General features: G+C 58.9%; 104 protein-coding genes, 2 tRNA genes, 2 rRNA genes and 2 pseudogenes (1 of these 110 running past the window's edge). 47 read left to right on the top strand and 63 right to left on the bottom strand.

Features of this window, described 5'->3' with window-relative positions:
- On the top strand, positions 1-963 hold the final stretch of the coding sequence (locus tag ACXHRN_RS00565) for an aldehyde dehydrogenase family protein (protein WP_488639423.1). It extends 1,422 nt beyond the left edge of the window; only the last 963 of its 2,385 coding nucleotides appear in the window; its start codon lies beyond the left edge, outside the window; it ends in the stop codon at positions 961-963.
- 214 nt (positions 964-1,177) lie between these two features.
- On the opposite strand, the gene mce is transcribed toward ACXHRN_RS00565, so the two are convergent.
- From mce to ACXHRN_RS00530, 7 genes and pseudogenes are all read right to left on the bottom strand, one after another.
- Positions 1,178-1,585, bottom strand: coding sequence for a methylmalonyl-CoA epimerase (mce, locus tag ACXHRN_RS00560; protein WP_488641774.1), 408 nt, complete (start codon positions 1,583-1,585; stop codon positions 1,178-1,180).
- A 1-nt stretch (position 1,586) separates the two neighbouring features.
- Entirely contained in the window at positions 1,587-3,725 is a 2,139-nt protein-coding gene (gene scpA / locus ACXHRN_RS00555) for a methylmalonyl-CoA mutase (RefSeq protein WP_488639422.1), read from the bottom strand.
- Between the two features lie 214 nt (positions 3,726-3,939).
- Positions 3,940-4,179 carry a biotin/lipoyl-containing protein gene (locus ACXHRN_RS00550; RefSeq protein WP_488641773.1) on the bottom strand — a complete coding sequence of 80 codons (240 nt, stop codon included), beginning with the start codon at positions 4,177-4,179 and terminating at the stop codon, positions 3,940-3,942.
- A 48-nt stretch (positions 4,180-4,227) separates the two neighbouring features.
- Positions 4,228-5,943: pseudogene (locus ACXHRN_RS00545) on the bottom strand (acetyl-CoA carboxylase biotin carboxylase subunit); the annotation flags it as partial.
- A gap of 94 nt (positions 5,944-6,037) precedes the next feature.
- Positions 6,038-6,934, bottom strand: coding sequence for a glutathione-dependent disulfide-bond oxidoreductase (gene yghU, locus ACXHRN_RS00540; protein ID WP_488639421.1), 897 nt, complete (start codon positions 6,932-6,934; stop codon positions 6,038-6,040).
- A 135-nt stretch (positions 6,935-7,069) separates the two neighbouring features.
- Positions 7,070-7,717, bottom strand: a complete 648-nt coding sequence (locus ACXHRN_RS00535; protein WP_488639420.1) for a hypothetical protein — start codon at positions 7,715-7,717, stop codon at positions 7,070-7,072.
- A gap of 11 nt (positions 7,718-7,728) precedes the next feature.
- Positions 7,729-9,261 carry an acyl-CoA carboxylase subunit beta gene (locus ACXHRN_RS00530; RefSeq protein ID WP_488639419.1) on the bottom strand — a complete coding sequence of 511 codons (1,533 nt, stop codon included), beginning with the start codon at positions 9,259-9,261 and terminating at the stop codon, positions 7,729-7,731.
- 136 nt (positions 9,262-9,397) lie between these two features.
- Between ACXHRN_RS00530 and ACXHRN_RS00525 the strand changes: the two genes are divergently transcribed.
- On the top strand, positions 9,398-10,816 hold the full coding sequence (locus ACXHRN_RS00525) for a helix-turn-helix domain-containing protein (RefSeq protein ID WP_488639418.1): 1,419 nt from the start codon (positions 9,398-9,400) through the stop codon (positions 10,814-10,816).
- Between the two features lie 173 nt (positions 10,817-10,989).
- Here ACXHRN_RS00525 and ACXHRN_RS00520 read toward each other — a convergent pair whose 3' ends face one another.
- The 5 genes from ACXHRN_RS00520 to ACXHRN_RS00500 all read right to left on the bottom strand — a co-directional run bounded on the left by ACXHRN_RS00520 (position 10,990) and on the right by ACXHRN_RS00500 (position 15,388).
- Positions 10,990-11,613, bottom strand: a complete 624-nt coding sequence (locus ACXHRN_RS00520) for an alpha/beta hydrolase (protein ID WP_488639417.1) — start codon at positions 11,611-11,613, stop codon at positions 10,990-10,992.
- Positions 11,614-11,616: 3 nt separating this feature from the next.
- Positions 11,617-12,549 carry a VOC family protein gene (locus ACXHRN_RS00515; RefSeq protein WP_488639416.1) on the bottom strand — a complete coding sequence of 311 codons (933 nt, stop codon included), beginning with the start codon at positions 12,547-12,549 and terminating at the stop codon, positions 11,617-11,619.
- Between the two features lie 149 nt (positions 12,550-12,698).
- Complete coding sequence (locus tag ACXHRN_RS00510) at positions 12,699-13,547, bottom strand: C40 family peptidase (protein WP_488639415.1); 849 nt, start codon at positions 13,545-13,547, stop codon at positions 12,699-12,701.
- Between the two features lie 9 nt (positions 13,548-13,556).
- Positions 13,557-13,907, bottom strand: a complete 351-nt coding sequence (locus ACXHRN_RS00505; RefSeq protein WP_488639414.1) for a MarR family transcriptional regulator — start codon at positions 13,905-13,907, stop codon at positions 13,557-13,559.
- Between the two features lie 83 nt (positions 13,908-13,990).
- Positions 13,991-15,388: a leucyl aminopeptidase family protein gene (locus ACXHRN_RS00500; RefSeq protein WP_488639413.1), complete on the bottom strand. Its 1,398-nt coding sequence runs from the start codon at positions 15,386-15,388 to the stop codon at positions 13,991-13,993.
- 139 nt (positions 15,389-15,527) lie between these two features.
- Between ACXHRN_RS00500 and ACXHRN_RS00495 the strand changes: the two genes are divergently transcribed.
- Entirely contained in the window at positions 15,528-16,340 is an 813-nt protein-coding gene (locus ACXHRN_RS00495; RefSeq protein WP_488639412.1) for a tetratricopeptide repeat protein, read from the top strand.
- A 5-nt stretch (positions 16,341-16,345) separates the two neighbouring features.
- Positions 16,346-16,630, top strand: coding sequence for an Imm27 family immunity protein (locus tag ACXHRN_RS00490; RefSeq protein WP_488639411.1), 285 nt, complete (start codon positions 16,346-16,348; stop codon positions 16,628-16,630).
- A 255-nt stretch (positions 16,631-16,885) separates the two neighbouring features.
- Here ACXHRN_RS00490 and ACXHRN_RS00485 read toward each other — a convergent pair whose 3' ends face one another.
- The 11 genes from ACXHRN_RS00485 to ACXHRN_RS00435 all read right to left on the bottom strand — a co-directional run bounded on the left by ACXHRN_RS00485 (position 16,886) and on the right by ACXHRN_RS00435 (position 26,759).
- Positions 16,886-17,872 carry a type II secretion system F family protein gene (locus ACXHRN_RS00485; protein ID WP_488639410.1) on the bottom strand — a complete coding sequence of 329 codons (987 nt, stop codon included), beginning with the start codon at positions 17,870-17,872 and terminating at the stop codon, positions 16,886-16,888.
- Positions 17,873-17,888: 16 nt separating this feature from the next.
- Complete coding sequence (locus tag ACXHRN_RS00480) at positions 17,889-18,899, bottom strand: type II secretion system F family protein (RefSeq protein ID WP_488639409.1); 1,011 nt, start codon at positions 18,897-18,899, stop codon at positions 17,889-17,891.
- A 50-nt stretch (positions 18,900-18,949) separates the two neighbouring features.
- Positions 18,950-20,434 (bottom strand): TadA family conjugal transfer-associated ATPase, encoded by a 1,485-nt coding sequence (locus ACXHRN_RS00475; RefSeq protein WP_488639408.1) that lies wholly within the window; start codon positions 20,432-20,434, stop codon positions 18,950-18,952.
- Positions 20,435-20,466: 32 nt separating this feature from the next.
- On the bottom strand, positions 20,467-21,753 hold the full coding sequence (locus ACXHRN_RS00470; RefSeq protein WP_488639407.1) for a CpaE/TadZ family protein: 1,287 nt from the start codon (positions 21,751-21,753) through the stop codon (positions 20,467-20,469).
- Positions 21,754-21,807: 54 nt separating this feature from the next.
- A complete protein-coding gene (locus ACXHRN_RS00465; RefSeq protein WP_488639406.1) occupies positions 21,808-22,500 on the bottom strand; it encodes a CpaD family pilus assembly protein in 693 nt (230 codons plus the stop codon).
- A gap of 10 nt (positions 22,501-22,510) precedes the next feature.
- The gene (locus ACXHRN_RS00460) at positions 22,511-24,085 is read right to left on the bottom strand and encodes a type II and III secretion system protein family protein (protein ID WP_488639405.1); all 1,575 of its coding nucleotides are present in this window, start codon (positions 24,083-24,085) and stop codon (positions 22,511-22,513) included.
- Positions 24,086-24,099: 14 nt separating this feature from the next.
- Positions 24,100-24,924, bottom strand: a complete 825-nt coding sequence (gene cpaB / locus ACXHRN_RS00455; protein ID WP_488639404.1) for a Flp pilus assembly protein CpaB — start codon at positions 24,922-24,924, stop codon at positions 24,100-24,102.
- Between the two features lie 165 nt (positions 24,925-25,089).
- Positions 25,090-25,602: an A24 family peptidase gene (locus ACXHRN_RS00450; RefSeq protein WP_488639403.1), complete on the bottom strand. Its 513-nt coding sequence runs from the start codon at positions 25,600-25,602 to the stop codon at positions 25,090-25,092.
- Between the two features lie 199 nt (positions 25,603-25,801).
- Positions 25,802-25,972, bottom strand: a complete 171-nt coding sequence (locus ACXHRN_RS00445; RefSeq protein ID WP_488639402.1) for a Flp family type IVb pilin — start codon at positions 25,970-25,972, stop codon at positions 25,802-25,804.
- A 231-nt stretch (positions 25,973-26,203) separates the two neighbouring features.
- The gene (locus ACXHRN_RS00440; protein WP_488639401.1) at positions 26,204-26,377 is read right to left on the bottom strand and encodes a Flp family type IVb pilin; all 174 of its coding nucleotides are present in this window, start codon (positions 26,375-26,377) and stop codon (positions 26,204-26,206) included.
- Between the two features lie 208 nt (positions 26,378-26,585).
- Complete coding sequence (locus tag ACXHRN_RS00435; RefSeq protein ID WP_487385244.1) at positions 26,586-26,759, bottom strand: Flp family type IVb pilin; 174 nt, start codon at positions 26,757-26,759, stop codon at positions 26,586-26,588.
- 451 nt (positions 26,760-27,210) lie between these two features.
- On the opposite strand from ACXHRN_RS00435, the gene ACXHRN_RS00430 reads away from it, so the two are divergent.
- The 6 genes from ACXHRN_RS00430 to ACXHRN_RS00405 all read left to right on the top strand — a co-directional run bounded on the left by ACXHRN_RS00430 (position 27,211) and on the right by ACXHRN_RS00405 (position 31,650).
- On the top strand, positions 27,211-27,633 hold the full coding sequence (locus tag ACXHRN_RS00430; RefSeq protein WP_488639400.1) for a pilus assembly protein N-terminal domain-containing protein: 423 nt from the start codon (positions 27,211-27,213) through the stop codon (positions 27,631-27,633).
- A 118-nt stretch (positions 27,634-27,751) separates the two neighbouring features.
- Positions 27,752-28,363 carry a TadE/TadG family type IV pilus assembly protein gene (locus ACXHRN_RS00425; protein ID WP_488639399.1) on the top strand — a complete coding sequence of 204 codons (612 nt, stop codon included), beginning with the start codon at positions 27,752-27,754 and terminating at the stop codon, positions 28,361-28,363.
- Between the two features lie 16 nt (positions 28,364-28,379).
- On the top strand, positions 28,380-28,982 hold the full coding sequence (locus tag ACXHRN_RS00420) for a TadE/TadG family type IV pilus assembly protein (protein WP_488639398.1): 603 nt from the start codon (positions 28,380-28,382) through the stop codon (positions 28,980-28,982).
- Between the two features lie 92 nt (positions 28,983-29,074).
- A complete protein-coding gene (locus ACXHRN_RS00415; RefSeq protein WP_488639397.1) occupies positions 29,075-30,295 on the top strand; it encodes a phosphopentomutase in 1,221 nt (406 codons plus the stop codon).
- 99 nt (positions 30,296-30,394) lie between these two features.
- Positions 30,395-31,024: a uracil phosphoribosyltransferase gene (upp, locus tag ACXHRN_RS00410; RefSeq protein ID WP_488639396.1), complete on the top strand. Its 630-nt coding sequence runs from the start codon at positions 30,395-30,397 to the stop codon at positions 31,022-31,024.
- A gap of 113 nt (positions 31,025-31,137) precedes the next feature.
- Positions 31,138-31,650 carry a TIGR02281 family clan AA aspartic protease gene (locus ACXHRN_RS00405; protein ID WP_488639395.1) on the top strand — a complete coding sequence of 171 codons (513 nt, stop codon included), beginning with the start codon at positions 31,138-31,140 and terminating at the stop codon, positions 31,648-31,650.
- Here the strand turns inward: ACXHRN_RS00405 and deoA are convergent.
- From deoA to ACXHRN_RS00380, 5 genes are read right to left on the bottom strand one after another with little or no spacing between them, the layout of a single operon-like run.
- Positions 31,643-32,953, bottom strand: coding sequence for a thymidine phosphorylase (gene deoA, locus ACXHRN_RS00400; RefSeq protein ID WP_488639394.1), 1,311 nt, complete (start codon positions 32,951-32,953; stop codon positions 31,643-31,645). The genes ACXHRN_RS00405 and deoA overlap by 8 nt on opposite strands.
- Positions 32,954-33,358: a cytidine deaminase gene (locus ACXHRN_RS00395; protein WP_488639393.1), complete on the bottom strand. Its 405-nt coding sequence runs from the start codon at positions 33,356-33,358 to the stop codon at positions 32,954-32,956.
- Between the two features lies 1 nt (position 33,359).
- A complete protein-coding gene (locus ACXHRN_RS00390) occupies positions 33,360-34,331 on the bottom strand; it encodes an ABC transporter permease (protein ID WP_488639392.1) in 972 nt (323 codons plus the stop codon).
- 3 nt (positions 34,332-34,334) lie between these two features.
- Positions 34,335-35,468, bottom strand: coding sequence for an ABC transporter permease (locus ACXHRN_RS00385; protein WP_488639391.1), 1,134 nt, complete (start codon positions 35,466-35,468; stop codon positions 34,335-34,337).
- Positions 35,465-37,000: an ABC transporter ATP-binding protein gene (locus ACXHRN_RS00380; RefSeq protein ID WP_488639390.1), complete on the bottom strand. Its 1,536-nt coding sequence runs from the start codon at positions 36,998-37,000 to the stop codon at positions 35,465-35,467. Before ACXHRN_RS00380 ends, ACXHRN_RS00385 begins: the two co-directional genes overlap by 4 nt.
- 111 nt (positions 37,001-37,111) lie before the next feature.
- Here ACXHRN_RS00380 and ACXHRN_RS00375 point away from each other — a divergent pair, with 111 nt between their 5' ends.
- A complete protein-coding gene (locus ACXHRN_RS00375; RefSeq protein WP_488639389.1) occupies positions 37,112-37,333 on the top strand; it encodes a SlyX family protein in 222 nt (73 codons plus the stop codon).
- Between the two features lie 73 nt (positions 37,334-37,406).
- Here the strand turns inward: ACXHRN_RS00375 and ACXHRN_RS00370 are convergent, their stop codons facing one another.
- Genes ACXHRN_RS00370 through ACXHRN_RS00360 form a run of 3 tightly spaced genes read right to left on the bottom strand, consistent with a single transcriptional unit; the run spans position 37,407 to position 39,065 of the window.
- A complete protein-coding gene (locus ACXHRN_RS00370) occupies positions 37,407-38,402 on the bottom strand; it encodes a BMP family lipoprotein (RefSeq protein ID WP_488639388.1) in 996 nt (331 codons plus the stop codon).
- 54 nt (positions 38,403-38,456) lie between these two features.
- Positions 38,457-38,720, bottom strand: a complete 264-nt coding sequence (locus ACXHRN_RS00365; protein ID WP_488639387.1) for a hypothetical protein — start codon at positions 38,718-38,720, stop codon at positions 38,457-38,459.
- A gap of 27 nt (positions 38,721-38,747) precedes the next feature.
- Positions 38,748-39,065, bottom strand: a complete 318-nt coding sequence (locus tag ACXHRN_RS00360; RefSeq protein ID WP_488639386.1) for a hypothetical protein — start codon at positions 39,063-39,065, stop codon at positions 38,748-38,750.
- Positions 39,066-39,381: 316 nt separating this feature from the next.
- Here ACXHRN_RS00360 and ACXHRN_RS00355 point away from each other — a divergent pair.
- Positions 39,382-39,471 (top strand) — tRNA-Ser (locus ACXHRN_RS00355).
- Between the two features lie 71 nt (positions 39,472-39,542).
- Entirely contained in the window at positions 39,543-39,788 is a 246-nt protein-coding gene (locus ACXHRN_RS00350; RefSeq protein WP_488639385.1) for a hypothetical protein, read from the top strand.
- A 29-nt stretch (positions 39,789-39,817) separates the two neighbouring features.
- Here the strand turns inward: ACXHRN_RS00350 and ACXHRN_RS00345 are convergent, their stop codons facing one another.
- Both ACXHRN_RS00345 and ACXHRN_RS00340 read right to left on the bottom strand, forming a co-directional pair.
- The gene (locus tag ACXHRN_RS00345; protein WP_488639384.1) at positions 39,818-41,158 is read right to left on the bottom strand and encodes an O-antigen ligase family protein; all 1,341 of its coding nucleotides are present in this window, start codon (positions 41,156-41,158) and stop codon (positions 39,818-39,820) included.
- 319 nt (positions 41,159-41,477) lie between these two features.
- Positions 41,478-41,771, bottom strand: a complete 294-nt coding sequence (locus ACXHRN_RS00340; protein ID WP_488639383.1) for a hypothetical protein — start codon at positions 41,769-41,771, stop codon at positions 41,478-41,480.
- A 404-nt stretch (positions 41,772-42,175) separates the two neighbouring features.
- Between ACXHRN_RS00340 and ACXHRN_RS00335 the strand changes: the two genes are divergently transcribed.
- The gene (locus ACXHRN_RS00335) at positions 42,176-42,580 is read left to right on the top strand and encodes a hypothetical protein (protein WP_488639382.1); all 405 of its coding nucleotides are present in this window, start codon (positions 42,176-42,178) and stop codon (positions 42,578-42,580) included.
- A gap of 38 nt (positions 42,581-42,618) precedes the next feature.
- Positions 42,619-43,050 (top strand): GNAT family N-acetyltransferase, encoded by a 432-nt coding sequence (locus ACXHRN_RS00330; protein WP_488639381.1) that lies wholly within the window; start codon positions 42,619-42,621, stop codon positions 43,048-43,050.
- Positions 43,051-43,116: 66 nt separating this feature from the next.
- Here the strand turns inward: ACXHRN_RS00330 and ACXHRN_RS00325 are convergent, their stop codons facing one another.
- A complete protein-coding gene (locus ACXHRN_RS00325; protein WP_488639380.1) occupies positions 43,117-44,466 on the bottom strand; it encodes an MFS transporter in 1,350 nt (449 codons plus the stop codon).
- A 285-nt stretch (positions 44,467-44,751) separates the two neighbouring features.
- Here ACXHRN_RS00325 and ACXHRN_RS00320 point away from each other — a divergent pair, with 285 nt between their 5' ends.
- The 7 genes from ACXHRN_RS00320 (at position 44,752) to ACXHRN_RS00290 (ending at position 54,617) form a co-directional block, all read left to right on the top strand.
- The gene (locus tag ACXHRN_RS00320) at positions 44,752-45,816 is read left to right on the top strand and encodes a LacI family DNA-binding transcriptional regulator (protein ID WP_488639379.1); all 1,065 of its coding nucleotides are present in this window, start codon (positions 44,752-44,754) and stop codon (positions 45,814-45,816) included.
- A 127-nt stretch (positions 45,817-45,943) separates the two neighbouring features.
- Positions 45,944-47,212, top strand: coding sequence for an ABC transporter substrate-binding protein (locus ACXHRN_RS00315; RefSeq protein WP_488639378.1), 1,269 nt, complete (start codon positions 45,944-45,946; stop codon positions 47,210-47,212).
- Between the two features lie 154 nt (positions 47,213-47,366).
- The gene (locus ACXHRN_RS00310; protein WP_488639377.1) at positions 47,367-48,263 is read left to right on the top strand and encodes a carbohydrate ABC transporter permease; all 897 of its coding nucleotides are present in this window, start codon (positions 47,367-47,369) and stop codon (positions 48,261-48,263) included.
- The gene (locus ACXHRN_RS00305; protein ID WP_488639376.1) at positions 48,260-49,084 is read left to right on the top strand and encodes a carbohydrate ABC transporter permease; all 825 of its coding nucleotides are present in this window, start codon (positions 48,260-48,262) and stop codon (positions 49,082-49,084) included. Before ACXHRN_RS00310 ends, ACXHRN_RS00305 begins: the two co-directional genes overlap by 4 nt.
- 12 nt (positions 49,085-49,096) lie before the next feature.
- Positions 49,097-51,346, top strand: coding sequence for a glycoside hydrolase family 2 protein (locus ACXHRN_RS00300; RefSeq protein ID WP_488639375.1), 2,250 nt, complete (start codon positions 49,097-49,099; stop codon positions 51,344-51,346).
- Between the two features lie 9 nt (positions 51,347-51,355).
- The gene (locus tag ACXHRN_RS00295; protein ID WP_488639374.1) at positions 51,356-52,444 is read left to right on the top strand and encodes an ABC transporter ATP-binding protein; all 1,089 of its coding nucleotides are present in this window, start codon (positions 51,356-51,358) and stop codon (positions 52,442-52,444) included.
- A 139-nt stretch (positions 52,445-52,583) separates the two neighbouring features.
- Positions 52,584-54,617, top strand: coding sequence for an aldo/keto reductase (locus ACXHRN_RS00290; protein WP_488639373.1), 2,034 nt, complete (start codon positions 52,584-52,586; stop codon positions 54,615-54,617).
- Between the two features lie 151 nt (positions 54,618-54,768).
- Here the strand turns inward: ACXHRN_RS00290 and ubiA are convergent, their stop codons facing one another.
- The 3 genes from ubiA to ACXHRN_RS00275 form a co-directional block, all read right to left on the bottom strand.
- Entirely contained in the window at positions 54,769-55,683 is a 915-nt protein-coding gene (gene ubiA, locus ACXHRN_RS00285; protein ID WP_488639372.1) for a 4-hydroxybenzoate octaprenyltransferase, read from the bottom strand.
- Between the two features lie 203 nt (positions 55,684-55,886).
- Positions 55,887-57,002: an AbrB family transcriptional regulator gene (locus ACXHRN_RS00280; protein ID WP_488639371.1), complete on the bottom strand. Its 1,116-nt coding sequence runs from the start codon at positions 57,000-57,002 to the stop codon at positions 55,887-55,889.
- 26 nt (positions 57,003-57,028) lie between these two features.
- Positions 57,029-57,595, bottom strand: coding sequence for a hydrolase (locus ACXHRN_RS00275; RefSeq protein WP_488639370.1), 567 nt, complete (start codon positions 57,593-57,595; stop codon positions 57,029-57,031).
- Positions 57,596-57,702: 107 nt separating this feature from the next.
- On the opposite strand from ACXHRN_RS00275, the gene ACXHRN_RS00270 reads away from it, so the two are divergent.
- Complete coding sequence (locus ACXHRN_RS00270; RefSeq protein ID WP_488639369.1) at positions 57,703-58,293, top strand: TetR/AcrR family transcriptional regulator; 591 nt, start codon at positions 57,703-57,705, stop codon at positions 58,291-58,293.
- On the opposite strand, the gene ACXHRN_RS00265 is transcribed toward ACXHRN_RS00270, so the two are convergent.
- Positions 58,290-58,688, bottom strand: a complete 399-nt coding sequence (locus tag ACXHRN_RS00265) for a RidA family protein (RefSeq protein ID WP_488639368.1) — start codon at positions 58,686-58,688, stop codon at positions 58,290-58,292. The genes ACXHRN_RS00270 and ACXHRN_RS00265 overlap by 4 nt on opposite strands.
- A gap of 71 nt (positions 58,689-58,759) precedes the next feature.
- A complete protein-coding gene (locus ACXHRN_RS00260; RefSeq protein WP_488639367.1) occupies positions 58,760-59,926 on the bottom strand; it encodes a dihydrodipicolinate synthase family protein in 1,167 nt (388 codons plus the stop codon).
- Positions 59,927-60,212: 286 nt separating this feature from the next.
- Between ACXHRN_RS00260 and ACXHRN_RS00255 the strand changes: the two genes are divergently transcribed.
- The 5 genes from ACXHRN_RS00255 to ACXHRN_RS00235 are packed head-to-tail and all read left to right on the top strand — an operon-like array spanning position 60,213 to position 66,176.
- A complete protein-coding gene (locus ACXHRN_RS00255) occupies positions 60,213-61,259 on the top strand; it encodes a LacI family DNA-binding transcriptional regulator (RefSeq protein ID WP_488639366.1) in 1,047 nt (348 codons plus the stop codon).
- Positions 61,256-62,260, top strand: a complete 1,005-nt coding sequence (locus ACXHRN_RS00250) for a Gfo/Idh/MocA family protein (RefSeq protein ID WP_488639365.1) — start codon at positions 61,256-61,258, stop codon at positions 62,258-62,260. The genes ACXHRN_RS00255 and ACXHRN_RS00250 overlap by 4 nt, the downstream gene beginning before the upstream one ends.
- A gap of 10 nt (positions 62,261-62,270) precedes the next feature.
- Positions 62,271-63,881, top strand: coding sequence for an acyl CoA:acetate/3-ketoacid CoA transferase (locus ACXHRN_RS00245; protein ID WP_488639364.1), 1,611 nt, complete (start codon positions 62,271-62,273; stop codon positions 63,879-63,881).
- Positions 63,874-64,668, top strand: a complete 795-nt coding sequence (locus tag ACXHRN_RS00240; protein ID WP_488639363.1) for an enoyl-CoA hydratase/isomerase family protein — start codon at positions 63,874-63,876, stop codon at positions 64,666-64,668. Before ACXHRN_RS00245 ends, ACXHRN_RS00240 begins: the two co-directional genes overlap by 8 nt.
- Positions 64,668-66,176 carry an aldehyde dehydrogenase family protein gene (locus tag ACXHRN_RS00235; protein WP_488639362.1) on the top strand — a complete coding sequence of 503 codons (1,509 nt, stop codon included), beginning with the start codon at positions 64,668-64,670 and terminating at the stop codon, positions 66,174-66,176. Before ACXHRN_RS00240 ends, ACXHRN_RS00235 begins: the two co-directional genes overlap by 1 nt.
- Before the next feature lie 114 nt (positions 66,177-66,290).
- Here the strand turns inward: ACXHRN_RS00235 and ACXHRN_RS00230 are convergent, their stop codons facing one another.
- Positions 66,291-67,346, bottom strand: coding sequence for a LacI family transcriptional regulator (locus ACXHRN_RS00230; RefSeq protein ID WP_488639361.1), 1,056 nt, complete (start codon positions 67,344-67,346; stop codon positions 66,291-66,293).
- 334 nt (positions 67,347-67,680) lie between these two features.
- On the opposite strand from ACXHRN_RS00230, the gene ACXHRN_RS00225 reads away from it, so the two are divergent.
- The 7 genes from ACXHRN_RS00225 (at position 67,681) to ACXHRN_RS00195 (ending at position 76,167) form a co-directional block, all read left to right on the top strand.
- Positions 67,681-68,943, top strand: a complete 1,263-nt coding sequence (locus ACXHRN_RS00225) for an ABC transporter substrate-binding protein (RefSeq protein WP_488639360.1) — start codon at positions 67,681-67,683, stop codon at positions 68,941-68,943.
- Between the two features lie 82 nt (positions 68,944-69,025).
- Complete coding sequence (locus ACXHRN_RS00220; RefSeq protein WP_488639359.1) at positions 69,026-69,979, top strand: carbohydrate ABC transporter permease; 954 nt, start codon at positions 69,026-69,028, stop codon at positions 69,977-69,979.
- Positions 69,976-70,920 (top strand): carbohydrate ABC transporter permease, encoded by a 945-nt coding sequence (locus ACXHRN_RS00215; RefSeq protein ID WP_488639358.1) that lies wholly within the window; start codon positions 69,976-69,978, stop codon positions 70,918-70,920. Before ACXHRN_RS00220 ends, ACXHRN_RS00215 begins: the two co-directional genes overlap by 4 nt.
- A 3-nt stretch (positions 70,921-70,923) precedes the next feature.
- On the top strand, positions 70,924-72,039 hold the full coding sequence (locus ACXHRN_RS00210; protein ID WP_488639357.1) for an ABC transporter ATP-binding protein: 1,116 nt from the start codon (positions 70,924-70,926) through the stop codon (positions 72,037-72,039).
- 8 nt (positions 72,040-72,047) lie between these two features.
- A complete protein-coding gene (locus tag ACXHRN_RS00205; RefSeq protein WP_488639356.1) occupies positions 72,048-73,556 on the top strand; it encodes an FAD-dependent oxidoreductase in 1,509 nt (502 codons plus the stop codon).
- Positions 73,553-74,317 (top strand): 3-ketoacyl-ACP reductase, encoded by a 765-nt coding sequence (locus ACXHRN_RS00200; RefSeq protein WP_488639355.1) that lies wholly within the window; start codon positions 73,553-73,555, stop codon positions 74,315-74,317. The genes ACXHRN_RS00205 and ACXHRN_RS00200 overlap by 4 nt, the downstream gene beginning before the upstream one ends.
- A gap of 194 nt (positions 74,318-74,511) precedes the next feature.
- Complete coding sequence (locus ACXHRN_RS00195; protein WP_488639354.1) at positions 74,512-76,167, top strand: GMC family oxidoreductase; 1,656 nt, start codon at positions 74,512-74,514, stop codon at positions 76,165-76,167.
- 651 nt (positions 76,168-76,818) lie between these two features.
- Here ACXHRN_RS00195 and ACXHRN_RS00190 read toward each other — a convergent pair.
- Positions 76,819-78,711 (bottom strand): bifunctional sugar phosphate isomerase/epimerase/4-hydroxyphenylpyruvate dioxygenase family protein, encoded by a 1,893-nt coding sequence (locus ACXHRN_RS00190; RefSeq protein WP_488639353.1) that lies wholly within the window; start codon positions 78,709-78,711, stop codon positions 76,819-76,821.
- Positions 78,712-78,873: 162 nt separating this feature from the next.
- Here ACXHRN_RS00190 and ACXHRN_RS00185 point away from each other — a divergent pair, with 162 nt between their 5' ends.
- Complete coding sequence (locus ACXHRN_RS00185) at positions 78,874-79,545, top strand: TetR/AcrR family transcriptional regulator (RefSeq protein WP_488639352.1); 672 nt, start codon at positions 78,874-78,876, stop codon at positions 79,543-79,545.
- Positions 79,546-79,556: 11 nt separating this feature from the next.
- Here ACXHRN_RS00185 and ACXHRN_RS00180 read toward each other — a convergent pair whose 3' ends face one another.
- From ACXHRN_RS00180 to ACXHRN_RS00160, 5 genes are all read right to left on the bottom strand, one after another.
- Positions 79,557-80,420, bottom strand: a complete 864-nt coding sequence (locus tag ACXHRN_RS00180) for a shikimate dehydrogenase (RefSeq protein WP_488639351.1) — start codon at positions 80,418-80,420, stop codon at positions 79,557-79,559.
- Positions 80,421-80,496: 76 nt separating this feature from the next.
- Entirely contained in the window at positions 80,497-81,252 is a 756-nt protein-coding gene (locus tag ACXHRN_RS00175; protein ID WP_488641772.1) for an amino acid ABC transporter ATP-binding protein, read from the bottom strand.
- Between the two features lie 34 nt (positions 81,253-81,286).
- Positions 81,287-82,066, bottom strand: a complete 780-nt coding sequence (locus ACXHRN_RS00170) for a transporter substrate-binding domain-containing protein (RefSeq protein WP_488641771.1) — start codon at positions 82,064-82,066, stop codon at positions 81,287-81,289.
- Positions 82,067-82,164: 98 nt separating this feature from the next.
- Positions 82,165-82,815: an amino acid ABC transporter permease gene (locus ACXHRN_RS00165; protein WP_488639350.1), complete on the bottom strand. Its 651-nt coding sequence runs from the start codon at positions 82,813-82,815 to the stop codon at positions 82,165-82,167.
- A 12-nt stretch (positions 82,816-82,827) separates the two neighbouring features.
- Positions 82,828-83,496 (bottom strand): amino acid ABC transporter permease, encoded by a 669-nt coding sequence (locus ACXHRN_RS00160; RefSeq protein WP_488639349.1) that lies wholly within the window; start codon positions 83,494-83,496, stop codon positions 82,828-82,830.
- Positions 83,497-83,776: 280 nt separating this feature from the next.
- Between ACXHRN_RS00160 and ACXHRN_RS00155 the strand changes: the two genes are divergently transcribed.
- The 4 genes from ACXHRN_RS00155 (at position 83,777) to ACXHRN_RS00140 (ending at position 89,149) form a co-directional block, all read left to right on the top strand.
- Positions 83,777-85,378 carry a peptide ABC transporter substrate-binding protein gene (locus tag ACXHRN_RS00155; protein WP_488639348.1) on the top strand — a complete coding sequence of 534 codons (1,602 nt, stop codon included), beginning with the start codon at positions 83,777-83,779 and terminating at the stop codon, positions 85,376-85,378.
- A 104-nt stretch (positions 85,379-85,482) separates the two neighbouring features.
- A complete protein-coding gene (locus ACXHRN_RS00150; RefSeq protein WP_488639347.1) occupies positions 85,483-86,406 on the top strand; it encodes an ABC transporter permease subunit in 924 nt (307 codons plus the stop codon).
- Positions 86,399-87,550 carry an ABC transporter permease subunit gene (locus ACXHRN_RS00145; protein WP_488639346.1) on the top strand — a complete coding sequence of 384 codons (1,152 nt, stop codon included), beginning with the start codon at positions 86,399-86,401 and terminating at the stop codon, positions 87,548-87,550. Before ACXHRN_RS00150 ends, ACXHRN_RS00145 begins: the two co-directional genes overlap by 8 nt.
- Positions 87,551-87,553: 3 nt before the next feature.
- The gene (locus ACXHRN_RS00140) at positions 87,554-89,149 is read left to right on the top strand and encodes an ABC transporter ATP-binding protein (protein WP_488639345.1); all 1,596 of its coding nucleotides are present in this window, start codon (positions 87,554-87,556) and stop codon (positions 89,147-89,149) included.
- Between the two features lie 173 nt (positions 89,150-89,322).
- Here the strand turns inward: ACXHRN_RS00140 and ACXHRN_RS00135 are convergent, their stop codons facing one another.
- Positions 89,323-90,261, bottom strand: a complete 939-nt coding sequence (locus ACXHRN_RS00135) for a LysR substrate-binding domain-containing protein (protein WP_488639344.1) — start codon at positions 90,259-90,261, stop codon at positions 89,323-89,325.
- Positions 90,262-90,360: 99 nt separating this feature from the next.
- Here ACXHRN_RS00135 and ACXHRN_RS00130 point away from each other — a divergent pair, with 99 nt between their 5' ends.
- Positions 90,361-90,975 (top strand): pyridoxamine 5'-phosphate oxidase family protein, encoded by a 615-nt coding sequence (locus tag ACXHRN_RS00130; protein ID WP_488639343.1) that lies wholly within the window; start codon positions 90,361-90,363, stop codon positions 90,973-90,975.
- Positions 90,976-91,278: 303 nt separating this feature from the next.
- Here ACXHRN_RS00130 and ACXHRN_RS00125 read toward each other — a convergent pair whose 3' ends face one another.
- The 5 genes from ACXHRN_RS00125 to ACXHRN_RS00105 form a co-directional block, all read right to left on the bottom strand.
- Entirely contained in the window at positions 91,279-92,007 is a 729-nt protein-coding gene (locus tag ACXHRN_RS00125; protein ID WP_488639342.1) for an ATP-binding cassette domain-containing protein, read from the bottom strand.
- Between the two features lie 47 nt (positions 92,008-92,054).
- A complete protein-coding gene (locus ACXHRN_RS00120; RefSeq protein ID WP_488639341.1) occupies positions 92,055-92,390 on the bottom strand; it encodes a hypothetical protein in 336 nt (111 codons plus the stop codon).
- A 36-nt stretch (positions 92,391-92,426) separates the two neighbouring features.
- Complete coding sequence (locus ACXHRN_RS00115) at positions 92,427-93,341, bottom strand: alpha/beta hydrolase (protein ID WP_488639340.1); 915 nt, start codon at positions 93,339-93,341, stop codon at positions 92,427-92,429.
- A gap of 54 nt (positions 93,342-93,395) precedes the next feature.
- Positions 93,396-94,496, bottom strand: a complete 1,101-nt coding sequence (locus ACXHRN_RS00110; protein ID WP_488639339.1) for an NAD(P)-dependent alcohol dehydrogenase — start codon at positions 94,494-94,496, stop codon at positions 93,396-93,398.
- Positions 94,497-94,567: 71 nt separating this feature from the next.
- Complete coding sequence (locus ACXHRN_RS00105) at positions 94,568-96,040, bottom strand: benzaldehyde dehydrogenase (RefSeq protein WP_488639338.1); 1,473 nt, start codon at positions 96,038-96,040, stop codon at positions 94,568-94,570.
- A gap of 344 nt (positions 96,041-96,384) precedes the next feature.
- Between ACXHRN_RS00105 and ACXHRN_RS00100 the strand changes: the two genes are divergently transcribed.
- Entirely contained in the window at positions 96,385-98,169 is a 1,785-nt protein-coding gene (locus ACXHRN_RS00100; protein WP_488639337.1) for a sigma 54-interacting transcriptional regulator, read from the top strand.
- Positions 98,170-98,944: 775 nt separating this feature from the next.
- On the opposite strand, the gene ACXHRN_RS00095 is transcribed toward ACXHRN_RS00100, so the two are convergent.
- From ACXHRN_RS00095 to ACXHRN_RS00060, 8 genes are all read right to left on the bottom strand, one after another.
- On the bottom strand, positions 98,945-99,250 hold the full coding sequence (locus ACXHRN_RS00095; RefSeq protein WP_488639336.1) for a hypothetical protein: 306 nt from the start codon (positions 99,248-99,250) through the stop codon (positions 98,945-98,947).
- 551 nt (positions 99,251-99,801) lie between these two features.
- Entirely contained in the window at positions 99,802-100,380 is a 579-nt protein-coding gene (locus ACXHRN_RS00090; RefSeq protein WP_488639335.1) for a hypothetical protein, read from the bottom strand.
- A 22-nt stretch (positions 100,381-100,402) separates the two neighbouring features.
- Positions 100,403-101,674 carry a hypothetical protein gene (locus tag ACXHRN_RS00085; protein ID WP_488639334.1) on the bottom strand — a complete coding sequence of 424 codons (1,272 nt, stop codon included), beginning with the start codon at positions 101,672-101,674 and terminating at the stop codon, positions 100,403-100,405.
- A gap of 153 nt (positions 101,675-101,827) precedes the next feature.
- Complete coding sequence (locus ACXHRN_RS00080; RefSeq protein WP_488639333.1) at positions 101,828-102,283, bottom strand: hypothetical protein; 456 nt, start codon at positions 102,281-102,283, stop codon at positions 101,828-101,830.
- Positions 102,284-102,409: 126 nt separating this feature from the next.
- Complete coding sequence (locus ACXHRN_RS00075) at positions 102,410-102,595, bottom strand: hypothetical protein (protein WP_488639332.1); 186 nt, start codon at positions 102,593-102,595, stop codon at positions 102,410-102,412.
- Between the two features lie 73 nt (positions 102,596-102,668).
- Entirely contained in the window at positions 102,669-104,045 is a 1,377-nt protein-coding gene (locus ACXHRN_RS00070) for a calcium-binding protein (RefSeq protein WP_488639331.1), read from the bottom strand.
- Positions 103,972-105,405, bottom strand: a complete 1,434-nt coding sequence (locus ACXHRN_RS00065) for an autotransporter outer membrane beta-barrel domain-containing protein (protein WP_488639330.1) — start codon at positions 105,403-105,405, stop codon at positions 103,972-103,974. Before ACXHRN_RS00065 ends, ACXHRN_RS00070 begins: the two co-directional genes overlap by 74 nt.
- A gap of 93 nt (positions 105,406-105,498) precedes the next feature.
- Entirely contained in the window at positions 105,499-106,677 is a 1,179-nt protein-coding gene (locus tag ACXHRN_RS00060) for a calcium-binding protein (RefSeq protein WP_488639329.1), read from the bottom strand.
- A 434-nt stretch (positions 106,678-107,111) separates the two neighbouring features.
- Here ACXHRN_RS00060 and ACXHRN_RS00055 point away from each other — a divergent pair, with 434 nt between their 5' ends.
- The 5 genes and pseudogenes from ACXHRN_RS00055 to ACXHRN_RS00035 all read left to right on the top strand — a co-directional run.
- The gene (locus ACXHRN_RS00055; protein ID WP_488639328.1) at positions 107,112-108,248 is read left to right on the top strand and encodes a helix-turn-helix transcriptional regulator; all 1,137 of its coding nucleotides are present in this window, start codon (positions 107,112-107,114) and stop codon (positions 108,246-108,248) included.
- A gap of 219 nt (positions 108,249-108,467) precedes the next feature.
- Positions 108,468-109,172, top strand: coding sequence for an IS6 family transposase (locus ACXHRN_RS00050; RefSeq protein ID WP_488639327.1), 705 nt, complete (start codon positions 108,468-108,470; stop codon positions 109,170-109,172).
- Between the two features lie 101 nt (positions 109,173-109,273).
- On the top strand, positions 109,274-109,531 hold the full coding sequence (locus tag ACXHRN_RS00045) for a hypothetical protein (protein WP_488639326.1): 258 nt from the start codon (positions 109,274-109,276) through the stop codon (positions 109,529-109,531).
- A gap of 62 nt (positions 109,532-109,593) precedes the next feature.
- Positions 109,594-109,764, top strand: coding sequence for a hypothetical protein (locus ACXHRN_RS00040; protein WP_488641770.1), 171 nt, complete (start codon positions 109,594-109,596; stop codon positions 109,762-109,764).
- Positions 109,721-110,152, top strand: a pseudogene (locus tag ACXHRN_RS00035) (NADH-quinone oxidoreductase subunit B family protein); the annotation flags it as partial. The gene ACXHRN_RS00040 and the pseudogene ACXHRN_RS00035, both read left to right, overlap by 44 nt.
- Before the next feature lie 689 nt (positions 110,153-110,841).
- Here the strand turns inward: ACXHRN_RS00035 and ACXHRN_RS00030 are convergent.
- The 3 genes from ACXHRN_RS00030 to ACXHRN_RS00020 form a co-directional block, all read right to left on the bottom strand.
- Positions 110,842-110,918 (bottom strand) — tRNA-Met (locus ACXHRN_RS00030).
- A 233-nt stretch (positions 110,919-111,151) separates the two neighbouring features.
- Positions 111,152-111,266 (bottom strand): 5S ribosomal RNA (rrf, locus tag ACXHRN_RS00025).
- Positions 111,267-111,509: 243 nt separating this feature from the next.
- Positions 111,510-114,304: ribosomal RNA gene (locus tag ACXHRN_RS00020) — 23S ribosomal RNA — on the bottom strand.
- Between the last annotated feature and the right edge of the window lie 326 nt (positions 114,305-114,630).

Genomic DNA, 114,630 nt, shown 5'->3' with positions numbered 1-114,630 from the left:
GGCGGCAAGGAAGGCGCTTACGAATATCTCAAGCCCAAGGTTTGGGCCAATGCCAAGCCGCGCGCTGAAATCGCAGTGCCGCAGCTCAAGACCACGCAGGGCGATTTTGCAGCACCTCTCATCGACCGCACGGCAAAACTCTATGTCGGTGGCAAGCAGGCCCGCCCGGACGGCAACTATTCGCGCCCAATCGTCTCGCCCAAGGGCAAGGTGATCGGCGAGGTCGGCGAGGGCAACCGCAAGGACATCCGCAATGCGGTGGCCGCAGCACAATCGGCCTCGAGCTGGGGCAGTGCGACAGCGCATAATCGTGCACAGATCCTCTACTACATCTCCGAAAACCTTGCATCCCGCGAGGATGAGTTCGCCGCCCGCATCATGGCACAGACCGGCCGTTCGGCATCGTCCGCCAAGGCCGAAGTCGACATGTCGATCTCGCGCCTGTTCACCTATGGCGCCTGGGCAGACAAATATGAGGGCCTCGTCCACACGCCGCCCCTGCGCGGCGTAGCGCTCGCCCTGCCCGAGCCGCAGGGCGTGGTCGGCGTCATATGCCCGCCGGAAGCGCCATTGCTCGGCTTCATCAGCTTGGTCGCGCCACTGATCGCCGTCGGCAATCGCGTCGTTGCAGTGCCGAGCGAGCCCTATCCGCTGTCGGCAACGGATTTCTACACCGTGCTCGAGACATCGGATGTACCGGGTGGTGTGCTCAATATCGTCACCGGCTCCGCCATGGAACTCGGCAAGGCACTTGCCAGCCACAACGATGTGGACGCGGTCTGGGCCTTCGGCTCACCGGCCCTCTCGGCGATGGCCGAGAAAGCATCGACGGGCAACCTCAAACGCATCTTCACCGATTACGGCAAGGCATGGGACTGGATGGATCCGGCGCAAGGCGAGGGCCCGCTGTTCCTGCGTCGGGCAACCGACGTCAAGAATGTCTGGATTCCCTACGGGGAGTGAGGGGTCGAGGGGTACGTTTTTCACCCCTCACCAAGCGCGCCCAGGCGCTCAGCTTCGCTTCACGCGGGCTTGCTATCCTCTCCCACAAGGGGAGAGGTTAACTCGCAGCAATGCTGGCACCCTACCTCTCCCCTTGTGGGAGAGGATACGAAGGCCGGGTGAACGCAGTGAACCCTTGGCCGAAGTTGGTGAGGGGTAAATACTTCAGAAGCTATTACCGCACCTCCTCCAGCTCGATCAGTGTCCCGAAGAAGTCCTTGGGATGCAGGAAGAGCACCGGATTGCCATGCGCACCGATCTTAGGCTCGCCACTGCCGAGGACGCGCGCTCCGGCAGCTTTGAGATGGTCCCGGGCGGCGAGAATGTCAGCCACCTCGTAGCAGATGTGATGCATGCCTCCGTCCGGGTTTTTGACCAGAAACGACGCGATAGGAGAGTTCTCGCCCAATGGCTCGAGCAGTTCCACCTTGGTGTTGTCGAACTGCACAAACACCACGGTCACGCCATGTTCCGGCAGCACTTGCGGTTCGGAGACTACAGCGCCAAGACTGGTACGATAGCGCTCCACCGCCACCGCCAGATCCGGCACCGCCAGCGCGATGTGATTGACGCGTCCGAGCATGCTATTCATTCCTGAGCCGTCCTTCGGTGAGATCCAGCACGGCGCGTGCAGCATAGACAACGTTGGTGCCCGGACCGAAAACAGCCGAGACGCCGTGATCCATCAGAAACTGGTAGTCCTTGCGCGGAATGACCCCGCCGCATACGACGATGATGTCGCCGCCGCCTCTGGCTTTCAGTTCCTCGATCAATTCCGGCAGCAAGGTCTTGTGGCCGGCCGCCAACGATGAGACACCGACGACGTTGACCTTCTCAGCAATCGCGAGATCAGCAGCCTCGTCCGGCGTCTGGAACAGCGGTCCGGCGATGACCTCAAAGCCGATATCGCCGAAAGCCGACGCGATGACCTTGGCGCCGCGGTCGTGGCCGTCCTGCCCAAGCTTGGCGACAAGGATTCTCGGGCGTTTGCCGGTTTTGTCGATCTGGGTCCTGAGCCGGCTAACAAGGATCTGGTACTCCGGATCGTTGACGCTCGCAGGACCGTAGATGTCCGACACAACCTCGGGAACCGCGGTATAGTCGCCAAAGCTCTCGCGCATCGCATCGGAAATTTCTCCGACCGTGGCCCGCGCCCGCGCAGCCTCGACGGCAGCGGCAAGCAGATTACCCTCGCCGGACCGGGCCACCACCTTCAAGGCCTCGATGGCCTTCGCCCAATTGGCCTTGTCGCGCAACTGTTTGGTTTTCTCCAGCCGCCGCACCTGGCCTTCGCGCACAGCCTTGTTGTCGATATCAAGCGTTTCGATATCGGCCTCTTCGTTGAGCCGATATTTGTTGACTCCGACAATGACTTCCTTGCCGCGGTCCACCGCTGCCTGGCGGCGGGTCGCAGCTTCCTCGATCAGCCGCTTTGGCAACCCTGTGTCGATCGCTTTGGTCATACCGCCCAGCGCCTCGACTTCCTCGATTAGTGCCCAAGCCTTCTCGGCAAGTTCCGATGTAAGGCTCTCGACATAGTAGGAGCCCGCAAGTGGATCCACGACCTTGGTGACCCCGGTCTCATGCTGCAGGATCAACTGCGTATTGCGGGCGATGCGCGAGGAAAACTCCGTTGGCAGCGCGATCGCTTCGTCAAAGGAATTGGTGTGCAGCGACTGCGTGCCGCCGAGTGCGGCCGACAGCGCCTCATAGGCGGTGCGGACGATGTTGTTGTAGGGGTCCTGCTCCTGCAGCGACACCCCCGACGTCTGGCAGTGCGTTCGAAGCATCGATGACGACGCCTTCTTCGGATTGAACTCCTCCATGATCCGCGACCAGAGCAGGCGCGCGGCGCGAAGCTTGGCGGCCTCCATGAAGAAATTCATCCCGATCGCAAAGAAGAACGATAAACGCCCCGCAAAATCATCGACATCGAGACCCTTGGCGATCGCCGCGCGGACATATTCGCGGCCGTCCGCCAGCGTGAAGGCAAGCTCCTGTACCAGCGTCGCACCCGCCTCCTGCATGTGATAGCCGGAGATGGAGATCGAATTAAACTTCGGCATTTCCTTCGAGGTGAACTCGATGATATCGGCAATGATCCGCATCGAAGCCGCGGGCGGATAGATGTAGGTATTGCGGACCATGAACTCCTTGAGGATGTCGTTCTGGATCGTGCCCGAAAGATCGGCACGCGACACGCCCTGTTCCTCTCCAGTGATGATGAAATTGGCAAGGATCGGTATGACAGCGCCATTCATCGTCATCGACACCGACATCTCCTGAAGCGGAATCTTGTCGAACAGGATCTTCATGTCCTCGACCGAATCGATCGCCACGCCCGCCTTGCCGACATCGCCGGCGACGCGGGGGTGATCGCTGTCATAGCCGCGATGGGTGGCGAGATCGAAGGCAACTGACAGGCCCTTCTGGCCGGCGGCCAGTGCTTTGCGGTAAAAGGCGTTGGACTCTTCCGCCGTCGAGAAGCCCGCATATTGCCGGATCGTCCACGGCCGGCCGGCATACATAGTGGCACGGGGGCCACGCGTAAACGGCGCGAATCCGGGTAACGATCCGAGATGGGAGAGGTTTTCGGTATCCGCTTCGGTATAGAGCGGCTTGACGTCAATGCCTTCGGGCGTGTGCCACGTCAGGGTTTCAGCCTCGGCCTTGACCTCCTTGGCGGCTAGCTTTTCCCAGTCGGCGATGGTTTTGCTGGTCATTGGCGTATCTCCTGGGGTCTGCCCCCCTCTGTCCTGCCGAACATCTCCCCCACAAGGGGGGAGAGTAGATGAAGCACGCTCCCCGCCTCGAATTCTCGCCGTGTCCTCGCGCCTCGATGTTGTCTTTGGGCAAGGAGCGTGGGTCGAGTCGTTCTCCCCCCTTGTGGGGGAGATGTCCGGCAGGACAGAGGGGGGTAAGCCGCAGACACCACCATCACGCGAACTCCATGATCACTTCGTCGACAGCCAGACTCTGCCCGGCCTCGACCCTCACGGATTTTACCACGGCTTTCTTTTCAGCTTTCAGCACATTCTCCATCTTCATCGCCTCGACGGTGGCAAGAGACTGGCCGGCCTCCACGGTATCGCCCTCCTTCACCAGAACCTGGGTGATCACCCCCGGCATCGGGCAAAGCAGTTGCTTGGACGTATCCGCCGCCTTCTTGACCGGCATGAACTGCGACAGCTCGAACACCCGTGGGCTCATCACCTGCACGACCTCGTCGATCCCACGCCAGCGCAGCCGCCAGCCTGTGGAGGATTTGGCGATCTTGATGCCGAATGCCTGGCCGTTGACGGTAAAGCGCCCATGCGCAGTGCCCGGCGTCCAATCCGATGAGACGATATGGGAGACGCCGTCGTCGAAGGAAATATCAACCGTCTTGTTCTCGTAGGTCACCTGGATCGGCCAGTAGTATTTGCCGCCAACGGCGACATATTGCGTGCCGAGCTTGCGGGCATGATTGGCAAGCGTGCCGGAAATCCTGGTCTTGCGGCCTTCGTCTGAAAGCTGTGCAAAGGTGGCGATGGTCGCCAATAGCCGCGACTGGTCGTTCTCGGCTTCGACGCCGCGGAAGCCATCCGGCCATTCCTCTGCTATGAAGGCCGTGGTGATATTGCCGGAGTAGAAGCGTGGATGCGCCATTACAGCCGACAGGAATGGCAGGTTATGGCCGATCCCATCGACCTCGAAATTGTCGAGCGCATTTGCCATCGCCTCGATCGCCTCGGTGCGCGTTGGCGCCCAGGTGCAGAGCTTGGCGATCATCGGGTCGTAATACATCGAAATCTCGCCGCCTTCATAGACGCCGGTATCGTTGCGGACGATGGTACCGTCGGCAAGATGGCCCTCGACCGGCGGCCGATAACGCGTCAGCCGGCCAATCGAAGGCAGGAAGCCGCGATAAGGGTCTTCGGCGTAGAGCCGGCTTTCGATCGCCCAGCCATTCAAGGTGACATCGTCCTGACCGAAATCCAGCTTTTCGTCGTTGGCGACCTTGATCATCTGCTCGACCAGATCGATGCCGGTGATCAGCTCCGTGACGGGATGCTCGACCTGCAGGCGGGTGTTCATCTCGAGGAAGTAGAAATTGCGCTTGCCGTCGACAATGAACTCGACAGTGCCGGCCGAGAAGTAGCCGACCGCCTTGGCCAGCAGCACGGCCTGCTCGCCCATCGCCTTGCGCGTCGCCTCATCCAGGAAGGAAGATGGCGCTTCCTCGACGACTTTCTGGTTGCGCCGCTGGATCGAGCATTCGCGCTCGCCGAGATAAAGCACGGTGCCATGCTGGTCGCCCAGCACCTGGATTTCGATATGCCGGGGTTGGTCGACGAATTTCTCGATGAAGATGCGGTCGTCACCGAACGAACTCTTAGCTTCGTTCTTCGAAGACTGAAAACCCTCGCGCGCCTCGGCATCGTTCCACGCGATGCGCATGCCCTTGCCGCCGCCACCGGCCGAAGCCTTGATCATCACAGGATAGCCGATCCCGGCGGAAATCTTCACTGCTTCCTCAGCATTGGCGATCAGGCCCATGTGACCCGGCACGGTCGAAACACCGGCTTCGGCAGCGATCTTCTTTGACGTGATCTTGTCGCCCATCGCCTCGATCGCGCCCACCGGCGGTCCGATGAAAACAACGCCCTCCTGCTTAAGCCGCTCGGCGAAAGCGCGGTTCTCCGAAAGGAAGCCATAGCCGGGATGAACGGCATCCGCCCCCGTCTGCTTGATGGCAGCGATGATCTTGTCGATTACCAGATAGGACTGTGCGGAGGGCGCCGGGCCTATATGCACCGCCTCGTCGGCGAGCTTGACATGCATCGCCTCGCGATCGGCATCGGAATAGACCGCGACAGTTGCGATGCCGAGCTTCCTGGCCGAGCGAATGACGCGGCAGGCAATTTCACCACGATTGGCGATAAGGATTTTCTTGATCATCGAGCGGATACTTCCTGAAGGGTATTCCTGACGCTCTGGTGACTTTCACCAAAGCGCCGAATTTCAAAGGCAGAGACGGTTTCTCATTCTGCGCTCATGTCATGGCAAGCTTGTCTTCGGTCTTCGTTTCGAAGTCCGAAGCGTCATGGCGCTCGTGCAGTTGTTCCGACGGATCGCCAGATGTGCGGTTTACCATGCAACCTCTCTTGACGGCCGGGCGAGCCGCAATCTCAGCGGTCCAGCGCTGGACATGTGTGTAGATGCCGACATCAAGGAAGGAGCCGGCATCGCCATAGGACTGGTTGAGCGCGAGCTTGCCGTACCAGGGCCAGATTGCCATGTCGGCGATGGAATATTGCGAACCCGCCATGAACTGGTGATCGGCGAGATGCCGGTCGAGCACGTCGAGCTGGCGCTTCACTTCCATCGAGTAACGATCGATCGCATATTGGATGTGCATCGGCGCATAGGCATAGAAATGGCCGAAGCCGCCGCCCAGGAAGGGCGCCGAGCCCATCTGCCAGAACAGCCAGTTCATCGTCTCCGTGCGGCCCTTGTGATCCCCAGGAATGAAGGCATCGAATTTTTCCGCGAGGTAGACGAGGATCGAACCAGACTCGAAGACGCGGATCGGCTCAGGCGTCGAACGATCCATCAGCGCGGGAATCTTGGAGTTCGGGTTGACCTCCACGAAACCCGAGCCGAACTGGTCGCCATCGCCGATCTTGATCAGCCAGGCATCATACTCCGCTCCCGCGTGGCCGGCAGCGAGCAGCTCTTCCAGCATGATCGTCACCTTCTGGCCATTGGGTGTGGCCAGCGAATAGAGCTGCAGCGGGTGCTTGCCGACGGGTAATTCCTTCTCATGCGTGGGGCCGGCAATCGGGCGATTGATGCTGGCAAAGGCGCCGCCGTTGGCCTTGTCCCAGGTCCAAAGCTTGGGGACTTCGTAGCCGGCGGGGAAATTGTTCTCAGGTAATTTGTCAGTCATGGAAATCTTGTCCTTGGTGTCCTTTGGCTTCAGGCAAGCCAAAAACTATATAGGTGCGGCGATCGCATCGGCGCTATGGGCAGTGACACTCTTGTCACGCCGTCGACCACCAAGCTATCGTTGGCGTTGGCATCATCACTTTCCTTCGTGTTGTCTAATGAACGCACTGGTCAAAGTGAGCTTCCAAAACTCATCGATATCAACTGGCGGCTCACCATCAGCGGCGCGACCAGAAAAGAACGCCGAAGTCGGTGTTACCGACCAATCTTTGGTAGATGTGGCTGATGAATAAGTAAAATTCAGGATATAGACCGAAGTATCTTCTATTTGTTTTCCGTTGACTACAAAATACGACTCTACAACAACAGGAAATCCTATTGTTCCAACCTTTATGTAATCGTCGTTCTCTTTAACAAAAAGCTTCAGACTGTCGATTATTTCCTTTTCGACGCGGCTTATGGAATATATTCGTTCTGAGACCATCACATTCCATTTATCGCCACCTAGCGCCTTAGGTGTTGTAATAAGTATCTGCTGACCCAAAACCGCTTCGTTTGGATCAAGAAATTTGTAACCCTCCTTGTCCGCCTCAATTCGCCAGATGGCCTTTTCATTCGATCGAAAAGACGCCTCCGCTATGTCTGCCGCGCGTTTCGTTTCAGCATAACTCAGTATTGAAATAGCAAGAGCTAATACAGAAAGAATAATAGCCGCCACATCGACTTTTGACACATTTTCTAGCCATCGAGTCTTGCTGCTCAGGTCGTTGCCATCAGCTTCCATTAAACGGCTCCTCACAAAGGCATCGTATCGTGCTTGCGCCAATGCGTTTCCTGCTTCTTGGTGCGGAGCATGGCAAAGGCGCGCGCCAGTCGCTTGCGGGAAGAGTGCGGCCAGATCACCTCGTCGACGAAGCCGCGCTCGGCGGCCACGAACGGGTTGGCGAACCGGTCCTCATATTCCTTGGTGCGGGCGGCGATCTTTTCGGGATCCTTGAGTTCGGAGCGATAAAGGATCTCGGTCGCGCCCTTGGCTCCCATCACGGCAATCTCAGCGGTCGGCCAGGCGTAGTTGACGTCGGCGCCGATATGCTTGGAGGCCATGACGTCATAGGCGCCGCCATAGGCCTTGCGGGTGATCAACGTCACCATCGGCACGGTCGCCTGGGAATAAGCAAACAACAGCTTGGCGCCGTGCTTGATGATGCCGCCATATTCCTGCGCCACCCCCGGCAGGAAGCCCGGCACGTCGACCAGCGTCAGCAGCGGAATGTTGAAGGCATCGCAGAAGCGCACGAATTTCGCAGCCTTCCGCGAGGCATCAATATCGAGGCAGCCGGCCAGCACCATCGGCTGGTTGGCGACGACGCCTACCGTCTGGCCTTCGAGCCGGATGAAGCCAGTGAGAATATTGCCGGCAAAGGCCTGGGCGATCTCGTGAAAATCACCCTCATCGGCGATTGCCAGGATGAGTTCGCGCATATCGTAGGGCTTGGCGGCGCTATCGGGGATCAAAGTGTCCAGCCGCATTTCCAGCCGATCGGGATCGTCGAAGAACGGCCGCACCGGCGGCTTTTCGCGATTGTTGAGCGGCAGGAAATCGAAGAGGTCGCGGATCTTCAGCAGCGCCTCGATATCGTTGTCGAAGGCGCCATCGGCCACCGAGGACTTCGTCGTATGCGTCTTGGCGCCGCCGAGATCTTCGGCCGTGACGATCTCGTTGGTGACGGTTTTGACCACATCCGGCCCGGTCACGAACATGTAGGATGAATCCCGCACCATGAAGATGAAATCTGTCATCGCAGGCGAGTAGACGGCGCCGCCGGCGCAGGGCCCCATGATCACCGAGATCTGCGGCACGACGCCCGAAACCTCGGCATTGCGGCGGAACACCTCCGCATATCCCGCAAGCGACGCAACCCCTTCCTGAATGCGCGCGCCGCCGGAATCGTTGAGTCCGATAACCGGCGCACCGTTGCGGGCGGCCATGTCCATGATCTTGCAGATTTTCTGGGCATGGGTCTCCGACAGCGATCCGCCGAGCACGGTAAAATCCTGGGAGAAGATATAGACAAGGCGGCCATTGATCGTGCCCCAGCCCGTCACCACGCCATCGCCCGGCACCTTACTTTCGGCCATTCCGAAATCGGTGGCCCGGTGGGTGACATACATGTCGTATTCCTCAAACGAGCCCTCATCGAGCAGCACGTCCAGCCGCTCGCGCGCCGTCAGCTTGCCCTTGGAATGCTGGGTCTCGATGCGCTTCTCACCGCCGCCGAGACGGGCGGCCGCGCGCCGGGATTCCAGTTGTTCGAGGATTTCACGCATAGTTCACCACACCTTTGTCGACGCCCCATCAGAAAGCCAATTTTGCATAAATCCGAATGGATTGGAAAAAAACTGTTGAACAGGCGAATGTGTGCAGTTTACAGATTTATGAACTGAATTTTGCAAAGTTGCGAACATGGCTGTGGGCAAACTTTATATCGGCCGAAAGGTACGCGATCTGCGTCAGGCCAATCGCGCCACGCAGGCGCAATTTGCCGAGCGTATCGGCATTTCTATTTCCTATCTCAATCAGATCGAAAACAACCAGCGGCCTGTTTCCGCCGCCGTGCTTCTGGCCTTGGCGGAGAAGTTCAAAATCGACCTTGCCGATCTTTCGGGCGGCGAAGGCGACCGGTTGATATCGGCCCTGTCGGAGACTTTGACTGATCCACTCTTCGACGCCTACACACCAAGCCTCCAGGAACTGAAGCTCATTGCCCAGAATGCGCCGGGGCTCGCACATGCGCTGATCACTGCGCATCAGGCCTACCGGCACAATTCCGAACAACTCGCCAGCATCGACGACACGCTCGGCCGTGGCGCCGGGCTGACGGAACGAACACCTTATGAAGAGGTGCGTGATTTCTTTCACTTCGTCGACAACTACATTCATGATCTCGACATTCTGGCGGAGAAGCTCGCAAGCGAGATCGGTATCGGCGAGAGCGATCCCAATCCTGTGCTGGCAACCTATCTTGAGCGGCAATACGGCGTGCGGATCGTGCGTGGCCCTCGCGACGAGGACATGATCCGCGCCTATGATCATCAGGCACGCGTGCTGACGCTGAGCTCCTATCTGCCGGCATCAACCCGCGATTTCCAGATTGCCCTGCAGATTGCCCAGCTGCATGCCGGTGAGGTGGTGGATGGCATCGCTCGCAATGCCGGATTTCGGACTGGCGAAGCCTATGAGATCTGTCGCATCGGGCTGCACAACTATTTCGCAGGCGCGCTGATCCTGCCCTATGGCAAGTTCATGCAGGCTGCGCGCGACGTCCGCCACGATCTCGATCTTCTGTCGGTGCGGTTCGGTGCGAGCCTCGAGCAGGTCTGCCATCGCCTGAGCACCTTGCAGCGACCCGGCGCCAAGGGTGTGCCGATCTTCTTTGCCCGCATCGATCGTGCCGGCAACATCACCAAGCGCCACAGTGCCGCCAAGCTGCAATTCGCCCGCTTCGGCGCCGCCTGCCCGCTGTGGAATGCCCATCAGGCCTTCGAAATGCCGGGACGGATCATTCGCCAACTGGCCGAGACGCCAGATGGCGTCCGCTATCTCTGTCTCTCGACGCAGATCACCAAGGGCGGCCGCGGCTTCCGCCTGTCGCAGCAACACTATGCATTGGCACTGGGCTGCGAAATCTCTTATGCGGATAATTTCGTCTATGCCGATGACATGGACCTGGGCAACCGCGCAGCCTTTGATCCGATCGGCATTTCCTGCCGGATCTGCGAGCGCACCAAATGCGCCAGCCGCGCCATGCCACCGCTCAAGGGACGGCTGATGATCGACCATGAGAACAGGTCGATGCTGCCGTATCGGCTGAAGGAGAATTGAGACGAGTTAAGACCCCTCCCAAACCCTCCCCACAAGGGGGAGGGCTTAACCCGGGATACGCGCATCGACTGTGTCTGCGGCGTATGCTGAAGGGGCGAGATTTCAGGTGGGGTGTCGCCTCGATTTAAGCCCTCCCCCTTGTGGGGAGGGTTTGGGAGGGGCCTTTCTTCACATCAGCCCCTCAAGAACCGCCCCACCGCATCGATCTCGTTCGAACGGATATCATGGCCGCCCGAATGCCATTCGACAGTCACCTCGGCCCTTTGTCGCCTGAAATAATCTGCAAGGCCTTCCGTCAATGGCACTGGGCAAATCGGATCGCGTTCGCCCGCCGTGATCAGCACCTGCCGTCCGGCAAGCCCGGCATTGTCCTTGGGCTTGAAGGGGATCAGCGGATGCATTAGCGCCGCCTTGTCGAACAGCTCGGCCTTCTCGAACAACACGTTGGCGAGAATGTTGGCGCCATTCGAATAGCCCAGGCCGAAAACTTCCGATGCCTGATGCGTCTCGGCCAGCGATTTCACGAACCCAGCCATTTTCTCCGTCGCCCGCGCAAGGTCGCCCATGTCATAGACGCCCTCTCCGGTCCGGCGGAAGAACCGCGCGGCACCGTATTCCGAGATATCGCCGCGCGGCGAGACGATCGTCGCCTCGGGCAGCAGGTTGCGCCCGAAATCGAAGAACTGGTTTTCATCGCCGCCCGTGCCGTGAAAGACAAACAGGATCGGCTTGCCCGGTGCACCGGCCTTCAGCCGGTGCACGTAGCCATGGGTTTCGACACGATCGATAACAGCCATGCCTCAATCCTCCAGTTTCGGAAGATGCTGCGCCAGGATCGGCCGGAGATGCTTGTGCTGCTGTGGCAGCATCAGGCCCTCGCCGAGATGGGCAGTATCTTCGTCGCGATCGAAGCCCGGCTCGTTGGTGGCGACTTCGAACAGCACGCCACCCGGCGTGCGGAAGTAGATCGCCCAGAAGTAATCGCGATCGATCACCGGGGTGACTTGATAGCCGGTATCCATCAGTGCCTTGCGGACCTCGAGCTGCTTTTCGCGGTTCTCGACCGCAAAGGCAACGTGATGCACCGAGCCGGCGCCCTGCTGGTTGCGGGCAATGTTCGGCATGGTTTCCAGATCGATGAGACCGGCCTCGTTGCCGCCCGGAACGATTAGGCGGGTGACGCCATCCCTGGAGTCAAGTTGCTCATAGCCCATGAACTTCAACAGTTCGGCCGTTGCACCTTCGTCGCGCAAACGCATGGCAACCGAGTGGAAGCCGCGAATGGCGTGATCTTCCGAGATGCCACCCTCGGTCCACGGTGCACGTGCATCGTCCTTGACCTCGACCAGTGCAAAGCCGTCGCCATCGGGACCGGCAAAGTTGAGGCGCTTTTCGCCGAAGCTTTCTTCGCGCTTGATGCCCGTGACGCCCTGCTTTTCGAGCCGCTCCTGCCAGAAGCCCAGCGAGCCCTCGGGAACGGAAAATACGGTCGTTCCAACTTCGCCAGTGCCGGGACGGCCGCGGCTCATGTGCTGGAACGGGAAATAGGTCATCACCGTGCCCGGCGTCCCGATCTCGTCGCCGTAATAGAGGTGATAAACGTCCGGCGAGTCAAAGTTGACGGTTTTCTTGACCCGGCGCAGGCCGAGCGACTTGGTGAAGAAGTCATTGTTGGTGCGGGCATCCGCCGCCATGGAGGTTACGTGATGCAATCCTTTGATCTGGTTCAGCATGATACGATCCTTTCGCCTGACTGCGCAGGCCGTTGTTCTGGGATGATATATGCCCGCGACAGGACGGTTTCGAAAGCCCCACAACCCAGCACGGATTGTTCACAAAAATCGAGGTAAAAAATCTATTTAAGTATATAAATTGGTGACAATCACATTGGCCGGCGATAGAGGCGCGGCATGCCGTAGATAGGGGCAATACGGTTGATCGCACCGGCCAGACGCTCGCGCGCCACGGTCATCGAGTAGCCGTTGGCATGGATCATGGTCGTGGTGTTTTCCATGATCGCCACATGGCCCTGCCAAAACACCAGGTCACCCCGCTGCAGATCCGCTCTTTCGATGACCTCGCCGATCGATCGCTCCTGCAGGTCGGCATCGCGCAAAACCTGCTTGCCCGACATCATCAACGTTAGTTGAATAAGGCCGGAACAGTCGAGCCCGAAGCTCGAACGTCCGCCCCAGAGGTAGGGCGTCTCGACCAATCGGGCGGCAAGCGAAACGAAATCGGTCCCGAGGGGTTCGCCGACCGCGCCCAGATGGCTGGCGATGATGGCACCCTCGGTGGTCACCAGATATTTCGTGCCCCGCGTTTCAACCTCGCCGGTCACGGCCAGGCGACTGCCAATCGACAGCATGGCGATCGGCGGCATCTTCATATCGGGCAGAGGATAAAGAAAGGTCCGCGGCACCGTGACCCAATGGGTCTTCGGGGCAACGAGATCGCGAAGCGCGTGCTCCTCGATATAGCCGACATAGCCATCGACGTCCGATTGCGCCCAGGCCCAGCCATCGCGGCGATCGAAAACCATGACGGACTCGCCAAACAGCAGTTCGGTATCGATCGCAGAGGGTGTGTTGGGTTCGATGCGCATGGCCGTCTTGGAGACAATAACTTCGGCCGGCGTGCCCTCGGCAAACCGGTCGGCAGTCACCTGTCCCGTCAGGCTGGCATTGGCCAGATCGGGTCGAAAGGCATTCAGCCGGCGGTCGAGAGCCATGGTGGATCCTCAGTGCGAAAGTTCGTGCGCCTTGTCGATAACAAGATCTCCGAATTTTTCAAGGTAAAGCGCACCGGCGACTGTCCGTTTTATGATCACATTGCGCCGGTCGCGATCGTCGCGCATGCGGTCGACGATGCCCATGGCACCCATCGTATCGAGCGCTCTGGTGATTACCGGCTTGGTGACACCGAGCATACCAGCCAGTCCTCGTACCGTGTGCGGCGGCGGCACGAGATAGATATGTAGCAGAATGGCCATCTGCCGCACAGTGAGATCGCCGTCGCCACTCTTGACCTGCCCCACGGCAACCGAGTGCCACAGACCAAGCGCCTGGGATGGGGTCAATTCGACGGACACGCGACCTCTCCAGATGATCGTTTCGTAACCGTTCCATTTTCAGGGAAAATGAAGGGTCGCGCAAGTCCGTCAGTCAAACACGGTTAACTCTTGGAATTGCGGGCTTCCAGCATGTTGAAGATGGCGCGAATGGCCTGCGCCTCGCCACCGCCCGGCGAATGCGGCCGTTCGTTCGGCGTCCAGGCATAAATGTCGAAATGCGCCCAACTCTCGGTCTTCTTGACGAAGCGCTTGAGGAACAAAGCTGCCGTAATCGCACCCGCCATGCCGCCGGCGGGCGCATTGGTGATGTCGGCGATCTTGGCGTTGATGTCCTTTTCATAGCCCTTGTAGAGCGGCAGGCGCCAGAGCGGATCATCGACCTCGAGGCTCGAATCCGCAAGGCTGTGCGCCAGATCCTCGTCGTCGGTGAAGAATGGCGGCAGGTCCGGGCCAAGCGCCACGCGCGCAGCTCCGGTCAGCGTGGCCATATCGATCAGAAGATCAGGCTCGTCCTCGTCGGCCAGCGCCAGCGCATCGGCCAGAATAAGGCGGCCTTCCGCATCCGTGTTATCGATCTGCACGGTCAATCCGGCGCGGCTCTTGTAGATATCGCCGGGACGGAAGGCATTGCCGGAGATCGAGTTCTCGACCACCGGCACCAGCACGGTCAGATCGATCTTGAGTTTCGCGTCCATGATCATCAGCGCCAGGCCCATGACATTGGCGGCACCGCCCATGTCCTTCTTCATCAGCAGCATCGATGACGACGGCTTGATGTCGAGCCCACCGGTGTCGAAGGTCACGCCCTTGCCGACCAGCGTCACCTTCCGGTGGCCTTTCTTGCCCCAGCGCATCTTCATCAGCCGCGGCGCCTGTTCGGATGCTCGGCCGACGGCATGGATCAGCGGGAAATTCTGCTGCAGCAGGTCGTCGCCGCGCACCACCGAGACATCCGCCTTGTAATGGGCGGCCAGCGCGCGGAAGGCGCCTTCGAGCGCATCGGGACCCATATCGTTGGTCGGCATGTTGATCAGGTCACGCGCCAGAAACACGCCGGCGAGCAGCCGCTTGATCTGTGCGGCATCGGCATCTGCCGGAATCATCAGCGTCGGCGGGTTCGCGGTCTCCGATTTGTAGACATCGAAGCGGTAGCTGCCGAGGCCGTAGCCCAACAGGATGCGGTTGGCCGTCAGCGGCGCTGTTTCGACATGCCAGTCGCCGGCCGGCAACAGCCGCGCCAGACGTCCAGTCAGATAGGGTGCATCGGACGGGTTCTTGCCCAGACCGAACAAGGCGCCCGCAAGGTGCCCATCCTCGCCCGGAACCAGCAGCAGCGAGCCGGTATCGCCCTTATAGCCGGCCTTCTTGGCCCATTCATAGGCGACAGGATCCACCATGCCCGTCTCCATATGGGCGGGTGTCACCGCGAAGATCGGCAGCGTCTTGCCACCCTTGGTGTTGAAGGGAGACGGACGGTCGATGAACTGGTAGGGCGCCATGAAGTATCCTGTCGGAAATACGAGGTCTGAATCGCTGAATTAACGATCCGTTAGGGTTAACAGATTATTGCTGGAGCGAGGGTTGCGATGGAAATCGGGCAAATTTGCTGTCGCCGGCCAAACTGATAGGGGTTGCGACATGGCTCGATCGAGAATTTTCACCTCCCGGGGCGGATTGCAGAGCGGTGCGCTCATCCTGGCCATGTTGCTCGCTTCGTGTGCCACTGCCAGCCGGGAGACAACGGGATCGATCCCCAATCTCAACAAGCCCGTCGACCAGATGAATTCAGCCGAACTCTCCGCGGCAACGCGCAAGATCGGCGACGATTATGCGAAGAACCCCAAGGATCGCAATGCCGGCCTGAATTACGCGGCACTTCTGCGGATGACCGGCAAGAATGGCCAGTCCCTCGCCGTCATGCAGCAGGTCGCCATCGCCAATCCGAGTGATCGCGATGTGCTTTCGGCTTATGGCAAGGCATTGGCCGGCGCCGGACAACTCGAGCAGGCGCTTTCGACCATCTCCCGCGCCCAGACGCCGGATCGTCCCGATTGGCGGCTGAAATCGGCCCAAGGCGCCATCCTCGACCAGATGGGCCGTCCCGACGAAGCGCGCCAGGCCTATCGCGATGCACTCGACATCCAGCCGAACGAACCGTCCGTGCTCTCCAATCTCGGAATGTCCTACTTGCTGACGCGCGACCTGAAGACGGCGGAAACCTATATGCGCTCGGCCATCAACCAGCCGGGCGCCGACAGCCGCGTCCGCCAGAATCTCGCGCTCGTCGTCGGGCTGCAAGGCCGCTTCCAGGAAGCCGAAAACATCGCCCGCCAGGAACTGACGGCCGAACAGGCCGAAGCCAATGTCGCCTATCTCAAGGGCATGCTGGCGCAGGAAAGCTCGTGGCAGAAGCTATCGAGCGCCGACAACAAGAAGAGCAATACCAACTAACCTGAATGAAAATCGATCCGCATGAAACGTTCATTCTCGGCAAATTCGTTGAACACGACGGCAAGACGTTGTGGGATCAAACTGCCCAACGCATCTTTGGTTTGACCAAAAGCTATCTGCGAAAGATTGCGGTCTCGGCGAGCGGCTGGGAAACTCTCTACCTCGATGAGATGGACGGGCGGTATTGGGAGTATTTTCATCCTCAGGCAGAAATGCACGGTGGAGGGCCTCCGGCCCTCCGACTATTGAGCGATGAACAGACGCGAGCCATCTATGGCGGCGATATGTAGCGGAGACCGATATGGCCGATCTACATGCGACAACCGTATCAATTGGGCCATGATCCTGCGCAGTCTTTTCCCCGATAACCCTACTGCCATTTCGTGACACCTCCCCTGGGGAGAGTGGATAACACGCAGCACCTCTTCGCATTGATTTCGTGGCGGACGCAGGTGCTTAGGCTGTGCGAGATTTTGCACGGAAAACACTCTCCTTCCGTCAGGGGGAGATGAGTGACCGCTGCGGCTTGCCCCGGTCTGCTAGACTCAGAACTTGTCCGATACCTGGATGCCGGCCGGCCCGAGAATGACCGCGATCAGCACCGGCAGGAAGAACAGGATCATCGGCACCGTGAGTTTAGGCGGTAGCGCCGCAGCCTTCTTTTCCGCCTCGTTCATGCGCTGGTCGCGGCTTTCCTGCGCCAGCACCCGCAGTGCCATTGCGATCGGAGTACCGTAGCGTTCCGCCTGGATCAGCGCCTGCGTGACCGCCTGCACCTGATCAAGCTGGGTGCGCTTGGCAAGGTTTTCATAGGCCGCGCGCCGTTCCTGCAGGAACGACAGTTCGGCGTTGGTCAACACCATTTCCTCGGCGAGCTCAGCCGAACTCTCGGTCATTTCTTCCGACACACGCTTGATAGCCGCTTCGATCGACACGCCTGATTCGACGCAGATCAGCATCAGGTCGAGTGCATCCGGCCAGGCTCGGCGAATGGACTTCTGGCGCTTGCCGATCTTGTTGGAGATGAAGATGTTTGGCGCATAGAAACCGAGATAGGCAACGCCGATAACGGTCAGCAACCGCACCATGAAGCTCTGGTCAGCGAGATAACCCAGGAAGAACACGTAGAACGCGGCCGCGGCGCCGAAGGCGAACGGCAGCGCGAAACGTGCGACCAGAAATGTATTCAGCGCATTCTGCGATCGGTAACCGGCGGCGCGCAGCTTGTCGACCGTGCCGGCATCGACCAGCGCCTCGCGAAGATTGAGCCGCTCGACGATCTGGCGGATATTGGTGTTGTTCTGGTGTCGAAGGCTGGTCTTCTGCATCGACATTTCGGCGTTCAAGCGCGCACGCTCGCGTCCGCGGATCAATTCGCGCTCGGTGGTCACGGACTTCATCCGCTTCTCAAGCCCTCCGCGATCGAAATAGGGCAGGATGAGGCTGTAGATCGTTGCAAACACTGCGATTGCGACGAGGCCGGCAAAGATGATCGTCGGGTCCGTCAGGGTCTTTACGGTATCGCCGTTCATAGCCTTGGTTCCCTTGTCAAATATCGAAGTTGATCATGTTGCGCATGACGAGGATGCCCATCGACATCCACACCGCCGAGGCGCCCATGATCAGGTGACCGCGTGGGTCGGTGAAAAGGATCATCATATATTGTGGCGAAGTCAGGTAGACGAGCGTCGCCACGATGAACGGAAGCGCACCGATGATCACCGCTGAAGCCTTGGCTTCCATCGAAAGTGCGTTGACCTTGGCCTTCATCTTCTTGCGGTCGCGCAGCACGCGTGAAAGGTTGCCCAGCGCTTCGGAGAGGTTGCCACCGGCCTGCGCCTGGATGGTGATGACCACAGCGAAGAAGTTGACCTCCTGCAGTGGCACGCTCGAATGCATTCGGCTGATCGCTTCAGGCACCGAGAGACCCATCTGCTGCGCCTCGACAACCTTGCGGAACTCCGACTTGACGGGTTCCTTGGCTTCGCCGGCGATCAAACGGATGGCGTCATTGAGCGGCAGCCCCGATTTGATCGACCGCACCATGACGTCGAGCGCATTGGGCAATTCGGTGATGAACTTGCCGAGACGGCGCTTCAGCATAAAGGCAACGAAGAGCCGTGGCAGACCCAGGCCGATCACGAAGGCAAGTCCCAGCGAAAGGTAGATCGGCATGCCGAGCATGAAGGTGACGACCAGCGTCGCGATGGTAAGGATCAGGCTGCCGATGTAAAACTGCGTTTCGCTGAAACCAAGCCCGGCCTGGGCAATGCGCGCCTTGATGGTCGCCGCCTTCTTGCGGCTGACTTCCTTCTGCTTCTTTTCCAGATCCTTGAGCGAATCCTGAACGGATTTGCGCCGCTTGGTCATTTCGGCCATGCGATCGCGCGAGGCCTTGACCTTGACGCGGTCGGTCTCGGCAGCCTTGATCTTGTCGACGCGGCTCTGGGCCTTTTTGTCGGCCTCGATCCGCGAAAACAGCACACCATAGCTTACCGCCCCGGCCGCGATGGCGACGAGCGCGATGATAGCAATCACTGTCAGATCCAGACCGAACATCAAAACACCTAGCTTCCCGAATTCCGCTTCTGCCCTATGGCTATTTCCGCTTAAGCCCTCGACTTGGTTTCCATCTCGTCCAAAGCCGCAGCCAGGCGCTTGTCTTCATTGAAGTAGCGGGCGCGGTCCCAGAAATGCGGCTTGCCGATGCCTGTGGACTTGTGGCGGCCGATGATCTTGCCGTTGGCATCTTCGCCTTCCATCTCGAAGCGCATCAGGTCCTGGGTGATGATGACATCACCTTCCATGCCGATCACTTCGGTGATGTGGGTGATGCGGCGCGAACCGTCGCGCAGGCGGGCGGCCTGGACGATGACATCGACCGAGCCGGCGATGATTTCGCGCACCGTCTTGGCGGGCAGCGTAAAGCCGCCCATGGCGATCATCGATTCGATACGGCTCAGGCACTCGCGCGGGCTGTTGGAGTGGATCGTGCCCATCGAGCCGTCGTGGCCGGTATTCATTGCCTGCAGCAGGTCGAACACTTCAGGTCCGCGGACTTCGCCGACGATGATGCGTTCAGGCCGCATACGCAGGCAGTTCTTGACGAGTTCGCGCATCGTCACTTCACCTTCGCCTTCGATATTCGGCGGGCGGGTTTCGAGGCGGACCACATGCGGCTGCTGCAGCTGAAGTTCGGCGGAGTCTTCGCAGGTGATGATGCGTTCGGTCAGATCGATGTAGCGCGTCAGGCAGTTGAGCAGCGTCGTCTTGCCTGAACCGGTACCGCCGGAGATGACGACATTGCAACGGACGCGTCCGATGATCTGCAGCAGCGTGGCACCCTCCGGCGTAACCGCGCCGAATTTCACCAGCTGATCAAGCGTCAGCTTGTCCTTCTTGAACTTACGGATCGTCAGTGCCGCACCATCGATGGCCAATGGGGGCGCGATGACGTTGACACGCGAGCCATCCGGCAGGCGCGCGTCGCAGATCGGTGAGGATTCATCGACACGGCGGCCGACCTGGCTGACGATACGCTGGCAGATCGACAGCAGCTGGGTGTTGTCGCGAAAGCGGATTTCGCTCTCCTCGATCTTGCCAGCGACTTCGATGAACGTCTGCCCCGCGCCATTGACCATGATGTCGGAGATGTCGTCGCGTGCGAGCAGCGGTTCGAGCGGGCCGTAGCCCAGCACGTCGTTGCAGATGTCGGCGAGCAGCTCTTCCTGCTCCGAGATCGACATCGCATAGCTTTTGATGGTGATGATATCGTTGACGATATCGCGGATTTCCTCGCGCGCGCTCTCCGTATCGAGCTTGGCGAGCTGCGAAAGGTCGATCGTGTCGATCAGAGCGGAGAACACCTGCGTCTTGGTGTCGTAGTAGTCCTCCGAGCGCGCAGTCTTCTTGCGCGGCTGCGGTGGAGGAGCGACGTTGCGGACGGATTGTGTTTCGCGCTTCGGCTCCTCAAGCACCGGCACATGCATCGGCGCCAGCGGAGGCGGCTGAATCACGGTCGCAGCCGGCGGCGGCGCGATCACCTGCGTGCCGCCGCTTTTGCCAAAACCCTCATTTCCACGCTTGCCAAACATCGGCTCTACTGCTCCGTACCCATCAAACTACTTCACTTCTTGCCGAGCATTCCAAGAATGCCGCCGAGGCCGCCCTTCTTGGATTTCTTGATCGTTGCCCTGCCGGTAACGACATGGGCAATCTGCGACATGATCTCGGCAACGGGCGATTTTGCATCCATCTCGGCAATCATCCGGCCCGAATTGGCCGCGCCGCCGAACAGCTGCGTATCGAAGGGAATGATCGCCGTCGGCTGGATCTCCAGCGGTGCGCAAAAGTCGGCCGGCTGGATCTCCGGTCGCTTCGGCAGACCGACCTGGTTGAGGACCAGGTGAGGAGTCTTGTCGTTCGGCCGGAGCTTCCTGAGCGAATCGAACATGTTCTTGGCATTGCGCAGATTGGCGAGGTCCGGCGCGGCGCAGATCACCACTTCATCGACATCGGCAAGCAGCGACCGCGTCCATTCGTTCCAGGCATGCGGCACGTCGAGAACGCTGATCGGCGCGGTCCTCTGCAGCACGTCAAGCACTGGCTGGAAGGCCATGCGGTCGAAATCGTAGGCGCGATCGAGCAGCGACGGCGCGGCAAGCAGCGACAGATGCTGCGAGCACTTGGTCAGCAGGCGATCGAGAAAGACTTCGTCGAGACGTTCCGGCGAATAGACGGCTTCCGCTATCCCCTGAGCTGGATCCTGGTCGAAATCGATATTGGCTGTGCCATAAGGCAGATCGAGATCGGCCAGAATGGTTTCGGACGAAAACAGCGTCGAGATGCCCCAGGCGACATTATGGGCGAGGGTCGAGGAGCCGACGCCACCCTTGGCGCCGATGAAGGCGATGCAGCGACCGAGCGGCTCGGCTTCCGGATCGACGAAGATCGACGAGATCGCCGCAATCAGGTCGCTCAGCGACACCGGCGTGACCATGTATTCGGAAACGCCGGAGCGGATCAGCTCGCGATAAAGCGGAATATCGTTGTAACGGCCGATGATCACCACCTTGGTGGTGGGATCGCAGACCTCGGCAAGCGGTGCCAGCTCTTCCATGATCGCGCCGGGTTGCGCGCTGGTCTCGAGCAGGATCAGGTTCGGCGTCGGCGTGGACGAGAACATGTTGGCCGCGGCCTGGATACTGCCCTGATTGACGCGGAAGCTGACCTTGGCCATGCGCCGATCCTGGGCCAGCTTTTCCATCAGGCCGTACATGCCCTCGGTTTCGCAAAAGCCGTGGATCGAAATGCGCGGAAGCGGGCGGAGATGATCGAGATCGCCCGGGCGCGTCTGGACTTCCGCATCCGGCTCGTCGGCTCCCGTCTTGATTCCATATTCGACTGCGTTCATCGTCTTGCTTCCGTTTTCTGTTCGAGAAATTGCCGGCGGAAGATGCCGCCCGCACTATTCCTCACGGTAAACTCGAATAACCTCGGCCCTGCGTTCGGCATCGATCGGTGTCATGCCGCGCGGCCCGACCAGATCGGCGGGGCTGGCGATCTGGGCTGCCAGGTTCTGCTGATTGGCGCAGCCGAAGTTTTCCCAATTGGTATTGTCGATCACCGTCTTGCCGAACAGGTCGCTCGGCCATTGTCCGCAGTCATTGGTGATCGCGGTCACCCCAATGAAGCTCAACCGCACCGGCGCCGACGCATCCGGCGATTGCGGGGTGTAGCTCGAGGTAATGATCCTGGTATTGGCAATGTCGGCAGCAGCGAGCACCTTGCGGATTTCGTTGCGAACTGCATTTGCGGATCCGGAATTGGCCGCACCCTGGGGGACGATGATCGCGATCGTGCCACGCGAGATCGCCTTGTAGTCCTGCGCAAAGCCAGTGATCAGGTCGCGTGTCGCCGGCGTCAATCTGCTCTGGCCTGCTCCCACCGGCACATCGAGATTGTGTTCGACTTCAGCCAGTGTGATCGGATGGCGCGTGCGATAATCATCCGGGATCGAGCTCGTGGTCTGCCTGTCCGGCCGGACCGTACCGCACGAGCCCAGCATCGCCGAGGTGGCGATCAGCACGGCGGCACCCGCAAGCCGGAAGACCCTGGCTCTGGCCTGATGTGAAGGGGCAGCGTTCTGGATGTTCAACATGTTTGTCCCCTCACTTGTAGATAAAGCCGACATTGCCGTTGTAGCGGCCCGGCGTTTTTGCATCGTCGCGCCGGCCATAGATCTTGTTGACGCGGTTCAGGAAATACATCGCCACATCGCCTTCCGGATTGAAGTTGTCGTCCGGGCGGCCCAGCTTGGAGCGCTCGACAGGACGAACAAGATACGGCGTCGCGATGATCACCAGTTCGGTTTCGCTGCGCTGGAAATCCTTCGAGCGGAACAGCGTTCCAAGGATCGGGAGGCGTGAAAGCCCGGGATAGCCGGACGTAGCCTGGCGGATATTGTCGCTCACCAGACCCGCGATAACGATGGAGCCACCGGACGGGAGTTCCACCGTCGTTGAGGCCTCGCGCTTGCGAATACCTACATACGTCGAGCCGCTGCGGTTCTCGAGCTTGCCAAGCGCATTCCTAAAGAAACCACCAGGACTGACGACCGATCCCTCGAAAGTTGGTTCGGAGACATTCGTCTCGATACTGAGGGAGATACGGCCGGGGGAAAGTACAACAGGCTTGAAATTAAGCTCAATGCCGTATTCGACCGACTCTGTTTCGCGTGTGATGCTACCGTTTCTTTCAAGTTCCTGCTTCGACGTCACTCGGAACTCGCCGCCGACGTTGAATTTAGCCTGCTGACCTGAAATCGCGGTAAGACTGGGTTCCGCAAGCGTACGCATAACTCCAGCCTGCTCCATCGCATTCACGAAAGTGGTGATGTCCAGGCTTCCTATAGTGCCGGTAGCGGTCGCGTCTGTGAAAGCATTGACGGACGCTCCGAGGTTGGTAGGATTCTGGAATGATATCGAACCATTGGTGCCCGAGATATTGCTGTTGAATCCCAATTGCTTCAGCACCTGCCGGCTCACCTCGGCCACGGTAACCTTCAGCGTCACCTGATCTTCCGCCTCGATCGTCAGCAGATTGACGATCTGCGAGGTCTGCCGCGCTTCGTTGAACAGTCCGACCGTAGCATCGCCTGTAGCGGACGAGGCCGACGCGGTGATGTTTCTGGTCGTCGCTTCACCACCAGTGACGAATATTTCCGCAAGCTTCGAAGCCTGAGAGGCATCCTGCGGCGTCCGCACAGTACCCGAAAGCACGATATTGTCGGATATGATTTCGACCGTGATATCGGAATCGGGAATGAACCGCTTGAGCTGCGTCTGCAGCGTGGTGATATCCCGCTCGATCTCGAGATCGATCGTCACCAGTTCCTCGCCGCCTGCGCCGAAAACGAAGACATTTGTCTGCCCGACGGCCTTGCCGAAGATATAGAGGCGCGTCGATGTACGGGTCACAGCATCGGCGACTTCGGGGTTCGCTACGAGAATATCGTGGGCATCAACCGGCAGGTCGATGACGATCGCCTTGTTCAGGCCAAGCTTGATGTTCTTGGAAACGCCGGGGCCAACCTGGGAGATCTTGTAGATGGACTGGGCGGCGGCGTGCGCCTCGGGAACGCCGAGAATGTCCAGGCAGCCCAAGCCGGGCACGCCCGCCACTGCAAGCGAGAGGCTGAGCGTCGCGGTGAACGGGATGAGAAGTTTGCGGTTTGATGTCTTCACGGACCTGCCCCTGTTCACTGGCTCTGCTGAGCGCCGGAATTGGTGTCGTTCAATTTCTGGATGACGCCCGACTTGATCACCTGGATCGTCGGAGTGCCGCTATCGCCGGACAGCAGATGTTTGGCGAACGCCGAGTCAGGCTCCTGTGCGTCGGCAACCGATCGGAGCGCCAGTGTCAGCTTGTCAGCCAGTTGCTGTGCTACCGCGATGATCTTGGCCTGGTCAGGATTGAGCTCCAGCGTCGCGGTCGTACCGACCACAGCCTTTGCGCCCTCTTCCTGCTCCTGGATATTCTGGTCGATCGCCAGGACGCGGATATTCGTCAGGATCGTCTCGGTTGAGTAGCTGCCGTCTTCTTCCTTCTTGACCATGATGACGTCGACACGGTCATTCGGCAGGATGAAACCGCCGGCGCTGGTGGAAACGGTGATATCCGCGCTCACGGCGCGCTTGCCCGAGGGCAGCAACGAAGACATGACGGCATTGCCGGGATCGGCGATCTTTTCCGCACGCAGCGGCTCGCCTTCGAAAATCGGCATCCGGACGATCGCGTTCTTCAGTTCCGTCAGAGCTTCGGGGCGCTTCTGCTCTGTAATAAAACCTTCGACGATCGAGCCTTCGGGCCAACCGGCCCAGCGCATCGATTCCTCAGTCAGTTTCGAGCCGATCGGAAGATTGGCCGACGCGACGAGCACGTTGACGACGGGTTCCTTCTTGACCACCGTTTCGGACTGCATCTGGACCACGGTTTCCTTGCCCGTCATATTCATGGCAAGGAATGCGGCAGCACCTGCGGCAACGAGCGCTACGCTCAATATGATAAGGCGGGCGGGCTTCATTCCAGGATCCCTGCGGTTGACGAATTTCAAGCCGCAGAATGGTCAGGAATTGGTGTAATTATGGTTAACGCGACACTTACGAATATAGTTAATTGTAAATAAATTCGTTGTTCTTCGATCAGTTGAACATCGTCGAAGACGCGATAACGTTATAGCTTGCTTGAATTAGTGAATTGTGCCGATAACCGACTGGACGAGCGGCGATGTCGGAAAGGCCAGGAACGCAGCCGCACCGATGGCGATCCCGTATGGCACCTTCTTGGCATGCAGCATTGTTTCGGGGATCGGCATCCGCGAAACGATAATCAGATTGTGATTGGCCCGCAGCATGAGGATGATAACCGACAGGAAGCCGCCCAGGATGGAGACATAGGTGAGGTAGACCACCAGCGATTCATTCAACCCGAACCAGACCGCGCTTGCGGTCAGGATCTTGGCATCGCCTCCGCCCATGATGCCGAATGCGAAAAGCGCAAAGCATGCCGCAAAGACTGCGCCACCTGCACCGATATGCAGGGCAAAGTCGTGCAGGGATATGCCAGTGAAGGGGGCGATCACAATGAAAGATGCCACCAGCACGATCGACAGGCGGTTGGGTATGGTCATGGTCAGGAGGTCGCTGAACGCGGCCATCGCCATGCACATCGGAAAAACCACAAGGATCGTTGCTGCAATCATCCTCAGAGACCTTCCATCAACTCGGGATCATCGGTAGAGGAGCAATTCTACTCCGACCGGCTTAACAAAGCGCAAACCTCAAACGATCACAGCGCCGCGCATTCCTGGTGAATACGGGCGCCGTGCGGCTCAGATGCCACGATATGAAGCAATCGATGCCACGGCCTCGCCGGGAGAGTTGCAGCATCCACGCTTCCTATCAGGTCACGTTAAGCTTGGTCGAAATCGCGTTAAACTGGGTATTGAGCGAGTTGCCGAGTGCAGTGGCACCGGTGATCAGTGCGACGGCGATAAGAGCTGCGATCAGTCCGTATTCGATGGCGGTAGCGCCAGACTCGTCCTGTAGAAGACGCGCGAAAAGCTTTGGCATGGGAACCCCTTTTTCAACAGCCACAACAACCCTCGTCATCCACATCTATAATTCTTTTTCATTGAGTTTGTTTTAACGGGATAGGTAAACGCCAAGTAACAACCGTGAATTCATCACTGTTTTCCGTGTCATACGGGGATTCTCGTAAATCATTCCAGAAAAGAAAATGGCCCGCATGAAGCGAGCCATTCCATTCAGGAAGAAGATGCTGATGGGGTATGCGAGTAGAAATCAGCCGGTGTAGTTCAGCTTGGTCGAAAGTGCGTTGAACTGCGTATTCAGCGAATTGCCGAGCGCAGTGGCACCCGTGATCAGAGCAACAGAAATAAGTGCCGCAATGAGACCGTATTCGATAGCGGTCGCACCGGATTCATCTTTGGCAAAGCTTGCGAAAATCTTGAGCATGTAAACCCCCACGGTTCGGTGAAATGCAACACCAAACGTTGCACATAGAGACATATAATATAGATGAATTGCGGTCAGATTAATACTGTGATTAAAAGTGAAACTAATTTTACTTATTAGATAATACTTCACTAAGACGGACGTATCGAAAATAAAAAACGGCCCGCCATTTTTTGGCGAGCCGCTTTGCTGTTCTTGAGAACAGAGATCAGCCGGTGTAGTTCAGCTTGGTCGACAGCGCATTGAACTGCTTGTTGAGCGAATTGCCGAGCGCGGTAGCGCCGGTAATAAGAGCAACGGAAATGAGGGCTGCGATAAGGCCATACTCGATGGCGGTAGCGCCGGACTCATCTTTCATGAAGCGTGCGAAAATCGCGGACATGTTGGTCTCCTGGTAAATGTACATCAGCACTTCCGCCAACTGTTTTCCGTTGATCGGATAGCTGCAGACTACATGTGGCTCGTTTCGCCCGGCTTAATAAAGGAGGTTAACATTTGGTAAATGACTTTCAAGTTCTTGTTTGGTGAAAATATTACTAAGCGTATCCGCGCATTTTTAAGTAATTCGGCCTTGTGTCTGGCAGCGTTGAAAAACCATGTAGCTGGGCGTTTTCTCCTCTTTGCCGCAAACGGTACTGGTAACCGTCAGCGATACGCGCACATGTAGGGGGAGCGCGCGCGACGGATCTCGAAAGGAGACAGGATTATGGCACGCAACGCGCTGTCGCAGTGTGGCCGTTAAAGCGAATGTCTGCTAAAGAACCAGAGCCTTAAGGCTTCATTCATCAATCTTGTCCATTCTCGATTCATTAAACCGGGTTTGGAATCAGGTCATGCGCCTATCGGCCGCTCTCAGAAGTGCATCATCGTGGACCGGCATCGCGGTATTCGCGTGTGTCGTGGCGCTTGTCGCAGGCCAGACGGCAAAGGCCGACGACAACATGATGCGCGTCTTCCTCAATCACGCCAAAGTGCTGAAGCTCGACCGGCCTGTTTCCAAGGTTATCGTTGGCAATGCCAGGGTGGCCGATGCGACTGTCGCCGATTCCCAGACGATCGTGCTGACCGGCAAGGCTTTCGGTACGACCAATCTCGTCCTTCTCGATGCAGAGGGCAACGCGCTGCTCGACGAGCGCATCCTCGTCTCGATCGACGAAGGCAATACCGTGCGCATGTTCCGTCAGACGGAACGCACAGTCCTTTCCTGCACTCCGTCCTGCGAAGTTCATCAAGCATTGGATACCGGAGCTAATTAAGCTTCGGCTGGAATCTTAAGGCCTTCTTGCCAAACCGGTTAAACTTGTATTTCCGGCAAGAACCGGGACTTAAAGCTTTGTCGTTATTGTCTCCAAAATTCCAGCGCAAGGACGCTTGATGACCGGGCAACGGACGAGCAAGAACAGGGAGTGGACCATCTTCAAGCGGCTCCGAAAGGACCGCGAAGGTGCGGCCGCAATCGAATTTGCGTTGCTGGCCATCCCATTTCTAATGCTGATTTTTGCGACTTTCGAGACATTCGTCGCCTTTGCCGGCGAGCAGCTCATGGCAAATGCCGTCGATACCATGGCGCGCAAGATCCGCACCGGAGAGATCACCTTCGGCCAGGGCAAGGCAACCGACGTCACCGAGGTCGAATTCCGCCAGGAATTCTGCGACCAGATCGCCATTCTCAGGATGTGTTCATCCACCGAGGCGAACACCCCGTCCAAGCTCTATCTCGATGTTCGCCAGTTCGCATCGTTTGCCGACATGCCCAAGGACATTCCGAAAGTGTCGAGCGCTGAATATGCCGATCTCGACACTTCGGAATTTGCCTTTGCGCCGGGCGGCTCCGACACCAACAATATGGTGCGCGCCTATTACCGCTGGCAGATCGTCACCGATCTCGTCCGGCCGTTCATCACCAACATCCGCCCGCCGGGAACGCTTATCCCGACCGACTATCTCATCGTATCGACCGCTGCTTTTCAGAATGAAAAGTACTAGGCCGTCAGGAACGCACATGTCCGGTTTTGAAGACCTGCCAAAAAACCGCATCGCCGCATCTGCCAGACGGTTCAGGGCATTGTTCTCCGACCGATCCGGCGCGAGTGCCATCGAGTTCGCCTTTCTCGCGCCAATCCTGCTGGCGATCTATCTCAGTTCATTCGAGATCACCACGGGCTACACGGTCGCCCGCAAGGTGCTGAAGGCTGCAGGCACCGTCGCCGACGTCGTCACACGGCAGTCGACCGTCAACAAAGCCTTTCTCAACGATATGATCGATACGGCGGAAGCCACTATCGCCCCCAATGGTACCACCGGCATGACGATGAAGATCACCGGCGTGACGATCGATAGCGCCGGCAATGCCAAGGTTCTCTGGTCGTGGGATGAAGAGGGCAACGCGCCCTATACGAAGGGCGCGGCCGTGACAGTGCCGTCCGATATGCGCACGCCCTCCTCCTTCCTCGTGCATGCCGAAATCTCGCAGCCGCACAAGATGATGCTGTTCCTTGGATCGCCGACAGGTTTCGCGAATTCGGTGCGCACCATCACCATCACCCGCGACTTCTTCTATCGCCAGCGCATGAGCGAGGATATTGCCTGCCTCGATTGCTCCTGATCGCCATCGGTTGCCAAACCATTCGCCTGGCTTTACTCAATGCGGGTTGGCAATCGACACTCTGAGCCCCATTGGGCTCGAAAGGCATATCAATGGCACGCGCTTTCCTCTTCGTGCTCGACTCCTTCGGCATCGGCGGCGCCGCGGATGCCGAGAAATATGGCGATCTGGGAGCGGACACGCTTGGACATATCGCTGAATTCTGCGCTGCCGGCGTGGGCGATCGTGAGGGACTGCGCGAAGGCTCATTGCAACTGCCCAACATGGCGAGCCTCGGCCTGATCCATGCCCACCAGCTAGCCAACGGCAGGCCGCCGCGCGGACTTGAACTGCCCGCCAAGGTGATCGGCGCCTATGCCGCTGCCAGCGAGACCTCGCGCGGCAAGGACACGCCATCCGGACATTGGGAGATTGCCGGAACGCCCGTAATGTTCGACTGGGGCTACTTTCAGGTTGGCGAGGAAGCCTTCTCGCCCGAACTGGTGCAGGAGATCTGCAAGGCGTGCGATCTCCCCGGTATTCTTGGAAATTGCCACGCATCCGGCACCGAAGTCATCGCCGAGTTCGGCGAGGAGCATATGCGCACCGGCAAGCCGATCTGCTACACCTCCTCGGACTCGGTTTTCCAGATTGCCGCCCATGAAGAAACGTTCGGCCTCGACCGGCTGATTTCCATGTGCGAAACCGTCCGCAAGATCCTCGATCCGCTGAATATCGGCCGCGTCATTGCCCGACCCTTTATCGGCACGGCGCGCAATAATTTCGAGCGCACCGGTAACCGCCGTGATTTTTCGGTTCCGCCACCCGAGCCCACCTTGCTCGACCGGCTGATCGACGCGGGCGGCAACGTCCATGCCGTCGGCAAGATCGGCGATATTTTTGCCCATCAGGGCATATCCACGCTGACCAAGGCCAATGGCAATATGGCTTTGTTCGATGCGACGCTAACGGTCATGGACAAGGCCGAAGGCGGCGATCTGGTCTTCACCAATTTCGTCGATTTCGACATGCTTTACGGTCATCGCCGCGATGTGCCGGGCTATGCTGCAGCCCTTGAGGCCTTCGACCGGCGGCTGCCGGAGATCGCCCGCCGCATGCGTGTGGATGATCTCGTCATCCTGACGGCCGATCACGGCTGCGATCCGACATGGCGCGGCACCGACCACACCCGCGAACGCGTGCCTGTGCTGGCTTTCGGCCCCGACGTCATTCCCGGCTCGCAAGGCCTGCGCTCGACCTTCGCCGATATCGGTGAAACCATTGCTGCACATCTTTCGATCGGCCACGGCAAGCACGGCAAAAGCATGCTCTAAAATGGGGATGAGCACTGCAAACGGAAATGTTTCCTTGCAGCGCTTCCCGCCGCGTGAAAAGAGTTGGGCGAGAGATCAATCAAGAAGAGGGCAACTCCGATGGAAGGCGTAACCGTCATCAATCATCCGCTGGTGCAGCACAAGCTGACCATCATGCGCAAGAAGGAAACGTCCACGGCTGGCTTTCGCCGGTTGCTGCGGGAGATTTCCACCCTCCTCTGCTATGAAGTGACCCGCGACCTCGAAATGACCATCGAGGAAATCGAAACCCCGATGACCACGATGATGTCGCCCATTCTCGAGGGCAAGAAGCTGGTCTTCGCCTCGATCCTGCGCGCTGGCAACGGCCTGCTCGAAGGCATGCTCGACCTCGTCCCTTCGGCCCGCGTCTCCCATATCGGCGTCTATCGCGACCACGAAACGCTGAAGCCGGTCGAATACTATTTCAAGGCGCCGGAAGATATCGACGAGCGCCTCGTCATCGTCGTCGACCCGATGCTGGCCACCGGCAACTCCTCGATTGCAGCCATCGACAAGCTCAAGGAACGCGGCGCCCATAACATCCGCTTCCTGTGTCTGCTGGCAGCGCCGGAGGGCATCAAGAACTTCCACGCCTTCCACCCGGACGTGCCGATCTACACCGCCTCGATCGATAGCCATCTCAACGAGAAGGGCTACATCGTGCCGGGCCTGGGCGATGCCGGCGATCGCATGTACGGAACGAAATAATTAACCCGCTGTTAACGCAGATTAATATCTGACGGGGACAGCGGTCACTAATTTACATTTCGATTAGGAATTCCGCCTATCGTTTCCGGAGTACCCGAAACGAGGCATCTCAAATGATCGGACGCGCAATTCTCATATGGTCGTCGGCGGTCGTCGTCGCGATCAATGTGCCGAATATGGTGGGCTTCGTCTCCAAGAGCGTGGCCGCGAGCGAAAGCCAGTCCGCCGATGTCGTCAATGTCTCAGCCGAGAATGGCAGATACTACGTCCTCAAGGCCAATGAGCAGGGCCACTTCGCCGGCAAGTTCCGCTTCAACGGCAAGCCGATTGGGGCAATGGTGGATACAGGGGCGACCTTTGTGACCATCAACGAATCCGACGCCCGCAGCCTCGGCTACGGCGGCAATGAGCTCAATTTCCGCTACAAGGTCTCCACCGCCAATGGTGAAGTCAAGGCTGCCCGCGTGATGATGAAGTCGGTGGAAATCGGCACCGTATCGGTCCGCAACGTCGAGGCGTTGGTGCTGCGCGGCAAGTCGCTGCAGTTTCCCCTGGTTGGCATGAGCTTCATGCAGAAGCTCGGCTCCTACTCCGCCGACAATGACGAGATGCGACTCATCAACTGATGAGCTTCAGGATCGCCGGCCCCCGCATGGTCGGCACCTCGGAAATACCGACGCAATCGAGATAATCTCGCGTGGCTTTTGCAGCCGCGTCCTCGCTCCGTGCATGCACGAAGGCGATCGGCGCGCCGGCCTCGACACGGCTGCCGATCGGCAGAATAGCGGAAAAACCGGTCCTGTGATCGATAGCATCATCCGGCCGCATCCGACCGCCACCCAATCCAATTACCGCGAGCCCGACATCCCGTGTCTTGAATGCGGAGATATAGCCGCTGTTCGGCGCCAGGATGGGCGAGATCACCGGCGCTGCCGGCAGATAGGCCTTCCAGTTCTCGACAAAATCGTCGGGACCGCCAAGCGCCGCCACCATCTGTCCGAAGAGTTCCAGCGCCTTGCCGCTCGAAAGCGCATAAGAGGCTTCGGCGGCCGCTGCATCGAGCGTCTCGGCAATGCCAGCGTTGACCAGCAAATGCGACGCAAACGCCATCACCACTTCATGACTGCGGGTACCTGGCTTGTTGCCGCTCAGGAACTCCATCGCATGCGCGACTTCCACGGCATTGCCGGCGCAGTCGGCGAGCGGCTCGTTCATGTCGGTGATCAGCGCTGAGGTTTTCACTCCCGCCCCGTTGGCGACATCAACGATCGAGCGCGCCAGCACCTCCGCCTCCTCCATGCTCTGCATGAAGGCGCCGTTGCCGGTCTTGATATCCATCGTCAGCGACTGCAGCCCGGCGGCCAACTTCTTCGACAGGATGGAGCCGGTGATCAGCGGCACCGAATCCACTGTCGCTGTGACATCCCGGATCGCGTAGAGACGCTTGTCGGCCGGCGCGATCTGGCCGGTCTGGCCGACGATCGCGCAGCCCACCCGCTTGACGACGTCGCGAAATTTTTCCGTAGTCGGGAAGATATCGTATCCCGGAATGGATTCGAGTTTGTCCAGCGTGCCGCCGGTATGGCCCAGCCCCCGGCCGGAAATCATCGGCACGGCCACGCCGCAGGCGGCCACGATGGGCGCCAGCATCAGCGAGACATTGTCGCCGACGCCGCCGGTCGAATGCTTGTCGCCAACGGGCTTGCCGAGATCGGGCCAATCCAGCACATCGCCGGAATCGCGCATGGCAAGTGTCAGCGCCACCGTCTCCTCGGCACTCATGCCGTTGAACCACACGGCCATGGCAAAGGCCGCCACCTGGCCTTCGGAAATGCGGTTTTCCGCCAGAGCCTTGATGAACTCATAAATCTCCGCCGGCGGCAGGGTCCCGCCATTACGCTTGGCGAGAATGACTTCCTGCGGCAGCATTCACTGGGCTCCGTCGATCGTGTCGGTCTGGAAGCTGAAGGGCAGAAGCTCGTCCATCGTCATGGTCTTCTTGATACCCGTCTCGTCGCAGAGATGGATGCGGGTGTTGCGATCGCCGAACTCGGCGATCTTCTGCCGGCAACCGCCACAGGGCGGGCAAAGCGCCATCTTTTCGGCAATCACAGCAATCTCGACGATCTTGCGCTGGCCACCCATGACCATGGCGCCAATCGCGGTGCACTCGGCACACCAGCCTTGCGGAAAGGCAAGATTCTCTACATTCGCGCCCCTGTAAATCTTGCCGTCCTCAGCGCGGATCGCCGCGCCGACAGGGAACTTCGAATAGGGCGCATAGCACAGTGCCATCGCATCGCGTGCGGCTTCGAACAGTTGGTAGGTGGACATCTTACCGTTCCTTCACATAGGGCGTGCCAGACGCCTTTGGCGGCGTCGCTTTGCCGATAAACCCGGCCAGGAGGACAACGGTGAGCACATAGGGCAAGGCAGTCCACAGCTGAACTGGCACTTCACCGATCAGCGGTATGGTCTTGCCTTGCATGGCGATCGACAGCGCGTCCAGAAAGCCGAACAGCAGACAAGTGAAAAGGATGTTCTTCGGCTTCCAGTTGGCGAACACCAACGCCGCCAGCGCAATATAGCCCTTGCCCGCTGACATGCCCTTGGTGAATCCCTGGCTCACAGCCATCGACATGAACGCGCCGGCCAGGCCTACGAATACGCCGCCAAGCAGAACAGCCTGGTAGCGTAACCGCGCCACGGAGATGCCGGCCGTATCAACCGCGCCTGGATTTTCACCCACCGCGCGCAACCTGAGGCCAAAGCGCGTCCTGTAGAGCACCCACCACGTGATCGGCACCAGCGCATACGCGAGATAGGTTAGCCAGTAGTGGCCGGAAAGAATCCTGGAATAGATCTCGCCCAAAACCGGGATATTTGCGACCGAGGCCGCAAACGGAAGGCCCCAATCGGCGCTGAATTTGGCGCCCTCGCCGAGCGATGGTGTCCGTCCGGCCATATTGAACCAGGCGTTGCCGATGATCACCGTGCCGCCCAACGCAATGAAATTGATCGCCGTGCCTGACACGATCTGATCGCCACGTTGGGAGATCGACGCGTAGCCATGCACGGCCGAAAACGCCACAGCACAGGCGATAGCGGCGAGCAGGCCGAGCATCGCATTGCCGGTGTAGGCCGCAGCCGAGGCGCCGGCGAAAGCCGATGCAAGCAGCTTGCCCTCCAGCCCGATGTCGACGACGCCGGCGCGCTCCGCATAGAGGCCCGCCAGTGCGGTGAGGATCAACGGTACCGACATGCGGATCGTACCCTGCATGATCGAGATTATCTCAGCATAGGACATCGATCATACTCCCGCGTGGCTAGAGACGGCGGCGCCGCGATTGTGCAGGCGGGCGAAGACGGAGGTGATCGACGGCCGGAACATATGCTCGAGCGCGCCGGCGAACAGGATGACAAGCCCCTGGATGATCACGATCATGTCGCGCGAGATATTGGGCATGTCGAAGGCAATCTCGGCGCCGCCCTGATAGAGCATGCCGAACAGCACCGAAGCCAGCACGATGCCGATGGGATGCGAGCGCCCCATCAGCGCCACGGCGATCCCGACGAAGCCGGCGCCGGAGACGAATTCCTGCTGGATACGGTGTTGGTCGCCCATGATCGAATTGATCGCCAGCAGGCCGGCGAGACCGCCTGAAATTAGCATGGTGATGATGATGATGCGCTTTTCAAAGATGCCGGCATAACGCGCCGCACCCGGCGAATGGCCGAGCGTGCGGATCTCGTAACCCAGCCGCGACCGCCAGATCAGCACCCAGACCAGGAAGGCGGCGAGAAGCGCAAGAAGGAAGGACAGGTTGAAGGGCGAGTTGCCGTTATCAAGGCCGAATATCGCCAGCAGCCAATCCAACTTCGGCAATTCTCCCCCCGGCCCGAAGGTGCGCGATTGCGGCGCCATGGAGCCGAGCGGCTTGTAGACATTGTTCAACATCCACAGCATTAGGTTATACGAGATATAGTTGAACATGATGGTGGTGATGACGATGTGGCTGCCGCGATAGGCCTGCAGCCAGGCCGGAATCAGCGCCCAAAGCGCGCCCATGATGGCGCCGCCGATGATGGCGAGCACGAAGACGAGATACCAGGGCAGCGTCGCGTCGAAAGTGAGCGCCGCTGCCGCGACACCGATGCCGCCGACATAGGCCTGCCCTTCAACGCCGATATTGAACAGCCCGGCATGAAAGGCGACGGCGACCGCAAGGCCCGCAAAAATGAAGTTGGTGGCATAGAACAGCGTGTAGCCGATCCCCTCGCCCGACCCGAACGCGCCGGTGATCATCAGCGAGGCCGCCTTGAACGGGTTTTCGCCGGCAAACACCACGACGAGCCCGGAGATAAGAAAGGCAACAATCAGGTTGACCAGTGGTATCAGGCCATATTCCGCCCAGTTCGGTAGTTTCGCAAAGGGCGCGCTCATTCTGCTGCCTCCATTCTGTCTTCGACACCAGCCATCAGCAGACCGATTTCCCCTTCCGGCGTGTCCGGCGTTCGCTCGCCGACCACCCGGCCGGAGAACATCACCAGGATACGGTCGGCCAGCGAACGGATTTCGTCGAGTTCGACCGACACCAGCAGGATCGCCTTGCCCGCATCGCGCATCTCGATGATGCGGCGATGGATGAATTCGATGGCGCCGACATCGACGCCGCGTGTCGGCTGGCCGATGATCAGCACGTCGGGATTACGCTCCATCTCACGCGCCAGCACGATCTTCTGCTGGTTGCCGCCGGAAAAGTTTGCGGTTTTCAGCCGCGCATTGGGCGGCCGGATGTCATATTGCTCAATCTTCCGCTGCGCATCCTCGCGGATCGCATTGACGTCGAGCAACCCCATGCGGCTGTATTTAGGATCGTCGTGGTAGCCGAGAATGGAATTCTCGGCTTCATCAAACTTCAGCACCAGCCCCATATGGTGCCGGTCCTCCGGCACATGGGCGAGCCCGCGCTTGCGCAGGCCTGCGGGGTCGCGATGACCGGTGACATCCGTCGTCCGGCCATTGAGATCGATCGTGCCAGTGACGGCGCGGCGCATGCCGGAAATCGCCTCGAGAAGCTCCGACTGGCCGTTGCCCGCAACGCCGGCAATGCCGACGATCTCGCCAGCCCGGACATCGAACGAGACATCGTCCACCATGGTCACACCGCGCGAATCCTTGACGGTAAGGTTGCGGACCGAAAGCTTGACGTCAGTGGGCCTCGCCTCGCCCTTCTCGACCCTGAGCAGAACGCGACGACCGACCATCAGCTCAGCGAGCTCCTCGACCGAGGTCTTGGCGGTTTCGCGCGTTGCGACAATCTCGCCGCGGCGCATGACCGACACTTCGTCGGTGATGGCCATGATCTCGCGCAGCTTGTGGGTGATGAAAATGACCGTCTTGCCCTGATCCTTCAGTTGACCAAGGATACGGAAGAGGTGATCGGCTTCGGCCGGCGTCAGCACGCCGGTCGGCTCGTCGAGGATCAGGATTTCGGCGCCACGGAACAGAGCTTTCAGGATCTCGACGCGTTGCTGGATGCCGACCGGCAGCTCCTCGATGACGGCGTCGGGATCGACTTCCATCTCGTATTCATCTTCCAGGCGCTTCAATTCCTTGCGCGCCTTGACGATGCCCTTGTTGAGCACCGGGCTATCCTCGGCGCCGAGCATGACATTCTCAAGCACGGTGAAATTCTCGACCAGCATGAAATGCTGATGCACCATGCCGATGCCGGCGGTGATCGCCGCACTCGGATCCTTGATGGCGACAGGTCGGCCACCGATCTCGATCGCACCCTTGTCGGCCTGATAAAAGCCGTAGAGGATCGACATCAATGTTGACTTGCCGGCGCCATTTTCGCCGATGATGCCGTGAATGGTGCCTTTGCGAACCTTGAGGTCAATGTTCTTGTTGGCGTGAACAGGGCCGAAACTTTTGTCGATGCCCTTGAGTTCGATAGCGAGTTCGCTCATGACAACCCATCAGATACCGGCCGACCTTCATGGCGCGGCGCGGAAATAACAATGTGAGGGTAATGGACTGCTTGTCCAGCACCTTTTTCATCGGCAGAACGGGAGGCGGGTATGGACAGCGACGAAGATCAGCTTCGGGAGCGTGTGACGCTCCTTGAGGAAAACGCCGCTCATCAAAGCATGACGATCGATGAGTTGTCAGCGCAACTCTCCGAACAATGGAAGATCATCGATCACTTGCAACTGAAACTGCGCCAGCTTTCGGAGCAATTCCGTGCGCTGGAGGATGCAAACCTCGAAGCGCCTGGGATCACCAAGCCACCGCATTACTGACCCGTCCCACGGCCGTTTCCGCCGTGCGAAAAGGCCCGCTCGTCCGGAGGGACAAGCAGGCCATTCTCCTAGATCAATAGGGGCACTTTTCGTCCGACATGTAATCGTGAACTTCGACTGCACCCGAGATGATATCGGCCTTCGCCTTTTCAAGCGCTGCGGCCATTTCCGGCGTGATCAGCGGCTTGTTGTTGTCGTCCATGGCAGCGCCGACGCCCTCTTCCTTCAGGCCGAGATTTTCGATGTCGGCCTTGAATTTGCCTTCCTTGACATCGTTGAAGGCATTGTAGACGGCGACGTCGACGCGCTTGAGCATTGAGGTCAGCACTTTGCCCGGCTGCAGGCCGTTCTGGTTGGAGTCGACGCCGATACCGAGCTTGCCGGCTTCAGCGGCAGCCTGGAGAACACCCACGCCGGTGCCGCCAGCGGCATGATAGACAACGTCAGCACCCTGGGCGATCTGCGACTTGGCGATTTCGCCACCCTTCACCGGGTCGTTCCATGCGGTGTAGTCCGTGCCGGTATAGGCCTGGAACACTTCTGCGTCCTTGGAGACCGATTTCACGCCACCCACATAGCCGCAAGCGAACTTGTGGATAAGCGGGATGTCCATGCCGCCGACAAAGCCGACCTTGCCGGACTTGGCTGCCATGGCCGCCATGACGCCAACGAGGTAGGAGCCTTCTTGTTCCTTGAAGACGATCGACTTGACGTTCGGCTGACCGGTCACGACCATGTCGATGATCGCAAATTTGGTGTCCGGATATTCCGGAGCGACCTTCTCGAGTGCTGCAGCCCAGGAGAAGCCTGCCACGACGATCGGGTTCTGGCCGTCCTTGGCGAACTTGCGCAGCGCCTGTTCGCGCTGAGCGTCGTTGGCGATTTCGAATTCGCGATACTTGATTCCTGTGTCGGCCGTGAACTTCTCAGCGCCGTTGAAGGCAGCCTCATTGAACGACTTGTCGAACTTGCCGCCCAGGTCATAGATCAGCGCCGGCTTCACATCGGCAGCCAATGCGGATGCGGCCATGGACGCGGTGGCCATGAGTGTCAGAAGAATTTTTTTCATTTTTTGTAGCCCTGTTTTTGCTCACACAGTTTTGCTTATCAGCAGGAGACCCCTCTACGCGTCTCGCAACCAAGCACCGGCCTCATTCCTCTTGAACCCGGGCGCCGGCATCCTTGCACGCCGCAGGAAAAAATTCACCAAAAATTTTTCAAATGGTAAAAAAAGCCGGAGGGGACGTGTTTCCTCTTTTGAATCAAGAAGTAAACGGTCCGGCAGTCCGTGCTCGGCTGATAGAATATGGCCGGCATCCGTGCCTTTCAAAACCGCAAGACTCGCCGGGATTTGCAGCGGGGCAATGCTGGCGCGGCTCATCGTCAAGAAGAGGCTCGGCCGCAACCCTGGCGGCTAGGCCGCAAAGCGCCCCGCAGCAGGCTTGCGCTTATAGGCGACGAGCCAGAATAGCAGTGACAGGATCAGAAACGCGATGACGGCCGGCTGCAGGAGGATCCATTCGACGACACTGTCCCAGAGGGCAGCGGAGATATGCGTCTGGAAATAGGTTTCCGCAGTCGCCAGAATTCCCGGATTGATGCTGAACAGTGCCGCGCCCAGCGGCGTCAGCGCAACGGTCTCGCTCGCAACGGACTGGATAGAATCGATAATCCCGACGATAACCGCAGCCGCCAGAAACAGGAGACTGAAAAACCGCAGGATAAAACGCATTCTATACCTCCCGGCGGACGATCCTCGATTCCCACGTGACGGCCTTTTCAGTCCGCAACCGCCACTTTCTCTGCAATGCAACAGGCGCCCAACCGGCATTCGCCTGCGCTTCGCATTGTATACGCCGAGAGATAACGTCCGGATGAAACCTTTTCAATGTGGCAACTTTGACAGTTCCCACAGAAGCCGCTCAAAAATATGTCATGAAGGGTTGATCATTCCCCAATCATCAGTATATACCGCGCCCGGAAGTTGGACGGAAAAAGGGCCCCGGCATTGCCAGGGATCTGAATGCGGCTAATCTCTTCTGAAATGTGGACAGGTGGCCGAGTGGTTGAAGGCGCACGCCTGGAACGCGTGTGTACGTGAAAGCGTACCGAGGGTTCGAATCCCTCTCTGTCCGCCATTTCCTCCCGTCAACCGATTGATTTTTATCGCTTTTCCAGATTTCCCGCTTCTTCCTGGTACAAAATCGGGATGAAGAAGGCATTCGTTCAAGGCTTCATGCCCGATATCTGTACCCCGGTATTGCGGGTCAGTTCTCGGTGGAAATCAACGTTGAAGACGTTCGGAGGCCTGCAGCAGTCGTTGAAAATGCACGAGGCAATCATCGACGCCATCGAGCTTCGTAATGAAAGCACTGCAGCCGAAGCCGCCGAGATGTTGATCGGCGCAACCTATCGAAGAAATTTTGCCGCTATTGACAAAACAGCTTGCGACTAGCGACACGACGCGTCGGAATGCCTTGTCCGTTAACGCATTGAGGTACTTTCGCCCGGACTTGCCGAGCGCGGCACCCGAACTGCGGCGAACGGCCTTGTAGGCGCGCTGGTGCGTCTACGCGCTCGCTCCATAGCCGGAAGCGCCGCCAGCGACGCATACGCAAACGCTACCCAGAACATGTCATTGAGCGCGGGGTCGACGACAATGGTTTCGGTGTAGGAACGAAAGCTTTGGGCCAGAAAAATTCCGATCGGCAATGCCATTTCTGGAAGCCGCCGCTTGGCCACCGCGTATAAAATGTGAAACGTCATGACAATCCAGATGGCGATAGCGATCACCAATCCCGGCAGACCGAGCTGCAGGCGAAAATCCAGCCACGCATTATGGGCGTGAGGCGCTTGCCATTTCACCTCATGCAACACGAAGTCCTGAAAATCCGGAGCACTCCATGCCGCCATGCCCCAGCCCCAGAAAGGTTTCCGGTCGATGAGGTAATGTGCCAGCAACCAAACATCATCCCGCCCCGTCAAACCTGCGTCTCGCGCAAGCAGTGTGAAAATGATGTCGCTTTCTAGAATCAGGTATCCAAGCCCCAGACCCACGAAGGCTGTGAAAAACAACATTGTGAATGGCGATGGCGCGCGGTTTACGACGTTTGTGAGATAGAAAAGCAGTCCTGTAATTGCGCAGACGGACAGCAATGCCGTGGCCGAATTTGCAAGCATCAGCAACATCGCCGACATCAGTATCAAGGCGCCCACGTAATATGCCGACGCCAACCGAAGGCGATAGAGGGAGATAGCCACCAGAAACGTCATGGCCGCCATCGATCCCAAACTGTTTTTATGCAGCATCGCGCCTCGCCAGGCGCCGCGGAAGTCTGTCGTGTGGGAAAGCGACGGAAGCGCTGCGATAAGAAACAATGAGGTCAGGCAAGATATCGTCAGGCATGCCGCCAGCACGCGCAACGCCCGATCGAAGGGAACAAAGTTCACCACATAAATCGCGTAAAGCGTAAAAACCAGAATTCGCCCGGTCCTGTTGAAGGAAACTCCGGCATCCGCCGCCCAGCGCGATGTCAAAAATGACCAGAAGATAAACGCAAACAGCAGCCAATTCGCCCGCAATGCCTGCATTGTCTTGGGAACATCTCGTGAATAGAGCCACATGATGTAAGCGAGGATAATCGACAGAATTACCGTCGTGTTGAGGGGACTTTTGGCGACGATGCCCGCAACACCGCCGAGGCCGCCGCTCAGATACGAGTCAAACGGAAACATCGTTCCGATCACAGGAAACGTCACGATGAGGATCAGGATGTATTCGCGTAACGAAAAATCGAGCAATTTTCTGCTGCGCGTCGCTCTCATGCTACAATCCTCGTATGCGTTCTCGGCGCGGTCCAAACGGTCGCCGGGCAAAGGGGTGCGCTCGTCTCGCCATGATCCGCTCATAGCTTACGATACCAGCTCTTTTTAGACAAACAGGCCAATTTTGCCTAGCACTTTTGTGCAGTGCGGAATCCCGGAGGTTTATTTTCGCGCGCAGCTACGCAAGGCCGGCAGAGCAAACCTCCGGATGGATGACTGATTATCTATCAGAATGAAGAGACCCGCACAGGCGGGAGGGGCCCGCAGACAATAGATCAAGGGGTCAGGCGGGCGCTCGTGCTACCACCACCTCTTGCGATCACTTGTTTCTCAACAGCCAGATCTTGCCGGCCATGGTGATCTCGTGGGCATCTTTTTCCACCTGATCATCAAGATGGCTCCGCTCCAGCAGCCCGAGTTCCCGCAATTCGTCAAGGGTTGTCGTGGTCATGAACTTGATCTTCTGCGGGCGTTCCTTGAAGCGGTCGCTCTTTGCATAAGTGATCTCGGCGTTCTGATGCGTCCACTTTTTCGCAGCCTGGGGAAACAACGCACCATCCTTGGCGAGCTTGAGCCCACGGATTTGCGTCGGGGTGAGTGTGAACGTGGTCATATCGTGTCCTTGAATCAATGAAATGGGCGGGCCAAGAAGCGAAAGCTTCAACTGGGCCACCGTTGCTTTGAGGTTCTCGTATCAGATCAACTCTCAGATAGTTAGAGGTTTGTGACACATTTTATGGCCAAAGCAGCTGAATCTGCCACGTCGCAAGCCAAAAACGTCTATCCGATATAGAAATGCTGCCACACTATACGCCGTTTCAGCCCATGGAGGAATTCATGATCGTCGAAAGAGCGAACACTGCCGCCAGCTCCTATCGCTGGTCCGATCCCGTGTGAAACGCATCGAAGCATAGCACTCGAAAAAACGATCCGAAACTGTGTGTCATAATGAGATTCTCAAGCGATTTTTAAAACTCTTCACCTAGGCTGCACCTGCATTTGAGTGGGGACGCAGCGATGGAAGCCCAGGCCGGTAAGCGGAATTATCTGAACAAGGAAGAGTCCTTCATGTACGACCGCGAGAAGCGGTTTCCCATGGAAGACACGATGAACGCGGCGCGCATCGAGTTCACCGAAAAGGGCGTCATGCATCTTGCCGCCCGGCGTTGCGACCTGCTGAAGATTTCCCGCAGCGGCGCCGTCATCGGCATCAACACAGAATTCACGCTGCCAAAGCAATTCTATCTCGATGTTCCGGACGCGCGCATTTCCCGCACGGGTGCTATTCTGATGAAAGTGTTCGCCAACAACATCGCCGAAATCCGCTTTCTCAGCCTGATGAGCGAGAAGGATCTCGACAAGGTCTTCGTCTATTCGACCCACCCCAAGCACCGCAACCGCGTTCTTGATATCCGGGCCTGACGGGTCTAGGACGGCGCTTTCCTGACAAAGGAGCCGTCATGTCCGATCTCACCATTCTCACCGTACCGGTGTTCAGCGCACTGGGCAACCTCGCCTTCAGTCTGCGGCGCGAGGTGTTCGTCATCGAACAGCGCGTGCCGCCGGAACTGGAGAACGACGAGGAAGACCTTACGGCAATCCATATGGTCGCGATCCTGAATGGCGATGTCTGCGGTGCGCTTCGCCTCGTCAAGCGCCCCGAGCATTACAAGATCGGCCGTGTCGCCGTGGGCCAACCATTTCGCGGCAAGGGCATTGCCAAGGCCATGATGTTGAAAGCGATGGATGATTATGGCGATGCCGCCAACGGGCGCTTTTATCTCACCGCCCAGACTGACAAGGTCTCGCTCTATGAAAAGCTCGGATACAAGGCCTATGGCCAGGAATTCATGGACGCCGGGATTCCGCATCTGGCGATGAAGAACTATTGAGCGACAAGATGAAAAGGCCGCCGGAATACATCCGGCGGCCTTTGAATTGCCTGTCTTTGAAACCGATCAGGCGTCGATATCGACGTTCTTGGTTTCCTCGCCGAGCAGCAGCGCGATCAGCGTCAGCACTGCCATGGCAGACAGATAGACACCCACCCAGAACGGGCTGCCGCCACCGGCGGTCCAGAGCGCAACTGCGATAAAGGGAGCCACGGCGGCGCCCAGGATCGACGAGACGTTGTAGGAAATGCCCGAACCGGTGTAGCGCACATTCGACGGGAACAACTCCGGCAGCAGCGCACCCATCGGCCCAAAGGTCATGCCCATCAGCGAAAAGCCGATGATCAGCCAGGCCATGACGCCAACCTCGCCGAGCGATAGCAACGGCACCCAGCTCAGGCCAAAGAGGATGATGCCCAGCGTGACGATGATCAGCGTCTTGCGGCGGCCCCACTTGTCGGCCCAGGGGCCGGACAGATAGGTGAAGATGCCGAAGAATACCACGCCGACGATCATCATCAGCACAAAGCTGCGATAGTCATAGCCGAGGCCGGCGACCGGCGCATCCACTGCCGCACGGCCGTAGCTCAGCGAGAACGTCGTCATCAGGTAAAACAGCACATAGGTCGCCAGCATATAAAACGTGCCGAGCAGCAATTGCTTCCAATGCGTCTTAAACACGGCAGCCACGGGAAGCTTCTGGACCTGCCCGGTCCTCACCGTCTTCTTGAAAGCCGCGCTTTCGACCAGATTCAGGCGAACCCAGAGGCCGACGATAACCATCACGGCCGAAAACAGGAACGGAATGCGCCAACCCCAATCGAGGAAAGCATCCGAAGGCCGCGACGGATCGGTCGACGGCATTAGCGCCGCGATGATCAGGAAAAGGCCATTGGCGATAATGAAGCCGATCGGCGCCCCGAGCTGCGGGAAGGTGCCGAACACCGCACGCTTGCCTTTCGGCGCATTTTCTGTGGCGACCAGTGCCGCACCGCTCCACTCGCCGCCGAGCGCAAAGCCCTGAGCAAGACGCAGCACCACCAGCATCAGCGGCGCAAACCAGCCGACGGACGGATAGGTCGGCAGAACGCCGATCAGGAATGTGGCAATGCCCATGGTCAGCAACGCGCTGACCAGCGTCACCTTGCGGCCGAGACGGTCGCCGAGATGGCCGAAGAAAACTGCGCCAAGCGGACGAGCCACCATAGCCGCGCCGAACACGGCAAAGGAGGCAAGCAACGCCGTCGTTTCATTGCCCTTGGGGAAGAAGAGATGCGGGAAGACCAGCACCGCGGCTGTAGCATAAACGTAGAAGTCGTAAAATTCGATCGTGGTGCCGACCAGGCTGGCGAGGAGAACGCGCGCACGCGAATTCGCCGGAACGCCGGCCTGCGCCGAACTGGCATAGGAAGACATGGGTGTAACTCCGGATTTTCTTGTTTTGCGGGGTCCGTACACCCGGAAGGCCCCAAGGGAAAGATCATATTAGCACGATATAGTACGATTTTATGGAAACAATCCGTTCCGAAAATCACCCACGATCGAGATTCCTGCGGCGATGGCTCGACTTGTCCGCTGTTGGCTGGCATAGAGAAGCGACAGCTTTGTTTGGACTTCCCGGTAAATATTTACTAATCTCCCTTCCGGCTTCAGCTGAAATATGTCAATTTAGAGCGGTGAAGCAGCCGGGCACGTAGAGCAATGGTCACAATCAAGGAAATCGCCAAGGCTGTCGGCGTCTCGTCCGCAACGGTTTCGCGTGTCCTGAATTATGATCCTGCCCTGTCGATTTCGGCGGCCAAACGCCAGGCGATCATCGAGACCGCCGAGGCGCTGAACTATGCGACGCCGCGCAACCGCAACAAGACCAACGGCAATGGCCAAGCCTCGTCGACACCACTGTCGCGGTTGGCAATCGTACATTTCCTCGAGCCGTCCGATGAACTCGCCGACCCCTACTATATCGGCGTTCGGCTTGGCATCGAAAATCGCTGCCGGGACCTGAAGACCGACATCGTCAAGGTGTTCCACTCGGACACCCTGCCGGACCCGCAGTTGTTGCAGAGCGTATCGGGGGTGATCGTCATCGGCAAGCATTCCGACAACGAGATCGCCTGGCTTGATCAGCACTGCCGCCACGTTGTGTTTGCCGACTTCGACCCGCGCTCGGACACGCTCGACAGCGTCCATAGCGATATGGGCGTGGCGACGCTCAAGATCCTCAATCACCTTGATGCCATGGGTTACAGGCGCATCGGCTTCATCGGCAGCTATGAGCATATCAACGGCGAGACACAACGTTTCGGCGAAAAGCGCTGCAAGGCTTATATAGACTGGCACAAGCAACGTGGACAGTTCGAACCGGAATTACTGGCGCTGGGCGAAAGCTGCGATTCCGGCCAGAACTTGCGGCTCGAAACCGGCTATATGCTCGCCAAGGAACTGGTGTCTCTCAAGAAATTGCCTGACATCATCGTCACCGCCAACGACAATATGGCGATCGGCACCTACCGCGCCATCAGCGAGGCGGGCCTCAAGGTTCCCGATGATATCGCCGTGGTGTCCTACAACGACATTCCGGTCGCGCAGTTCCTGAACCCACCACTTTCGACGGTAAAAATTCATGGCGAGCACATCGGTGAGACAGCCGTCGACCTGCTGCTGGAACGACTTTCGGGGCGCGAATATACCAAGAACGTCATTATCGCGACCGAAATGATATGGCGCGAAAGCTGCCGCAAGCCCGTGCAAACGCAGCAATCCTGAGCCGTTCTTCGCACTCGCAATAAATATTTACTAAATTTTCTGTTGCTCTCGTGAAACTTTTCGGAAATACTCCCGAGCCAAGACAGGGTGGAGCCTGTCTTCACCAAGGACTCAGAGGGAGGACACAATGGAAAATTCAGGAATTCTGAAGCGTTTTGCGGCTATTGCACTGGCAAGCGCGAGCCTTTTCACCGCGACCGCCGCTTTCGCAGGCGAAATCACCGTTTGGTGCTGGGACCCGAACTTCAACGTCGCGATCATGAAGGAAGCCGGCGCGCGCTACACCAAGACGCATCCCGGCACGACACTCAACATCGTCGACTTCGCCAAAACTGACGTCGAGCAGAAGCTGCAGACGGCACTGTCGTCCGGCACCACCGATGCGCTTCCCGATATCGTCCTGATCGAGGACTACGGCGCACAGAAATATCTTCAGTCGTTCCCGGGCTCGTTCGCCGAACTCTCCGGCAAGGTCGATTATTCCGGCTTCGCGCCCTACAAGGTGCAGCTGATGACCGTCGACAACAAGGTCTACGGCATGCCGTTCGACTCCGGCGTCACCGGCCTTTACTACCGCAAGGATTACCTCGAACAGGCCGGCTTCAAGCCTGCCGACATGCAGAACATCACCTGGGATCGCTTCATCGAGATCGGCAAGGCTGTCGAAGCCAAGACCGGCAAGAAGATGATGGGCCTCGACGTCAATGACGCCGGCTTCATCCGCATTCTCATGCAGTCGGGCGGCCAGTGGTATTTCGACAATGAGGGCAACCTCAACATCACCGGCAACGCCGCCTTGAAAGCCGCCCTCGAAACCGAACAGAAGATCCTCCAGGCCGGGATCTACAAGCCTGCTGCAGGCTGGACCGAATGGGTCGGCGCCTTTACGTCAGGTGACGTTGCTGCCGTAACCACCGGCGTCTGGATCACAGGCACCGTCAAGGCGCAGGCCGATCAGTCCGGCAAGTGGGGCGTCGCCCCGATCCCGAGCCTTGGCATCGAAGGCGCGGGCCATGCTTCCAACCTCGGCGGCTCGAGCTGGTATGTGATCGAGAGCTCGAAGGAAAAGGACGAGGCGATCGACTTCCTCAATGAAGTCTATGCCAAGGACAAGGACTTCTACCAGCAGATCCTGGTCAACCAGGGCGCCGTCGGCTCGCTTCTTGCAGCCCGCTCCGGCCCGGCCTATTCCGAAAAGGATGCGTTCTTCGGTGGTGAACCGGTCTGGCAGAACTTCTCCGATTGGCTCGCCAAGGTGCCACCTGTGAACTACGGCATCTTCACTAACGAAGTCGACACGGCCGTGACTGCCAATCTGCCGTCGCTCGCCAAGGGTACGTCGGTCGATGAGGTGCTCAAGGCCATCCAGAGCCAGGCCGAAGGCCAGATTCAGTAACGAATATCACATGACAGGATGGGCGGCTTGCCGCCCATCCCCTTCCCGGGAGTTACGGTCATCGTGACGTAGCTCGGCGGAGGCAATGTCGATTGCCCATGACGGGCATTGACCTAAAATGATCGATCACCCGAACTGTAGGACGATCCAATCCATGGCAGCTGCGAAAACAGGCGGATTGAAACGCTATTACGATGTCAACGGCTGGCTTTTCATCGCCCCCGCACTGCTGCTGATTTCGATCTTCCTCGTCTACCCGATCTTCCGCTCGCTGTTCCTGTCGTTTTACACCGGCAAGGGCATGATGATAAAGTTCGGCGGCTTCGCCAACATCACCCGCCTTTCGGGCGACCCCGTCTTCCTGAAGGCGCTGATCAACACCACCACTTTCTTCGTGGTCCAGGTGCCGATCATGATCCTGCTGGCGCTGATTCTCGCGTCGATGCTCAATAGCGACAAGCTGAAATTCGCAGGCTTCTTTCGTACGGCGATCTTCCTGCCCTGCGTGGCCTCCCTCGTTGTGTATTCCGTGCTGTTCAAGAGCATGTTTGCGGTGGACGGCGTCGTCAACTCGGCGCTTCACGCCGTCGGCATCATCTCATCGCCCATCGGCTGGCTCACGGACACGTTCTGGGCCAAGGTGCTGGTCATCCTGGCCATTACCTGGCGCTGGACGGGCTACAACATGATCTTTTATCTCGCAGCGCTGCAGAACATCGACAAGTCGATCTATGAAGCCGCGCGGATCGACGGTGTGCCATCCTGGGCCCGTTTCCTCTACATCACCATCCCGATGCTGAAGCCGGTAATCCTGTTCACGACGATCATTTCGACCATCGGCACGATCCAGTTGTTCGACGAAGTCTATAACCTGACCGAGGGCCGTGGCAGCCCGGCGGATTCGACGCTGACACTGTCGCTCTATATCTACAATCTGACCTTCCGTTACATGCCGAGCTTCGGCTATGCGGCAACGATCTCCTATGTGATCGTCGTCATGGTGGCGGTGCTCTCGTTCCTGCAATTCTATGCCGTGAGGGAACGCAAATGATCTCCGCCCGTGCCACCCGCCTCATTGCGCCGGCGATCCTGTATGGCGTGCTCAGCATTGCTGCGTTCCTGTCGATCTTCCCCTTCATCTGGATGGGCATCAGCGCGACCAACAAGTCGATAGACATCATCAAGGGCAAGTCGACCTTCGGAGCCGCCTTGTTGACCAATGTCAGCAATTTCTTCACGCTGGTAGATGTGCCGCTGGTGTTCTGGAACTCGGCAAAGGTCGCGATCCTGGCAACCGTGGCGACCATCGTCGTCTCGTCGCTGGCCGGTTACGGCTTCGAAATGTTTCGATCCAAAATGCGCGACCGGATCTATTCGATCGTACTTTTGACGCTGATGGTGCCTTTTGCGGCACTGATGATCCCGCTATTCATGATGATGGCCAAGAGCGGCCTGATCAACACCCACGTCGCCATCCTGCTGCCGACCATCGCGTCCGCCTTCATCATCTTCTATTTCCGCCAGGCCACCAAAGCCTTCCCGACCGAGTTGCGCGATGCGGCCAAGGTCGACGGCCTCAAGGAATGGCAGATCTTCCTCTATATCTACGTGCCGGTGATGCGCTCGACCTATGCGGCGGCATTCGTCATCATCTTCATGACCAACTGGAACAATTATCTCTGGCCGCTGATCGTCTTGCAGTCGAATGAAACGAAGACCATCACGCTCGTCGTCTCGTCCCTCGCCTCGGCCTACTATCCGGATTTCGGTGTGGTAGCGATCGGCGCCACCCTCGCCACCCTCCCAACGCTTTTCGTCTTCTTCGTCATGCAGCGCCAATTCGTCCAGGGCATGCTTGGCTCGGTAAAATAGGAATACATACCAATGCGCAGATACGAGAATTTCAACGCCAACTGGGTTTTCAGTGACGGTTTCGAGGTCGCCTCGACACGACAGCTGCTGAAGGGCGAGACCGTACGCCTGCCGCACACGGCTGTTGAGCTGCCCTACAATTACTTCGATGAAACCAGCTACCAGAAGCCGTTCACCTACCAGAAGATCATTGCATGGGACGCCGGCTTCGAGGGCCGTGAAGTCTCCGTTGTTTTCGACGGGGCAATAGCCGACAGCGAAGTCTATCTGAACGGCGAAAAGGTTATCGCCCACAAGGACGGCTATACACCGTTCGAGGCCCACCTCACCCCGCATCTGAAACACGGCGACAACCTGCTGACCGTCAAGATCGACGGTTCGGAAAACCCCGAAATCCCGCCATTCGGCGGCATGATCGACTACCTCACCTATGCCGGCATCTATCGCGATGTGTGGCTGAAGGTCACGAGCCCGGTCGCCATCAAGAACGTCAAGATTGAAACGCCCGATGCGCTGGCCGACAAGAAGCAGGTCGCCGTCCGCGTCGATCTCGCCAACCATCAGGCGCTGGCGCTGTCCGGTCTGATCAAGGTCAGCATATCAGACAAGGCGGGCACAACACTTGCCACGGCATCGGCCGCCATTGCCGGCGAGAAGACGCTGGTCACGCTCGCCGATCTCTCAGGCCTGTCGCTCTGGGACATCGACAATCCCGTGCTCTATACGCTGACCGCCGAGATCGAAACCTTGGCCGGCAAGGACGCCGTGTCCAGTCGCTTCGGCTTCCGTACCGCTGAATACACCCCGACCGGCTTTCTGCTGAACGGCAAACTCCTGAAGCTGCGCGGCCTGAACCGGCATCAAGCGTTCCCCTATTCGGGCTATGCGATGGGCAAGCGCGCCCAGCAAAAAGACGCTGATATCATGAAGTATGATCTGCGTTGCAACATCGTCCGCACCTCGCACTATCCGCAGGCCAAAAGCTTCATCGAGCGCTGCGACGAGATCGGCCTGCTGGTTTTCGAGGAAATCCCCGGCTGGCAGCATATCGGCGGCAAGGAATGGCAGCAGGAATCGATCGAGAACGTCCGCCGCATGATCGAGCGCGACTGGAATCATCCGTCGATCATCATCTGGGGCGTGCGCATCAACGAGAGCCAGGACAATCACGACTTCTACGTCGAGACCAATCGCCTTGCCCGTGAACTGGACTCGACGCGCCAGACCGGCGGCGTCCGCTTCATCACCAATTCCGAACTGCTCGAAGACGTCTACACGATGAATGACTTCATCCTCGGCATGGAGGAGCAGCCGGGCAACAACCGTGGACGCGTCGTACTGCGCGACCGCGTCGAGACGACGGGCATCACCCGTCCGATCCCCTACATGATCACCGAATATAACGGCCACATGTATCCAACCAAGCGCTTCGACCAGGAGCAGCGTCAGGCCGAGCATGTCACGCGCCACTTGCTGGTGCTGGATGCAGCCGCCGGCGACGAGAACATCTCCGGCTCCACCGGCTGGTGCATGTTCGACTACAACACCCACAAGGATTTCGGCTCGGGCGACCGCGTCTGCTATCACGGCGTGCTCGACACCTTCCGCGAACCGAAATTCGCCGCCTATGCCTACACTTCGCAGGGCGATCCATCGACCGGTGCCGTGCTGATGCCGGTCACATACTGGGCGCGCGGCGAACGCAATATCGGCGGAGTGCTGCCGCTGATCATTCTCACCAACTGCGACTATATCGAAACCCAGTTCGGCGATCGGCCGGTCAAGCGTTACTATCCCGACCGCGAGACCTATCCGCATCTTCCCCATCCACCCGTCGTGCTCGACCAGCGCAATGTCACGCCGGAAGAGTTCGGCACTTGGGGCTTCGTCTGGAAGCAAGGCATCTTCCGAGGCTACGTCAACGGCGAGCTTGTCAAGACCGTCGAGCTGCCGGGCGACCCGATCCCCACCACGCTTCAAATCGCCCCCGATGCCACCGATCTGCGCGCTGCTGAAAACGACGCCGTTCGCGTCATCGTCCGCGCGCTCGACCAGTGCGGCAACGTCCTGCCGTTCTATGAAGAGCCAATCAGCTTCACCGTCGAAGGCCCCGGCCGCATCATCGGACCGTCGCTGCAGAGCTTCAAGGGCGGCGTCACCGGCTTCTGGCTGGAGGCTGGCGAAACGGCGGGCACGATCACCCTCAAAGCCAATTGCGGCCTGTTTGCGGAACAGATCGTCACATTCTCCGTGAGCGGATAAGGGGTTGACATGGCTGACGTCACGCTCACTGGAATACGCAAGACCTTCGGTGCCCTCGAGATCATCAAGGGCGTCAATCTCGATATCAGGTCGGGAGAGTTCGTGGTGTTTGTCGGGCCTTCTGGCTGCGGCAAGTCCACGCTGCTGCGGATGATCGCCGGCCTTGAGGACATTACCTCGGGCACGCTGAAGATCGGCGGCGTCGAGATGAACGACGTCGACCCTTCCAAGCGCGGCATCGCCATGGTCTTCCAGTCCTATGCGCTCTACCCGCACATGACGGTGCGGGAGAACATGGGCTTTGCACTCCGCTTTGCCGGCATGGCGAAGGCAGAGATAGACAAGCGTGTCAATGATGCCGCCGCCATCCTCGAACTTGGTCCGTTGATGGATCGCAAGCCGAAGGCGCTTTCCGGTGGCCAGCGGCAACGCGTCGCCATCGGCCGGGCGATCGTCCGCAACCCGGATGTCTTCCTGTTCGACGAGCCGCTTTCTAATCTCGATGCCGAACTGCGCGTCCACATGCGCGTCGAGATCGCCAAGCTGCACAAGGAACTCAAGACGACCATCATCTACGTCACGCACGACCAGGTCGAGGCGATGACCCTCGCCGACAAGATCGTCGTGTTGCGGGCAGGCGTGGTCGAGCAGGTCGGCGCGCCGCTCGATCTCTATGACGATCCGGCCAACACCTTCGTCGCCGGCTTCATCGGTTCGCCGAAGATGAACTTCCTGCCGGCCGACGTCGTCGAGGTCGAAGCCGGTCGCGTAACGCTGACGCTCGCCAGCCAGCCTGCTGCTCGCCTGACGCTTCCCATATCAGCGCCTTCCGTCGCGGTCGGAGCCAAGGTCTCGCTCGGCGTTCGCCCGGAACATTTCCTCGGCGAAAATGAAGGCGACACCAACCTCGTTATCGACGTCGATGTGGCCGAGCATCTCGGCAACACCAGTTTCATCTATGCCCATGTCGGTTCGGGCGAACGCATCACTGTCGAGCGGGAGGAATCCCGTTCGGCAACGAGCAAGGATAAGCTGACGGTCGGAATTTCCGCCGCCACGTCCTTCCTTTTCGACGGCGCGGGCCACCGCCTGCGCTGACCTCCAGGACCGGAGCGCCGGAAACGACGCCAGAGGTTCTGCAAAACACTGGACCCGTCCACTTCACTCCACGAATCGAGCTCGATTCCTGGAGCCGGTATTCGTAGCTCTGAAATCATGCTCGGCAGGAGAAAAGCCCATGTCTAGAGACAGCAAGATTCGTTGGGGCATTATTGGCCCCGGTACCATCGCCCGCACATTTGCCGACGGCGTTGCCCACTCTAAAACAGGCGTGCTTGCCGCCATTGCCAGCCGCAATCCCGGAAAGTCGGGTCTGGCCGAGCAGTTTCCCGGCGCCCGCATCCTCGATGGCTATGATGCGCTGCTCACGGATCCGGAGATCGATGCCATCTACATTTCCACCCCGCACACATCGCACGCCGAATGGGCGATCAAGGCCATCCGCGCCGGCAAGCATGTGCTGGTCGAAAAACCGATCGCGCTGTCTGCCTATGATGCAGCCGCCGTCTATCACGAGGCGCGCAAGGCCAATGTTTTTGCCGGCGAAGCCTTCATGTACCGCCTGCATCCGCAGACAGCGAAGCTCGTCAAGCTCGTACAGAGCGGGGCGATCGGCAAGGTTCGTATCATCCGTTCGAGCTTCGGCTTCAACATGGGCACAGTGAACCCGGAGCACCGGCTGTTTGCGCAGGAGACGGCTGGCGGCGGCATCCTCGATGTCGGCGGCTACCCGGTTTCGATGGCGCGGTTGATCGCCGGTGCGGTCGAGGGCCTCCCCTATCTCGAACCTGAAACCGTCCACGGCATCGGCCATCTCGGCGAGACCGGCGTCGACGAATGGGCCTCGGCTATCCTGAAATTCCCCAACTCCATCATCGCCGAAGTCTCCTGCTCGATCATGGCGAACCAGGACAACACGCTACGCATCATCGGCTCGGATGGCCGCATCGAGGTCAAGGATTTCTGGTTCGCATCCGGGCACAAAGGTGGCACGGGCAAGATCAAGATCGTCAAACCCGATGGCTCCAAGAAAACCATTGAGGTCAAGGAAAAGGGCTGGCTCTATTCTTTCGAAGTCGACGCCGCCGGCCGCGCCATCCGCGCTGGCAAAAAGGAATTCGCATCTCCGGGCATGAGCCAGTCGGATTCGCTCGGCAACCTGCGCGTTCTCGACCAATGGCGCGCGGCCATCGGCCTAGAATACGGCGTCGAGAAAGCCGAAAGCCGGGTGCTGAACATAGCGGGCAGCAAGGTCAAGGTGGGCAACAGCCTTCCGCGTCGCGACATTCCCGGTCTTGCAAAGCAGGGTTCCGTTGCCGCGCTGGGCTTCGAGTTCTTCCCCAATTTCGCAGCCGCGTCGCTAACCATGGATGCCTTCTACGAGGCCGGGGGCAATATCTTCGACACCGCCTATATCTATAACCGCGGCATGACCGAAGCCATCTTCGGCGACTGGCATACGAGCCGCAGCGTGCCGCGTGAAGACATCATCGTCATCGGCAAGGGCGCGCATTCGCCGCTCTGCTATCCCGACCGCATCGCCAAGCAGCTGGAAGAATCGCTCGAACGCCTGAAGACCGACTATGTCGATGTCTACTTCATGCACCGCGACAACGAGGAAATCCCTGTCGGCGAATTCGTCGATGCCATGGATGCCGAGGTCAAGGCCGGCCGCATCCGCGGCATCTTCGGTGGCTCCAACTGGACGCGCGAGCGCATGGACGAAGCCATCGCCTATGCCGCTGAGAACGGCAAGACGGCACCCGCCGCCCTCTCCAACAACTTCGCGCTTGCCGAAATGCTGGACCCGATCTGGGACGGCTGCGTTTCAGCCTCCGACGACGGCTGGAAGCAGTGGCTGACCAACAACCAGATTCCAAATTTCGCCTGGTCGAGCCAGGGCCGCGGCTTCTTCACCGACCGTGCCGGTCGCGACAAGCTGGACGACGAGGAAATCGTTCGCGTCTGGTATTCCGACAAGAACTTCGAACGCCGCGACCGGGCGATCGAACTGGCGAAAAAGCTTGGCAGGCATCCGATCCATATCGCGCTCGCCTATGTGCTCGCCCAGCCCTTCCCGGTGATCCCGCTGATCGGGCCTCGCAACCTGACGGAACTTGAGGACAGCCTCTCGGCGCTCAATCTCAAGCTCACGCCGGAACAGGTGGTATGGCTGGAGAGCGGCAAGGGCGGAAAGAAGAAGGCGGCTTAGTCGCCGGCCCTAACTGAAATGTGGAATACTTTCTGTCGCAAAACTCGATCGCATAACTTCAAACTTTGCGACAGAAATTCCCCTGAAACCTTTAGCGACCCAGATTTTGTCATGAAATCTAGGAATTTTGCGGCTTGATCGAGCTAACAGCTCACCATGTTCCGATGAATACCGTGCAGGCCAGCAGCGCCCCGGTCAAAATGTTCGCCAGGAACAAGCGGAAATTCACCTCGGGACGGGCGAGGTCGATCCGCCAGGTTTGCCAGGCAAGGTGCGCAGCGATCACCAGCATTCCTATGGCGTAGGGCAGCGACATTCCCAACAGCCAGCCCCCAAGCGACCACGCTCCGACCGTCAAGATGTAGAAGAAGCCAATGCAGGTCTTACCGTGCTGGCCGAACAGGACTGCCGTCGATTTCAGGCCAAGGCGGGTGTCATCTTTCACATCGACATAGGCATAGACCGTATCGTAGCCGATCTGCCATGCGATAGCACCGGCCCACATAAGCACAGCGCCAGCCGGGATATGTCCTGCAACCTCGGCCCAAGCCATGAGCATGCCCCAATTGAATGCCGCCCCCAGGACCGCTTGGGGCCAGTAGGTGAAGCGCTTGCAGAGCGGGTAGATGAATACGAGCGGCAGAACACACATCGCGACCAATCGCGTGTAGGAGCTCAGGAAGAGCAGAAGCGAAGCCGCAAGTGCGAGCTGAACGGCCAGAAACACCAAGGCTTGTAGCGTGCCGATCTGTCCGCTGGCCAAGGGCCGAAGGCGGGTCCGCTCCACGTGGCCGTCAAACCTCCGATCTGCAATGTCGTTAACCGTGGAACCGGCACTTCTCATCAGCAAGGCGCCGAGGGAGAAGACAGCCAGTTGCCGGAGGTCCGGGAGACCGTGCGATACCTGGACAAGCGCCGCCCAGCACGGAAACAGCGTCAGCCATATTCCCACCGGGCGATCCAGCCGCGCCAGCCGTGTATATGGCCGCCATAAAGCCGGCAACCGGCGATCCACCCAGTCACCCCGGTGGATATCGCTTAGGTCCGGGCGGCTCAACGTCGTCATGGTGTTATCCAGGTTCCTTGTCGCAATAATCCTGATTAAGCGTCAGTTTTGCGACGTCGCCAAGATGGGCATTCTGCCGCAGTTGAGTGCACAGAATGCCTCGCGAAAATATCTCCGGCAAGAAAACGTACGGAACGCCCATGCCGCAAGCGGATTCGGCACCACTATACACTTGGATTCCACATTTCGGTTAGGGCCTGGGCTTAATCCGTCAGCGCCTTCACGCGCTCCTCAACTGGCGTGGCATGCAGCGGATGCTTGTCCGCCACCGGAAAGCGGGCGAGCTTCACGACAAAGCGCGCCAGCGCCGGGCCGATCAACAGGATGACCAGGAACCGTGCGAGCTGCATGGCCATGACGAAGGATATGTCGACGTGGGCGGAAGCCGAGATGATCGCGACGGAATCCGCGCCGCCCGGGCTGGTCGCAAGGTAGGCGGTCAGTGCATCCACGCCGGTCGCCAGCATCAGCAACCAGGCAAAGAAGCCGCAGATGGCGATCAGCGCCGCGATCGACAGCAGAATGCGCGGCAGAGCCTTGGCGGCGTAGAGCAGGATCTCGCGCGTATACCGTTGACCGATGCTCCAGCCGACGATCGCATAGCTCGCCGCCAGCAGCAGCGGCGGCAGTTCGATCTTCATGTAGCCGAAATTCTGCAACCCTGCGCCGATCACCAGCGGCAGCAGCATCATGCCGGCGGGTATCCTGATGATCCGGGTGATGCCGGCACAGACCGCGATCAACAGGATCGTCTGCATGAACGGCACGATAGCGATAGGCGCGAGCCATACGACCGGCGCAGGCGCAGCGCTCGAATGGACAAGGAAGAGCTTGGCCACCAGGGCCGCCGCCAGCGCTACCATCAGCACCCTTGTATATTGCATCAGCGCCACCAGCCGCACATCGGCACCGTAGCTCTCCGACATGATGGTCATGGCCGAGGCCGCACCCGGCACGGAGCCCCAGATCGCCGTCGAGCCGGGCAGGATCTGCAACCGCGCCAGCAGCCAGCCGAACAGCACCGAAGCCGCGATGACTGAGAACACGCCTGCAAGGAAGACCGGCCACGACCGGCCGATTTCGGCAAGCAGCGTCAATGGAATGGAATTGGCCATCAGGCAGCCGATGACACCCTGTGCCAAGAACATCATCTCGCCCGGCACCTTGGCCATGCGGTCATTGATGGCGAGAAAGATCGCCACGAACATCGGCCCGATCAGCAGTGCCGCCGGCACATGCATCATCGTCAGCGCCATGACGGCGAGAACGGAAAGGAACAATAGCACCAGCCAGCGCGTGGTTTTGGTGCTGGCCTTCATCACGGCTTCCATGATCGATCGTCGTCCTATCCCTGAAATGCGATATCGGCAGATTTCACCACACGTGAAATGCGCGGAAAGATGGTCTCGATCGTCATTTTGTGCATCGCCTCGGATATGCTGCTGGCGCAGAGATCTTCGGCCAGAAGTAGCGAATAGCCGTGTTCCCAGGCTTGCCTTGCGGTGGATTCGACACCGGCATTGGTCGAGATACCACCCAGCACGATCGTGTCGATGCCGCGCCGGCGAAGCTGCATGTCGAGGCCGGTGCCATGAAACGCTCCCCATTGATGCTTGGTGACGCGTATATCGCTGTCGGCGGCAAGGCCATCAACCAACTGGCTCCATTCAGGCGGCAGGCCACCGGCGGGCAGCGCCATGGGCTGGTCGACTTGCTGTGCGGGCCGCAAGGCATCTCCGGGCCCGAAATTGACGTTGACAAGGATGACTGTCGCGCCCGCCGCGCGGAACCGCTCCGCCACTGCCTTGCTGGCCGCCACGACAACCTCCCCGCCGCGCGGATGCGTTGGCTGGGCGACGATACCTCTCTGCAAATCGATGAGCACAAGCGCTGACTTCTTGGGATCAAGCATAGGGAACCTCTGGGAATAAATGCGCCAACGGCCGACGTGACGGCATGGCGATGTCATGTTATGTGAGGATAGTCTCGCAAAACGGATAGTTGAGGATATCCTCGCAAATGTCAAGAAGCCTTGTTGCCGTCGAACCGAAAAGAGAACGTGGAAAGCTGCGTGTCGCCGCGATCATGGATGCTGGCGCCGCCCTCTTTGCCACGAAGGGCTTCGACGCTGCGACGATGACCGAGATCGCCGCCCGGTCCGGCACCGCCATCGGTTCGCTCTACCGTTTCTTCCCCACCAAGGAATCACTCGCCGATGCGCTGATCCAGCGCTATGCCGAACATCTGCTCGGCGGATTGGAAGAGATCGTTGTCGCAAGCAGCCGTTATTCCGCCGAACAACTGGCGGACCACCTTGTCGACCTGATGCTGGAAACAGTCGACGATCGATCCGTCGCCATCGCGCTGGTGGATCAAAGCGAGGATTCGATCGGGCGTCGCTCAATCCTGCGCAATGGCATGCGTTCGGGCCTTGCGAGGGCGCTGCAGGCACAGGACCCGAGACGGACCGAAGCGCAGGTGACCGCCATGGCGCCGGTTCTCCAGCATCTCCTGAAATCCGTGCCGGGCTTCATCACCGAAGGTGGCAACGACGCCACCGGCCGGATCGCCGAAGTGAGAAAACTCGCCGCGCTCTATATCAGGAACTAACCCTTCGCCAGCACCATGTCGACTTCGACCAGCGCGCCGCGCCCCAGCCGCGCAACACCGACCGTGGTGCGTGCCGGCATCTTTTCGTCGTCGTCAAAATGCCGGTGATAGACCGAATTGAAGCCGACATAATCGCGGTCGAAATCGGCGAGATAGATGCGCACGAACGCCGCATCCGCGAGCACATAGCCCGAAGCCTCGACAATCAGGATCAGGCTGCGGAACACAAGCTCGGCCTGCGCCTCGATCGTCGGCGGTAGCTCGGCGGACGGATTTTCCGGATCGATCGGCAACTGCCCGGTGACATGCAGCAGGCCGCCCGCCTCGACCGCATGCGAGTAACGCGCCGTTCTGGGTGACGGTGCGGCGGCCGGAACCTTTATGTATCGCGTCATGCTGGCATCCCCGAAAGAGGTTTGTCGAGGAGTAGCCGAGCCAGCCATAAAATCAAGCCGGGGATGACGGCTCAGTCGATCCCGAACACACCACAGAAATTCTTCATGCGCGCGACCGCCAGTTCCGGCTTGTCCAGCACATCTGCCTGATCCGCCAGGCGGAAAATATCGGCGTAGTGGCAGATACCGCGCGCAGACTGCATGCCTGCGGGCAGGCTGAAATGGCTCTGGTGGCCGTTGAGCCAGGCCAAGAATACCACGCCGGCCTTGTAATATTGCGTCGGCGCCTCGAAAATCTTGCGCGAGAGCGGCACGGTCGGCTCGATGACCGAACGAAAGGTCGCGACATCACCCGCGGCCAACGATGCCAGCGCCTTGGAGGCAGACGGCGCCACCGCATCGAAGATGCCTAGCAGCGCATGGCTGTACCGATTGCCGTCGCCCTCGATCAGCTCGGCATAATTGAAATCATCGCCGGTGAAGCAGAGCACGCCGTCCGGCAGGCGATTGCGCAATTCGACCTCTTTCGAATTGTCGAGCAACGAGATCTTGATGCCTTCGACCTTCTCCTGGTTTTCCGTGATGATCCGGATCACGCAGTCCAGCGCAACCGCGAAATCGCGGCTGCCCCAATAGCCGGCGAGCTGTGCATCGAACATGTCACCAAGCCAGTGCAACACCACCTTGTCCCTGGCCTGCGAGAGAATGCGGCCATAGACCTTGGCATAGTCGTCCGGCGACCTGGCAACCCGCGCCAGCGCCCGACTTGCCATCATGATCGCCCGTCCACCGTGCTTCTCAACGAAGTCCACCTGCGTTTCGTAAGCTGCGATGACGTCATCCAGCGATTTCACATCGGCTGGATCGAGATGGTCGGTGCCAGCACCGCAGGCCAGATCGGCGCCCGGCACCGTGCGCGCCTCTGCCAATGAACGCCGGATCAGCTCCTGCGCGCCGGCCCAGTCGAGCCCCATGCCGCGTTGTGCCGTATCCATCGCTTCGGCGATCTTGAAGCCGAGGCTCCAGAGATGATGCCGGAACGCCATCGTCGTGTCCCAATCGACGGCCGGCCGGTTCCACGGATCGAGATCGCGAAACGGATCGGAAACCACATGCGCTGCCGCATAGGCAATGCGATTGAATGTCGGCGGCGTTGCCGGCCGGGCAATCGGCGTTCCGGTCAGGTGATAGGCCTCGATCGCGCCGGCGGCATTCGGAAGCTTCAGCATAGGGGTCATTGGTTCCTCCCAAAGTCCGGAATGCCAATAATTTAGATCGTTCCAAATTTCAAGCAGAAAGTGACGAAGCCTGTCTGGTTGCGTGAGTATGGTCTCGGCGACAGAGAGCGACGGCCATCAACATCATTGTAAATACAGAATTTTCGTAGAATTTTGTTCGCTTTGCCCAGCACCAAGAGATTTTACAGGAACAGAATAATCCGCAGACGCCTCGATTCAGACTTGACAAATTTGGAACGTTCCAATTAAAACACCATCAACGGGCAGGAGACCCGAGGAGGAAATCATGGCCAAGGAACGGGTGACCGTTGTCGAGATCGCGCATGCCGCCGGCGTGTCGAAATCGACTGTGTCGCTGGTCCTGCAGGGCTCACCTCTGGTCAACGAGGCGACCCGCGCCAAGGTCAACGCCGTCATCCGCGAGCTCGGCTATGTCTACAACAGAGGCGCGGCCAATCTCCGCCAGTCCAATTCCAAGTCGAAGATCATCGGCATTGTCGTCAACGACCTCACCAACTCCTTCTTTGCCGAACTGGCGGTGGGCGTCGACATGGTCGTGCAGTCTGCCGGCTATGTGCAATTCCTCTCCAACACGGGCGAAAGTATCGACCGCCAGCGCGAGGTCATCGCCTCGATGCGCGAGCACGGGATTTCCGGCCTGATCGTCTCGCCCGCACGCGGTACCGAGGCTGCGGATCTCAAGCCCCTCGTCGCCAGCGGCATTCCGGTGGTGGTCGTCGTCCGCAATGTGCCCGGCGCCAAGGTCTCGTCGCTGATGTCTGACAATCACGCCGGCGCATTTGCCTCCGTCCAGCATCTGGTGGAACTTGGCCATGTCAGGATCGCCTTCCTGGGCGGCTTTCCGGACACAGCGGTGTTCGCCGAGCGTCTGGAAGGCTACCGCGATGCCATGCGCAAGGCCGGCCTTGAGCCGAGCGATGAACTAGTGATTGGCTCGGCGCCTTCTCGAGCTGGCGGCGTCGATGCCATCACCCGCGCCTTGCAACTCCCCAATGCCCCGACCGCCGCCGTCTGCTTCAATGACGCGGTCGCCTTCGGCACCTGCGACGGCCTGCGGGCCAAGCGACTGGAACCGGGCGTCGATTTCGCCGTCGTCGGCTTCGACGATGTCATCGAAGCCAAGACGGCTGTGCCGGCACTCACCACGGTATCGGTGGATCCGCAAGGGATGGGCGGCCGCGCCGCGCAATTGCTGCTGAAGCAGATCAATGCCGGCAAGGCCGATGCAGAGGCCATCATTGGCTCGGTGCGGCTGGTCGTACGCGAGTCAAGCAAGGGCGGCCTCAACACACATGGAAGGAAGATCGCATGACGACCCGCTGGGGCCTGATCGGGGCAAGCACGATCGCGCATGAATGGGTGATCGATGCGATCCGCGCCACCGGCGGCGAGATCGTCTCCGTCATGAGCACGAGCGCCGAACGCGGCGCCAAATATGCCGCCGACCACAAGATCGCCCGCTCGGTCACCAGCCTCGCCGCTCTGCTCACCGATCCCGAAATCAACGCGGTCTACATCTCGACCACCAATGAATTGCATGTCGAACAGGCCATCGCTGCAGCCAAAGCCGGCAAGCACATTCTTTGCGAAAAGCCACTGGCGATGACGCTCACCGACGCGCATGCGATGGTCAATGCGGCGAAGGATGCCGGCGTGGTGCTGGCCACCAATCATCATCTCCGCAACGCAGCCAGCCACCGCGCCATGCGTGACGCCATCGCTTCGGGCAAGATCGGCAAGCCGCTTGCCGCACGTGTCTTCCATGCCGTCTATCTGCCGCCGCACCTGCAGGGCTGGCGGCTGGAACGGCCGGATGCCGGCGGCGGCGTCATCCTTGACATTACCGTCCACGATGCCGACACGCTGCGTTTCGTTCTGAACGACGACCCGGTCGACGCCATCGCCTTCAGCCAGTCCGGCGGTATGGGACAACAGGGTCTCGAGGATGCCGTGATGGGCGTCATACGCTTCAAGTCCGGTGTCATTGCCCAGTTCCATGATGGTTTCACCACCAAATATGCCGAGACCGGCTTCGAGGTCCACGGCACCGAGGGCTCGCTGATCGGCAGGAACGTCATGATCCAGCGTGCGATCGGCACAGTCACTCTCCGCAATGCCGATGGCGAGCAGACGCTGCCGCTAGACACGCGCAATCTCTACGACACGGCGCTCGAGGCATTCCACAATGCCGTTGCGGGCGAAGGCAAACCCTCGGCGACCGGTGAAGATGGTATCTGGTCGCTGGCGACTGCCCTAGCGGTCAGCGCGGCAGCAAGCATGAGCGAATCCTGCGTAGTGAAATCTGGACTTTGAGACGACGAGCATGAACAAGCACATTACCCCAGCCGAAGCGGCAGCCTTGATCCCCGATGGAGCGATCGTTTCCGTCTCGTCGTCGAGCGGGCTCGGCTGCCCGGACCTGATGCTGAAGGCGATCGGCGAGCGTTTCGACGCCACCGGCCATCCGCGCGACCTGACGACACTGCATCCCATTGCGGCGGGCGACATGAGCGGCATCAAGGGCATCGACCATATCGCCAAGAAGGGGCTGCTCAAGAAGATCCTCGGCGGCTCCTACCCGTCCGGTCCCTCGACCTCCGAGCCGCCGCTCATCTGGCAGATGGTCACCGGCAACGAGATCCCCGCCTACAACATTCCCTCCGGCATCATGTTCGACATGCACCGCGAAGCCGCCGCCAAACGCCCGGGTGTGATCACCAAGATCGGCCTCGATACCTTCGTCGATCCCGCCCGCCATGGCTGCGCCATGAACGATGCCGCCGCTGCCGAGCCCGTCGTCAGGAAGATCGAGTTCGAGGGTGAAGAGTGGCTATTCTTCCCTGTCATCGTTCCTCAGGTGTCGATCATCCGCGCCACCACGGCAGATGAACACGGCAACCTGACCTATGAGCATGAAGGCGCCACTCTCGGCGGCCTCGATCAGGCGCTCGCCGCACGCAACAATGGCGGCATCGTCATCGCCCAGGTCAAACGCATCACCAAGCAGGGCTCGCTGAAACCGCACGACGTGCGCGTGCCAGGCATACTGGTCGACTACATCGTCGTCGATGCCGACCAGAAACAGACGACGCAGACTCTGTACGACCCCGCCATTTCCGGCGAAATCTTCCGCCCGCTGGAAACATTCCGGGTGCCCGAATTCAACATCCAGAAGGTCATTGCGCGCCGGGTGGCGCAAGAGCTCGAGGCCAATAGCTGCGTCAATCTCGGCTTTGGCATCTCGGCCAATGTGCCCCGCATCCTGATGGAAGAAGGCTTGCACGGGGCCGTCACCTGGGTGATCGAGCAAGGCGCCGTGGGTGGCGTGCCGCTGCTCGATTTCGCCTTCGGCTGCGCGTCGAATGCCGATGCCTACATGCCCTCGCCCTATCAGTTCACCTATTTCCAGGGCGGCGGCTTCGATGCCTCGCTGCTATCCTTCCTCGAGATCGGCCGCGATGGTTCGGTCAATGTCTCCAAGCTGTCCTTCCGTCCACATGTGACGGCTGGCGCCGGCGGTTTCGTCGACATCACCGCGCGGGCAAAAAAGATCGTCTTTTCAGGCATGTTCAATGCCGGCGCCAAACTCGCCATTTCAGACGGCAAGCTGGTGATCGAGAAGGAAGGCAAACTCAAGAAACTTGTCAACGAGGTCGAACACGTCACCTTCTCCGGCGCCCGGGCCGTAGCACAAGGACAGGATATTACCTACGTGACCGAGCGCTGCGTGATGAAACTGACGCAGCAAGGCATCGTACTGACGGAGATCGCGCCGGGCATCGACCTGCAGACCGCGATTCTGGACCAGTCGGAATTTCCGCTTCTTGTTGCCGATGATCTCAAGATCATGGATGCCGCGCTGTTTTCCGACGAGTTGATCGGTCTCGCACTGCCGACAAAGCCCGTCCGCACACTGGAGGGCGTCCATGTCTGAGAAATCAGCGTCTGACAAACAGGTTAAGGTGGACATCGACGGCCCGATTGCTGTCATGACCGTCTCGCGGCCGGACCGCCTGAACGCTCTCGACCTCGACATGCTCAAGGCTCTTGGCGCGGCCTGCGACGCGGTCGAAGCTAATGCCGATATCCGCGTCGCCATCATCACCGGCGACGGCAAGGCGTTTTCCGCCGGTGGCGACATCAAGGCCTGGGGTGGCATGGGGCCGCAGGAATTCGGACATGCCTGGGTCCGCTACGGCCATCGCATATTCGAACGGTTGGCGACGCTGCGGATGCCGCTGATCGCAGCACTCAATGGACACGCCCTCGGCGGCGGACTGGAACTGGCCGCCTGCGCCGACATCCGCATCGCCGAAAGCCACATCAAGATCGGCCTGCCCGAAACCGGCCTCGGCATGGTGCCGGGCTGGTCCGGCACCCAGCGGCTGGTGCGGCGCTTCGGCGCCCAGATCGTCCGGCGCATGGTGCTGGGCGGCGAGTTGTTTTCCGCAGGCGAAGCCAGCCAGCATGGTCTGGTCGACGCCGTGGTCGAAACCGGTTCATCGCTTGCGGAAGCCAAGGCTTACGCTGCGCGCGTCGCCGGTCGCGGCCCGGCTGCACTAGAAATATCGAAACTCATGATCGCGGTCGCCAATGGCGAGGACAACGGCTCGGGCGTCGAAGCGCTCGGTTCAATCCTGGCAGCCAAGACCGGTGATCTCAAGGAAGGGGTCGCAGCCTTCACCGAAAAGCGTCCGGCGACCTTCAAGGGAGAATGGTAATGACGATCCAGATCCGTCCGCAGGCGATCAATAATCTCGCGGTCCGTGACTTCAACATGCTGATCGATGGCAAGTGGACCGGAGGCGCCGAAGGTCGCACCATCGAACGTGTCGCCCCCAGCCATGGTGTGCTGGTCAGCCGTTATCAGTCTGCCACCAAGGTGGACGCAGAGCGTGCGATTGCCGTAGCGCGCAAGGCTTTCGATACTGGTCCCTGGCCAAACATGACCGGCGGCGAACGTTCCAACATTCTTCTGAAAGCCGCTGACCTGATCGCGTCGCGCCTTGAAGAACTCGCCTATCTCGACGCCATCGAGGCCGGTAAGCCGATCAGCCAGTGCCGTGGCGAACTGGGCGGCGCCGTCGATATCTGGCGCTATGCCGCCTCGCTTGCCCGCAATCTTTATGGCGAGAGCTATAACAATCTCGGCGAAGGCACGATGGGCGTGGTGCTGCGCGAAGCGATCGGCGTTGTCTCGATCATCACGCCGTGGAATTTCCCGTTCCTGATCGTTGGCCAGAAGCTGCCATTCGCATTGGCGGCAGGCTGCACCACTGTCGTCAAGCCCTCGGAACTGACCTCCGGCTCGACACTGGTGCTCGGCGAAATTCTGATGGAAGCCGGCGTGCCGGAAGGCGTGGTTAACATCCTCGTTGGCACCGGCCCCGAAGTCGGCGCTGTGATGACTACCCATCCCGACATCGACATGGTATCGTTCACCGGCTCCACCGGCGTCGGCAAGCTGACCATGAGCAACGCTGCCCAGACACTGAAGAAGGTGTCGCTGGAACTCGGCGGCAAGAACCCGCAGATCGTTTTCCCCGATGCCAATCTCGACGAATTCATCGATGCGGCGGTGTTCGGCGCCTATTTCAACGCCGGCGAGTGCTGCAATGCCGGCTCGCGGCTGATCCTGCACAAGGATATCGCCAGGGATGTAATCGACCGCATCGCCGAGCTTTCGAAAAAGGTCAAAGTCGGCGACCCCTTGGATCCCTCTACCCAGGTCGGCGCTATCATCACGCCCCAGCATCTCGCCAAGATCGAAGGCTACGTCACAGCCGCAGCGCAGGCAGGCGTCACCGTATCGCATGGCGGCGGCACGCTCGATCTCGGCATGGGCCAATACATGGCGCCGACGATCCTGTCCGATGTCACCAGGGACATGGCGGTTGCGCGGGAGGAAGTGTTTGGCCCGGTCCTGTCGGTGCTGACCTTCGAGAGCACCGCAGAAGCCATCGAGATCGCCAACGCCATAGACTACGGCCTGTCAGCCGGCGTCTGGAGCAGCAATTTCGACACCTGCATGACCATCGGTCGCAAGGTGCGGGCCGGTACGGTCTGGATGAACACTTTCATGGACGGTACGCCCGAGCTGCCTTTCGGCGGCTACCGCCAGTCCGGCCTCGGCCGCGAACTCGGCCGGCATGCGGTGGAGGACTACACCGAAACCAAGACGCTCAACATGCATATCGGCAGCCGCACCGGCTGGTGGATGCCGCGCTGAGATTCGCCGGATAACAGGCACTTGAGAGAAAGGAGGAAGACGATGGCAGGACAATTTATGCAGAGCGCGGAAACTTCCTCATGCTCCCTCATTCCTATGCTTGCTACGCGTCCCTCAGCTCACCCCCGCCGCGGCGAAACTCAACTGCGGCGGCTGCAACACCTGCAGATCGCTCACCTTCTCGCCGGCAATACGCCGCAACAGGATGCGACCAAGCTCCTCGCCTGCCGCAGTGAGATCCTCGTAGATCGTTTCGACGCCGGGCTGGATGTCACTCAGCAGCTGCGACGTCTGCTTGGCAACGATGTCGTATTGGCGGCCCAGCATGCGGCCGGTCTCGGAAAGGCCGGTGATCGCCGCCATGGCCGAAACTTCGCCGGGGCAGATCAATCCATCCGGCGGATCGGCCCGTTCCATGCGGCCGCGGAAATAGTCGCGCACCGCGCCAGCCGGAGAGTCCAGATCAATGCCTTCAGGCACCTCATGGGCGATGCCGGCTTCGCGCACCGCAGTCATGAATCCATGCTGCATGTGTTGGCAGAAGGTCAGCCGCTTGGGCGGCAGGATGATCGTCAGGCGCTCGCGACCCTTGGCGATCAGCCGCCGCGTCGCCTCGTAGGCGAAGGCGAAATTGTCGTAGTCGACGAAGGGATGCTGGGTGGAGAACTCGGTCCGGCCGTGGGTGACGAAGGGAAATTCCTTCTCGAGCAACAGACGCACGCGCGGATCAAGCAGCTCGGTGCGGGTGAAGATCAGCCCGTCGGCGAGATTGTTGCGAACGATATACTCGACCGCCTCGACATTGCTCGACTTGATGAAATTCGGCATGACGATAAGGTGGTAGGCAGTGCCCTGCAGCGCATTGGTCAGGCCCAGCATGATCGACGTGCCGAAACCGAGGATTTCCTCATGCGGGTCGAGCAGCACGCTGATGACATTGGTGCGCCCGGTCTTCAGCCTCTGGGCGGCGCGGTCGGGCGAGTAGCCGATCTCGAGAGCCACCCGGTGCACCCGCTTACGAGTCTCATGATTGATCACCGGATCGTCGGAAAGCGCCCGCGACACGGTCGTCACCGCGAGCCCGGTAAGGTCCGCAATGGTGCGCAGCGTCGGCTTGCTGGATTTCCGGCTTTTCCTCAAGGGAGGCGTCGTTGTGTCGATACTGGGCACGCGTCAAGACTTCTGCTGAGAGCACGGGATAGGCAAAGACTAACGCTTGATGAGCGGCGACGCAATGCTGATATGGAAACGTTTTAAATTTTTCGCCCGCCCAACCGAAAAGTTTGAATCAGCCAAGAAAGAGCAGGAAATACAAAGAATAAACGGCATGAACCTTGAAGTAAAAAGGCAATGTGAGCCACTTGACTTGACAGAGTTTATAACGTTTTAAATTACCCCAAGCGGCAGTGATGCCGTGGTTACAGCAGCTCATTGCGCGGGGAGCGCGTGGGCGTCGAGCAGCGGATCATCCGCTTTTTTGAACTTGCAATCCGGGAGGAAAACGATGCGCAAGTTATTGATGACGACAGCAATGGTAGCATTGGCAATGGGTGCGGCGAGCGGGATCGCGCGCGCTGATGACGTCAAGGAAGTGGAGATGCTTCATTGGTGGACCTCGGGCGGCGAAGCTGCGGCGCTGAACGTGCTCAAGGGCGACCTCGCCAAGGAAGGCTACGCCTGGAAGGACGTGCCGGTTGCCGGCGGTGGCGGCGATGCAGCCATGACGGCGCTGAAGGCCATGGTTGCCGCGGGCACCTATCCGACCGCTTCGCAGATGCTCGGCTACACCGTGCTCGACTATGCACAGGCCGGTGTCATGGGCGACCTGACTGAAACCGCCAAGAAGGAAGGCTGGGACAAGTCGGTTCCGGCTGCGCTCCAGAAGTTCTCCGTCTATGACGGCAAGTGGGTTGCCGCTCCGGTCAACGTCCACTCGGTCAACTGGCTGTGGATCAACAAGGCTGTCATGGACAAGATCGGCGGCACCGAGCCCAAGACCTTCGACGACCTGATCGCATTGCTCGACAAGGCCAAGGCAGCCGGTGTTATCCCACTCGCGCTTGGTGGCCAGAACTGGCAGGAAGCCACGATGTTCGACTCTATCGTGCTTTCGACGGGCGGACCGGAATTCTACAAGAAGGCCTTCAATGACCTCGACGAGGAATCGCTGAAGTCCGACACGATGAAGAAGTCCTTCGATAACCTCTCCAAGATCATTCAGTATGTCGATCCGAACTTCTCGGGCCGCGACTGGAACCTCGCGACCGCCATGGTCATCAAGGGTGATGCCCTTGTTCAGGTCATGGGCGACTGGGCCAAGGGCGAGTTCGTAGCCGCCAAGAAAGTCCCGAACACGGACTTCTATTGCTACCGCTTCCCAGGCACCGACGGCAGCGTGATCTACAACTCCGACATGTTCGGCATGTTCAACGTCCCGGATGACCGCAAGGCCGCCCAGATCGCGCTCGCAACCGCAACACTTTCGAAGAGCTTCCAGTCGGCGTTCAACGTCGTCAAGGGTTCGGTCCCGGCCCGTACCGACGTGCCGGACACCGACTTCGACGCTTGCGGCAAGAAGGGCATCGCCGACCTGAAGGCAGCCAATGACGGCGGCACGCTGTTCGGTTCGCTGGCACAGGGCTATGGCGCGCCTCCGGCAATCGCCAACGCCTACAAGGATGTCGTCTCCAAGTTCGTCCACGGCCAGATCAAGACCTCGGACGAAGCTGTTGCCGAACTCGTCAAGGCGATCGACGACGCACGTTGATATCGTGAGCAAAATGACCTTCCCCGCCTGGTGCGGGGAAGGCTTTTAACGCCGATGACGGCCCTGGGAGGGGACGAATTTCATGAGTACCGTAGCCACCACAGAACCGAGACTGACGCCAGAGCGTTCGACGCACATCTCCATGCGCTCGCGCCTGCAGGATGCGCTGCCGAAGATCGTGCTGGCGCCGAGTTTCGTGATCACGCTGGTCTTCGTCTATGGCTTCATCATCTGGACCGGCTACCTGTCCTTCACCAATTCCAAGACCTTTCCGTCCTACGCGATCACTGGCGCACGCGCCTATCAGCGACTGTGGCGCTGGACATTCGAAAGCGATCCGCCGTCCAGCTGGTACACGTCGATCACCAATATGGGCATTTTCGGCTTTCTCTATATCGGCATCTGCCTGGCGCTCGGACTGTTCCTGGCGATCCTACTCGACCAGAAGATCCGTGGCGAAGGCCTGTTGCGGCCGATCTATCTCTATCCGATGGCGCTGTCCTTCATCGTCACCGGTGTCGCCTGGAAATGGTTCCTCGATCCCGGCCTCGGGTTGGAACAGACCCTGCATCAATGGGGCTGGACGAGCTTTCACTTCGACTGGATCAAGAACAAGGATTTCGTCATCTATACGGTGGTGATCGCCGGCGTCTGGCAGGCCTCGGGCTTCGTCATGGCAATGTTCCTTGCTGGCCTGCGCGGCATCGACGGCGAGATCATGAAGGCGGCCCAGATCGACGGCGCGACGACTTCGCAGCTCTATCGCCGCATCGTCATTCCGCTGCTGCGGCCAGTGTTTCTCTCCGCCTTCATCGTGCTCGCCCATATGGCCATCAAGTCCTATGACCTTGTCGTGGCGCTGACATCGGGCGGCCCAGGGGGCTCTGCCTGGCTGCCATCGAACTTCATGTACGAATACACCTTCAAGCGCAACGAAATGGCGGTGGGTTCTGCAAGCGCCATCATCATGCTGATGACGATCTCGGCGATCATCGTGCCCTATCTCTATTCCGAACTTCGGGAGAAATCGCGATGAGCGCTGTCACCTCGTCTGCTCCCCGCGCGCCGCGCTCGTCTGGTGCGAAGATGTTCAACCGCATCTTCATCTATAGCCTGCTGGCATTCTTCGCCTTGGTCTACCTGATGCCGCTCTTCGTCATGCTGGTGACCTCGTTCAAGACCATGGACGAGATCCAGAACGGCAACATGCTGGCGCTGCCGAGCTCGCCGACCATCGAGCCCTGGTTCAAGGCGTGGGGCGAGGCCTGTGTCGGACTTACCTGCGCCGGCATCAAGGGCTATTTCTGGAACTCCATCAAGATGGTTGTTCCCGCTGTGGCGATCTCGACGCTGCTGGGCGCACTGAACGGCTATGTGCTGACCAAATGGCGTTTCCCCGGCCACACGCTGGTTTTCGGGCTGATGCTGTTTGCCTGCTTCATTCCCTTCCAGTCGGTGCTCTTGCCGATGGCCACCATCCTCGGCAGCTTAGGCCGCTTCGGCGCGACGCTCAGGAACGAAATCGGCATGTCGCTCGGTTTCGGCAACCCGACTGTCAATCTGGTGTTCGTTCATGTGGTCTACGGCATAGGCTTCACGACGCTGTTCTTCCGCAATTACTACGAGGCCTTCCCAACCGAACTGGTCAAGGCCGCCCAGGTCGATGGCGCGAGTTTCTTCCAGATCTTCCGCCGCATCATGCTGCCAAATTCGCTGCCGATCATCGTCGTCACGGTGATCTATCAGTTCACCAATATCTGGAACGACTTCTTGTTTGCGTCCGCCTATGCCGGCACCGGTGATTCCATGCCGATGACAGTGGCGCTCAACAACGTCGTCAACACCTCGACCGGTGTCGTCGAATACAATGTCAACATGGCGGCGGCGATGATCGCCGCCATGCCCACGCTCCTCGTCTACATACTCGCCGGCCGCTATTTCGTACGCGGACTGATGGCGGGCGCCGTCAAAGGATAGAACATGGCTTTCCTCGAAATTTCCGGCCTCAGAAAGCGTTTCGGCGCAGTCGAAATCCTCAAGGGCATCGATCTCGAGCTCGAGAAAGGTGGCTTCCTGGTGCTCGTCGGTCCGTCGGGCTGCGGCAAGTCCACCTTGCTCAACACCATTGCCGGGCTGGAATCGATCACATCGGGCGATATCCGCGTCGATGGCCGCACCATCGCCGATCTGCATCCCTCCAAGCGTGATATCGCCATGGTGTTCCAGAGCTACGCGCTCTATCCCAACATGACGGTGGCCGGAAACATCTCCTTCGGCATGGAAATGCGTGGTGTGCCGGTCGACGAGCGCAAGAAGGCGATCGACAAGGTCGCCAAGGTGCTGCAGATCGGTCATCTGCTAGACCGCAAGCCGAGCCAGCTCTCCGGTGGCCAGCGCCAGCGCGTCGCCATGGGCCGGGCGCTGGTGCGCGACCCGAAACTCTTCCTGTTCGACGAACCACTCTCCAATCTCGACGCCAAACTGCGCGTCGACATGCGCGTCGAGATCAAGCGACTGCACCAGGCAACCGGCACCTCCATCGTCTATGTCACCCATGACCAGATCGAGGCAATGACACTGGCGACCAAGATCGCCGTGATGAAGGATGGCGAGGTCCAGCAATTCGGCACCCCGGCCGAGATCTACAACAACCCAACCAACCTGTTCGTGGCCGATTTCATGGGCTCACCCGCAATGAATCTGCTGACGGCGACTGTTGAACGCGGCGATGCCGGCGTGCAGGTGTCGCTGGAACGCCCGGAAGGCGCACCGCTCAAACTTTTGGTAAACGCAGCCAGCAATGCGCTCGGCACCTATGCCGGCAAGCAGGTGATCTTCGGCATCCGGCCGGAAGCGCTCACCGATCCGGATGGCGCCGACCGCAACGCGAAAAACCTTGCCGAGGGCGATTGCCTCATTGAAGTCGTCGAGCCCGCGGGCTCCGACACCTTCGCGATCACCAAGATGGGCGGCAAGGAAGTCGTGGCCCGCCTGCGCGCCGACGCCCATATCGCTGCCGGCCAGACGGCACGGCTCGCCTTCAATCTCGACAAGGCGGTGTTCTTCGATCCCGCCAGCCAAGCCCGCATCGCCTGAGCAAGAGAATGGAGAATTCACCCGATATCGTCATCATCGGCTCCGGCATCGGTGGCTCGACCGTGGCGTCCGGTCTTGCACCGTCCGGTGCCAGCATCCTGATCCTGGAGGCCGGCGATCACATCCCGGACCAGCCGGAAAATCGCGACCAGCGTGCCATCTTCCAGCGTGGCCACTTCCGCCCCAAGGAGATGTGGTACGAGCATGGAGGCGCCGCCTTCAACCCCGGCAATTACTACAATGTCGGCGGCAACTCGAAATTTTACGGTGCGGTGCTGGTCCGCTATCGCCGCGAGGACTTCTTGGAAATGCGCCACCGGGAGGGCGTCTCGCCCGCATGGCCATTTCCCTATGAAGAACTCGAGCGCTGGTACAGCCGCGCCGAGCAGCAATTCCAGGTGCGTGGCGCGTTGGGGCAGGATCCGACCGAACCGCATCACTCCCTGCCCTATCCCTTCCCGCCGATCCCCGACGAAGCGCCGATCGCCAGCGTGCGCGCGAGGCTGAAGGCCAATGGCATGCATCCCTATTCGCTGCCGCTCGGCATCGACATCGACCAATGGCTGAAGAAGGCCAAGACGCCCTGGGATGCTCACGTCAACAGCTTTGACGGCAAGATGGATGCCGAGACCGTGTCGCTGACATTGGCGCTTCAGCATCAGAATGTAAAACTGCAGACCAAATCGCGGGTCACGAAGCTTGAGACGTCTCCGGATGGCAGTCGCATCGAGACCGTGCACTATCTGCACAACGGGGAACAGAAGAGCGTATCGCCAAAGCTGGTGATCCTGTCTGCCGGAGCGGTGCAATCCTCCGTGCTGCTGCTGCGTTCGGCCAACGACAAACACCCGAAAGGGCTTGCCAACTCCTCCGACCAGGTCGGCCGGAACTTCATGAACCACAATTCGTCCGCTATTCTCGCGATCTCGCCCTTTTATCACAACACATCGATCTACCAGAAGACCTTCGGCTTCAACGACTACTACCTCTCGGATGGCGAAGGTGGTTTTCCGCTCGGCAATGTCCAGCTTCTCGGCCGCGTCTCCGGTGCGATCCTGAAGGCCAACATGCCGAGCATTCCGGAATGGCTGCTCAATCAGGTATCGAGGCATGCGATCGATTTCTACGCGATGAGCGAGGACGTGCCACATCCCGAAAGCCGCATCATGGTCGATGGCGACAAGATCGTGCTGAAATGGCACCGCACCAACTGGGATGCGCATCTCGATCTCGTCCGCAAACTCAAGGCCGTGCTGAAAAAGTCGGGCTTCCCGATCGTGCTATCGCGGCCCTTCGACAGACGAACGCCATCACATCAGTGCGGAACGGTGAAGATGGGCAACGACCCCGCGACGTCACCACTCGATGTCTACTGCCGGTCCTACGATCACCAGAACCTGTTCGTCGTCGACGCCAGTTGCCTCGTAACCTCCGCCGCCGTCAATCCCGCCCTGACAGTGGCCGCACAAGCGCTGCGCGTGGCCGAGCATATCGGCAAGACGGAGCTTTCTGCATGAGACCCGTCGCACTCATCACCGGTGGCCGCAAGGGCATCGGACTCGGTATTGCCAAGGCCTTGGCTGGATCGGGCTACGACATCGCCATTACCGGCGTCGGCGACGATGCAAGTGCCGACGACGTACTCAAGCCTCTCGAATTCTTCGGTGGCACGGCGATCTACCTGCGCGCCGATGTCTCAGACGTTGCCGGCCATGCCGCGACTGTAGACCGTGTGCTGGAAAAATTCGGTCGGATCGATTGCCTGGTCAACAATGCCGGCATCGGCGCTGTGGTTCGTGGCGATTTCCTCGAGCTGACACCGGAGAACTTCGATACGATCATCGACGTCAACCTGCGCGGCACGATGTTTTTCACCCAGGCGGTGGTCCGCGCCATGCTCTCAACGGACAATCCTGCGCGCCCTCGTTCGATCATCAACATCACCTCGGTCTCGGCGGACATGACGTCGCCGGAACGGCTGGATTACTGCGTCAGCAAGGCTGGATTGGCGGCCTTCACACAAGGTTTGGCGTTGCGGCTGGCCGAGACCGGAATTTCCGTTTTCGAAGTACGCCCTGGCATTATCCGCACCGACATGACCGCCGGCGTGACATCGAAATACGACGCGCTGATCGGCGGCGGGCTGGTGCCCATGAAGCGCTGGGGCGAAGCCGCCGATATCGGCAGCATCTGCGCCGCCCTGGCATCCGGCCAATTCGGCTTTGCCACCGGCTCGGTCATATCAGCCGATGGCGGGCTGTCGATAGCAAGATTGTAGATGAGATTGGGATTTGCGGCGCTGGCTCCAGGCTCCCTCTTCTCCCCAGCGGGGAGAAGGTGGCCCGATGGGTCGGATGAGGGGGTGTTTCCGCGGATGCGAGGCCCCCTCATCGCCTCGCATTCGCTCGGCACTTCTCCCCGCTGGGGAGAAGAGGAAGAAAGCGGCGCGGTTGAAGACACAAGGACAACAACATGACCTACGACTACATCATCACTGGCGCCGGGCCTGCAGGCTGCGTACTCGCCAATCGCCTGACCGAAGACCCCGACGTCAAGGTGTTACTGCTGGAAGCCGGCGGCGGCGATTGGAATCCCCTGTTCCACATGCCCGCCGGCTTTGCGAAGATGACGAAGGGCGTCGCCAGCTGGGGTTGGGAAACGGTGCCGCAGAAGCATATGAACGGCCGCGTCCTGCGCTATACCCAGGCCAAGGTCATCGGCGGCGGCTCGTCGATCAACGCCCAGCTTTACACCCGCGGCAATGCAGCGGACTACGATCTCTGGGCCTCCGAAGACGGTTGCGAAGGCTGGGATTATCGCTCGGTTCTGCCCTATTTCAAGCGCGCCGAGGACAATCAGCGCTTTGCCGACGACTATCATTCCTATGGCGGGCCGCTTGGCGTCTCGATGCCCGTGTCGGCGCTACCGATCTGCGACGCCTATATCCGTGCAGGCCAGGAACTCGGCATCCCCTACAACCACGACTTCAATGGCCGCCAGCAGGCCGGCGTCGGTTTTTATCAGCTGACACAACGCAACCGGCGTCGTTCGTCGGCTTCGATCGGCTATCTCTCGCCGATCAAGGATCGCAAGAATCTCGAAATCCGGCTGGGCAGCCGTGTCTCCCGCGTGGTGCTTGAAGGGACACGCGCCATCGGCGTCGAGGTGGTGACGTCGAAAGGTAGCGAGATCATTCGCGCCGAGCGTGAAGTGCTGGTCTCGTCGGGGGCCATCGGCTCACCGAAATTGCTGCTGCAATCCGGCATCGGGCCGGCCGACCACCTGCGTTCGGTCGGCGTCGAGGTCAAGCACGATCTGCCCGGCGTCGGCGGTAATCTACAGGATCACCTCGATCTGTTCGTGATCTCCGAATGCACCGGCGACCATACCTATGATGGCGTGGCAAAGCTCCATCGCACGCTGTGGGCGGGGCTGCAATATGTGCTGTTCAGGAGCGGCCCCGTCGCCTCCTCGCTGTTCGAAACCGGCGGCTTCTGGTATGCGGACACCGAGGCACGTTCACCCGATATCCAGTTCCACCTGGGGTTAGGTTCCGGCATCGAAGCCGGTGTCGAGAAGCTGAAAAACGCCGGAGTGACGCTGAACTCCGCCTATCTGCATCCCCGTTCGCGCGGCACGGTGCGGCTGTCGTCGAGTATTCCGGCAGCGGCGCCACTGATCGATCCGAATTACTGGTCGGATCCGCATGACAAGACCATGTCATTGGAGGGGCTCAAGATCGCCCGCGAGATCTTCCAGCAGGCGGCGTTGAGGCCCTACATCATGGCCGAGCGCCTGCCGGGCCTGAAAGTCCAGACCGACCAGGAACTGTTCGACTACGGCTGCGCCAATGCCAAGACCGACCATCACCCGGTCGGCACCTGCAAGATGGGCACCGATCCCATGGCCGTCGTCGGGCTCGATCTCAGGGTGCGTGGCCTCGAAGGCCTGCGCGTCTGCGACAGCTCGGTGATGCCGCGCGTGCCATCCTGCAACACCAACGCGCCGACGATCATGGTGGGCGAGAAGGGGTCCGACATCGTCAGGGAACGCCAGCCGCTGCCAGCTGTGATCTTCGCGCACGAGCGCAACGACCAGCGGCCCCGCGCGCGAGCGAATGTCAGGTAGAGGCGATAAACGCAAAACGCAAACGGGCCGGGTGTAGAGCGGGTCTTTTTCGTTTGGATTCGTTTGTCTGCAGCTCTGCCTCGCGCTGCGATCGGGGCAGCATTGGCCATCTCTCCGCCTGCAGGCCCGCTTTGCCGCCCCCTGGCCAACACAAAAAAGCCCTCGGCATATTTGCGAGGGCTTTTTGATTGTATTTGTGTGTTTGGTTGCGGGGCCCTGATCACACCGAGGCTTGTAAGTTCTCGACAACTGCGTCTCGATAATCGGAAGTTATTTCCGATTGTCCGACATCTGCCTTGCCGGATCGCCGATTATCGTCCCTCTGCACTACAGGGATAGGGATAAGATGGAGATAGGAGCCGAACCGCTGACCCATTGATCACCGACTCAGCGTGGTGCGCTCGGGCCTTTGCTGCAAAGCGATCCGTAGCTCAGATGAGGTTGCGGCCCAGCCCTTCAATGAGTCCGTGTCAGGTCATGACTTGTGCAACAGGAACGCATTGTGGACCGGACACGGCATCTCGTAGGGTAACGATTATGCCCGGCACGCCGCAAAAGCGACTCGCATTGCGCAGAAAGCGCCCCTCAGGACGACGCGGAAGCAAGTATGAGCGTGGAATCAGCGCTTTACCATAAAGTAAATGTAAGTGCTCAGACCTTCGGCAGCCCAATCGGCCGGGAAAGCCGCTTTTGGGCGGCGATCCGGAAGGGTGCATTCAGCGCCCCATAGCCTTTGTAGCCGCCGCGCCGCTCCACGATTTCGAAGAAGAAGCCGTCGCCATAGGTACGGCTGTAGATCTGGAAATATTCCCCAGCCTCATCCCGGTCATAGAGGATGCTGTTTTCGCGCATCTGGTCAGCGAAGGCGGGATCCAGGCCGAAACGCGCCTCGAGATCGTCGTAGTAATTCCGTGAAACAGGCAGCGCCCGGAAACCGAGAGTTGCGAGCAAACGTGCTGTCTCGAAAATATTACGGGAGGCAAAGGCGACATGTTGTATGCTTGAGCCAAAACCCTCGGCGAGGAAATTGCCCGCGAATGTCTTGCGATTTTCCGCACCATTCAGCGTCAGGCGAAATCCGCCGTCATTGCCTTCCACGGCCTGGCTCCGGACAAGTCCGCCAGGATCGACCACGTCCACCATCGGCGTCCGCCGCGCGTCGAAGATCGACGTGTAGAACAGGAGCCATGTCAGCATTTCGTCATAGCGGGTCGTCTGGGCGATGTGGTCGATGCGAGTGAGGCCAGCGTCCATCGCCGAGGCCGGTCCTTCCACCACTTCGAATTCGCGTTCCCAAATATGGGCGAGCGCGCTGGAACCATCGAGGAAGTAAATCACGCTGTTTCCGACCCCCTGGATCGCCGGCACCGATACTTCGCCCGGCAAGCGTGGTTCCGCGAAAATATCGGCTCCTAGCGCCGAGGCGCGTTCCATGGTGGCGCTCGCGTCGGCAACCCTAAGCCCGTAAGCATAGGCGTTGGCGCCATGAACCGAATAAGACGAGTTTGCAAAGCCCCGCTCGTCCGTATTGATGACGAGGCGGATATCCCCCTGGCTGTAGAGATCCACCTTGCGGTTCTTGTGCCGGCCGGTTCTTGCAAAGCCGAGTGTCGTGAGCAGCGCTTCGAGATCCTGCCTTTCGCTTTCGCCGGCCGCGAACTCGATGAATTCGACGCCTTGCGCTGCCACGCGTTCCGGCATCGGTGGAACCTCCAGACGGATATCCTCTTCCCTGAGCCGGACCTGATCCATCAGGAAAAGCAAGGATCTATGTCCATCCCCGGCAATCGATCGCGGCGAGCCGCCGCGGAACTGATCGTTGAAGATTTCAAGCGACAGAACGCCATCATAGCCAGTCGCGGCAACGGCCCGCATGAAATCCACCACGGGCAGGTCGCCCTCTCCCGGCATATTGCGGAAATGGCGGCTCCAATAGAGCAGGTCCATGTCGATCAGCGGCGCATCCGCAAGCTGAACTATGAATATCTTGTCGCCGGGAATGGCGCGAATGCTATTGACGTCGATCTTGCGCGCGAGTGTGTGAAAGGAATCGAGGATGATGCCGATATTGGGGTGATCCGCCCTGCGCACGACCTCCCACGCATCGCGATGGTCGCTGATGTGCCGGCCCCAGGCGAGCGCCTCGTAGCCGACGCGCAGCCCACGCTTTGCCGCCCGCTCCCCCAGTTCGCGAAAGTCGGCCGCCGCGCGGTCAATGCCGCCAAGCGCGATCGGCGAGACGCTGGAGCAGACCAGCATCAGTTCGGCGCCGAGCTCCGCCATGAGGTCGAATTTGCGCTCGGCACGATCGAAGGCCCGCGACCGATGCGGCTCCGGCATTCCCTCGAAATCCCGGAAAGGCTGGAACAGGGTGATATCCAGGCCGTTGTCGCTAACCATCTGCCCCACCTCTCTCGGTGACGCGTCGTAGGCCAGAAAATCGTTCTCGAAAATCTCGACGCCCGAGAACCCGGCTTTGGCGATTGCCGCCAGTTTTTCGGGAAGTTCGCCACTTATCGACACCGTCGCGATGGAAGTCTTCATGACCGATCCTCCCTGATCATGCTCAAGTCCCCCGGGCTTGTCTTCCTCACGGTTCTTCTGTACCAAATGGTTAAGAATGTCAATATCTTTGTACTAACAGGTTAAAACATCGCTCCGGTCTAGCATACGATTCGGGAATGCGACTACTGTTTGGAGGAGGAAATGGAGAGCGGGGCAATTAAGCCGCAGGGAAAGCGGGATCCCGAGGGGGTGCGCGAGGATATCCTTCGCGTTGCAATGCAGGAATTTTCCGACAACGGCCTGTCTGGCGCGAGAATCGACGAAATCGCCGCCAAGACAAGAACATCCAAGCGGATGATCTACTACTATTTCGGCGACAAGGAAGGGCTCTACACCCGCGCGCTGGAGGAAGCCTATCGCCATGTCCGCGGTGATGAGTCCCACCTCGAACTTGAGGCATTCGACCCGATCGAGGCGCTGGAGCGGCTCGCCCAGTTCACCTTTCATCATCACAGGCAAAACCCGGCCTTCATCCGCATGGTGATGATCGAGAACATCCATCACGGGCAATATCTCGAACGCTCGCCGACGATCAGGGAACTCAATCGGCCGGCGATCGAAAAGCTGCAGGCCCTCCTCGCGCGCGGCCAGAAGGACGGCGTATTCCGTCACGATATCGACGCGCTGGAACTTCATTGGCAGATCAGTGCGCTGTCATTCTTCAACGTCTCAAACCGGGCGACCTTCTCGCAAATTTTCGGCTCGTCGCTTTGGGCCGAAGAGGCGCAGGAGCCGCTGGCGCGCCAAGTCGCTGCGATGGTTCTGCGCTATGTCGCGACGCCCGAGGCGCTGACCGATCGAGAGATAAGATAGCCCCATATCTATCAGGCGCTCGCCTCGTAGAGCTCGGCAAAATGACGCTGCATTCGACCGGCATCGGGTTCGAGCCCGGTGAACAGGCGGAAGGCGCCCACGGCCTGGAAAACGGTCATGCCGCCGCCGGGTAGGATGCGGCACCCCCGACGGGATGCCACCGCCAGCAATTCGGTGACCAGTGGCATATAGACGATGTCTGCCACCCAATGGCGGCTTTGCAGCAGTGCCTCATCGATGGGAATGCCGGGATAGCTTTTCATGCCGGTCGGCGTGGCGTGGATCAAACCATTGGCGGCCGCCATGGATTTCGTGAGATCGTCCGTCGGTCGAGCATGATGGCCACCGAAGCGAAGGTTGAGATCGTCAGCGAGTTGCGACGCGCGTCCAGGATCGCGGTCGAAAATATCCAGCCTGCTGACGTCGAGCTTGAGCGCAGCGTGGGCGACGGCGACACCGGCGCCGCCTGCGCCGAGCAGCAGGACATGGTCGCGCCGCGCATCCGGCAGGCCGCGCCTAAAGCTCTCATAGAAGCCGTACCAATCAGTATTGTGTCCGATACGCCTGCCGTCTTGGAACACCACCGTGTTGACGGCACCGAGCATGCGGGCATCCTCCGACAGTTCGTCGAGAAGCGGCAGCACGGCCTGCTTGAACGGATGGGTGATGTTGGTGCCGGAAAAGCCGCTTTCTTCCAGTTCGCTCAACAAGTCCGGCAGAGCACTCTCGGTAAGACCGCGCTCACGAATGTCCACCCGCTCATATCGGTAATCCAGCCCATGGCAGGCGCCTTCGCGCTCGTGCAAAGCCGGCGTCTTGGAAAGTTTGAGGTCGGAGCCGATCAGCCCGACAAGCACAGCACGTTTGTCCGTCATTTCCATATCCAAAGGCAAAGACCGTCCGTTTCGAGAATCCGGCTCTCAAAATCTCGGAACCCGAAGCGCAGACCAATCAATGATGAGCGAGAATTTCGCCGAGAAAGGCCCTGGTGCGATCGTGCCGCGGGTTGCTGAAGAATTCGTCAGGCCGCGCCTCTTCGATCACCTCGCCCGAGGCCATGAAAATCACGCGGTCGGCGACCTGCCTGGCAAATCCCATTTCATGCGTCACGCAGATCATCGTCATGCCGTCGCGGGCCAGGCCGATCATCGTGTCGAGCACTTCCTTGACCATTTCGGGGTCGAGCGCTGAAGTCGGCTCGTCGAACAGCATGGCCTTGGGCTCCATGCAGAGCGCCCGGGCGATCGCCGCCCGCTGCTGTTGGCCGCCCGACAATTGCGCCGGGTATTTGTCCGATTGGTCGCCGATCCGCACCTTGCCGAGATATTTGGTGGCGATGTCCCGGGCGCCCGCCTTCGTCATGCCCCTCACCCGCATCGGGGCCAGCATGCAGTTTTCGATGATGGTCATATGCGGAAAGAGGTTGAAACTCTGGAACACCATGCCGACTTCGCGTCTGATGGCATCGACCGTCTTGCCGGTATCATCAAGGGCAATCCCCTCCACGACGATCCTGCCCTTCTGTATCTCTTCCAGCCGGTTGATGCAGCGGATCAAGGTGGATTTTCCGGAGCCGGACGGCCCGCAAAGGACGATTTTTTCACCCTTGCGAACCGAAAGGTTGATGTTCTTCAAGGCATGGAAGGCGCCATACCATTTCTCGACGCTCTCGAGCGCGATCAAGGTTTCCCCGGAATCGACTTTCATATTCGGCATGGCGACGTCCTCCTCAGATTTCCGATCACTTCACAGTGTAGGGAATGTCGGGCATGGATTCCGGGAACTTCGGAACGTCACGCTTCATCCATTTCGCGTAGATCTTGGCATGTTCGCCATCGACGATAATCTTGTCGAGAAATGCGTTGACGGCCTCGTTCCAGTCCTTTTCGCCGAGGCGTGTGCCGGCACCGTTGTAAAGCGTCTTGAGGTCGAACTTGCTTTCATAGGTGTCGGCGCTGACTGTATTCAGGCGATCGCCGTAGAACTGGTTGCCGCCGACGACCTGAACCTGGCCCGCCAGGAGCGCCTGGATGGTCGCCGCATCATCGTCAAACCGCAGAATGTTCGCCGTTTCGCCAGCACCGGCGGTGATCGCTGTGTCCATGGCGCTCGACTTCGGCACGCCGACCGTCAGACCGGCGAGGTCTTTGTAGTCGGCGATCTTCATCGTCTTCGGCCCATAGACGGAGAGCACATTGCCCGCATAGGGCTTGCTGTACTGGATCGACTTTGCCCGTTCAGCGGTCATGCCCATGGTGGCGAACAGGACATCGACCTTGCCGGTGACCAGGGACGGAATGCGGTTGGCGACCGCAAGCGGGACGAATTCGACCTCGACGCCAAGCTCCTTGGCGAAGGCGCGGCCGATATCGGCATCCAGGCCGTCCTGAACGCCGCTCGAATTGACGAAGCCCCAGGGGGCATTGTCGCCCTGGATACCGATGACGACCTTGCCGTTCGCCTTGGCTTCCTCGACCGTGCCGGCCTGTGCCGGAAGTGCCGCGACCAGTGGCAGGAGCATGGCGCCCGCCGTGGCCAAAAGGACGCTTCTGCGACGCAATGCATGTCTCAATTTGCTGATCATGGTTTCCTCCTCTTCAACAAAGTTCTGCGAATTCCTCACCGCGCGGCCTTGGCGAGCCGGCGTTCCATCTGCGCTCCCCACAATGACAGCGGCCAGCACAGCGCGAAATAGATGGCGCCGATGATCGCGAAGACCATCAGCGGCCGGAATGTCTGGTTGGACACGATCTGACCGGCACGGGAGAGCTCAACGAAGCCGACAATGGCCGCGAGCGACGTTCCCTTCACGAGTTGCACGAGAAAGCCGATCGTGGCCGGCAGGGATATCTTGAACGCCTGCGGCAGGATCACGTCCTTCATCCGCGAGACGTAGTGCAGCCCCAGCGCCTTTCCGGCCTCCGTCTGGCCCTTGGGGACTGACTGGATACCACCACGCCAGATTTCACCCAGGAAAGCACTGGCATGCAGCGTGAAGGCGATGGCGACGGCAATCCACGCATCGACATTCACACCGACAAGGCCGATGCCGTAATAGACGACGAACAGCTGCATCAGAAGCGGCGTTCCCTGGAAGACCGCGATATAGCCGGCGCTGCCGCGCCACAGCACCGCATGGGTCGACACTCGCATCAAAGCGACGCCCAGCCCGAATATGCCGCCGCCGACAAAGCCGATTGCGGCAAGAGCGATGGTCCATTTCAATCCCTGAAGGAGGAAGAGCAGTTCGTTTACGCCGATATTTGCCATATGCGCCCCTCCTCACCGGACCGGATAGCTGAAGAGCAGCTTCGATATCGTCGAAAACAGCGCCATCATCAGCCCGGAAATGGCGAGATAGATCAATGTGATGCTGAAATAGACCTCGAAAGAGCGGAACGTATCGGACTCGATCCGCTGAGCGACCGATGTCAGCTCATAGGCCGCGATCGAGGTGCAGACCGACGTCGTGAGCGTCAGCATGACGAACTGGCTGGTCAGCGACGGATAGATCGCCCGGAAAGCCGGCTTCAGTACGATGTGACGGAACACCTGCCCCCTATGCAGTCCAAGCGCGAAGCCGGCTTCGATTTGTCCCTTGCCGATGCTTTCGACCCCACCGCGAATGATCTCGATCGCATAGGCGCCGCCATTGACCGCAAGCGCGATGATGGCTGTTGCCGTCGGGTTCAACCGGATCCCGAACTGCGGCAGGGCGAAGAAGATGAAGAAGATCTGCACTAGGAAAGGCGTGTTGCGGATAACCTCGACGAAAGCGATGGTCGGAATGCGAAGAATGCGGGTTTTGGACGTGCGCGTTAGAACGCCAAGAATGCCGATTAACGTCGCAAGAGACATGCCGGCGACGGCAAGCCCGATGGTCGACAAAGCCGCCAGCAGTAATTCCGGCAGCCGTTCATAGACGACGCTGAAGTCGAGCACGTAGCCCATCAATCCCTCCCGGCCGCCTCCTCAAGCGGCAATTGATTCCAACCGCCTTATGGCAGGTAGCCTCTCGTTCCATCTTTGTACCATCTGGTTAATAGTTGTCAAGGCGCTTTGTACCATTTAGTTAAATCAATCTCCCTACGCGATCGAACATGGGCATCTCCTACTACCCGCGATGGCCGGGCCAGCGGCGATTTTTCCGTTTGCTTTTCTGGATTCAACCAATAGTGTTCAAGGTGACCAGTGGGGAAACTGGCGTAATCGCTACAAAAAGGAGCGAGCCATGAGCATTCATCCATCTTTGAAGTCCCTCACCCGTGCAGCTTTTGCCGCCGCGTTGCTTGGATCGATCGCACTTCCGGTCTGGGCGGAAACCGTCATCCACCGCGGCAATGGCGGCGAACCGCAATCGCTCGACCAGTCGCAGATCTCGATCGACATCGAAGGTTTTATCGTTCGTGATTTGTCGGAAGGCCTGACGATCTATGATGCCAAAGGCAAGGTCATTCCCGGGACCGCCGAAAGCTGGACGGTATCGGACGATGGCACGGTCTACACCTTCAAGATCCGCGACAATGCCAAATGGTCCGATGGTTCGCCGGTGACCGCCGCCGACTTCGTCTTTTCGATGACCCGTGTGCTCGATCCTGTGACCGCCGCCGGCTACGCCAATATCCTCTTTCCGATCAAGAATGCCGAGGCGTTCAATCAGAAGAAGGCCAAGGCCACCGACCTCGGTCTCAAGGCCGTCAACGACAAGACGCTGGAAATCACGCTCGAACGCCCGACGCCCTATTTCCTGCAGCTGATGTGCCATTACACGGCAATTCCGGTCAACAAGGCCAGCATCGACAAATACGGCAAGGACTTCACCAAGCCGGGCAAGATGGTGAGCAACGGCGCCTATATGCTGACCGAATATATCGCCAACGACCACGTCACCGCCGTCAAGAACCCCAATTACTGGGATGCGGCCAATGTGAAGATCGACAAGGTGATTTATAACCCTTCGGAAGACCAGGCCGCCACCGAGCGGATGTTCGAGACCAGCGAACTGGATGTCGTCTATAATTTCCAGGCCGATCAGCGCGACTTCCTGACCAAGAAGCTTGGCAAGGACCAGGTGTATGCGAGCCCGGCGCTCTCGACCTATTATTATGCTTTCGACGGCCGTCATGAGCCTTTCAGCGATGTGCGCGTCCGCAAGGCGCTGTCCATGGCCATCGACCGCAACTTCCTGGCCGAGAAGATTTTCGGCGGTGCGCAGCTGCCATCCTACACTCTCGTGCCGCCCGGCATGGAGGGTTATACCTCGCCGACGGTCGACATTGCCTCGATGGATCAGCTGGACCGCGAGGATGCCGCCAAGGCGCTGCTCAAGGAGGCGGGTTATGGCGACGGCGGCAAGCCGCTGAATATCGACATCCGCTACAACACCAATGAGAACCACAAGAAAGTGGCGATCGCCGTTGCCGACATGTGGAAGGCGCTCGGCGCCACCGTCACCACCCAGAATCTCGACGTGAAGGCCCACTATGCCTATCTGCAGGAAGGTGGGACATTCGATGTCGCCCGCGCCAGCTGGGCTGCCGATTATGCCGATCCGGAAAACTTCCTCAATCTCCTGGTCTCCAGCAACAAGACCTTCAACTACGGCCACTGGAGCAATGCGAGATATGATGCGCTGATGAAGGCATCCTACGAGGAGCGCGATCCGGCCAAGCGCATGAAGATCCTCGCCGAAGCCGAGGCACTGATGCTGTCCGAATATTCCATCACCCCGATGATGAACTATGCCAGTCTCTGGCTGGTCAATCGCAAGGTGAAGGGCTTTGAGGAAAACCTCGTCAACGAGCACATGACCAAATACCTCTCCATCGAGTGATCCGTCCGCGGGGGCGTCCGTTCTCACATCGGGCGCGCTCCGCCTCCCGCCGGCGGTAAACCGCCAGCGGGTCATGTGACCCCCGTAATAGAGAGGAGGCGCTCATGCTGCGTTTCATCTTGGTTCGGCTCTTGTCGTCCCTGCCGACCGTGTTCATTGTCGTGACACTCTCCTTCTTCATGATCCGCATCGCCCCCGGCGGCCCGTTCAACCTCGAACGGCCGCTCGAGCCGCAGGTGCTCGCCAATCTCAAGGCGGTCTATCATCTCGACCAGCCGCTCTGGGCGCAATACGTCTACTATCTCGGCAACGTGCTGCATGGCGATTTCGGCCCGAGCTTCATCTACAAGGACTATACCGTCGCCGAACTCATCCTGCAGGCCCTGCCCTATTCGCTGGTCTTGGGGTCCTGGGCGCTGGTGGTCGCCGTTCTCGGCGGTGTCACCATGGGTGTCTATGCGGCACTCAAGCAGAATTCCTGGGCGGATTACCTGTTGATGGGTGTCGCGGCGCTTGGCAACACCGTGCCCAATTTCGTCATCGGCCCGATTCTGTCGCTGATCTTCGCGCTGGGGCTACGGCTGGTGCCGACCGGGTCCTGGGGCAATGGCGGCTTTCAAAATCTCGTGCTGCCGGTGACCGTTCTGGCACTGCCGCAACTAGCGATCTTCGCCCGGCTGACGCGCAGCTCGATGATCGAAGCCCTGCGCGCCGACCATGTGCGCACCGCCCGCGCCTATGGCCTGCCTTTCCGCAGCGTCGTTGGCCGGCATGCGCTACGCGCCGGGCTGATGCCGGTGATCTCTTATCTCGGTCCAACGGCCGCATCGGTGCTGACAGGCTCGATCATCGTCGAGACGATGTTCACATTGCCCGGCGTCGGCCGCTATTTCGTGCTCGGAGCGCTCAATCGCGATTATACCCTGGTGATGGGCACGGTGGTGCTGATCTCGGTGTTCATCGTTGCCCTTAACCTGCTCGTCGATGTCATCTATGCCTTCGTCGACCCGAGGGTGCGCTATGAGTGAGATCGATCCCATTTCCCCGATTGCCGTCGATACGGCCGTGAAAAGCAAGGCCGTCCAGGGCCGCAGCCTCGGCTCGCTGGCGTTTGCACGTCTGCGCCGCAACAAGGCCGCGCTCGTCAGCATGGTCATGCTGGTGATCGTCGCGGCCTTCTGCTTCATCGGACCGCTTTTCAACCAGCACGGCTATGCTGAGGTCTATCCAAGCTATGTCGCCGTGCCGCCGAGCCTGTCGCCCTATCCGCATGAGGATACGCTGCAGCCGGTGATGCAGCTGGCTGTCGAACGCGGCCGCGCGCATCTCGACAGTTTCGACGTCGACGGCACGACCTATACGGCCGTCATCAGCACCGACAAACCGGTCGATCCGCGCATTATCCGCTATCTCGACCGCCCCGACGAGTTCGACGGCGGCAAGATCACCGAGACCAGGAATGACGGCAAGACGGCGGTAGTGACCGGTCTGGTCAACGGCCAGTATTTCCTGCTCGGCACCGACCGCAATGGTCGCGACATGCTGGCCCGGATCATGGTCGGCGGGCAGATCTCGCTGATGGTCGGGATCATGGCGACGATCGTGTCGTTGCTGATCGGCGTGATCTATGGCGCGATCTCAGGCTATCTCGGCGGCCAGATCGACAACCTGATGATGCGGTTCGTCGAGATCCTCTATTCCCTGCCCTTCGTGTTTTTCGTCATCATGCTGGTGGTGTTTTTCGGTCGCCATATCGTGCTGATCTTCATCGCCATCGGCGCGATCAACTGGCTCGACATGGCCCGTATCGTCCGCGGCCAGACACTGGCGATCAAGCGGCGCGAATTCGTCGGTGCCGCCGTCGCCATGGGGCTGAGCAATCGCCAGATCATCCTCTCCCATATCATCCCTAATACGATAGGACCGGTGGTGGTGTTCGTCACGCTCCTGGTGCCGCAGGTGATCCTGCTCGAAAGCTTCCTCTCTTTTCTGGGATTGGGCGTGCAGGAACCGCTGACCAGCTGGGGTCTGCTGATCGCCGAAGGGGCAGGCGCGATCGAAGCCAGCACCTGGCTGCTGCTCTATCCGGCCATCCTGTTCGTGGTCACGCTGACGGCGCTGAATTTCATCGGCGACGGGCTGCGCGACGCATTCGACCCGAAGGACCGCTGAGCCATGACCGATACCATACTCGATATCGACAATCTCAACGTCAGATTCGACTCTCCGGATGGCGAAATCCATGCGGTCAAGGGTCTCAACATCAAGGTCGCCAAGGGCGAGACCCTGGCGATCGTCGGCGAATCCGGCTCCGGCAAGAGCCAGACGATGATGGCGGTGATGGGCCTGCTGGCCGGCAATGGCCGGGTGACCGGCTCGGCGCGCTATCGCGGCCAGGAACTGGTCGGCCTATCGCTCAAGGCACTGAACGAGGTGCGTGGCGCCAAGATCACCATGATCTTCCAGGAGCCGATGACCTCGCTCGATCCGCTCTACACGATCGGCAACCAGATCAGCGAGCCGATCCGCTACCATCGCCGCTGCTCCAAGGCCGTTGCCCGTGAACGCGCGCTGGACCTGCTGAAACTCGTCCAGATTCCCGAACCGGAGCGGCGGCTCGGTTCCTATCCGCACGAACTGTCGGGCGGCCAGCGCCAGCGGGTGATGATCGCCATGGCACTTGCCAACGACCCCGAACTGCTGATCGCCGACGAGCCGACCACGGCACTCGATGTGACGATCCAGGCGCAGATCCTGGCTTTGCTCAAGGAACTCAAGGAGCGGATCGGGCTGGCGATCATCTTCATCAGCCACGATCTCGGCATCGTCCGCCGCTTCGCCGATCGGGTGGCGGTGATGCGGCGCGGCGAAGTGGTGGAGACGGGCCGGACGGCGGAGATCTTCTCCGCCCCCCAGCATGAATATACCAGGATGCTGCTAGCCGCCGAGCCGACCGGTCACAAAGCACCACCGGCGGCCGATGCGGAGGCGATTGTCGCTGCCAAGGACGTTTCCGTCACCTTCAGGGTCGGCGGCGGATTTCTGGCGCGCAAGGCCTTCGATCTCAAAGCGGTCGACGCTGTTTCGCTGACGCTCCGCCAAGGCCAGACGATCGGCATCGTCGGCGAATCCGGATCGGGCAAATCCACACTCGGGCGGCTCGTGATGCGGCTGATCGACGGCGAGGGCAATGTCGTCTTCGAAGGCAGGGACATATCCAAGGCCGGCCGGCGTGAGATGCAGCCGCTGCGCCGCGAAATGCAGTTGGTCTTCCAGGACCCTTACGGCTCGCTGTCGCCGCGCATGACCGCGGGCGAAATCGTCACCGAGGGACTGCTGGTGCATGAGCCGCAGCTTAGCCGCGCCGAGCGCGATCGCCGCGCCGTCGAAGCCCTGCTGGAGGTCGGTCTCGATCCGGCCAGCCGCAACCGCTATCCGCACGAATTCTCCGGCGGACAGCGCCAGCGCCTCGCCATCGCCCGCGCCATCATCCTCAAGCCGAAAATGCTGGTGCTGGACGAACCGACATCGGCGCTCGACCGCTCGGTGCAGAAGCAGATCGTCGACCTGCTGCGCGACCTGCAGGCGCGCCATGGCCTCGCCTATCTGTTCATCAGCCATGACCTCGCCGTGGTGCGAGCGCTGTCGGATTACATCATGGTGATGAAGAGCGGCAAGGTGGTGGAAGAAGGCTCGGTGAACGACATCTTCGACCATCCGAAGGCCGACTATACCAAAGAATTGATGGCGGCAGCGCTGGGACAATCGTAGCCGCAATGACCAAGGCGCAGCCGACAGGCGTTATGGACAAGCCGCCTTTGTCGAGACATTTTCATGACATCGAACTCAGGTGATGGGCGAGATCTGCGCGCTGTTGCTCGTTTGCGTACATGGATCTCACGAGACGCATCAATTCTCATACCGCCTATCGTGCCGCAAGCGAGTTATCCCTTGGACTCGGATGCAGCGTTTGGGTCCGCAATTTCAAGCAACCTTCGCCTCAATCGGGGCACCGCGAAATCCAGAAAGCGCCGCATCTTGATCGGCATTTGGCTGCGTGCGGCATGTACGAGGCTCACCGGCACCGGTTCAGTCTCGAACCGCTCAAGGACAATTCGCAGGCCATTGGCCTTCACCGCGTCCGCAACCTGATAGTGCAAGAGTCGCGTCGCGCCCACGTCTTGCAGAGATGCCCGAACGGCGGCTTCCGCCGTTGTCACCGAGAGGCGCGCCTCAATCGGCACAAATATGGGCTTTCTCGTTTTTGGATCGGTGAAGCGCCACCCCGCCATGGGCCCGGGACCATCGAAGGTGACGCAAGGAATTGTCTCCAGGTCTTGGGGGGTCTGCGGCGTGCCGTGCAGGCCCAGCAATGTCGGGCTGGCGCAGACGACGGCGCGCATCGCGCCCACTGTTGTCGAAATCATCGCACTATCGGGCAGCCTGCCGATGCGCACAGCCATATCCACCTGGTCTTCTGCCAGATGCATGTTTCGATCGAGCAACAGCAGCCTGATCATGATCTCCGGAAACGCAGCCAGGAAATCGATCACGATCGGCAGCACATGGAGCTGGCCGAACTGAACGGGTGCGGTGATGACGAGCTCACCCTTGGGAATGGTGAACTCTCCGGCGACCTCGCGCTCGATCTCGTCGACCTGATCGAGTATCCGCCGCGCCGCCGCGAGGTAGCTCACCCCAGCATCGGTCAAGGTGAGTTTGCGGGTGGTGCGGATCAGAAGCTCGGCGCCCAGGAGCGCCTCCAGATTCGATATCTTCCGCGCAATTGTTGTTACTGGAACACGAAGCTGCCGCGCAGCCGCAGAGAAACTTCCGCTCTCCACGACAGCGTTCAAGATCGACATGGCTTCGAGTCTATCCATTCATCTTCCCATTTTTCGGAGAGATCATCCCCATAATTACCGGATTATATCAAAATGGAACAAGTCCCATATTCACGATCAGCCAACACGGAGGGTGAAATGGCATACGGGTTTTTAGACATCGCCATCACGCCAAGCGTCAGGGCTGCCCAGGCCGAGATGGGCGCCGACGATATATGGTCCGACTTCAGTGGGCATAGGGAGTTCCACCGATTCACGGATGCCGAGAAGGCATTCATTGAGGGGCGCGACAGTTTCTACATGGCCTCGGTCTCGGAGACGGGTTGGCCCTATGTGCAGCATCGAGGCGGGCCGCGCGGCTTTCTGAAGGTGCTCGACCACCGGACCCTCGCTTTCGCAGACTATCGAGGCAATCGGCAGTATATTAGCACCGGCAACTTCGCGGCCAACGACCGCACCTGCTTGATTCTGATGGATTATCCCAGCCGCAGCCGTTTGAAGATCTATGCGCAGGTGGAAAAACTGGGAACCGACGAGGACCCTGCCCTGACCGAACACGTCACCGACAGTGCTTACAAGGGCAAGCTTGAGCGCATTTTCCGGTTGAGGCTCGCAAGTTTCGACTGGAACTGCCAACAGCATATCACGCCGCGCTTCACCGAGGCGGAGGTTGTCGCGGCGATTGATCCGCTGCGCAAACGCCTTGGTGAACTTGAAGCGGAGAATGCCGAGTTGAGGGCACAGACGGGCTGATTTCCGCTGTGATAATTTCAAAATCGCATTTGTTTTGGGGGGAAAGGCGACAACGGCGGCGGAAGTCATCACTCTCGGGGGTCACAGCCTTGATAGGAGCAGAACCTGAGATCCGTGATTCGGCGTAAGGTTGCAGTTGATGGGGATCGAACCAGCGACCCGTTGTTACATACGCCTTTCGCCTCAGATTCCCCAATAGCGGATCTCGACTTAGCTTGGATGGAAATGACCGGTTTGGGGCCGATTGCAGACGGTTCGCTGCCAGGACATCCAACGCGAAATCGGACATTTAGGTACTCGACATCAAGGGGCATGAGAATCAATCACATCAAGCAATCGATTCTCCGTTCGAATGCGTTGTGTCTCTACTGCCTGTAAAACTGCATGATAACTTGCGCATGCCGCGTTGGTCTCCGCAGCAAACGGCAGCAAGTGCGGGACAATATCATCATGACCACTGATCGCGTCACAGTCCTTGTCGTCGAGGACCAACCTTTGTTGCGAATGGACATCGTCGATGAACTCGAGATAGCGGATTTCAAGGTCGTGGAGGCCGCCAAAGCTACGTTGGCGATCGAGCTTCTGATTGCCAAGCCGCTTGCGGTCGAGCAGGCCCAGCGTGGCGGCAGGCCTGTTGGCGAGCGGCAGGAGATCGCTCCGTTCCAGCGCTTCGGCAGCGAGATTTCCTGCCTCCTCCCCGACGCGGACGGAGCCATGCTGCGCAGCCACAAGCACGTTTTCGAACACGGCCATGCCGAGAAAGGGACGCGGTACCTGATGGGTCCGGCCGATGCCGGCGCGACAGCTGCGCGCTGCATCCGCCCTTGTGACGTCGACTCCGGAGAACATCACTGTGCCGGACGACGGCACCAGCGACCCGGCAACAACTGAGAACAATGTCGTCTTGCCGGCACCGTTGGGCCTGACGATTCCGAGAGCCTCTCCCTCCGTGAGGGTGAAGTTCACATCCTTCAGCACCTGGAACGAGCCGAATGTCTTGTTGATGCCGCTGCCTGAAAGAATTTCCGTCATGTTTCCCCCGAATGCGGGCGCCGGCACGCGAGCCCGCCCGTTTTCAATCAGCCAAGCGTGTAGGGCTTGAGCGGTGCGGTGGTCGGCGCGCGATTGATCAGGAAGTTCGACGTCACTTCGAGCTTGAACGGGAACTTGCCGCTCTCGTCCTTCAGCCATTGCGTGCCGACCAGACCGGTCGCCGCCATGCTGGGCGCGGGGCCATTGGTGAAGTCGATGATACCGGTGGTGGTTTCGACATTCAGCGTCGATATGGCCTTGGCAACTGCCGCCTTGTCCTTGGGATTGCCCGCTGGTATCGCGCATGCGGCAGCGGCGCCTCCCGCGACACTGCCCGTGGCGCGTAGCAGGCTGCGGCGCGTGATATCAAGATGCTTGCCCATATTGTCCTCCCAGATCGAAGAGCGTTGAAAAATTCGTCAGACGGCGACGCGTCTTGCGACGCCGGATTGCAGATGTTCGCGCAGAAAGCCGCCGGCTTCCTCGATCGACTGCATGCCCTCGTCGAGCATCGGCGCGAAGAGCTGCCAGGAATGCACCATGCCGTCGAAAATATTGAGTTCGGCGGACACACCGGCGGCCTTGAGCCGTTCGACGACGGTCACGGAATCGTCGCGCAGGATCTCCCAGGACCCGACCTGGACGAGCGTCGGCGGAAGGCCGGTGAAATCGCCGTAGAAGGGCGTGACCAGCTCCGACTTGCGGTCGCCGGTGCCGATATAGACTGCGTTGAAAAGCGCCATGAGCTGCGGCGTCAGAAGCGGCGCATCGGTTACGGAATGATGTGAGTCGCCCACACTTGCGAGGTCGAGGGCGGGCGACATCAGAACCAGCGCACCTAGCTGCGGCAGGCCCTCCTTCTTCGCCCTGACGGCGACCGAAAGCGCGAGATTGCCGCCGGCGCTGTCTCCGGTCAGCGCGATCGCTGCCGGGTCATAGCCCTGCGCCAATGCCCATTTGTAGACGGCGAATGCGTCGTCATGCGCGGTGGGTGCCGGATATTCAGGCGCCAGCCGATAGTCCGCCGCGAGCGCCACAGCACCGGATGTACGGGCGAGATGGGTGGCGATCACCCGGTGCGACCGGCTCGAGCCGAAGAAGAAACCGCCGCCGTGATAGTAAATGACCAGCCTGCTCTTGTCGGTCTCGTCGCGGCGGATCAGGTCACCGCCGCACGGCCCTGCGGAAACCCGCTCGATCATCGAGCCATCGGCGATCGGGGTTCCGGCATTGATCCCCTCGAACCACGCCCGCATCATTTCAGGCGTGGCGTTTTCCGGCGGCGGGTTCTGGCTGCTGACATCGAGAATGAAATCGAGTTGCGCTTTCGACATGGTTTCCTCCCTGAAATGTCGGATGGGGAAAGGCCGACGCGGCCCTCCGCCCGGCTATTGCATGCGCACGATCGGCTTGATCGTCTTGCCGCTTTCGGAATCGTGGATCGCCTGGTTGATCTCGGCGAAATCGTAGAATTTCACGAGCTTGTCGAAGGGGAAGCGGCCCTGGGCATAGAGCTCGGCCAACATCGGAATGAACGTATCCGGATTGGATTCGCCCTCGACGATCCCCATCAGCCGGCGGCCGCCGCTCATGAAATGCACTTCGTCGAGATTGATCTCGGTGCCCATGGCGGAGGCGCCGAGAATGCCGCAGGCACCCATCGGCGCCAGCGCCATAACGGCACCGCGGATGACACTGGAAATGCCTGTCGTGTCGAGCGCGAAATTCAGTCCATAGCCGGTGATCGCCATGATTTCCGCCGTCGCATCGACCTTGCCGGGATTGATCGTGTGCGTGGCGCCGAGTTCGCGGGCCATGGCCAGCCGCTCGTCATTCATGTCGACCGCGATGATCGTCGTCGCGCCGACGACCTTCGCCGCCATCAGGGCGGAAAGGCCGACGGAACCCGATCCGAATGCGGCGAAGGATTTGCCCGCCGAAACCTTGAGTGCGTTCATGACCGCACCCGCGCCGGTCTGGATGCCGCAGGCGAGCGGCCCGAGCAGTTCGAGCGGCGCGGTATCCGGGACCTTCACGACGTTCACTTCATGGCAGATGGCGTGGGTTGCGAAGGAAGACTGGCCGAAGAAATGGCCGTTGATCCGCTCGTCACCGGTCGAGAGCGCGCTCGATCCATCGGTGCGCGCGGCGAAGAAATTGCGCGGAAAGAATTCGTGGCAATAGCTGATGTGATGGTCCTGGCAGCTCGGGCAATGGCCGCAGGAATTGAAGGTCATGACCACCTTGTCGCCGGCCTTCACCTTCAAGACGGCGCGGCCGACCTTCTCGACGATGCCGGCGCCTTCATGGCCGAGCACCACCGGCAGTGGCGTCGGCAGCATGCCGTCGCGCACGACGATATCGGTGTGGCAAACGCCGGTGGCGACGACCTTCACAAGGATTTCGTTATCCCTCGGTTCCTCGATATTGATGGTCTCAAGGCTGAGGTCGGCGCCCTGTTCGCGGGCGATGGCGGCTTTGATCTGCATGGTGATCTCCGGAATGAAATGTCACGCGAGGGATGCGGGCCGCGATGCCCGCATCCCGGTCCTGGGAGTGATCAGAAGGGATAGGCGGTTGCGGTGTCCTTGACGGAAATCCACTTCCAGGTGGTGAATTCCTCGATGTCGGCCGGGCCACCGATGCGGGTGCCGTTGCCGGATTTGCGCGGGCCGCCGAAGGGTGCGAAGGGGCCGCCATTGACCGTCTGGTCGTTGACATGGACCATGCCGACTTCGAGTTCGTCGGCAATCCGTATCGCGCGGCCGGTATTGGCGGAAATCACACCGGCGGCGAGGCCGTAGTCGCTGTTGTTGGTCAGCGCGATCGCCTCTTCCTCGGTGGCGAAGGTGGCAATGCAGGCCACCGGTCCGAAGATTTCCTCGTCGAAGGCCCGCATGCCGGGCTTGACGCCAGCGAGCACGGTGGCGGCATAAAAGCGACCGTCATGGGTGCCGCCAGCCAGCAGCTTCGCGCCCTTGGCCACGGCGTCTTCCACGATCGCCTGAATGCTCGCCACCTGCGCGTCCGAAATGATCGGGCCGAGCGCCACCTGATTGGTGGAGGGATCGCCCGCTGGAAGGTGGGACGCCTTCACGACAAGCTTTTCGGTCAGCGCATCGGCGATCTTTTCGTCGGCAAGGATCAGCCCGGTCGCCATGCAGATCTGGCCCTGGTGCAGGAAGGCGCCCCAGGCCGAATTGGAGGCTGCGACATCGAGATTGGCGTCGTCGAGCACGATGAGCGAGTTCTTGCCGCCGAGTTCGAGCTGGACCTTTTTGAAATGCTTGCCGGCGATCTCAGCCACTTTCGAGCCGCCTCTTGCGGATCCGGTAAAGGAGATCATCGCGATATTGGGATCCGTGCACATCGCCTCGCCGGCGTCGGCGCCACCCGGCACCACCTGCAGCACGCCCTTGGGCAGGCCAGCTTCCTCGAAAATGCGGGCGATGATAATGCCGCCCGAAATCGGCGTGCGGGGATCGGGCTTGTGGACCACGGCATTGCCGAATGCCAGCGCCGCGGCGATCGAGCGGACCGAGAGCACGAGCGGGAAGTTGAACGGCGAGATCACGCCGACGACGCCATGTGGTACCCGCTTGGCATAGTTGGTCCGGCCATCCATCGATGGGATCATCATCCCCATCGGCGAAGTGGCGAGTGATGCTGCGTGGCGGATAAAGAGCGCACCATGCTCGATTTCGATACCGGCCTTCGGATAGATCGAGCCGGATTCGCGCATGATCCAGGGGATCAGTTCCGCGCCGTTCTGCTCGAGCAAGTCGGCGGCCTTGGAGAGAATCCGTGCCCGATCCGTCGGCAGCGTCTTGGCCCAGGCCTTTTGCGCAGCACGCGCCTCAGCGGCAGCACGGGTGATATCGGCTGCACCGCCGACTCCAACCGAGGCGATCACTGCGCCGGTGGCCGGATCGGTCACGTCCATGACGCCGGCGGCCGTCTGCTGCCAGTCGGCAAAGAAGGCGCGGCCCTGCCAACGCTCGGCGTCCAGGAAGTTCTGGTTCTCGATGTTCATTCTTGTTCCTCCTCAAAAAGTGTCGGTCCGTCGTCTGGGAGCGCAGGCACAGCTTCCCCGTCACGAGACCGGGCGTTTCTGCCCGGATTCGTCGGATTGCCGTCACTTTGGCTTTCTGCCGATGTCCTCCTGCCGCCTCCTCAAGCGGTCTGAACTAACACTGCAAAGGCCGTGCCAGAATTTCGGAAGGCATACGGCAGTTGCCGAGATGATTCAGCAAGCTATTGATGAAACTTGCTTTTCTGCCGGGGGCGGGAAGGTGGCTCCGCTGCTGAAGCAAAAGGCTTGCGATTACTAAAATAATGAAATAGCGTTGATAAATTCATCAAATTATTAATGCGATCATGACAGATACACATCAACTCGACGGACTGATCTCTCTCGCCGAAGCCTCTCGCAAGACGGGCAAGATCCTCACGCGCGGTGCTTTCAGCGAGCTCGACACCGGCGCTGCGCCCACCCTCACCGATCTCACCGAAGCACTTCATTTCGCGCTCGGTGATGGCCGGATCTGGCTCAACGACCAGCGGATGGTGCTGATCCAGTCGCTCGTGCTCGGGCGGCTCAGGCAGGAGATTATAGACGCATTCGGTACCGAGACGGCAAAAGGCCTCTTCATGCGCGTGGGCTACATGCAGGGCGTCCGCGATGCAGAGCTGATCCAGAAGCGCTTTCCGCAGGAGGATCTCACACATGCGCTCGCCGCCGGCCCGCGCGTCCATACGCTCGAAGGCTTCGTCAAGGTCACCACGAAGCAGTTCCAGTTCGATCTGCGCAAGGGCACTTATTTCGGCGAGTTCTACTGGGACGACTCCTCGGAAGCCGCGGAGCACATTTCGAGCTATGGCATTTCCAGCGAGCCCGTATGCTGGATGCAGACGGGCTATCCTTCGGGCTATACCAGCACGCTCTTCGGTAGGCCGGTGATCTTCCGCGAGATTGAATGCGCGGGCATGGGTGCCCCGCGCTGCCTGGTCGTCGGCCAGCATGTTGACGCCTGGGGCAAGGACGCGCCCGAACGGCATTATCTCGGACTGGACTGGAAGAGCCAACGCCATGTGGCCGTGGCCCGCCCCGCACCGGCGCTGGCGGCGGAGCCATCCGGCCGGGGGACGCCGGACGCCGCCGAAGGCCAGGTCGTCGGCGTTTCGGCAAGCTTTCTCCGGACTCGGCTGATGCTGGAAAAGGTTTCCGATACCGATGCGACGGTGCTCTTCATCGGCGAGTCCGGCGTCGGCAAGGAACTCTTTTCGAACGAACTCCACAAGCTGAGCCCGCGCAAGCAAGGTCCGTTCGTGCCGATCAACTGCGCGGCTATTCCAGAAAACCTTGTGGAATCCGAACTGTTCGGTGTCGAGAAGGGCGCGTTCACCGGCGCTATCCAGTCCCGCGCCGGCTATTTCGAGCGTGCGCACGGCGGCACGCTTTTCCTCGATGAAATCGCATCGCTCACCTATTCCGCACAAGGCAAAGTGCTCAGGGCGGTTCAGGAGCGCAAGATCGAGCGCGTGGGCGGAACCAGGACGATCCCCGTCGATGTGCGCGTCGTCGTTGCCTCCAATGTCGATCTTGGCGAAGAAGTGCGCGCCGGACGTTTCCGCCAGGACCTCTATTTCCGCCTCTGCGTCTTCCCGATCGTCATTCCACCACTCCGCGACCGGCGCGATGATATCCCGCTGCTTGCGGCACATTTTCTTAAGCTGTTCCGCGAGCGTCACCGCCGCGATGTCGCGGGCTTCACGCGGCGTGCGATGGATGCCCTTCTCGCCTATGATTTCCCAGGCAACATTCGCGAACTTCAGAACCTGGTCGAGCGTGGCGTCATCTATGTCGAAAGCGGCTCGCTGATCGATATGCAGCATATGTTCACGGGTTTTGAAAAAGTCCCGTCGCTTTCGCTGAAACTGACCGGCGAGGGCCGCATCGACGCGGCGTCACAGGATGGAATGGACTTAACGGACGAGCGCCGAATGATAACCGCGCCCGAGGCTCTCAAACGTGCCGAAGCCGAGCTCTATCGCTCAGCGCTCGAGGCCGCCGGCGGGAACGTTTCGTCCGCTGCGCGCCAGCTTGGGCTGACCCGCGCCAAGCTGGAGTACCGGCTTCGGAGAATGGGGCTGTTGACGTGACTTCGACGGCCTCGCCGTCGTGCGTCGCATCGGCAAATCGACTGAATGAGGCCAAGCGGCGATGGAATATGGCTTGATGGGAACCGAACCAACGACCCTGTTATTGCAACTTCCATCCGTACGCGATTCTCTAGGCCGGGCTTAATCTGGGCTGAGCGGAATAACTGATTTGGGGCCGGTAGCGGTCTCGCCGCTTCCGGTTTAAAAGATGGGATAGCAGACATTCACCCGGCAAGGCTGCGCGTAGAAGAAAAAAGCCAAACCTCGATAAAGGAACTGGAGTTGCCATCCTGGAAATCACCGAGACTCGCCTCTTGCCCGTAGCGCCGGTACAGGCTCTCGCCCGTATCCCTGTTCGAGACCGGACTGCGGCAGGTGAGTTCTCCTCCAACTTTCGGAACTTCTTCCGCATACGCTGTCCCTGGGCCAAGGATCGCAAGGGCCAGTGAGAATAATATGCGCAGTCGCTGTTTCATAAAGCGAATTCCCGATCTTGCTTCAAGGGCCTAGGAAATATTGCTGCAGAATATGAAACGCCGGAGCGGTTGATTAGGATGGCCTTGACCTTTGGCCGCGTCGAGTGGCTGCGCTGCCTTTTCGGGCTATTTTGATGGATCGTCCAAGTCAGCGCCAATTCGTCGGCGCGGGCATGCTTTTCATTGTCTTTTCGAAAGCCGGCGTGTTCAGCGCGACACGGAAAAGCGGGTCAGTTGGTGGCGGAACTCAACACCGGCGGCCATTGCCGGCAGCAACAGGCCCCAACGTCAAGCTGGCTCTATTGAATGGGAACGATCTTCAGCGTCGTTGTGTATGGCTCAACCCGCAACGAATCGTGACCGAGTATGCTCACACGGCGAAGGGGCGCTTCCTCGAGCGAACCATCGCTGCCCTTGCGGACTGCGTACTGCCAGAGTGACAATTCGCCATCGACAGCCAAGGCTTTCCCGATGGCACTGACATCATTACCTTTGAGTTCAGCAATTTCCGATGGTGTGAGGCCAACGACGATCTCATCTTTAGTGGTGATGATTTTGAACAGGAAAACGGGTTCCTGAGCGGATGCGACGCTGGTGAACGACATGGCTAATCCTGCGAAACCCGCGCAAAACAGGCGAGTCGTTGACTTGAAATTGGAACAAAACATTGAGCGGCCCCCTAAGCTTGAATTTGCGTGTTTGGTTGTGTTTGTGGCGAAGCTTTGTCTTCCCAAGGTTGATTGGAACCACCGGTATTGAAGACTGTCGATTGTGCAGTGATCCCGTTTAGGCTCTCGATGGGTGTTTTTCGCGTCCTTCTGTTTCAGGCTTATTTCGCGAGATCGATATTCTTGTTGCAATTGTTTCAGACGTGAAAATCTCGGCGGGCTCTTTCCGCCGGTTTGTGTTTCCGTCGCCAGAAAATCAGATCAGAAAATCAAATTTGGTAGCTTGCGGATTCGGCACCAGTGAAGATGCCCTTCCTTACCAACCAGCGGTATCGCCTGCGGCAGATATCGCACGGGAGCAGAATGCGACAGTCAGCATCGCCACAGCCAAAGTGAAGAAATAGCCGCATGAATCACCTCCACCGCACCGGCCATGCGGCAGAATCCGCAACACGGCTTCGATGACGGCGTATTCCCAAACACGGTGGTCAAGAACTGCAGCCTGTCAATGTAAACACATCATAGGTTGCCCGATCCGGATTTGCGCGGGCGAAAATCTCCGTCGTGGCCAGCGACCGGCCGAAATCCACGAACAATATAGCCTCGGGCGCCATCATATCCTCATCCTCCAGCAGTCCTGCGCTGCTATCGCGCAGACTGTAGACAATTCCGGCCCAGAGCCAGCATCCGCCGTCATCGGCGCTTTCATCCGCTACACATGAGCGCCCGATTTCGCCATTGGGCCGCGCGTAGCGACCCGCGGTCCAGGTGATGTCACCTTCGAACACCTCGGAGATGTTGGGCAAGTGCAGCTGAAACACGCCGGTCGTCAGCATAGCGTCGGTCGGCTTGTTCTTGGGTCTGAACTGAATCTCGGCACCGGAACGAGCTTCCCGGTAGGTGGCATGGTCCAACCGGCAGGCCTCTGCCGCCGCCTGATTGACCGGCAACAGGAGAAGCAAAGACAGAAAACAGGTCTTAAGGGATATCATGGTGCGCAACCTTGTTGGAGGCGACGTCAAAACAGGGCACAGGTCCCTCATTGTTGGAGATGTTGTCATCAGCATTTTCTTTCGTCCAGCAGCAGTCTCAACGATCAAACGTCTCAAAGTAACGAGCACCGGCATCGGTCAGCAGCGGACGCGCCTCTTTGAGCGGAACTGTCAGAAGAACATCCGTGCAGGCAAAGATCACGTGTGGCAGATTGTTCAGGGTGAAAACCAGACTGTCCTCGGTAAAATAGACGCCGAGATTGCTGCGGACGAGGTCGTCGATGCCGCATTCGCTCTCTGTTTCGGCATCGAATTTCTGACGCTTGCTGTTAACGAACTGAATGAGCTCCTCACTCGGTTCAAATCTCAGATCTGATTGATCGGCGATCGTGGCGGGGTCGACAACGGTGCCATCGTCATTCTTGATCAGCCAGCCCTTGAGTAGAGATTGAGAGGAAAGAGCCCTGCCGGTCCTCACATCCGCGAGCAGAATATGTGAGAAGTTTTCCGGATGCGCGCCGCCACAAAAGAAGCTGCCGTCTTCCCACATGCCGAGCAGACGCGGCGTGAGGTACGCGATGCTGACGATGTCATTTCCATCATAACCGTTCGTCTGACCGCCAATGTTCTCGCTCCAACCGAATCCGAGATAGGCCTTCCGCAGGCAATCAAAGCCAAAATATTCCCACTTTAGCCGTTGCTGCGCCAAGTAAGCGTTCACGGGTTCGACGTTTGCGCCGCCCAGGCTAACAATCGTCGGATAGGATAACCCGACCCGCGGGTCCTCATCCATGCTATATTTGGCTTGGCCGACAAGGGTCACCTCACCCTGCTTAAGCGGGTGGTGCATTTTCAGAAAATCGTAGGGCAGCTCATCGGGCGTCAAGACGCCGGGAAGTCCGATATCAAATACTCTGATTGGATCGAGCGCATCGAAATCGGTATTGCTGGCATTACCCAGATCGCGTTTGGCCACACGGACGAGTGTCACGTCCAGCGATTTGCCGCCTTTCCGGTCGTGCCATGTGCCGGACAACCGGGCCGCGTCGGCTTTCGCCGTCAATATCCAGTCCGCACCGATCGGAGTATGCTCAACAGGTTTCCCGTCACTTTTCTTGCATAGCGCCACCGTGCAAGGCTGCTCCTCTTCAAACGTCATCTCGTTCTTGATCCGGACGCCATGCAGGGGAATGTCGATGCCTTTGGCGATATAAGCATAGCGGCCCACAAACGCGCCATCCGGACCGGCCTCCGTCAGTTCGACGATGATCGGCAATTTGCCAAGGCGGCCTTTGTAAGTCGATGCTTCCAAAGCGAGGCAGGTTTGCGCTGCCGCGAGGGTAAAGAGAAACGCAAGGAGAGTACGCATGTGGATCACCGGTGATCGTGAGGGATGCTTGTTGTTGGAGAGGAAACGGGTTGGTGCGGTCGAAGGCCGACATCGGCCTTCTATTACGGAATAACTGCTCCCAGAGAAGTTCCCGCGGTAACGGGTAACGCAGCGAGAGGCAGCCGGAGGGATTCACACTTTCAGACTAAACCAACACCACGCCTTCTCCAGCCGAGGGCGCCCCAAAGCACCTCGCCCAATGTCGCCGAACCCACGGAGAAAGACGTAAAAGGCGGCGGCGAGCAATGCCAGAACGGCGACCAAAGCCGACGTGAAGCTGAAGTTGTTCGACGTCAGTGCCCGGAGGATGTTTTCGCTATTGGTGATTGCCGAATAGAAGAACATTGCCGAGAAGATGATTTCCAGTATCCCAAAAATCAGCCGGGCGTTTTCCCTCAAGATGTGGAACAGCATGCCGATACTGACAAACAGAACCATGGCTGCAGTGACCAGATAATAATGGCCACGTCCGGGATGATCATACTGCCATTGTTCATCCTGCACCCGGAAGGATACGGCAAAGCAGGCGAACGGTAAGAGGACCAGCAACACCAGAAATGCAATCTGCCAGTAGCTGCGACCAAACATTCCTACCCCTCTTCCCACTTTGGCAGGACGCACCTGCGGTTCAACACGCCAGTTTCGGTTGCCAGCCTCACATCACCGATGAAAGCCGGCAAGATGGGAGCTTGTCCTCACCGCGCAAAACCCTTCTCAAAGCTTTACGTATGGCATAGGGCGGAAATTCTTCCAGTTGTTCACACCACCACCTACAGCGACCGTTGCGACCCTGTTTGCAATGCTGGTGATCGTTTGCCCCGCTGCCAGCGTCCATGTTTCATCGGAATTGTCGATGGTGAAGGTTGAAGATGATGCCGTGATTGCGGCGGTGCATTTCACGAACGCCTCTCAGTTTTCGCATTTCAATGGCCAATGTCGCCGGAATGAAAAGGCTGGTCCGCCCAGTCTCAGATCAGAAAATGAAATCGGAGGCGTGCAAATCCGCCTTGGAGACATGATCAAGGATGAGATGATCGGCGCCCGAATGAATGATTAGATCTGCGCCGGATTTGCTGACGTGGTGCGCCATCAGATCGGCAAAGCTGGTCACGGCTGTAAAATCCGAGAGATCGATGCGGTCGGCACCGAGGCCGAAATCATGAACCGTATCGTGGTCAAAACCGGTCTTGAAAATGAAGATGTCATCGCCCTTGCCGCCGGTCAGGATATCCGCGCCAGCGGCGCCGGATAGACGGTTATCGCCACTGTTGCCTTTAATCACGTTGTCCAGCTCGTTGCCGGTGGCGTTGAGGTTCTTGGTGCCGAGAAGGGTGAGATTTTCAATCTCCTGGCCTGCCAGCACGCCAGTCGAGAGATTCATGGCGATGGTGGATTTGACTGTGTCCGTACCTTCGCCGACGTCTTCAACGATTACGATCTTGCTGGCGATGATGAACGTATCGTTGCCTTCATCGCCTCGTACGTAATGGTTACCGATGGAGCCGCCGCGATTGTCGAACACGTCGTTACCGCCCCACAGGGAGACGTTGCCATTGAGCGTGCCGTGATTGATGAGTGTCTCTTCACCGACACTGCAGACGACAGCCCAGTTTCCTGCCGCGGCAATGATATCATTGTTGACGATGTGCGTGGCCTGACCGGCGTCGCTCCCCACGTAGAGGCCTACGAGGCCGGAGATCGAGCTGTTGTTGATCAGTTTGCTACCCCCGGAGAGAACAACACCGTCATCGCTGCTGCTGATCGTGCCATTGTTGACGAGCTTGCCTGCGTCCCCGGAGAGAACAACACCGTCATCGTTGCCGCTGATCGTACCATTGTTGACCAGCTTGCCTGCCTCCCCGGAGATGACAACACTGTCTTCGCTGGCGCTGATCATGCCATTGTTGACCAGTGTGAACTGATCGCCAAAGGCGCGGATGCCAAAAAGTCCACTGATCGTTCCCGAACTGCCGACATTTGCTGTTGTCTTGTCACCAAACGTGTCGATCCCGGCACTGCTTGCCAAATCTGCCAAAATGCCGCCATTCACGACAATTGTATTTTCATGATAGTCCGACCACTCGAAGATTCCGATACTGGAACTGGTAATCGTCTGCCCTGCCGCCAGCGTCCATGTTTCATGGGAATTGTCGATCGTGAAGGTCGAAGATTGAGTGGTGATTGCATTGGTATATTTCATAGGAGCCTCGCAGTTTTTGGATTTCGACGGTCGGATTTCGCCAGTGTGAACGAGCTGATCTGACAGACGGTCCGGATCAAAAAATGAAATCGGAAGCCTGCAAATCCGTCTTGGACGTATCCTCAAAGGTGAGAAGGTCGGTGCCGGCATGGATGATCAGATCGGCGCCGGATTTGCTGACGTGGTGCGCCATCAGATCGGCAAAGCTCGTCACCGCTGTAAAATCCGAGAGATCGATCCGGTCGGCACCGAGCCCGAAATCCGTTACCGTGTCATGGCCGAAACCAGTCTTGAAGATGAAGATATCGACGCCCTTGCCACCGGTCAGGATATCGGCGCCGGCAACGCCGGAAAGATGGTTGTTGCCGCTGTTCCCCTTGATCGTGTTGTCCAGATCATTGCCGGTGCCGTTGAAATTCTTGGTGCCGAGAAGGGTGAGGTTTTCCAGTTCCTGGCCAGCCAGAACACCGGCCGAGAAGGTCACGGAGGTGGTGGATTTGATCGTATCTGTGCCGCCGGCGGTCTTTTCAACGACATCAGTCTTGCTATCGAGAATGAAAATATCGTCACCAAGCCCACCGGCAACCACGCCGCTGACCGCACCGCCGCGCCCGTCAAACCGGTCATTGCCGCCGCCGAGATCGAGGTCCGTCATCGAGCCGGAATTTCGCACGGTGTCGTTGGCATAGCCAAGTATGGTGGCACCCGTGATCGTGCCGGAACTCACCAGTTTCAACGTCCCGCCGGTGGAGACGATCGCGCTGGTATCGCCTGCAATCGTGCCGGCATTGGTGATCAGTATTGTATCGGCGTGATCACCCAGAGTGATTCCAACTATGGTCGCGGATACAGTGCCGGTATTCTCAATAGTGCAAGCAGAATCCTTGACAACGATAGCGGATGGTCCGGAAATGGAACCGGAGTTGGTTAAGTCTGAATGTGATCCTGATAAATAGACTGATGCGCCACTTGAGTTCGAACTTGAAATCTCGCCAGAATTTTCAATTGATGTGCCTGACACAAACGAGATGACGCCATATACATTTCCAGATACAATCCCGGAATTCTCGATTTTAATATCCTCGAAATTCACGTAAACTGCAGAGTAGTCTCCAGAGGTTGTGCCTTTGTTGAAAAAGGTACCATTTTCGCTGCCCAGCATAATTCCGTTGGTTCCAGAAATCTGGCCATTGTTTTCAACGTAAGTGCCATATCCCGATGTGGTAATCGCAGTATAAAAACCTGAAACTGATCCAGTTTCACCGATTAGGATCGAATTTGCATCTCCGTTGTATTCGCCTGTTCCTCCTAGATAGAGACCGTAATTATCATCGGAGATGAGGCTTCCATCGATGACAAACGCGCGGCCGGCATAGAGCGAACTTCCGTCGATCGCTACGCCTGAAACGACATGAACCGTCACGCCCTCCTCAACAGTCCAGGTCGTATCCACCTGGGTGGCGACGACCGTGGTTGTTTGATCAGCACTGATTGAAATTGTTGTGGTCATGGAAACCTCGAAATGTTTTGTCGCTGGGTCGCAAAGCTCGTCCCGGAACTGTTCCGGGAACGCGCTATAAGTTTCGATCTGGCAAAGCCCTGATCAGAAAATGAAATCGGATGCCTGCAAATCCGCCTTGGAGACATGCTCAAGGGTCAGATGGTCGGTTCCCGCATGAATGATCAGGTCAAGGCCGGATTTGGTGACGTGATGGGCCATCAGGTCGGCAAAACCCGTCACCGCCGAGAAATCCGAAAGGTCGATCCGGTCGGCACCAAGCCCGAAATCTGTCACCGCGTCATGATCGAAACCAGTCTTGAAAATGAAGATATCGGCACCCTTGCCGCCGGCCAGGATATCGTCGCCGGCGAGGCCGGACAGGTGATTATCGCCGCTGTTGCCTTTGATCACGTTGCCCAGTTCGTTGCCGGTGGCGTTGTGATTATTGGCGCCGAGAAGGGTGAGGTTTTCTAGGTACGAACCGGCCATAACACCGGACGAAATGTTCATGGAGATGGTGGATTTGATCGTATCTGTGCCGCTGTTGAAACCCTCGCCGATCTGGATCTTGCTGTCGAGAATAAAGAGATCGTCGCCGTCGTCGCCACTTATGTGATAGCCCGCTGTAACGGTGCCGCCGCGATTGTCAAAGACATCGTTGCCATCCCCTAGGTCCACGTGGCCGACGAGCGTGCCATCGTTGATCAATGTCTCATCGCCGTCCGTACTATTAAAGGCATAGCTAAAGGTGGGCGCGCCTGTGACGGAACCGTGGTTGACGATATGGGCGGTCTGGCCGGTGCCACTGTCGATTGTTATGGCGTAGCCAGTATCTTCGTTGACCGTGCCGTCCTTGCCAATCACGATATCAAGCCTGTCGGCTGAATCCGCGAATATATTGCCGGTGATCGCGCCATGATTGACGAATTGGCTGTGATCGCCTTCGATATGAACAGCGGTATTGGCAGCCGTGATCGAACCGTGATTGATCAGGCTGAACTCATCGCCGAAGGCACGGATGCCATGAAGTCCGCTGATCGTTCCCGTGCCGCCGACGGTGATCGTCGTCTTGTCGCCGAACGTATCGATGCCGGCGCTACTTCCCATTCCGGCCGAAATGCTGCCATTCACGACAATTGTATTTTCATGATAGTCCGACCACTCGAAGATCCCGATACTGGAGCTGGTAATGGTCTGCCCTGCCGCCAACGTCCATGTTTCATGGGAATTGTCGATGGAGAAGGTCGAAGATTGTGACGTGATTGCGGCTGTATATTTCATGGAAGCCTCGCTTTTGGATATGAGCGGCCACGCGTCTCGGGCGCCGATGCTCACCAAATTCAGTCCGTTGGACCATAAACGGCCGGCAAGCCGGCCCGTTGGAATGGCCTACAGGTTTCGGTCGATCAGCGAGTGTCCCATTTGGGACAGGCCGGATTTATTTCGGAGGCCGAACAAATTTGAGTGGTGAAACGTCAATCACTCTGACGTGAATATGACAAATGGCGGGGTGACATATGCGCGGTGAATTGCTGCCCGATCTGGATGCCTTGGACCGCGCGCGGCCCGTTTCATCAGACCCTATAAAGTGAAAAAGAGAGGCGCCGGTCGCAAAACAGGATATGTCTGGAAAATATCTCAGGCTGCTTTTCGAATATATCAGCTGCTGAGGCGTCAGTAGAACAGATCCTTTCTCTTTTGGACAGTTGGGCAAATTGAACGGTTTGGTTGATTTCGACGCGTTATCGAAACAGGTCGATCATATCTATGATGCGGTGCTGAATCCCGCGTCTTGGTCTGTTGCGCTTGATGGAATAGCTGCGCTCAGCGGCGGCCGTGGACTGATGATGTTCTCACTCGGCCAGCAGACCAATGCTTTCACCTATGCCAGCCGCGATATCGCAGAACCCATTTCGATATATATCGACCATTGGTTGACGGCTGGCCGCTGTCCCAGGACGCTGGCCGCCCAGCAAAAGGGCCTTAGGAACGGCGTCTGGTGGGATGGCGATTTTCTCGACCAGGCAACACTGAACAATGATGCGATTTTCCATGAATATGCCCGATCCACGGATTTGCTCTACGCGGCGACGCGGCTGACCACCGAGTTCGATCCCATCGTGCCTTATGTCCTAGCGACTCCGCGGTCGATGACCGCCGGCGCTCCGGTGCAGGATGAGATGCGTATCTTTGAAATGCTGACCGGACACCTTGTTCGCGCTCTGCAGATTTATCAGAAATCGAACCAGGGAAATCCGGTCGGCGACGGTGTCGCCGCGCTTCTGAACCAACAGGATTGTGGCGTTTCCATCGTCGATACATCGGGTAACGTGATATTTGCCAACGATGCCCTGCGGTCGCTGGCGGGCGACGGCATTCGCGTCAGCGGCAAACGTTTCGTCACCGCATCGCGTGCCGACCAGAAAGCCTTCGACAGGCTGGTCGCCGGCGCGCTGAAACCCGGCCTCGATTTGGCCGATATCGCACCTATCGCCCTTTCCCGGCCCTCGGGGAAACATCCGCTGCTGGTGCAGGCCATGCCTTTTCGCCGGCATGATTCAATGCCGTTGTCAGCGTTGTTTCGCTATGATTCCGGCGCGATCATTCTGATCGCCGATCCGAACCGGACCAGAAGGCTTGTAGGCTCGGAAGCCTTGAAGCTGCTCGGATTGACCGAGGCAGAGGCCCGGATCGCAATCCAGCTTGGAATGGGCGACAGCCCAGAAAGCATAGCCGATGTCTTCAGCCTATCCGTCGGTACGGTCCGAAATCACATGAAGCGTATTTTTCGAAAGCTGGATATTTCGCGACAAAACCAGCTGGTCGCATTTCTAGGCCGATTAACGTTTTGAATTGCTGGCTAACGGCGTTGCGTCCCGACTATTCCCAGTCGTCTGCCGTCCCTGCTCACCTCAGACTATCTCAAGGGATAATGGGTATCGAACCATCAACCCCTTCCCTAGGTCGCCTAAGTGTCTGTACCAATTGAAAGATCGAGAAGGACTGTTTGTGACAGCCGACGGCGATGTCAGGTTAACTCGTCCGAAGTTTTTGATTGCTAGTCGGCGGCCATGATCCAGACCACCGTTAGCTATAAACGTCATCGTTATCCGCCTTCTGTGATCGCCCACGCGGTCTGGCTCTACTTCCGATTTCCGCTGAGCCTGCGCCTGGTCGAAGAAATACTGCTGGAGCGCGGCATCGTTGTTTCCTATGAGACGATCCGGTGTTGGGCGAAGAAGTTCGGCCCGGCCTATGCCGGCCGCTTGCGGCGGAAAGTGCCGAGCCCCAATGACGTGTGGCATCTGGACGAAGTCGTCGTGACGATCGGCGGGCGGAAACACTGGCTCTGGCGCGCCGTCGATCAGGACGGCCATGTTCTGGACGAGATCGTCCAAACCCGTCGCAACACCAAGGCTGCCAGACGCCTGCTGATCCGGCTGATGAAGAAGCAGGGATGCCTCCCCAAGCGCATCGTCACCGACAAGCTTCGCTCTTATGGCGCAGCACGACGGCAGTTGATGCCCACGATCGAGCATCGATCGCACAAGGGATTGAACAACCGCGCCGAAAACTCGCATCTTCCGCTGCGAAAACGGGAGCGGATCATGCAGCGGTTCCGCTCGCCAGGCGCGCTACAACGCTTCGTAAGCGTCTTCTCAGCGGTCCGAAATCTTTTCGTCCCAGCACGCTCACAACACTCAGCCATCGCTGTTCATCTGCATCGCCTCGCAGCGATGGCACATTGGAAGACGGTCACCGGCACCGCCGCCTGATGCAACCAGCATTTCGAAAGCGTACTTGATCGAGTTAACCTGACATCACCGGGCAATCACATGTCCATGTGAATAAGCACCCGGCTTTTGCGGTGGGCACAATGCATGGGCTCGCCGGCAGTTCGCACTTGCTCGGTATCGTACCGGCACTTGCTCTGCCCTCGGATTCTGCTGCGGCCGCTTATCTTCTGCTCTTCAGTCTCGGCAGTATTGCTGCCATGGGAACGTTTTCATCGATCATTGGCTGGGTCGGAGGACACCCGGCAGCCAGAAGTGTGAAAGGTCAAAAAGTGCTTATGGCTTCGCTCTCGGTTATCGCGATTGTCGTCGGCGCCGCGTGGCTGTTCTCAGGAATTTAAAAGACCCATACCTTTTGAGCGGCATCCTGGAATGCGCAGAGTGCGGTGGTCCATATGCCATCATGGCAAAGGGCCGTTACGGCTGCACGAACCATAAAAAGCATTTGCCGCTCGATCAGTTGAACGTGGAATGCTGCTCAAATCAAAAAACGATTCTGAGGTCTGACCTTGAGGATCGAGTTCTGACCTGCCCGCCGGCGTCTCGGCCGCAGCCTGTCGATCCGCGCTGTTGATGCCGGCTCCTGCAATGGCTGTGAGCTGGAAATCCACGCCCTGAACAACGCGTTTTACGATATCGAACGTTTCGGCATCCGCTTCGTCGCATCGCCACGGCACGCCGATATCCTGCTGGTCACAGGGCCGGTAACCAGGAATATGCGAGAGGCTTTGGAGCGGGCATATAACGCCACGCCCAACCCAAAATGGGTCGTCGCCCTGGGCGGCTGCGCGCGCGATGGCGGCTGTTTTGCTAGCAGCTACGCCGTTTTGGGGGGTGTTTCGGCGGCCATTCCGGTCGATCTTCATATCCCAGGCTGTCCGCCATCACCGACAGATATACTGAAGGGGTTGCTGGCACTGCTTGAGTATGTACATGCGGGAGACCGCACATCGCAGCCGTAAGGTTCGATCAGGCAACGGCTTGAGGTCTGACTTTGAGCGATGCGTGTCCGGACAGCCGCATCACAGGCGATTTCGTCCCCGTGACGGGCAGTTCGGCGAGTACCGCACTCCGCGTGTGGCTCGACCTCCGAAGGGACTTCCGCGCTATCACCCCGGCTCGACGGTTGGCGTGAACATGTACCCGACATGGAAGGCAGTTCCGAATGGGATATGCATAAAGCCAGACGTGCTGGCTGAGCGATGCCTTGAGTTGTCGCGCACGCAGGCTGGTATTACGGCCTCTCAGAATGGAAAGACTATTTTAATTTTAAGGCGGTGAGAGGGCCAAGCTATTTGGCCCTTCGCCGATCGGGAGGATGTTGCTCGTTCGCTGTCATTTTAGGAGGCTATGGGCCGTGGACACGCAATAAATTGCCTGCTTGGGTCTACCTGCGAATTTCAGTGACCCGCCACGCGTAATTTCCTCGAGACTGGAGCAGAGTCAGTCCGATCATGGACGGACGAATCAAGAGTTGGAGATTCAGGAAGGGCAGATTGCCGACACTTTTACGTCTCTCAAAGAGAGCTGTCTGCTTTCATCGCAGTACTGCGTCGTGGGAAATTACAGTTTCGGCCAGCCTACCCGCGTGGCGGCACACCAAAAAGCCCTCGGCATATTTGCGAGGGCTTTTTGATTGTATTTGTTTGTTTGGTTGCGGGGGCAGGATTTGAACCTGCGGCCTTCAGGTTATGAGCCTGACGAGCTACCGGGCTGCTCCACCCCGCGCCAATCTCCGCATTCTGCGCCGCAGAATGTCGGAACTTTGAGCTGACGGGGTGTTTTCCCCGGTCTTTTCTGATCCTTGTTGCCTTGTTTTGGCTTTAGGGCTCGTTGGGCTGCTCGGCCCGTTTGATTTGTCTACAACAGGAATAGGCCGCTTTGAGGGCGGCCCGTCTGTCACCGCGATATTATGCGGTATTGTTGATCGTGTTTTGAGAAGAATGATTTGCGTTTTGCAGACCTGGCAGCGACCTACTCTCCCGTGCCTTAAGACAAAGTACCATCGGCGCTGGGGCGTTTCACGGCCGTGTTCGGAATGGGAACGGGTGCAGCCACCCCGCCAGAACCACCAGGTCGGCAAAGCGCAAATCATTTTATGCAGACGGATTTAATCGTCTGTCGAGAAGCTGGATTTTGGTTTTATTAGAATGTGCAGTGTTTTGTTTTTGATCATCTCACCACCGTCTTCCGAAGCGAAGCTTCGCAAGGCCAGAGGCCGTCGCCAACAGTTTGGCGGCCCGTCCGGAGCGCTTTCAGCGCGTCAGGACAAAGATTGATCAAAGCGCTATCGCGCTTTGATGAGCATGAACAATGAGAACGATAAAGCCTATCGAGCTATTAGTAACGGTAAGCTTCACACATTGCTGCGCTTCCACACCCGTCCTATCAACGTGGTCGTCTTCCACGGCTCTCAGGGAACACTCGTTTTCAGGTTGGTTTCCCGCTTAGATGCCTTCAGCGGTTATCCATTCCGTATGTAGCTACTCTGCTATGCCCTTGGCAGGACAACAGATCCACCAGAGATACGTCCATCCCGGTCCTCTCGTACTAGGGACAGATCCTGTCAATATTCCTACACCCACGGCAGATAGGGACCGAACTGTCTCACGACGTTCTGAACCCAACTCACGTACCGCTTTAAATGGCGAACAGCCATACCCTTGGGACCTGCTCCAGCCCCAGGATGCGATGAGTCGACATCGAGGTGCCAAACAACCCCGTCGATATGGACTCTTGGGGGTCATCAGCCTGTTATCCCCGGCGTACCTTTTATCCGTTGAGCGATGGCCCTTCCACGCGGGACCACCGGATCACTATGACCGACTTTCGTCTCTGCTCGACTTGTCAGTCTCGCAGTCAGGCGGGCTTATGCCATTGCACTCGACGAACGATTTCCGACCGTTCTGAGCCCACCATCGCGCGCCTCCGTTACTCTTTCGGAGGCGACCGCCCCAGTCAAACTACCCACCATACACTGTCCCGGACCCGGATGACGGACCGCGGTTAGACATCCACGAAGATAAGGGTGGTATTTCAAGGATGGCTCCACTCAAACTGGCGTCCAAGCTTCAAAGCCTACCACCTATCCTACACATGCCTTGGCGAATGCCAGTGTAAAGCTATAGTAAAGGTGCACGGGGTCTTTCCGTCTGACCGCAGGAACCCCGCATCTTCACGGGGAATTCAATTTCACTGAGTCTATGTTGGAGACAGCGGGGAAGTCGTTACGCCATTCGTGCAGGTCGGAACTTACCCGACAAGGAATTTCGCTACCTTAGGACCGTTATAGTTACGGCCGCCGTTTACTGGGGCTTCGATTCAAAGCTTGCACCTCTCCTCTTAACCTTCCAGCACCGGGCAGGCGTCAGACCCTATACGTCGCCTTGCGGCTTCGCAGAGCCCTGTGTTTTTGATAAACAGTCGCTACCCCCTGGTCTGTGCCACCCTACTACACTTGCGTGCAATAGGGTCACGCTTCTTCCGAAGTTACGCGTGCAATTTGCCGAGTTCCTTCAACATAGTTCTCTCAAGCGCCTTGGTATACTCTACCTGACCACCTGTGTCGGTTTCGGGTACGGTCTATAATGGTGGAGCTATTTCCTGGAACCGCTTCCCCGCCCTTTCAATCCAATAAGAAAGAACGAGTTACGCAATCCGTCACTACCACCAGGCCCACGAATATTAACGTGGTTCCCATCGGCTACGCATTTCTGCCTCACCTTAGGGGCCGGCTAACCCTGCTCAGATTAACTTTAAGCAGGAACCCTTGGTCTTTCGGCGAGGGAGTCTCTCACTCCCTTTATCGTTACTCATGTCAACATTCGCACTTCCGATACCTCCAGAGGCCCTCACGGGTCCTCCTTCACAGGCTTACGGAACGCTCCGCTACCACGTGCACAAGTGCACATCCTCAGCTTCGGTGCATGGCTTTAGCCCCGTTACATTTTCGGCGCAAAGACCCTTGACTAGACCAGTGAGCTGTTACGCTTTCTTTAAATGATGGCTGCTTCTAAGCCAACATCCTGGTTGTTTTGGGATCCTCACATCCTTTCCCACTTAGCCATGACTTGGGGACCTTAGCTGGAGGTCAGGGTTGTTGCCCTTTTCACGACGGACGTTAGCACCCGCCGTGTGTCTGCCGATTAGTACTCCCCGGTATTCGGAGTTTGGTTAGGATCAGTAAGACGGTGAGTCCCCATAGCCCATCCAGTGCTCTACCCCCGGGGGTATTCGATCGACGCTCTACCTAAATAGATTTCGCGGAGAACCAGCTATCTCCAGGTTTGATTGGCCTTTCACCCCTAACCACAAGTCATCCCAATCTATTGCAACAGATGCGGGTTCGGTCCTCCAGTTGGTGTTACCCAACCTTCAACCTGCTCATGGCTAGATCACCTGGTTTCGGGTCTAATGCAACAAACTAAACGCCCTATTAAGACTCGCTTTCGCTTCGCCTACACCTACCGGCTTAAGCTTGCTTGTTACACTAAGTCGTTGACCCATTATACAAAAGGTACGCAGTCACCCTTGCGGGCTTCCACTGTTTGTAGGCAACCGGTTTCAGGTTCTATTTCACTCCCCTCGTCGGGGTGCTTTTCACCTTTCCCTCACGGTACTTGTTCGCTATCGGTCATGCACGAGTACTTAGGCTTGGAGAGTGGTCTCCCCATGTTCAGACAGGATTTCACGTGTCCCGCCCTACTCAAGGACAATACGCTTTCTACATGTACGGGGCTATCACCCGCTAAGGCCGGACTTTCCATTCCGTTCCACTTTATGACGCATTGCCACTGGCCTGGTCCGCGTTCGCTCGCCACTACTAACGGAGTCTCGGTTGATGTCCTTTCCTGCAGGTACTTAGATGTTTCAGTTCCCTGCGTTCGCTTCTTACACCCTATATATTCAGGTGTAGATACCTCGTATCAATACTTGGAAACCCAGACCGTCCGAGGACAGACTGGATTTTCCAAGTATCTGAGGTGGGTTCCCCCATTCGGAGATCCATGGATCAAAGCTTATTCGCAGCTCCCCACGGCTTATCGCAGCGTATCACGTCCTTCATCGCCTGTGCATGCCAAGGCATCCACCAATTGCCCTTATTTCACTTGATCGTTCTCATTGCCAATGCTCATCCAAATGCGAAGCATTTGGAACACTCTTTGTCTTGACGCGCTGGTCGCGCTCCAGACGGGCCACCAAACGATTGGTGACGACCTCTGGTCTTGCGGAACCTTTCGGTTCCGTCCAATCCCATCAACGACAACGGAATTGGAAGGACAAAGAGTCACTGGCACATTCTAATTTAACATGGATCAAAGGATCCATGTAAGACCAGCTTCTCGAGACATGCGGAATGATGCGCGGTCAGGCAACATCAACCATGCCATCCGCCAGAAAGCATCCGAAGATCAAGATCTCCATCGGCTAAACAGCAAAA

This window comes from Shinella sp. OV683, from assembly GCF_057787725.1.
The sequence above is the reverse complement of the archived record's forward strand: the minus strand, read 5'-3'. Positions and strand labels throughout refer to the sequence as shown.

Bases quoted from the DNA above. Each gene is read 5' to 3' on its own strand.
- mce (WP_488641774.1), bottom strand. From the start codon at position 1,585: ATGCTCGGACGCGTCAATCACATCGCGCTGGCGGTGCCGGATCTGGCG.
- scpA (WP_488639422.1), bottom strand. From the start codon at position 3,725: ATGACCAGCAAAACCATCGCCGACTGGGAAAAGCTAGCCGCCAAGGAG.
- ACXHRN_RS00550 (WP_488641773.1), bottom strand. From the start codon at position 4,179: ATGCCGGTCAAGAAGGCGGCGGATACGTCCAAGCAACTGCTTTGCCCG.
- yghU (WP_488639421.1), bottom strand. From the start codon at position 6,934: ATGACTGACAAATTACCTGAGAACAATTTCCCCGCCGGCTACGAAGTC.
- ACXHRN_RS00535 (WP_488639420.1), bottom strand. From the start codon at position 7,717: ATGGAAGCTGATGGCAACGACCTGAGCAGCAAGACTCGATGGCTAGAA.
- ACXHRN_RS00530 (WP_488639419.1), bottom strand. From the start codon at position 9,261: ATGCGTGAAATCCTCGAACAACTGGAATCCCGGCGCGCGGCCGCCCGT.
- ACXHRN_RS00525 (WP_488639418.1), top strand. From the start codon at position 9,398: ATGGCTGTGGGCAAACTTTATATCGGCCGAAAGGTACGCGATCTGCGT.
- ACXHRN_RS00520 (WP_488639417.1), bottom strand. From the start codon at position 11,613: ATGGCTGTTATCGATCGTGTCGAAACCCATGGCTACGTGCACCGGCTG.
- ACXHRN_RS00515 (WP_488639416.1), bottom strand. From the start codon at position 12,549: ATGCTGAACCAGATCAAAGGATTGCATCACGTAACCTCCATGGCGGCG.
- ACXHRN_RS00510 (WP_488639415.1), bottom strand. From the start codon at position 13,547: ATGGCTCTCGACCGCCGGCTGAATGCCTTTCGACCCGATCTGGCCAAT.
- ACXHRN_RS00500 (WP_488639413.1), bottom strand. From the start codon at position 15,388: ATGGCGCCCTACCAGTTCATCGACCGTCCGTCTCCCTTCAACACCAAG.
- ACXHRN_RS00495 (WP_488639412.1), top strand. From the start codon at position 15,528: ATGGCTCGATCGAGAATTTTCACCTCCCGGGGCGGATTGCAGAGCGGT.
- ACXHRN_RS00490 (WP_488639411.1), top strand. From the start codon at position 16,346: ATGAAAATCGATCCGCATGAAACGTTCATTCTCGGCAAATTCGTTGAA.
- ACXHRN_RS00485 (WP_488639410.1), bottom strand. From the start codon at position 17,872: ATGAACGGCGATACCGTAAAGACCCTGACGGACCCGACGATCATCTTT.
- ACXHRN_RS00480 (WP_488639409.1), bottom strand. From the start codon at position 18,899: ATGTTCGGTCTGGATCTGACAGTGATTGCTATCATCGCGCTCGTCGCC.
- ACXHRN_RS00475 (WP_488639408.1), bottom strand. From the start codon at position 20,434: ATGTTTGGCAAGCGTGGAAATGAGGGTTTTGGCAAAAGCGGCGGCACG.
- ACXHRN_RS00470 (WP_488639407.1), bottom strand. From the start codon at position 21,753: ATGAACGCAGTCGAATATGGAATCAAGACGGGAGCCGACGAGCCGGAT.
- ACXHRN_RS00465 (WP_488639406.1), bottom strand. From the start codon at position 22,500: ATGTTGAACATCCAGAACGCTGCCCCTTCACATCAGGCCAGAGCCAGG.
- cpaB (WP_488639404.1), bottom strand. From the start codon at position 24,924: ATGAAGCCCGCCCGCCTTATCATATTGAGCGTAGCGCTCGTTGCCGCA.
- ACXHRN_RS00450 (WP_488639403.1), bottom strand. From the start codon at position 25,602: ATGATTGCAGCAACGATCCTTGTGGTTTTTCCGATGTGCATGGCGATG.
- ACXHRN_RS00445 (WP_488639402.1), bottom strand. From the start codon at position 25,972: ATGCCAAAGCTTTTCGCGCGTCTTCTACAGGACGAGTCTGGCGCTACC.
- ACXHRN_RS00440 (WP_488639401.1), bottom strand. From the start codon at position 26,377: ATGCTCAAGATTTTCGCAAGCTTTGCCAAAGATGAATCCGGTGCGACC.
- ACXHRN_RS00435 (WP_487385244.1), bottom strand. From the start codon at position 26,759: ATGTCCGCGATTTTCGCACGCTTCATGAAAGATGAGTCCGGCGCTACC.
- ACXHRN_RS00430 (WP_488639400.1), top strand. From the start codon at position 27,211: ATGCGCCTATCGGCCGCTCTCAGAAGTGCATCATCGTGGACCGGCATC.
- ACXHRN_RS00425 (WP_488639399.1), top strand. From the start codon at position 27,752: ATGACCGGGCAACGGACGAGCAAGAACAGGGAGTGGACCATCTTCAAG.
- ACXHRN_RS00420 (WP_488639398.1), top strand. From the start codon at position 28,380: ATGTCCGGTTTTGAAGACCTGCCAAAAAACCGCATCGCCGCATCTGCC.
- ACXHRN_RS00415 (WP_488639397.1), top strand. From the start codon at position 29,075: ATGGCACGCGCTTTCCTCTTCGTGCTCGACTCCTTCGGCATCGGCGGC.
- upp (WP_488639396.1), top strand. From the start codon at position 30,395: ATGGAAGGCGTAACCGTCATCAATCATCCGCTGGTGCAGCACAAGCTG.
- ACXHRN_RS00405 (WP_488639395.1), top strand. From the start codon at position 31,138: ATGATCGGACGCGCAATTCTCATATGGTCGTCGGCGGTCGTCGTCGCG.
- deoA (WP_488639394.1), bottom strand. From the start codon at position 32,953: ATGCTGCCGCAGGAAGTCATTCTCGCCAAGCGTAATGGCGGGACCCTG.
- ACXHRN_RS00395 (WP_488639393.1), bottom strand. From the start codon at position 33,358: ATGTCCACCTACCAACTGTTCGAAGCCGCACGCGATGCGATGGCACTG.
- ACXHRN_RS00390 (WP_488639392.1), bottom strand. From the start codon at position 34,331: ATGTCCTATGCTGAGATAATCTCGATCATGCAGGGTACGATCCGCATG.
- ACXHRN_RS00385 (WP_488639391.1), bottom strand. From the start codon at position 35,468: ATGAGCGCGCCCTTTGCGAAACTACCGAACTGGGCGGAATATGGCCTG.
- ACXHRN_RS00380 (WP_488639390.1), bottom strand. From the start codon at position 37,000: ATGAGCGAACTCGCTATCGAACTCAAGGGCATCGACAAAAGTTTCGGC.
- ACXHRN_RS00375 (WP_488639389.1), top strand. From the start codon at position 37,112: ATGGACAGCGACGAAGATCAGCTTCGGGAGCGTGTGACGCTCCTTGAG.
- ACXHRN_RS00370 (WP_488639388.1), bottom strand. From the start codon at position 38,402: ATGAAAAAAATTCTTCTGACACTCATGGCCACCGCGTCCATGGCCGCA.
- ACXHRN_RS00360 (WP_488639386.1), bottom strand. From the start codon at position 39,065: ATGCGTTTTATCCTGCGGTTTTTCAGTCTCCTGTTTCTGGCGGCTGCG.
- ACXHRN_RS00350 (WP_488639385.1), top strand. From the start codon at position 39,543: ATGAAGAAGGCATTCGTTCAAGGCTTCATGCCCGATATCTGTACCCCG.
- ACXHRN_RS00345 (WP_488639384.1), bottom strand. From the start codon at position 41,158: ATGAGAGCGACGCGCAGCAGAAAATTGCTCGATTTTTCGTTACGCGAA.
- ACXHRN_RS00340 (WP_488639383.1), bottom strand. From the start codon at position 41,771: ATGACCACGTTCACACTCACCCCGACGCAAATCCGTGGGCTCAAGCTC.
- ACXHRN_RS00335 (WP_488639382.1), top strand. From the start codon at position 42,176: ATGGAAGCCCAGGCCGGTAAGCGGAATTATCTGAACAAGGAAGAGTCC.
- ACXHRN_RS00330 (WP_488639381.1), top strand. From the start codon at position 42,619: ATGTCCGATCTCACCATTCTCACCGTACCGGTGTTCAGCGCACTGGGC.
- ACXHRN_RS00325 (WP_488639380.1), bottom strand. From the start codon at position 44,466: ATGTCTTCCTATGCCAGTTCGGCGCAGGCCGGCGTTCCGGCGAATTCG.
- ACXHRN_RS00320 (WP_488639379.1), top strand. From the start codon at position 44,752: ATGGTCACAATCAAGGAAATCGCCAAGGCTGTCGGCGTCTCGTCCGCA.
- ACXHRN_RS00315 (WP_488639378.1), top strand. From the start codon at position 45,944: ATGGAAAATTCAGGAATTCTGAAGCGTTTTGCGGCTATTGCACTGGCA.
- ACXHRN_RS00310 (WP_488639377.1), top strand. From the start codon at position 47,367: ATGGCAGCTGCGAAAACAGGCGGATTGAAACGCTATTACGATGTCAAC.
- ACXHRN_RS00305 (WP_488639376.1), top strand. From the start codon at position 48,260: ATGATCTCCGCCCGTGCCACCCGCCTCATTGCGCCGGCGATCCTGTAT.
- ACXHRN_RS00300 (WP_488639375.1), top strand. From the start codon at position 49,097: ATGCGCAGATACGAGAATTTCAACGCCAACTGGGTTTTCAGTGACGGT.
- ACXHRN_RS00295 (WP_488639374.1), top strand. From the start codon at position 51,356: ATGGCTGACGTCACGCTCACTGGAATACGCAAGACCTTCGGTGCCCTC.
- ACXHRN_RS00290 (WP_488639373.1), top strand. From the start codon at position 52,584: ATGTCTAGAGACAGCAAGATTCGTTGGGGCATTATTGGCCCCGGTACC.
- ubiA (WP_488639372.1), bottom strand. From the start codon at position 55,683: ATGACGACGTTGAGCCGCCCGGACCTAAGCGATATCCACCGGGGTGAC.
- ACXHRN_RS00280 (WP_488639371.1), bottom strand. From the start codon at position 57,002: ATGAAGGCCAGCACCAAAACCACGCGCTGGCTGGTGCTATTGTTCCTT.
- ACXHRN_RS00275 (WP_488639370.1), bottom strand. From the start codon at position 57,595: ATGCTTGATCCCAAGAAGTCAGCGCTTGTGCTCATCGATTTGCAGAGA.
- ACXHRN_RS00270 (WP_488639369.1), top strand. From the start codon at position 57,703: ATGTCAAGAAGCCTTGTTGCCGTCGAACCGAAAAGAGAACGTGGAAAG.
- ACXHRN_RS00265 (WP_488639368.1), bottom strand. From the start codon at position 58,688: ATGACGCGATACATAAAGGTTCCGGCCGCCGCACCGTCACCCAGAACG.
- ACXHRN_RS00260 (WP_488639367.1), bottom strand. From the start codon at position 59,926: ATGACCCCTATGCTGAAGCTTCCGAATGCCGCCGGCGCGATCGAGGCC.
- ACXHRN_RS00255 (WP_488639366.1), top strand. From the start codon at position 60,213: ATGGCCAAGGAACGGGTGACCGTTGTCGAGATCGCGCATGCCGCCGGC.
- ACXHRN_RS00250 (WP_488639365.1), top strand. From the start codon at position 61,256: ATGACGACCCGCTGGGGCCTGATCGGGGCAAGCACGATCGCGCATGAA.
- ACXHRN_RS00245 (WP_488639364.1), top strand. From the start codon at position 62,271: ATGAACAAGCACATTACCCCAGCCGAAGCGGCAGCCTTGATCCCCGAT.
- ACXHRN_RS00240 (WP_488639363.1), top strand. From the start codon at position 63,874: ATGTCTGAGAAATCAGCGTCTGACAAACAGGTTAAGGTGGACATCGAC.
- ACXHRN_RS00235 (WP_488639362.1), top strand. From the start codon at position 64,668: ATGACGATCCAGATCCGTCCGCAGGCGATCAATAATCTCGCGGTCCGT.
- ACXHRN_RS00225 (WP_488639360.1), top strand. From the start codon at position 67,681: ATGCGCAAGTTATTGATGACGACAGCAATGGTAGCATTGGCAATGGGT.
- ACXHRN_RS00220 (WP_488639359.1), top strand. From the start codon at position 69,026: ATGAGTACCGTAGCCACCACAGAACCGAGACTGACGCCAGAGCGTTCG.
- ACXHRN_RS00215 (WP_488639358.1), top strand. From the start codon at position 69,976: ATGAGCGCTGTCACCTCGTCTGCTCCCCGCGCGCCGCGCTCGTCTGGT.
- ACXHRN_RS00210 (WP_488639357.1), top strand. From the start codon at position 70,924: ATGGCTTTCCTCGAAATTTCCGGCCTCAGAAAGCGTTTCGGCGCAGTC.
- ACXHRN_RS00205 (WP_488639356.1), top strand. From the start codon at position 72,048: ATGGAGAATTCACCCGATATCGTCATCATCGGCTCCGGCATCGGTGGC.
- ACXHRN_RS00200 (WP_488639355.1), top strand. From the start codon at position 73,553: ATGAGACCCGTCGCACTCATCACCGGTGGCCGCAAGGGCATCGGACTC.
- ACXHRN_RS00195 (WP_488639354.1), top strand. From the start codon at position 74,512: ATGACCTACGACTACATCATCACTGGCGCCGGGCCTGCAGGCTGCGTA.
- ACXHRN_RS00190 (WP_488639353.1), bottom strand. From the start codon at position 78,711: ATGAAGACTTCCATCGCGACGGTGTCGATAAGTGGCGAACTTCCCGAA.
- ACXHRN_RS00185 (WP_488639352.1), top strand. From the start codon at position 78,874: ATGGAGAGCGGGGCAATTAAGCCGCAGGGAAAGCGGGATCCCGAGGGG.
- ACXHRN_RS00180 (WP_488639351.1), bottom strand. From the start codon at position 80,420: ATGACGGACAAACGTGCTGTGCTTGTCGGGCTGATCGGCTCCGACCTC.
- ACXHRN_RS00175 (WP_488641772.1), bottom strand. From the start codon at position 81,252: ATGAAAGTCGATTCCGGGGAAACCTTGATCGCGCTCGAGAGCGTCGAG.
- ACXHRN_RS00170 (WP_488641771.1), bottom strand. From the start codon at position 82,066: ATGCTCCTGCCACTGGTCGCGGCACTTCCGGCACAGGCCGGCACGGTC.
- ACXHRN_RS00165 (WP_488639350.1), bottom strand. From the start codon at position 82,815: ATGGCAAATATCGGCGTAAACGAACTGCTCTTCCTCCTTCAGGGATTG.
- ACXHRN_RS00160 (WP_488639349.1), bottom strand. From the start codon at position 83,496: ATGGGCTACGTGCTCGACTTCAGCGTCGTCTATGAACGGCTGCCGGAA.
- ACXHRN_RS00155 (WP_488639348.1), top strand. From the start codon at position 83,777: ATGAGCATTCATCCATCTTTGAAGTCCCTCACCCGTGCAGCTTTTGCC.
- ACXHRN_RS00150 (WP_488639347.1), top strand. From the start codon at position 85,483: ATGCTGCGTTTCATCTTGGTTCGGCTCTTGTCGTCCCTGCCGACCGTG.
- ACXHRN_RS00145 (WP_488639346.1), top strand. From the start codon at position 86,399: ATGAGTGAGATCGATCCCATTTCCCCGATTGCCGTCGATACGGCCGTG.
- ACXHRN_RS00140 (WP_488639345.1), top strand. From the start codon at position 87,554: ATGACCGATACCATACTCGATATCGACAATCTCAACGTCAGATTCGAC.
- ACXHRN_RS00135 (WP_488639344.1), bottom strand. From the start codon at position 90,261: ATGGATAGACTCGAAGCCATGTCGATCTTGAACGCTGTCGTGGAGAGC.
- ACXHRN_RS00130 (WP_488639343.1), top strand. From the start codon at position 90,361: ATGGCATACGGGTTTTTAGACATCGCCATCACGCCAAGCGTCAGGGCT.
- ACXHRN_RS00125 (WP_488639342.1), bottom strand. From the start codon at position 92,007: ATGACGGAAATTCTTTCAGGCAGCGGCATCAACAAGACATTCGGCTCG.
- ACXHRN_RS00120 (WP_488639341.1), bottom strand. From the start codon at position 92,390: ATGGGCAAGCATCTTGATATCACGCGCCGCAGCCTGCTACGCGCCACG.
- ACXHRN_RS00115 (WP_488639340.1), bottom strand. From the start codon at position 93,341: ATGTCGAAAGCGCAACTCGATTTCATTCTCGATGTCAGCAGCCAGAAC.
- ACXHRN_RS00110 (WP_488639339.1), bottom strand. From the start codon at position 94,496: ATGCAGATCAAAGCCGCCATCGCCCGCGAACAGGGCGCCGACCTCAGC.
- ACXHRN_RS00105 (WP_488639338.1), bottom strand. From the start codon at position 96,040: ATGAACATCGAGAACCAGAACTTCCTGGACGCCGAGCGTTGGCAGGGC.
- ACXHRN_RS00100 (WP_488639337.1), top strand. From the start codon at position 96,385: ATGACAGATACACATCAACTCGACGGACTGATCTCTCTCGCCGAAGCC.
- ACXHRN_RS00095 (WP_488639336.1), bottom strand. From the start codon at position 99,250: ATGTCGTTCACCAGCGTCGCATCCGCTCAGGAACCCGTTTTCCTGTTC.
- ACXHRN_RS00090 (WP_488639335.1), bottom strand. From the start codon at position 100,380: ATGCTGATGACAACATCTCCAACAATGAGGGACCTGTGCCCTGTTTTG.
- ACXHRN_RS00085 (WP_488639334.1), bottom strand. From the start codon at position 101,674: ATGCGTACTCTCCTTGCGTTTCTCTTTACCCTCGCGGCAGCGCAAACC.
- ACXHRN_RS00080 (WP_488639333.1), bottom strand. From the start codon at position 102,283: ATGTTTGGTCGCAGCTACTGGCAGATTGCATTTCTGGTGTTGCTGGTC.
- ACXHRN_RS00070 (WP_488639331.1), bottom strand. From the start codon at position 104,045: ATGCCGGCACCGACCTTCTCACCTTTGAGGATACGTCCAAGACGGATT.
- ACXHRN_RS00065 (WP_488639330.1), bottom strand. From the start codon at position 105,405: ATGACCACAACAATTTCAATCAGTGCTGATCAAACAACCACGGTCGTC.
- ACXHRN_RS00060 (WP_488639329.1), bottom strand. From the start codon at position 106,677: ATGAAATATACAGCCGCAATCACGTCACAATCTTCGACCTTCTCCATC.
- ACXHRN_RS00050 (WP_488639327.1), top strand. From the start codon at position 108,468: ATGATCCAGACCACCGTTAGCTATAAACGTCATCGTTATCCGCCTTCT.
- ACXHRN_RS00045 (WP_488639326.1), top strand. From the start codon at position 109,274: ATGCATGGGCTCGCCGGCAGTTCGCACTTGCTCGGTATCGTACCGGCA.
- ACXHRN_RS00040 (WP_488641770.1), top strand. From the start codon at position 109,594: ATGGCAAAGGGCCGTTACGGCTGCACGAACCATAAAAAGCATTTGCCG.